Origin of the sequence: Streptomyces sp. NBC_00122 (assembly GCF_045160845.1) — a bacterium.
In the GTDB taxonomy this organism is placed as follows: domain Bacteria; phylum Actinomycetota; class Actinomycetes; order Streptomycetales; family Streptomycetaceae; genus Streptomyces.
Window position 1 is genome coordinate 4,932,521 of the sequence record NZ_CP108191.1, and the last position, 115,343, is coordinate 5,047,863.

The 115,343-nt window shown below is 71.7% G+C and carries 71 protein-coding genes (2 of these 71 running past the window's edge); 45 read left to right on the plus strand and 26 right to left on the minus strand.

The window, feature by feature from the left end; genetic code table 11:
• Positions 1–1,451, minus strand: the 5' portion of a protein-coding gene (locus OG737_RS23330; protein ID WP_405678165.1) for a DUF4157 domain-containing protein. The gene continues 607 nt to the left of window position 1, outside the view; 1,451 of the gene's 2,058 nt are visible here — the first part of the coding sequence; the start codon lies at positions 1,449–1,451; its stop codon lies off the left edge, out of view.
• A gap of 172 nt (positions 1,452–1,623) precedes the next feature.
• Positions 1,624–2,415, minus strand: a complete 792-nt coding sequence (locus OG737_RS23335) for a VOC family protein (protein WP_328928070.1) — start codon at positions 2,413–2,415, stop codon at positions 1,624–1,626.
• A gap of 175 nt (positions 2,416–2,590) precedes the next feature.
• Between OG737_RS23335 and OG737_RS23340 the strand changes: the two genes are divergently transcribed.
• Complete coding sequence (locus OG737_RS23340; protein ID WP_328928071.1) at positions 2,591–3,436, plus strand: sulfurtransferase; 846 nt, start codon at positions 2,591–2,593, stop codon at positions 3,434–3,436.
• 46 nt (positions 3,437–3,482) lie between these two features.
• Here OG737_RS23340 and sepH read toward each other — a convergent pair whose 3' ends face one another.
• Complete coding sequence (gene sepH, locus OG737_RS23345; protein WP_328928072.1) at positions 3,483–4,532, minus strand: septation protein SepH; 1,050 nt, start codon at positions 4,530–4,532, stop codon at positions 3,483–3,485.
• 495 nt (positions 4,533–5,027) lie between these two features.
• On the opposite strand from sepH, the gene OG737_RS23350 reads away from it, so the two are divergent.
• The gene (locus tag OG737_RS23350; RefSeq protein ID WP_328928073.1) at positions 5,028–5,777 is read left to right on the plus strand and encodes a hypothetical protein; all 750 of its coding nucleotides are present in this window, start codon (positions 5,028–5,030) and stop codon (positions 5,775–5,777) included.
• A 2-nt stretch (positions 5,778–5,779) separates the two neighbouring features.
• Here OG737_RS23350 and OG737_RS23355 read toward each other — a convergent pair whose 3' ends face one another.
• Both OG737_RS23355 and OG737_RS23360 read right to left on the minus strand, forming a co-directional pair.
• Positions 5,780–7,105 carry a D-arabinono-1,4-lactone oxidase gene (locus tag OG737_RS23355; protein ID WP_328928074.1) on the minus strand — a complete coding sequence of 442 codons (1,326 nt, stop codon included), beginning with the start codon at positions 7,103–7,105 and terminating at the stop codon, positions 5,780–5,782.
• Complete coding sequence (locus OG737_RS23360) at positions 7,059–8,312, minus strand: MFS transporter (protein ID WP_328928075.1); 1,254 nt, start codon at positions 8,310–8,312, stop codon at positions 7,059–7,061. The genes OG737_RS23355 and OG737_RS23360 overlap by 47 nt, the downstream gene beginning before the upstream one ends.
• Before the next feature lie 171 nt (positions 8,313–8,483).
• On the opposite strand from OG737_RS23360, the gene OG737_RS23365 reads away from it, so the two are divergent.
• Both OG737_RS23365 and OG737_RS23370 read left to right on the plus strand, forming a co-directional pair.
• The gene (locus OG737_RS23365) at positions 8,484–9,644 is read left to right on the plus strand and encodes a ferrochelatase (RefSeq protein ID WP_328928076.1); all 1,161 of its coding nucleotides are present in this window, start codon (positions 8,484–8,486) and stop codon (positions 9,642–9,644) included.
• A 51-nt stretch (positions 9,645–9,695) separates the two neighbouring features.
• Complete coding sequence (locus tag OG737_RS23370; protein WP_405678160.1) at positions 9,696–10,499, plus strand: inositol monophosphatase family protein; 804 nt, start codon at positions 9,696–9,698, stop codon at positions 10,497–10,499.
• A gap of 75 nt (positions 10,500–10,574) precedes the next feature.
• Here OG737_RS23370 and OG737_RS23375 read toward each other — a convergent pair whose 3' ends face one another.
• On the minus strand, positions 10,575–10,748 hold the full coding sequence (locus OG737_RS23375) for a hypothetical protein (RefSeq protein WP_328928077.1): 174 nt from the start codon (positions 10,746–10,748) through the stop codon (positions 10,575–10,577).
• Positions 10,749–10,995: 247 nt separating this feature from the next.
• Here OG737_RS23375 and OG737_RS23380 point away from each other — a divergent pair, with 247 nt between their 5' ends.
• The 4 genes from OG737_RS23380 to OG737_RS23395 all read left to right on the plus strand — a co-directional run bounded on the left by OG737_RS23380 (position 10,996) and on the right by OG737_RS23395 (position 14,536).
• The gene (locus tag OG737_RS23380; protein WP_030008767.1) at positions 10,996–11,649 is read left to right on the plus strand and encodes a response regulator transcription factor; all 654 of its coding nucleotides are present in this window, start codon (positions 10,996–10,998) and stop codon (positions 11,647–11,649) included.
• 5 nt (positions 11,650–11,654) lie between these two features.
• Positions 11,655–12,899, plus strand: coding sequence for a HAMP domain-containing sensor histidine kinase (locus OG737_RS23385; protein WP_328928078.1), 1,245 nt, complete (start codon positions 11,655–11,657; stop codon positions 12,897–12,899).
• 383 nt (positions 12,900–13,282) lie between these two features.
• Positions 13,283–13,579: a DUF4193 domain-containing protein gene (locus OG737_RS23390; protein ID WP_030036261.1), complete on the plus strand. Its 297-nt coding sequence runs from the start codon at positions 13,283–13,285 to the stop codon at positions 13,577–13,579.
• 12 nt (positions 13,580–13,591) lie between these two features.
• The gene (locus OG737_RS23395; RefSeq protein ID WP_328928079.1) at positions 13,592–14,536 is read left to right on the plus strand and encodes a hypothetical protein; all 945 of its coding nucleotides are present in this window, start codon (positions 13,592–13,594) and stop codon (positions 14,534–14,536) included.
• Between the two features lie 3 nt (positions 14,537–14,539).
• Here OG737_RS23395 and OG737_RS23400 read toward each other — a convergent pair whose 3' ends face one another.
• Positions 14,540–15,004 carry a DUF3093 domain-containing protein gene (locus tag OG737_RS23400; RefSeq protein WP_328928080.1) on the minus strand — a complete coding sequence of 155 codons (465 nt, stop codon included), beginning with the start codon at positions 15,002–15,004 and terminating at the stop codon, positions 14,540–14,542.
• A 58-nt stretch (positions 15,005–15,062) separates the two neighbouring features.
• Between OG737_RS23400 and OG737_RS23405 the strand changes: the two genes are divergently transcribed.
• From OG737_RS23405 to OG737_RS23435, 7 genes are all read left to right on the plus strand, one after another.
• A complete protein-coding gene (locus OG737_RS23405; RefSeq protein ID WP_328928081.1) occupies positions 15,063–15,647 on the plus strand; it encodes a PaaI family thioesterase in 585 nt (194 codons plus the stop codon).
• Positions 15,647–16,183 carry a dUTP diphosphatase gene (gene dut / locus OG737_RS23410; RefSeq protein WP_328928082.1) on the plus strand — a complete coding sequence of 179 codons (537 nt, stop codon included), beginning with the start codon at positions 15,647–15,649 and terminating at the stop codon, positions 16,181–16,183. The genes OG737_RS23405 and dut overlap by 1 nt, the downstream gene beginning before the upstream one ends.
• A 1-nt stretch (position 16,184) precedes the next feature.
• Positions 16,185–16,973, plus strand: a complete 789-nt coding sequence (locus tag OG737_RS23415) for a DUF3710 domain-containing protein (protein ID WP_328928083.1) — start codon at positions 16,185–16,187, stop codon at positions 16,971–16,973.
• Between the two features lie 183 nt (positions 16,974–17,156).
• Complete coding sequence (locus OG737_RS23420) at positions 17,157–19,766, plus strand: sensor histidine kinase KdpD (RefSeq protein WP_328928084.1); 2,610 nt, start codon at positions 17,157–17,159, stop codon at positions 19,764–19,766.
• Complete coding sequence (locus tag OG737_RS23425) at positions 19,763–20,449, plus strand: response regulator (protein WP_328928085.1); 687 nt, start codon at positions 19,763–19,765, stop codon at positions 20,447–20,449. The genes OG737_RS23420 and OG737_RS23425 overlap by 4 nt, the downstream gene beginning before the upstream one ends.
• A gap of 24 nt (positions 20,450–20,473) precedes the next feature.
• Positions 20,474–20,893 carry an OB-fold nucleic acid binding domain-containing protein gene (locus OG737_RS23430; RefSeq protein WP_328928086.1) on the plus strand — a complete coding sequence of 140 codons (420 nt, stop codon included), beginning with the start codon at positions 20,474–20,476 and terminating at the stop codon, positions 20,891–20,893.
• Positions 20,894–20,896: 3 nt separating this feature from the next.
• Positions 20,897–21,622, plus strand: a complete 726-nt coding sequence (locus OG737_RS23435; RefSeq protein WP_328928087.1) for a DUF3159 domain-containing protein — start codon at positions 20,897–20,899, stop codon at positions 21,620–21,622.
• A 125-nt stretch (positions 21,623–21,747) separates the two neighbouring features.
• Here the strand turns inward: OG737_RS23435 and OG737_RS23440 are convergent, their stop codons facing one another.
• A complete protein-coding gene (locus tag OG737_RS23440) occupies positions 21,748–22,410 on the minus strand; it encodes a TrkA family potassium uptake protein (protein WP_328928088.1) in 663 nt (220 codons plus the stop codon).
• A complete protein-coding gene (locus OG737_RS23445) occupies positions 22,407–23,075 on the minus strand; it encodes a TrkA family potassium uptake protein (RefSeq protein WP_328928089.1) in 669 nt (222 codons plus the stop codon). Before OG737_RS23445 ends, OG737_RS23440 begins: the two co-directional genes overlap by 4 nt.
• Before the next feature lie 197 nt (positions 23,076–23,272).
• Between OG737_RS23445 and OG737_RS23450 the strand changes: the two genes are divergently transcribed.
• The 7 genes from OG737_RS23450 to OG737_RS23480 all read left to right on the plus strand — a co-directional run bounded on the left by OG737_RS23450 (position 23,273) and on the right by OG737_RS23480 (position 37,747).
• The gene (locus OG737_RS23450) at positions 23,273–25,321 is read left to right on the plus strand and encodes an APC family permease (RefSeq protein ID WP_328928090.1); all 2,049 of its coding nucleotides are present in this window, start codon (positions 23,273–23,275) and stop codon (positions 25,319–25,321) included.
• A gap of 157 nt (positions 25,322–25,478) precedes the next feature.
• Positions 25,479–26,816, plus strand: a complete 1,338-nt coding sequence (locus OG737_RS23455) for a class I SAM-dependent RNA methyltransferase (protein ID WP_405921936.1) — start codon at positions 25,479–25,481, stop codon at positions 26,814–26,816.
• Positions 26,817–27,015: 199 nt separating this feature from the next.
• Entirely contained in the window at positions 27,016–28,578 is a 1,563-nt protein-coding gene (locus OG737_RS23460) for a TIGR02677 family protein (RefSeq protein ID WP_405922441.1), read from the plus strand.
• Positions 28,578–29,825 (plus strand): TIGR02678 family protein, encoded by a 1,248-nt coding sequence (locus tag OG737_RS23465; RefSeq protein ID WP_405922442.1) that lies wholly within the window; start codon positions 28,578–28,580, stop codon positions 29,823–29,825. Before OG737_RS23460 ends, OG737_RS23465 begins: the two co-directional genes overlap by 1 nt.
• Positions 29,822–33,982, plus strand: coding sequence for a TIGR02680 family protein (locus OG737_RS23470; RefSeq protein WP_405921937.1), 4,161 nt, complete (start codon positions 29,822–29,824; stop codon positions 33,980–33,982). The genes OG737_RS23465 and OG737_RS23470 overlap by 4 nt, the downstream gene beginning before the upstream one ends.
• Positions 33,979–35,214 carry a TIGR02679 family protein gene (locus OG737_RS23475; RefSeq protein WP_405921938.1) on the plus strand — a complete coding sequence of 412 codons (1,236 nt, stop codon included), beginning with the start codon at positions 33,979–33,981 and terminating at the stop codon, positions 35,212–35,214. The genes OG737_RS23470 and OG737_RS23475 overlap by 4 nt, the downstream gene beginning before the upstream one ends.
• Positions 35,215–35,929: 715 nt before the next feature.
• Positions 35,930–37,747: a galactose oxidase-like domain-containing protein gene (locus OG737_RS23480; protein WP_328928107.1), complete on the plus strand. Its 1,818-nt coding sequence runs from the start codon at positions 35,930–35,932 to the stop codon at positions 37,745–37,747.
• A gap of 74 nt (positions 37,748–37,821) precedes the next feature.
• Here OG737_RS23480 and OG737_RS23485 read toward each other — a convergent pair whose 3' ends face one another.
• Complete coding sequence (locus OG737_RS23485) at positions 37,822–38,352, minus strand: GNAT family N-acetyltransferase (RefSeq protein ID WP_328928108.1); 531 nt, start codon at positions 38,350–38,352, stop codon at positions 37,822–37,824.
• Positions 38,353–38,556: 204 nt separating this feature from the next.
• Between OG737_RS23485 and OG737_RS23490 the strand changes: the two genes are divergently transcribed.
• Positions 38,557–39,000, plus strand: coding sequence for a rhodanese-like domain-containing protein (locus OG737_RS23490; RefSeq protein WP_328928109.1), 444 nt, complete (start codon positions 38,557–38,559; stop codon positions 38,998–39,000).
• A gap of 2 nt (positions 39,001–39,002) precedes the next feature.
• On the opposite strand, the gene OG737_RS23495 is transcribed toward OG737_RS23490, so the two are convergent.
• Together OG737_RS23495 and OG737_RS23500 are read right to left on the minus strand one after the other, a co-directional pair.
• Positions 39,003–39,944: a GNAT family N-acetyltransferase gene (locus OG737_RS23495; RefSeq protein WP_328928110.1), complete on the minus strand. Its 942-nt coding sequence runs from the start codon at positions 39,942–39,944 to the stop codon at positions 39,003–39,005.
• Entirely contained in the window at positions 39,941–41,110 is a 1,170-nt protein-coding gene (locus OG737_RS23500; protein ID WP_328928111.1) for a lysine 2,3-aminomutase, read from the minus strand. Before OG737_RS23500 ends, OG737_RS23495 begins: the two co-directional genes overlap by 4 nt.
• Before the next feature lie 886 nt (positions 41,111–41,996).
• Between OG737_RS23500 and OG737_RS23505 the strand changes: the two genes are divergently transcribed.
• From OG737_RS23505 to OG737_RS23530, 6 genes are all read left to right on the plus strand, one after another.
• Positions 41,997–43,295, plus strand: a complete 1,299-nt coding sequence (locus OG737_RS23505) for a DinB family protein (protein ID WP_405678106.1) — start codon at positions 41,997–41,999, stop codon at positions 43,293–43,295.
• A gap of 78 nt (positions 43,296–43,373) precedes the next feature.
• Positions 43,374–44,582, plus strand: a complete 1,209-nt coding sequence (locus OG737_RS23510) for an MFS transporter (protein WP_328928113.1) — start codon at positions 43,374–43,376, stop codon at positions 44,580–44,582.
• Complete coding sequence (locus OG737_RS23515) at positions 44,579–45,793, plus strand: ATP-grasp domain-containing protein (RefSeq protein ID WP_405678103.1); 1,215 nt, start codon at positions 44,579–44,581, stop codon at positions 45,791–45,793. The genes OG737_RS23510 and OG737_RS23515 overlap by 4 nt, the downstream gene beginning before the upstream one ends.
• Before the next feature lie 2 nt (positions 45,794–45,795).
• Positions 45,796–47,070, plus strand: coding sequence for a SidA/IucD/PvdA family monooxygenase (locus OG737_RS23520; RefSeq protein WP_405678101.1), 1,275 nt, complete (start codon positions 45,796–45,798; stop codon positions 47,068–47,070).
• 3 nt (positions 47,071–47,073) lie between these two features.
• Complete coding sequence (locus OG737_RS23525; RefSeq protein WP_328928116.1) at positions 47,074–48,243, plus strand: aminotransferase class V-fold PLP-dependent enzyme; 1,170 nt, start codon at positions 47,074–47,076, stop codon at positions 48,241–48,243.
• A gap of 78 nt (positions 48,244–48,321) precedes the next feature.
• Positions 48,322–49,125 carry a hypothetical protein gene (locus OG737_RS23530; RefSeq protein ID WP_328928117.1) on the plus strand — a complete coding sequence of 268 codons (804 nt, stop codon included), beginning with the start codon at positions 48,322–48,324 and terminating at the stop codon, positions 49,123–49,125.
• Positions 49,126–49,158: 33 nt separating this feature from the next.
• Here the strand turns inward: OG737_RS23530 and OG737_RS23535 are convergent, their stop codons facing one another.
• On the minus strand, positions 49,159–49,332 hold the full coding sequence (locus OG737_RS23535; protein ID WP_328928118.1) for a hypothetical protein: 174 nt from the start codon (positions 49,330–49,332) through the stop codon (positions 49,159–49,161).
• A 181-nt stretch (positions 49,333–49,513) separates the two neighbouring features.
• Here OG737_RS23535 and OG737_RS23540 point away from each other — a divergent pair, with 181 nt between their 5' ends.
• Both OG737_RS23540 and OG737_RS23545 read left to right on the plus strand, forming a co-directional pair.
• Positions 49,514–50,680, plus strand: a complete 1,167-nt coding sequence (locus tag OG737_RS23540; RefSeq protein WP_405678098.1) for a histidine kinase — start codon at positions 49,514–49,516, stop codon at positions 50,678–50,680.
• A complete protein-coding gene (locus OG737_RS23545; RefSeq protein ID WP_405678096.1) occupies positions 50,668–51,321 on the plus strand; it encodes a response regulator in 654 nt (217 codons plus the stop codon). Before OG737_RS23540 ends, OG737_RS23545 begins: the two co-directional genes overlap by 13 nt.
• A 95-nt stretch (positions 51,322–51,416) precedes the next feature.
• On the opposite strand, the gene OG737_RS23550 is transcribed toward OG737_RS23545, so the two are convergent.
• The 6 genes from OG737_RS23550 to OG737_RS23575 all read right to left on the minus strand — a co-directional run bounded on the left by OG737_RS23550 (position 51,417) and on the right by OG737_RS23575 (position 57,513).
• A complete protein-coding gene (locus OG737_RS23550) occupies positions 51,417–52,028 on the minus strand; it encodes a response regulator transcription factor (protein ID WP_328928121.1) in 612 nt (203 codons plus the stop codon).
• 19 nt (positions 52,029–52,047) lie between these two features.
• The gene (locus OG737_RS23555) at positions 52,048–53,292 is read right to left on the minus strand and encodes a histidine kinase (protein WP_328928122.1); all 1,245 of its coding nucleotides are present in this window, start codon (positions 53,290–53,292) and stop codon (positions 52,048–52,050) included.
• Positions 53,293–53,362: 70 nt separating this feature from the next.
• The gene (locus tag OG737_RS23560; RefSeq protein ID WP_405678093.1) at positions 53,363–55,672 is read right to left on the minus strand and encodes a TOMM precursor leader peptide-binding protein; all 2,310 of its coding nucleotides are present in this window, start codon (positions 55,670–55,672) and stop codon (positions 53,363–53,365) included.
• A gap of 27 nt (positions 55,673–55,699) precedes the next feature.
• On the minus strand, positions 55,700–55,894 hold the full coding sequence (locus tag OG737_RS23565) for a hypothetical protein (protein ID WP_328928124.1): 195 nt from the start codon (positions 55,892–55,894) through the stop codon (positions 55,700–55,702).
• A 127-nt stretch (positions 55,895–56,021) separates the two neighbouring features.
• A complete protein-coding gene (locus tag OG737_RS23570; RefSeq protein ID WP_405678091.1) occupies positions 56,022–56,693 on the minus strand; it encodes a hypothetical protein in 672 nt (223 codons plus the stop codon).
• Positions 56,694–56,706: 13 nt separating this feature from the next.
• Positions 56,707–57,513, minus strand: a complete 807-nt coding sequence (locus OG737_RS23575; protein ID WP_405678089.1) for an alpha/beta fold hydrolase — start codon at positions 57,511–57,513, stop codon at positions 56,707–56,709.
• 153 nt (positions 57,514–57,666) lie between these two features.
• On the opposite strand from OG737_RS23575, the gene OG737_RS23580 reads away from it, so the two are divergent.
• Positions 57,667–57,894 (plus strand): MbtH family protein, encoded by a 228-nt coding sequence (locus OG737_RS23580; RefSeq protein WP_328928127.1) that lies wholly within the window; start codon positions 57,667–57,669, stop codon positions 57,892–57,894.
• Positions 57,895–58,040: 146 nt separating this feature from the next.
• Here the strand turns inward: OG737_RS23580 and OG737_RS23585 are convergent, their stop codons facing one another.
• Together OG737_RS23585 and OG737_RS23590 are read right to left on the minus strand one after the other, a co-directional pair.
• The gene (locus OG737_RS23585) at positions 58,041–60,599 is read right to left on the minus strand and encodes an FtsX-like permease family protein (RefSeq protein ID WP_328928128.1); all 2,559 of its coding nucleotides are present in this window, start codon (positions 60,597–60,599) and stop codon (positions 58,041–58,043) included.
• 11 nt (positions 60,600–60,610) lie between these two features.
• On the minus strand, positions 60,611–61,390 hold the full coding sequence (locus OG737_RS23590; RefSeq protein ID WP_328928129.1) for an ABC transporter ATP-binding protein: 780 nt from the start codon (positions 61,388–61,390) through the stop codon (positions 60,611–60,613).
• A gap of 233 nt (positions 61,391–61,623) precedes the next feature.
• Here OG737_RS23590 and OG737_RS23595 point away from each other — a divergent pair, with 233 nt between their 5' ends.
• From OG737_RS23595 to OG737_RS23610, 4 genes are all read left to right on the plus strand, one after another.
• The gene (locus tag OG737_RS23595; RefSeq protein WP_328928130.1) at positions 61,624–63,021 is read left to right on the plus strand and encodes a serine hydrolase domain-containing protein; all 1,398 of its coding nucleotides are present in this window, start codon (positions 61,624–61,626) and stop codon (positions 63,019–63,021) included.
• Between the two features lie 88 nt (positions 63,022–63,109).
• Positions 63,110–81,328: a non-ribosomal peptide synthase/polyketide synthase gene (locus tag OG737_RS23600; protein ID WP_405921939.1), complete on the plus strand. Its 18,219-nt coding sequence runs from the start codon at positions 63,110–63,112 to the stop codon at positions 81,326–81,328.
• Positions 81,329–81,568: 240 nt separating this feature from the next.
• Complete coding sequence (locus tag OG737_RS23605; protein ID WP_328928132.1) at positions 81,569–98,305, plus strand: non-ribosomal peptide synthase/polyketide synthase; 16,737 nt, start codon at positions 81,569–81,571, stop codon at positions 98,303–98,305.
• A 295-nt stretch (positions 98,306–98,600) separates the two neighbouring features.
• Positions 98,601–99,068 carry an ATP-binding cassette domain-containing protein gene (locus OG737_RS23610; protein ID WP_328928133.1) on the plus strand — a complete coding sequence of 156 codons (468 nt, stop codon included), beginning with the start codon at positions 98,601–98,603 and terminating at the stop codon, positions 99,066–99,068.
• A gap of 4 nt (positions 99,069–99,072) precedes the next feature.
• On the opposite strand, the gene OG737_RS23615 is transcribed toward OG737_RS23610, so the two are convergent.
• The gene (locus OG737_RS23615) at positions 99,073–99,975 is read right to left on the minus strand and encodes a DUF5937 family protein (RefSeq protein WP_328928134.1); all 903 of its coding nucleotides are present in this window, start codon (positions 99,973–99,975) and stop codon (positions 99,073–99,075) included.
• Between the two features lie 52 nt (positions 99,976–100,027).
• Positions 100,028–100,768, minus strand: coding sequence for a guanitoxin biosynthesis heme-dependent pre-guanitoxin N-hydroxylase GntA (gene gntA, locus OG737_RS23620; protein WP_405921940.1), 741 nt, complete (start codon positions 100,766–100,768; stop codon positions 100,028–100,030).
• A gap of 292 nt (positions 100,769–101,060) precedes the next feature.
• Here gntA and OG737_RS23625 point away from each other — a divergent pair, with 292 nt between their 5' ends.
• The 7 genes from OG737_RS23625 (at position 101,061) to OG737_RS23655 (ending at position 108,250) form a co-directional block, all read left to right on the plus strand.
• Positions 101,061–102,548 (plus strand): chorismate-binding protein, encoded by a 1,488-nt coding sequence (locus OG737_RS23625; protein ID WP_328928136.1) that lies wholly within the window; start codon positions 101,061–101,063, stop codon positions 102,546–102,548.
• Positions 102,545–103,132, plus strand: coding sequence for an anthranilate synthase component II (locus OG737_RS23630; protein WP_405921941.1), 588 nt, complete (start codon positions 102,545–102,547; stop codon positions 103,130–103,132). Before OG737_RS23625 ends, OG737_RS23630 begins: the two co-directional genes overlap by 4 nt.
• 1 nt (position 103,133) lies before the next feature.
• A complete protein-coding gene (gene trpD / locus OG737_RS23635) occupies positions 103,134–104,159 on the plus strand; it encodes an anthranilate phosphoribosyltransferase (protein WP_405922443.1) in 1,026 nt (341 codons plus the stop codon).
• Entirely contained in the window at positions 104,156–104,959 is an 804-nt protein-coding gene (gene trpC, locus OG737_RS23640) for an indole-3-glycerol phosphate synthase TrpC (RefSeq protein WP_328928139.1), read from the plus strand. The genes trpD and trpC overlap by 4 nt, the downstream gene beginning before the upstream one ends.
• Positions 104,956–106,383 (plus strand): class II 3-deoxy-7-phosphoheptulonate synthase, encoded by a 1,428-nt coding sequence (locus tag OG737_RS23645; protein ID WP_405921942.1) that lies wholly within the window; start codon positions 104,956–104,958, stop codon positions 106,381–106,383. Before trpC ends, OG737_RS23645 begins: the two co-directional genes overlap by 4 nt.
• A 92-nt stretch (positions 106,384–106,475) precedes the next feature.
• A complete protein-coding gene (locus OG737_RS23650; RefSeq protein ID WP_328928141.1) occupies positions 106,476–107,444 on the plus strand; it encodes an ATP-binding cassette domain-containing protein in 969 nt (322 codons plus the stop codon).
• Positions 107,441–108,250, plus strand: coding sequence for an ABC transporter permease (locus OG737_RS23655; RefSeq protein WP_328928142.1), 810 nt, complete (start codon positions 107,441–107,443; stop codon positions 108,248–108,250). Before OG737_RS23650 ends, OG737_RS23655 begins: the two co-directional genes overlap by 4 nt.
• 93 nt (positions 108,251–108,343) lie before the next feature.
• On the opposite strand, the gene OG737_RS23660 is transcribed toward OG737_RS23655, so the two are convergent.
• On the minus strand, positions 108,344–108,799 hold the full coding sequence (locus OG737_RS23660) for an Lrp/AsnC family transcriptional regulator (RefSeq protein ID WP_328928143.1): 456 nt from the start codon (positions 108,797–108,799) through the stop codon (positions 108,344–108,346).
• Positions 108,800–108,947: 148 nt separating this feature from the next.
• Here OG737_RS23660 and OG737_RS23665 point away from each other — a divergent pair, with 148 nt between their 5' ends.
• Both OG737_RS23665 and OG737_RS23670 read left to right on the plus strand, forming a co-directional pair.
• The gene (locus OG737_RS23665; protein ID WP_405921943.1) at positions 108,948–109,949 is read left to right on the plus strand and encodes an asparaginase; all 1,002 of its coding nucleotides are present in this window, start codon (positions 108,948–108,950) and stop codon (positions 109,947–109,949) included.
• Between the two features lie 85 nt (positions 109,950–110,034).
• Positions 110,035–113,322 carry an NACHT domain-containing protein gene (locus OG737_RS23670; protein ID WP_405921944.1) on the plus strand — a complete coding sequence of 1,096 codons (3,288 nt, stop codon included), beginning with the start codon at positions 110,035–110,037 and terminating at the stop codon, positions 113,320–113,322.
• A 35-nt stretch (positions 113,323–113,357) separates the two neighbouring features.
• Here the strand turns inward: OG737_RS23670 and meaB are convergent, their stop codons facing one another.
• Both meaB and scpA read right to left on the minus strand, forming a co-directional pair.
• Positions 113,358–114,338 (minus strand): methylmalonyl Co-A mutase-associated GTPase MeaB, encoded by a 981-nt coding sequence (gene meaB, locus OG737_RS23675; protein WP_328928145.1) that lies wholly within the window; start codon positions 114,336–114,338, stop codon positions 113,358–113,360.
• A gap of 10 nt (positions 114,339–114,348) precedes the next feature.
• Positions 114,349–115,343, minus strand: the end of a protein-coding gene (gene scpA, locus OG737_RS23680) for a methylmalonyl-CoA mutase (RefSeq protein ID WP_328928146.1). 1,192 nt of this gene lie beyond the right edge of the window; 995 of the gene's 2,187 nt are visible here — the last part of the coding sequence; its start codon lies off the right edge, out of view — the gene reads right to left on this strand; the stop codon is at positions 114,349–114,351.

The following is a 115,343-nucleotide window of genomic DNA, read 5'->3' on the forward strand; positions in this document are numbered from 1 at the left end:
AGCGGGATCTGGATCCTGGCCGGTTCGTCATCGCCGCTGAAGCGCGTCGATCGGAACGGGCTGCCTGGCACCTCCAGGAAGAAGAAGACGAAGCCCTCGTTGGCCAGGACGTGCTTGTCGTACGCCTCCGAGTTGTTCGGCGCGTCCGGATCCGCCCGGAGCAGCTCGGTCTTGGACTTCATCCGCCCCTGGGCGAGCATCGTCTCGGCCCGCGACCTGCCCGTGTAGTGGCACAGCACGCTCCGCTGGAGCGCTGACGTCAGCTTGGTCCTGACGTCGGGAACCCAGTTCCGGTCCCCCTGGCCCCGGCCGATCTCCTTGGCCATCCCGGCCCGGTTGAGCTCCGACAGCTCGCGGAAGTAACTGGGTCCGTGCATGTGGAACGCGGCCGCGCTGTCGGCCCACTGCGCCTGCTGCCACAGCATGCCGTTCGTGGTCATCGCGCTGAACGGTGCCCCCGCCTCGACGGGGAACTCGGCGTCGCGGACGAGCTGGTCGTTCACCAGCACCAGTTCGGCCTTGACGATGTCGAGCGCGGCAGCCAGCCAGGGCTTGACGGCCGGGGGTGCGTCGTCCTCGGCCGGGGCGATCTCCTGGGTGAGGCGCGACAGCTCGATCATGCAGTGCATCGGGTCGCGGACGGGATCGCTGTCGTACGCGGCGATGCCCGCCCGCACCTGCGCCACCAACGGGTCCGCCGGAGCCGGGTTGCGCGACATGAGCCGGCCCAGCAGCCCTCCGGGACGCGGCGGGTCGACCGGCAGCGAGGGGCCGAGCTCCTCGGGCCCCTTGCGCTGGACGACGGCCCGCTCGCCGGACACCGGCGCGTGCGTGCCGTGCTCCTCGCGGGCGGCACGCTGTACGGGCGCGGGAGCCGCCATGACCCGGCTCGCGTTGGCCTCGGCCTCCCGCTCGAAGCGGTCGCCGGGGTCGCTGACCCGCAGCCCGTGGCCCGTGTCCGTCCCCGCGACCGGCCCCTGCCGCTGCTGGATGACATGGGTGAGCTCGTGGGCGAGGGTGTGCTTGTCCTTCCCGCCGTCCGTGACGACCACATGGCTGCCCGAGGTGTACGCCCGGGCCCCGATCTCGGCCGCGGACCGCTGCGCGAGGGGATCGGAGTGGACCCGTACGTCGGAGAAGTCGGCGCCGAGCCGGTTCTCCATCTCCTCGCGCAGGGGTGCGTCGAGCGGCCGCCCGGGCGACCGGAGCACCTGGTGCGCGGTCGCCCGCTGGACCGGTGCGTCCCCGCGCCCGGGGCCGGCGCCGTGGCCCGCCGCGAGCATGCGCGTCACCGCCGCGTTGCCGACGGACCGCTGGAGCGCCGGCAGTGCCGACAGCGCCGCCGCCGGAGCGGCGGGAGCCCGGTCCTCACCCGGACGCCTCTGCCGGGACGGGGCGGAGCTGTCCTTGGAGGCATCGGCTGCTGCCTTGTCGCGGGCGGGGATACGCATGGGCGTTCCTCTCGGGGATGCGGCGGGACGTACACCTGCCTACCCGCGAAATCGCCCTGGTGACATGCCCGTTCGGACACACCCGGGGGAAGACACGACTGGTCTGCAGGCTGCCTGCGGACACTCCCCGGAGGTCCTCCCGGTCAACCACGCCCGACCGTCCGCACCCCGGTCAGTCGCGGGGCCGGGAGTGGATGAGGGTGAAGGCCGCGCCCTCCGGGTCCGCGACCGTGGCCACCCGGCCGCCGATGCCGTCGCGGGGCGGTTCCAGGATCCGCCCGCCCAGATCGCTGACCCGGGCGGCGGCCGCGTCGGTGTCCTCGACCTCGAAGTACGTCATCCAGTGCGGGCCCCGGTCGTGCGGCAGCGAGCGGCCGACGCCGTGCACGGCGGCCACCGGGCGGCCCTCCAGGTGCAGGGTCAGGTAGTCGAAGTCGTCGGAGGCGGTGGCGTGCGTCTGGGCCTCGTGGCCGAAGACGTGCTCGTAGAACTTGCCGACCGCCGAGGTGTCCTGGGTGACCAGCTCGTTCCAGACCGGGGTGCCCGGGGCGCCGTGCAGCCGGGTGCCCATGGGGGACTGCGCCTGCCACAGCCCGAAGATCGCGCCCAGCGGGTCGGAGCAGATCGCCACCCGCCCCGCGACGCCGGCGTCCAGCGGGCCCACCGCGACCGTCCCGCCGCACGCACGGATCGTCTCCGCCGTGGCGTCGGCGTCGTCCGTGGCGAGGTACGTGGTCCAGGCGACCGGAAGATGCCGGTCCGGCGGCATCTCGCCGATGCCGGCCACCTCGCGGCCGTCCAGCAGGGCCCGTACGTACGGGCCGAGCTGCTCCGGGCCCGGTACGTACTCCCAGCCGAACAGGTCGGCGTAGAAGTCCTCGGTGGTCCCCAGGCCGTGCACCATGAGGCTCACCCAGCACGGGGTGCCGGGCGTGCGCCGGGTTGCTTCCGCTGCCTCGGTCATGTCAGCCGTCTCCTCCGTCGTGCCGCTTACCGGTGCTGATGCTTCCACTCCGGGGGGCCCGACGCGCCCCGACCGGCCGCGTCGCGGGCGCCCGGGAGAGAGATGACCGGATCGGTTCGCACCTCCGGTGTCGGGCTTGTTACGGGGGCGCCGGGCGGGGAGGAAGATGGGCCCCATGACTTCGAAATCTGCGATCCTCTCCGCCGCCGAACTGGCGAGCGAGCTGGCCGCTTCCCGGCCGCCGGTGCTGCTGGACGTCCGCTGGCAGCTGGGCGGCCCCGACCAGCGCCCCGCCTACGAGGCCGGGCACCTGCCCGGCGCGGTGTACGTCGACCTCGACAGTGAACTGGCAGGTCCGCCGGGGTCGGGCGGGCGGCACCCACTTCCGGACCCGGAGGCCTTCGGAGCGGTGATGCGCAGGGCCGGCGTCTCGGCGGACGTACCGGTGGTCGTGTACGACGGCGGTCAGGGCTGGGCGGCCGCCCGCGCATGGTGGCTGTTGCGCTGGACGGGTCACACGGACGTACGGGTACTGGACGGAGGCCTGGCGCAGTGGACGTCAGCGGGGGGTGACGTGACGGCCGACCGGGTGACTCCCACGGAGGGTGATTTCAAGCCAAGTCCGGGAGCGGTCGGGCTGCTGGACGCGGACGGGGCGGCCGCGCGGGCGCGTGCGGGGGTCCTCCTGGACGCGCGTGCGGGGGAGCGGTACCGCGGGGAGGTCGAGCCGATCGACCCGGTCGGCGGCCACATCCCGGGCGCCCTGTCGGCCCCGACCACGGAGAACGTGGATCCGGACGGCCGGCTCCTGTCGGCGGCCGCCCTGCGGGCGCGCTTCGCCGCCCTCGGCGCCGCGGACGGCACCCCGGTGGGGGTGTACTGCGGGTCGGGGGTCTCCGGCGCGCACGAGGTGCTCGCGCTGGAGGTGGCGGGAATCGCCTCCGACCTCTACGCGGGCAGCTGGTCGGAGTGGTCCGCGGACCCGGCCCGCCCGGTGGCCACGGGTCCGCACCCCGAGTAGCCCCGAAGGCGCCGCCGCCGGGGATGCCCGGGCGGCGGCGCTGGCGCTACTCCTGCTTCTTGCGGCGGGTGCCGAAGACGATCTCGTCCCAGCTGGGCACCGCCGCCCGGCGCCCGGGGCGGACCCCGTCGGCCTCGGCCTGCCGGTCGGTGGTGCCCGTCAGCCGGTCGCGGTGGCCGGCCACCGTGCGGGGCATCAGGACGTCGGCGTACGCGGAACCCGCGCCCGCTGAGGCGGCCGGGGCCGGAGGTTCCTCCGCCTCGGCCTCCTCGGCCGGGGGTTCGGTCCGGTCCGGGACCACCATGTCGCCGCGGAAGCTCGGGACCGCCTCCAGCAGGCTGGTCAGGGTGTCCCGTTCCTCTTCCGGATCCGGCTGGGGGGCCGTCGGCCGCTCCAGCTGGCGGTCGAGGGCGCGGTCCAGCGGCCGGTCGCGCGGCAGCCGCGCGATCCTCGGCACGAAGGGGAAGCTCGGCTCCGGCGTGGCCGGCAGGTCGTCCGACTCGCCGATCAGCGAGCGGGCCTCATCGTCCACGGCCACGACCAGCCGGCGCGGCGGGTCGTACGTCCAGATGGCGGAGTGCGGCTCACCGGCGACCCGGTAGACGAGCAGGACCTCCCAGGTGCCGTCGTCGCGGCGCCAGGAGTCCCACTGGACGGACTCCTTCTCGGCCCCGCGCAGGGTCAGCCGCTCCTGCACGGCCTCGCCGAGCTGGGGTCCGGTGTTCTCGCCGGGGCGGCGTACGGGGGTCTTGCGGGCGCGCTCGGCCATGAACGCGCGCTCGGCGAGCACCGGGCCCTCGAAGCGGCGTACGCGGTCGACGGGGATGCCGGCGAGCTGAGCGACCTCCTCCGCGGAGGCACCGGCCCGTATGCGGGCCTGGATGTCGCGGGGGCGGAGGTGGCTCTCCACCTCGATCTCGATCTGGTTCAGGCGCGCGCGGTCGTTGCGCACGGCAGCCCGCAGTCGCTCGTCGATCGGAAGCGTGTACTCCGTGCTGTCCCCAGCCTTGAGCACCAGTCGTGTGCCGTCATTTGAGACGGCCACGACACGCAGTTCGGGCATGGGGACCTCCCGGGTGGTGCCTGCCGACGTCACGTGCGTCGCTGCTTCCGCTAGTCGAGTGTGGCCTGCCCGGGTGCAGCCTGCCACAACCTTGCCGAGTTAAACCGGCGTGTCGGGCATGTGCCCTTGATCGCCGTTATGGCACGGTTACCTGTTGGGCACGCACAGTGACCGAGTGGTTACTGTGCGCAGCAGGAATCCATGCGATACCGCGGCATCACCGGTCTTGAGTGCCGTTTTCCATCAATTCGGCCCCCTCTCCCGAATCCGGACATCCGTAAGGAAGGACGAACCCAGGGCTCGTCACAGTACTCCATTCGGGCCACCTGGGTGGACCGCCGCGCCGCCGAACTTCTCCCGGACGGTGGGAGTTGGCCTGCCCTCTGACGGGTCCCACCTGCACCCGTGTTCGTTTCCGGGTGTCTTGCTTCACAGAATCCCCAGAAATGGAACTATTTGTTTCGCTCGGGTGTCAGTAACTGCTGAAGGCTTCCGGTGCGGGAGAGGCGGGACACACAGGGGATGGCGATGGGTCAGAAGACGGCGCACGACGGCGAACCGGAGAAGAGGAAGCTCGACCTGAGCGCGGCCCAGGTGGCCGGCAGCTCCCTCGCCACCGTCGCGGCCGCCCTCCTCGCCTCGAAGATGGGCGTCTACGGGACCATCCTGGGCGCCGGTGTGGTCAGCGTCGTCGCCACCGCCGGCGGACCCGTCATCCAGCACTTCTTCCGGCGCACCGGCGACCAGCTGCGCGAGACCGCCCGCCCCGAGGCCCACCGGGTGCCGCTCCCCGGTGACGCCGCGCCCAGCGGGGAGTTCGGCGAGGCCACCGTGCACGGCACACGGGTACGGGGCTGGAAGCGCACGGCCGTCGCGGCCGGTGCCGTCTTCGCCCTCTCCCTGGGAGTCCTCGGGAGCTACGAGGCGATGGCCGGCACCGCGGTCAGCGCGGGCGGCGGCACCATCCTCTCCGGAGGCACGCGCAAGGCGCCCGACCACGAGCCCTCGCGGCCCCGGGAGGAGAAGGGCGCCGACGGGAAGGACGGGAAGACACCAAGGTCCGGGACCTCCCCGGACCCCTCGGCCCCGCTCAGCGGCGGCGGCCGGAGCCCGAGCCCCGGTGCGGGCACCCCGGACCCGGCCGACTCCTCGCCCGGCCCGTCCCCCTCCCCGTCGCAGCACGGCCCGACGCCGACGCCCACACCGACGCCCACCCCGAGCCGGACTCCGGGTACGGACACCCCGACATCCGCCGGGCCAGACGGGGGCGCCCCCTGAACTCACTCGCCCAGCACGCGCCGCAAGTAGTCGTTGCCGAACACCCGGTCCGGGTCCAGCCGGTCGCGGAGCGCGGTGAACTCGGCGAACCGCGGGTAGAGCCGCGCGAAGTACTCCGCGTCCCGCGTGTGCACCTTGCCCCAGTGCGGCCGGCCGCCGTGCGCGGTGAAGATGCGCTCGGCCGCCGTGAAGTAGGCCTGGTACGGGGTGCCCCGGTACATGTGCACCGCGATGTACGCCGTCTCGCGGCCCGAGGCCGTCGACAGGGTGATGTCGTCCGCGGGAGCCGTCCGCACCTCGACCGGGAAGCTGATCCGCATCCCGGAGCCGTCGACCATGGCCCGCAGCTCCCGCAGCGCCTCGACCACCCGCTCGCGCGGCAGTGCGTACTCCATCTCCACGAACCGCACCCGGCGCGGACTGGTGAACACCTTGTACGGGATGTCCGTGTAGGTGCGCGCCGACAGGGCGCGGCTGGCCACGCGGGCGATGGAGGGGATGGTGGCCGGGACCGCGCGGCCCAGCGAGTTCACCGCCTGGAAGATGCCGTTGGACAGCAGCTCGTCCTCGATCCACGCGCTCACCGGTCCGGGCGGGGCGGCGGGGCCCTGGCTGCGGTTGTTCCGCTTGGTGTTGCAGTTGCCGGTGTGCGGGAACCAGTAGAACTCGAAGTGCTCGTTCTCCGCGAAGTGCTCGTCGAACTCGGCCGTCACCCGGTCGAACCCCATGGGCTCCTCACGGGCGGTCAGGAAGAAGAGCGGCTCCACCGCGAAGGTGATCGAAGTGACGATGCCCAGCGCGCCGATGCCCACCCGGGCCGCCGCGAACACCTCGGGGTTCTCCTTCTCGGAGCACGTGAGCAGCCGGCCGTCGGCGGTGACCAGTTCCAGGCCGCGGATCTGGGCGGCGATGGAGGCCGAGTCGCGGCCGGTGCCGTGGGTGCCCGTGCTGGTGGCGCCGGAGACCGTCTGCTCCATGATGTCGCCCATGTTCGTGAGCGACAGGCCTTCCCGGGCCAGGGCCGCGTTCAGGTCCTTCAGGACCGTGCCCGCCGCCACCGTGACGGTGCCCGCCTCGCGGTCGATCGAGGTGATCCCGGCCAGCGCCTGAGGGCGTACGAGCACCCCGTCGGTCGCGGCGGCCGCGGTGAAGGAGTGGCCGGTGCCGACCGCCTTCACCCGCAGTCCCTGTTCGGCGGCCCGGCGGACCGTCTCCTGGAGCTCCCCGACCGAGGCCGGGGTCACCACGCGCGCGGGCCGGGCGGACACGTTGCCCGCCCAGTTACGCCACGCGGTCTGGCTGTTCTTCCCTGCTGTCGCCGTCCCCATCGCTAGCTGGCTCCTCCCCTTGCGCCGGCCTCGTCAGCCGGCGATAACCCGCGAACGCCACCGCTGCCGCGGCCGCCCCCGACGCGATGGAGACGACGTACCCGCGCTGCGCGCCGGCCGCGTCGATGACCAGTCCGGTCACGGAGGAGCCGATCGCGACGCCGACCGCGAGGCCGGTGCTGATCCAGGTCATGCCCTCGGTCAGCTTCGCGCGTGGTACGTGCGCCTCGATCAGGGCCATCGTGGTGATCATCGTGGGAGCGATGGCGAGGCCCGAGACGAAGAGCGCCACGGCCAGAAACGGAAGGTTCCCGGCCAGTAGGAGGGGGATCATACTCACGGCCATCGCACAGATGCCCAGTACCCACCTGCGTTCGGTCCGGCCCTTGAGATGGAGCAGGCCGAAGACGATTCCGGCGATACAGGACCCGAGGGCCCAGACGGCCAGGATGTAGCTGGCGTAGGACTTGTGGCCCTGTTCCTCGGCGAAGGCCAGGGTGGACACGTCGATGGAGCCGAAGATCGCGCCGGTCGCCACGAAGGTGGCCGTCAGCACCTGGAGGCCGGGGGAACGCAGGGCCGAGGTGCGGTCCGCGTGCTCGTCGCGCGGGTGCGGCGAGGGCTCGGTGGCGCGCTGCGCGGTGAGCAGCCAGACGCCGGCGAACAGGCAGACGGCGGCGATCAGCGGTCCGGCCTCGGGGAACCAGACGGTGGACAGCATGATGGCGATGATCGGGCCGAAGATGAAGCAGACCTCGTCGATCACGGACTCGAAGGAGTACGCGGTGTGGAGCTCGCGCGGGGACTCGCGGTAGATCACGGTCCAGCGGGCGCGGACCATCGAGCCCACGCTCGGTACGCAGCCCGCGATCGCGGCGCACACGAAGAGCGTCCAGTCGGGCCACCCGTTCGCGGCGGCCACCAGCAGCACGGCCACCGAGGCCACCGAGACCGCCGTGGCGGGGCGCAGGACCCGCCGCTGGCCGTACTGGTCCACCAGGCGGGAGACCTGCGGGCCGATGACCGCGGCGGCGAGGGCGAGGGTGCCGGTGAGCGCGCTGGCCATCGCGTAGCGGCCGGTGATCTCGGAGATCATCGTGAGGATGCCGACCCCGACCATGGAGATCGGGAGCCGGCCTATGAGGCCGGCCGCGCTGAACGCCTTGGTTCCGGGGGCCGCGAAGATCGCGCGGTAGGGACTGGGCAAGGGGTCTCCGTAAGGGACGTCATCGGCTCGTACAGGTTACGACTGCCGGCCGGGCACCCGCACGGGAAAGGTTCCGAACCAAGGAACTTAGGGTCACCTTACCTGTGACGCGGGCCAGGTCCCGGCCAGGGCGGTTCCCGCGCGCGGAGGCCGGGTGGCAGGATTCGATCCATGTCAGACCAGCTCCGCCCGCCCGTCGGCGGGCCCGCCACCCCGTACGACGCCCTCCTGCTGCTCTCCTTCGGAGGTCCCGAGGGACCCGACGACGTCGTGCCGTTCCTGGAGAACGTCACGCGCGGGCGCGGCATCCCGCGCGAGCGGCTCAAGGAGGTCGGGCAGCACTACTTCGGTTTCGGCGGGGTCAGCCCGATCAACGCGCAGAACCGCGAACTGCTGGACGCGCTGCGCAAGGACTTCGCCGAGCACGGGCTGGACCTGCCGGTCTACTGGGGCAACCGGAACTGGGCCCCGTACCTGACCGACGTGCTGCGCGAGATGGCCGCCGACGGGCGCCGCCGCATCGCGGTGCTCGCGACCAGCGCGTACGCCTCGTACTCGGGCTGCCGGCAGTACCGCGAGAACCTCGCCGACGCGCTGGCCGCGCTCGAGGAGGAAGGCGTGGCCCAGCTGCCGCAGGTGGACAAGCTGCGGCACTACTTCAACCACCCCGGCTTCGTGCAGCCGATGATCGACGGGGTGCTCGCCTCGCTGGCCGGGCTGGCGCCGGAGGTACGCGCCGGGGCGCACCTGGTCTTCACCACGCACTCCATCCCGACCGCGGCCGCCGACACCTCGGGACCGGCAGGGGAGCACACCGGGCACGGCGAGGGCGGCGCCTACGTCAAGCAGCACCTGGACGTCGCACGGGTCGTCGCGGACGCCGTGCGCGCCGAGACGGGCACGGAACTGCCCTGGGAGCTCGTCTACCAGTCGCGCAGCGGCGCCCCGCACATCCCGTGGCTGGAGCCGGACATCTGCGACCACCTGGAGGCCCTCCACGCGGCGGGTGCGCCCGCGGCGGTGATGGTGCCGATCGGCTTCGTCTCGGACCACATGGAGGTCCTGTACGACCTCGACACGGAGGCGACGGCGAAGGCGGCGGAGCTGGGGCTGCCCGTCGCCCGGTCGGCCACGGTCGGGGCCGACCCGCGGTTCGCCGCGGCCGTACGCGAACTCGTGCTGGAACGGGCCGCGGCCGAACGGGGCGAGCCCGTCGAGCGGTGCGCGCTGGGACTGCTGGGCGCGAGCCATGACCTGTGCGCCGTGGGCTGCTGCCCGGCGCGGGCACCCCGGCCGGCGGCCGCGGGCGCCGACAGCCCGTACCCCCGCTGAGGCGACAGCCCGTACCCCCGCTGAGGCCGTACCCCCGCTGAGGAGTGGACCGTGATTTCCGAAGAGCTGAAGGCCGAACTGCTGGACGTGGGCCTGGAGGCCGCCCGGCAGGCCGGGGCGCTGCTGCGCGACGGCCGGCCGGCCGATCTGGCGGTGGCCGCGACGAAGAGCAGTCCGATCGACGTGGTGACCGAGATGGACATCGCGGCGGAGAAGCTGATCACCAGCATCCTCGCCGAGCGGCGGCCCGCGGACGGGCTGCTGGGCGAGGAGGGCGCGGACACCCCCGGGACGAGCGGGGTGCGCTGGGTCGTCGACCCGCTGGACGGGACCGTGAACTACCTCTACGGGCTCCCGAGCTGGGGCGTGTCCATCGCGGCCGAGTACCGGGGCGAGACCGTGGTGGGCGTCGTGGCGGCGCCGATGCGCGGGGAGACGTACCACGCGGTGCTCGGCGGCGGGGCGTGGCTCGGTACGGCGCGGCTCGCCTGCCGGGCGGCGGCGCCGCTGGACCAGGCGCTGCTCGGGACCGGCTTCGCGTACGTCCAGGCCAGGCGGGCCCACCAGGCCGGTGTCGTGGCGCGGATCATCCCGGTGGTACGGGACATCCGGCGGGGCGGGTCGGCGGCGCTGGACCTGTGTGACGTGGCCGCCGGACGGCTGGACGGGTACTACGAGCGTGGGCTGAACCCGTGGGACCTGGCGGCGGGTGAACTGATCGCCCGGGAGGCCGGGGCCGTGACCGGGGGCCGCACTGGCGAGCGGGCCTCGGGGGAGCTGGCCCTGGCGGCCACCCCGGCGGTCTTCGCCTCCCTCCAGCCGCTGCTGGACGAGGTCGGGGCCTGGCACGACTGACCCCGCGCCGTCGCCGTCGTGGAATGAGGGAACCCCGGCCGCCGGGAGACGGCGGCCGGGGTTCGAGGTCTGGGGTCAGGCGGCGCTGACGGACACGGGGACCCCGTGTTCGGCGGCGAGGCGCTGGAGGTCTTCCAGCTCCGCCTGTTCCACTTCCGCGAGGAAGTCGTCGCCCGACTCGCGGGCCATCCTGAGGTCCGACTGCGTGGCCCTGATGCGCTGCAGGAGACCCGCGGTGAATGCGTCCATGGTGGGTTCGCCCCCTCTTCGTGGGTCGGCGGCGGCACGTGGCAGTCCGCCGTCAGGGAGTGGATGGGGTGTGGTGACGTCCTCCCCGGCACCCTGGGCCCAGAAACCTCTTGAGGCGAGGGAATCCTCACTTCCGTCCCGTCCGCCTCCCTGTGAGCGTCGCCTTACAGCCGGTTTACGGCCGAAACGGGCAGGATGGACGACGCAACACACGTGTGCCCTGATGGGCCCTGAGGAAGGAAACGACGTGCGCGTACTCGTCGTCGAGGACGAGCAGCTGCTCGCCGATGCGGTGGCCACCGGGCTGCGCCGGGAGGCCATGGCAGTGGACGTCGTGTACGACGGCGCCGCCGCCCTGGAGCGCGTCGGAGTCAACGACTACGACGTGGTCGTGCTCGACCGGGACCTCCCGCTCGTGCACGGCGACGACGTCTGCCGGAAGATCGTCGAGCTCGGCATGCCCACCCGCGTGCTGATGCTGACCGCCTCCGGCGACGTCAGCGACCGCGTGGAAGGGCTGGAACTCGGGGCGGACGACTACCTGCCCAAGCCCTTCGCCTTCACCGAGCTGACGGCCCGGGTGCGGGCGCTCGGGCGGCGCACCACCGTCGCGCTGCCGCCCGTGCTGGAGCGGGCCGGCATCAAGCTGGACCCGAACCGGCGTGAGGTGTTCCGCGAGGGCAAGGAGGTGCAGCTGGCGCCGAAGGAGTTCGCGGTGCTGGAGGTGCTCATGCGCAGCGAGGGGACCGTGGTTTCCGCCGAGCAGCTGCTGGAGAAGGCATGGGACGAGAACACCGACCCCTTCACCAACGTGGTGCGGGTGACGGTCATGACCTTGCGGCGCAAGCTGGGGGAGCCGCCGGTCATCGTGACCGTGCCTGGCTCCGGGTACCGGATCTGACGCGGGTGGCAACGAGTCCGGCGCCACCTTCGGCGCCTCCGAAACCGACCTGGGACCCCGGCCAGCCCGAGGGTCCCTTCCCTTGGCTGCGGCCGACGATCCGGATACGCCTCACGCTGCTCTACGGCGGGATGTTCCTGATCGCCGGCATCCTGCTGCTGTCGATCATCTACCTGCTGGCGGCGCAGGCCCTGCGTGAGGGCAACGCGCTCATGTACGAGATCGTCGGCGGCCAGAACGTCAAGGTCACCAGCCCCACCTGCCCCGTGGTGAGCATCAACCAGTCGTACGACCAGTTCAACTCGGCCATGAAGGCGTGCGCGCTGGAGCAGCGCCGCCACGCGCTGGACGACCTGCTGAGCCGCTCGCTGATGGCCCTGCTCGGCCTGAGCATCATCGCCTTCGCCTTCGGCTACGCGATGGCCGGCCGGGTGCTCTCGCCGCTGGGCAAGATCACCCGGACCGCCCGCCGCGTGGTCGGCTCCGACCTGACCCGGCGGATCGAGCTGGACGGGCCGGACGACGAGCTCAAGGAGCTCGCCGACACGTTCGACGAGATGCTGGACCGGCTGGAGCGGGCCTTCACGGCCCAGCAGAGGTTCGTCGCGAACGCCTCGCACGAGCTGCGGACCCCGCTCGCGATCAACCGGACCCTGCTGGAGGTCCATCTCTCCGATCCGGGGGCTCCCGTCGAGCTCCAGCAGCTCGGGAAGACCCTGCTCGCCACCAACGAGCGCAGCGAGCAGCTGGTCGAGGGCTTGCTGCTGCTGGCCCGCAGCGAGAACCAGATCGTCGAGCGCAAGCCCGTGGACCTGGCGGAGGTGGCCTCGCGCGCCCTCGACCAGGTGCGCGGGGAGGCCGACGCGAAGGGCGTGGAGATCCGCGGCGAGCGCGCCCTGGCCGTCGTCCAGGGCAATGGCGTGCTGCTGGAGCGGATCGCGCTGAACCTGGTGCAGAACGCCGTCCGGTACAACGTGCCGGAGGGCGGCTGGGTGGAGGTCACCACCGAGGCCCAGCACGGCGAGGCGGTCCTCGTGGTGTCGAACACGGGTCCCGTGGTTCCCGCGTACGAGGTGGACAATCTGTTCGAGCCGTTCAGGCGGCTGCGTACGGAGCGAACGGGCAGCGACAAGGGTGTCGGGCTCGGCCTCTCCATCGCGCGCTCAGTGGCCCGCGCACACGGCGGAAGGATCCAGGCGACCCCCAGGGAAGGCGGTGGCCTCGTGATGCGTGTCACTCTTCCCATGTGAGTTCTTCCTCCCTGTGTTCGCTTTTGGCTGAATGCCTGCCATGTGAAAGAAATCGAGTCTGTGTGATCGATCACATGGCCCGGTGTCGGCCCATGTGCGTTCTGTGACCCCTTGGCGGCCGGAACGCCCGGGAAGTCCGGGTTTCCGGCCCCCCGGATGGCGGGAAATACACGGGGTGGCGTTTGTGCAAGACGGCCCCCGGACCGTGTACGGTCCCGGTCGTCATCCCAGCCAATCGCTCTCAAGGCGCGCGGCTGGGTGTCGATTGAGTAACAGACCTTGATGTGAGGCAAAATCTCCGCCTCAGGTCGGGCACAAGTCCGGCCTCTCGCGCGTTACGTGCGCTGAGACACCGCTAACACCCAGAGGGGGAGAGCGAACAAATGGCAACGGACTACGACACCCCACGCAAGACAGACGACGACGTCGACAACGACAGCATCGAAGAGCTGAAGGCTCGGCGTAACGAGAAGTCGTCCTCGTCCGTCGACATGGACGAGTTCGACTCGGCCGAGAGCCTGGAGCTTCCCGGTGCGGACCTCTCCAATGAGGAGCTGGCCGTCCGGGTCCTGCCCAAGCAGGCCGACGAGTTCACCTGCATGAGCTGCTTCCTGGTGCACCACCGCAGCCAGCTGGCACGCGAGAAGAACGGTCAGCCGATCTGTCGCGACTGCGACTGAGAGGCGTCGGCCGTGGCTGGCTCGACACCATTTCGGAAGCGCCGCTTCCGGAAATCTGGTGATCCGGCGGAGACGCAGGTGGGAACCACGGACCCGGAGGCGGGTCCTGGAGCCCCCGGCGGCTCCGCCACAGGGACCGCCGTCGTGCCCTCCGACACCGCCCCGGCGGTGCCGTCGGCCACTCAGGCCGACGAGGAGGCCGAGCAGCGGTCCCGGGCTCGTCGGCTGGAAGCCTTCAAGACCGGTGTGCGCCACGGTGTACGCAAGGGCGGCGAAGGTGTCAGGGCCGCCGCCCTGCACATCGCCGACATGATCATCGAGAACGCACCGCGCGTTCCGGTTCGGGACCTCGCGACCCTGCGCGCGCAGTTCCCGGGCCTCGACCCCGATCAGCTCGCGGACAAGCTGATCTTCGGTGCCGCCAACGCCACCTCCACCGTCGGCGCAGGCATCGGGGCGGCGGCCATGCTGCCCGTACCGCCCGCCATGCCGGCCGAGCTGGCCGCGGAGATCACCGCCGTGGCGGCGATCGAACTGAAGCTCGTCGCCGAGCTCCACGAGGTCTACGGCCAGCGCCCGCCCGGCACCCTCCGGGAGCGCAGCTTCGCCTACCTGACCGCGTGGACCGAGGAGCGCGGCATCGACCTGACCAAGCCGACGACGCTGAACGTGGCGCTCGGCGGTCAGATGAAGCGCGAACTGCGCCAGCAGATCATGAAGCGGATGTTCCGCAGCCTCCCCAACCTCATGCCCTTCATGGTGGGCGCGGCCGTCGGCGCGGTGATGAACCGCCGCGACACCCGGAAAGTCGCCGAGAAGGTCCGTAGCGACCTGCGGGCCCGTGCCGTGGCATGGAATGCCCTTCCGTACCTCCCGCCCCTGGAGCAGCCCGTCCAGCCCCTTCCCGAGGCCACCAGGGCCGCACTCGAGGGCCTGGACCCCCGCGGTGAGGGCTGAGGGTCAGACCGTCTGCCCGCGCGCGGCCCGGAGGGCGGCGACCAGGGCCTGCGGCTCGCGGGTGGAGACGTAGACGTACGGGGTCGGGTCGGCCGGGTCGGTGACCTCGACGCGGACCGCGGTCGGCACGTAGCTGCGCATCAGCATGAAGGCGCGGGTGTCGGCCTTGTACGTGCGCCAGGCGCGCGACTCCTCGGCGTCCAGGACCTCCGGTTCCCCCAGGGCCGTCACCGGGATCCGCGCGTCCCCGACCGCCAGCGCGCCGTTCACCACGCGCACGCGCGCGGAGCCGTACGAACTCACCAGCAGCCCGGCCAGCGCGGTGCCCCCGACCAGTCCGGCCAGCAGAGGCAGCGTGCCCAGCGGCAGCAGCATCAGCGCGCACGCGAGCCCGGCCAGTACGGCGATGGCCCACCAGGAGCGGGGGGCGGTCAGGCGTTCGTCGTGGTGCGCGGGGGAGAGCTGCATGTGGTCAAGCCTGCCACGGGGCGACCGGTGGGTAGCCGCGCGGGTAAGGTCTGCGGCTGTGAGTGGACGAAACACAGCGTTGACGCCTCCGGCCGACGCGACCGCGCCGGTCAGGCACCCCGATGCCCCGGCGCCCGGAGAGCTCCTCGGTGCGCACTACGAGCACTGCTTCGGCTGTGGCGAGGGCCAGCCGCACGGACTCCACCTGGAGGCCCGTGCCGGTGAGGGCGTGCGCGTCACCGCCGAGTTCACCGTCAAGCCGGCGCACCAGGGAGCCCCCGGCCTCGCGCACGGCGGCGTGCTGGCCACCGCGCTCGACGAGACGCTCGGCTCGCTGAACTGGCTGCTGCGCGTCATCGCCGTGACCGGGCGGCTGGAGACCGACTTCGTGCAGCCCGTGCCGGTGGACACCGTGCTCTACCTGGAGGCCGAGGTCACCGCCGTGGCCGGGCGGAAGATCTACTGCACCGCGGTCGGCCGGACCGGCGGCCCGCTGGGCCCGGTCGCCGTGCGCGCCGACGCCCTCTTCATAGAGGTGAAGGTCGACCACTTCATCGACAACGGACGGCCCGAGGAGATCCGGGCGGCGATGGCCGACCCGGACCAGGTCAGGCGCGCACGCGCTTTCGAGGTGAACCCCTGATGTCCCTGAACGAGAACGCCCCGGTCGACGTGCTGATCCGCCGCGTCGACCCCGAGGTGCCCCTCCCCGCCTACGGTCACCCCGGCGACGCCGGCTGCGATCTCGTGACCACCCAGGCCGCCGAGCTGGCACCCGGCGAGCGGGCCGTGCTGCCCACCGGGGTGTCCATCGCCCTGCCCGACGGGTACGCGGCCTTCGTGCACCCGCGGTCCGGGCTGGCCGCCCGCTGCGGGCTCGCGCTCGTGAATGCCCCGGGGACGGTGGATGCCGGGTACCGTGGGGAGATCAAGGTGATCGTGGTCAATCTCGACCCTCGCGAGAGCGTCAGGTTCGAGCGTTTCGACCGCATTGCCCAGCTGGTTGTCCAGCGGGTCGAGAAGGTGCGCTTCCACGAGGTGGCGGAACTTCCCGGCTCGGCCCGGGCCGAGGGGGGTTTCGGCTCCACCGGCGGTCATGCGGCCGTGGCCGGATCCGGCGCTGGTCAGCAGGGTGGGAATGGCTACGCTTCGGTCGTAACCGACCGGGAAGGACAGTGACGTGTTCGGACGTCGCAAGAAGAACGACTCCGCCAAGGACGGCGGCGCGGCCGAGCAGGTCGATGGCCGCGAGTCCGGCCTGGATGCCGGCGAGCAGGACGGCGCCGGGGAACCCGACGCCGAGCCGCGCCGGGTGAACCTGCCTCCGGCCCCGCGGCCCGACGGCCCCTGGGACATCTCCGAGGTGCTCGGCGACCCGGCCGACGGCCGGGTCGACCTGGGCGGCATCCTCGTACCCGGTGTCGAGGGCATGGAGCTGCGGGTCGAGGTCGCCGGTGACGCGATCGTCGCCGCGACCGTCGTCCTGGGCGACAGTGCCGTACAGCTGCAGGCCTTCGCCGCGCCCCGCAAGGAAGGCATCTGGGGCGAGGTCCGCGAGGAGATCGCCGCGGGCATCACCCAGCAGGGCGGCATCATCGACGAGGCCGAGGGCCCGCTGGGCTGGGAGCTGCGTGCGCAGGTGCCCGTACCGCTCCCGGACGGGCAGACCGGCGCTCAGCTGGTCCGCTTCGTCGGCGTCGACGGTCCGCGCTGGTTCCTGCGCGGTGTCATCTCCGGCCAGGGCGCGGTGCGCCCCGAGTCGGCGGGTGTCCTCGAGCAGATCCTCCGCGACACCGTCGTGGTCCGCGGCGACGGCCCGATGGCCCCCCGCGACCCGATCGTCCTGAAGCTGCCGAACGACGCCCAGATGGTGCCGGACGGCGTGCAGACGGAGGACCAGGAAGGCTCCCGTTTCGGCGGCGGCATGGGCCAGCTGGAGCGCGGCCCGGAGATCACCGAGGTCCGCTGACCGAGGTGTCACCCCCGCGCGCGGGGGCAGACGTGCGTTTTCGGCCGGTGGGCCCTACTCCTTCGGGGTGGGGCCCACCGGCTTTCGCGCCCACGGCAGGACCCGCGTCAGGGTTCCGTCAGGGATGGGCGTCCGGCCCCTCATCGGTGCGTGGAGCGGGCCGGCGTCCCCGAGAATGGGCGCATGGGACGCGGCAAGCTACGGATCTATCTCGGCGCGGCACCCGGTGTGGGCAAGACCTACGCGATGCTCTCCGAGGGCCACCGCCGGGTGGAGCGGGGCACCGACTGCGTCGTCGGATTCGTCGAGCACCACGGGCGGCAGCGCACCGAGGTCATGCTGCACGGCCTGGAACAGGTGCGGCGCAGGGAGCTCACGTACCGCGGAGCGGCCTTCACCGAGATGGACATGGACGCGCTCCTCGCCCGCAGACCCGCCGTCGCGCTCGTGGACGAGCTCGCGCACACCAACGTGCCGGGCTCGCGCAACGCCAAGCGCTGGCAGGACGTCGAGGAGCTGCTGCGGGCCGGCATCGACGTCGTGTCGACCGTCAACATCCAGCACCTGGAGTCGCTCGGGGACGTCGTCGAGTCGATCACCGGGGTGCGGCAGCGGGAGACCGTGCCGGACGAGGTGGTCCGGCGGGCCGACCAGATCGAGCTCGTCGACATGTCTCCGCAGGCGCTGCGGCGGCGGATGGCGCACGGAAACGTCTACCGGCCCGACAAGGTCGACGCGGCCCTGTCCAACTACTTCCGCCCCGGCAACCTGACCGCGCTGCGCGAGCTCGCCCTGCTGTGGGTGGCCGACCGGGCCGACGAGTACCTCCAGCAGTACCGGGGCGAGCACGGCATCCACTCCACGTGGCAGGCGCGGGAGCGGATCGTCGTCGGGCTCACCGGAGGCCCGGAGGGGCGCACGCTCATCCGGCGCGCCGCCCGGATGGCGGCCAAGGGCTCGGGCAGCGAGATCCTGGCCGTCTACATCGCCCGCAGCGACGGCTTGACCGCCGCCTCGCCGAAGGAGCTCGCGGTTCAGCGGACCCTGGTCGAGGACCTGGGCGGAACGTTTCACCATGTGATCGGCGACAACGTCCCCGAGGCGCTGCTCGCCTTCGCCCGGGGGGTCAACGCCACCCAGATCGTGCTCGGCTCCAGCCGCCGCAAGGCCTGGCAGTACCTCTTCGGCCCCGGGGTCGGCGCCACCGTGGCCCGCGACTCGGGGCCCGACCTCGACGTCCACATCGTCACGCACGAGCACGCGGCCAAGGGGCGCGGGCTGCCCGTGGTCCGCTCGGCGGCCCGGCTGGGGCGGCCCCGGACCGTGGCCGGCTGGGTGGTGGGCGTGGCCTTCCCGGTGCTGCTGTGCCTGCTGCTCACGCACGTCGACGCGGACCTCGGGCTCGCGAACGACATGCTGATCTTCCTGGCGCTGACGGTGGCGTCCGCGCTGCTGGGCGGGCTCTGGCCGGCCCTCGCCTCGGCCGCCCTGGGCTCGCTGCTGCTGAACTACTACTTCGCACCGCCGCTGCACCTGTGGACCATCGCCGACCCGAAGAACATCGTCGCCGTCGCCGTCTTCTTCGGGGTGGCCGTCTCGGTGGCCTCCGTGGTCGGCGTGGCCGCCCGGCGCACCCACCAGGCCGCGCGGCTGCGCGCCGAGTCCGAGATCCTGTCCTTCCTCGCCGGGAGCGTGCTGCGCGGCGAGACCACCCTGAACGCGCTGCTGGAGCGGGTGCGCGAGACCTTCGCCATGGAGTCCGTGGCCCTGCTGGAGCGGTCCGGCGACACCGAGCCGTGGAAGCAGGCCGGCAGCGTCGGCCCGAACCCCGCCGCCCGGCCCGAGGACGGCGATGTGGACATGCCCATCGGGGACCACATGGCGCTGGCCCTGACCGGGCGGGTGCTGCCCGCCGAGGACCGCCGGGTGCTCGGCGCCTTTGCCGCCCAGGCCGCCGTGGTACTGGACCGGCAGCGGCTGGTCGGGGAGGCGGAGGAGGCCCGTCGGCTGGCCGAGGGCAACCGGATCCGGACCGCGCTGCTGGCCGCCGTCAGCCACGACCTGCGTACCCCGCTGGCCTCCATCAAGGCCTCGGTGACGTCCTTGCGCTCCGACGACGTGGAATGGTCCGACGAGGACCGGGCCGAGCTCCTCGAAGGCATCGAGGACGGCGCCGACCGGCTCGACCACCTGGTGGGCAACCTGCTCGACATGTCCCGGCTGCAGACCGGCACCGTCACCCCGCTGATCCGGGAGATCGACCTCGACGAGGTGGTCCCGATGGCGCTGGGCGGCGTACCGGAGGACAGCGTCGTGCTGGACGTGCCGGAGACGCTGCCGATGGTGGCGGTGGACCCGGGACTCCTGGAGCGGGCCGTGGCCAACGTGGTGGAGAACGCCGTGAAGTACAGCCCGGCGGGGGAGCGGGTGCTGGTGGCGGCCAGCTTCCTCGGCGACCGGGTCGAGGTGCGGGTCGTCGACCGCGGGCCCGGCGTGCCCGAGGAGGCCAAGGACCGGATCTTCGCGCCCTTCCAGCGGTACGGGGACGCGCCGCGCGGCTCCGGGGTGGGCCTCGGACTCGCGGTCGCCCGGGGCTTCGCCGAGGCCATGGACGGCACCCTGACGGCCGAGGACACCCCCGGCGGCGGGCTGACCATGGTGCTCACCCTGTGCGCGGCCGCCCGGGAAGGCCGGAACACCGGTGCCGGCACCGCATCCGGTGCGGAGATAGTGGAACGTGATCACGAACGTGATCGGAACCGACAGGTACGACAGAAGGCAGGACCTCAATGACCCGGGTGCTCGTGGTGGAAGACGAGCCGCAGATCGTCCGAGCCCTCGTGATCAATCTGAAGGCACGCACGTACGAGGTCGACGCGGCGGCCGACGGGGCGAGCGCCCTGGAACTCGCGGCGGCCCGCCACCCCGACGTGGTCCTCCTCGACCTCGGCCTGCCCGACATGGACGGCATCGAGGTGATCAAGGGCCTGCGCGGCTGGACCCGGGTGCCGATCCTGGTCCTCTCCGCCCGCCACACCTCCGACGAGAAGGTCGAGGCGCTGGACGCGGGCGCCGACGACTACGTCACCAAGCCCTTCGGCATGGACGAGCTGCTGGCCCGGCTGCGCGCCGCCGTCCGGCGGGCCGAGCCGGCCGCCGGCTCCGGCGAGGACGAGGTGGTGGTGGAGACCGACGGCTTCACCGTGGACCTGGCCGCCAAGAAGGCCGTGCGCGAGGGGCGCGACGTACGGCTCACGCCCACCGAGTGGCACCTGCTGGAGGTCCTGGTGCGCAACGGCGGCAAGCTGGTCAGCCAGAAACAGCTCCTCCAGGAGGTCTGGGGGCCCTCGTACGGCACGGAGACGAACTACCTGCGGGTCTACATGGCGCAGCTGCGGCGCAAACTGGAGGCGGACCCCTCGCACCCGCGGCACTTCATCACCGAACCGGGCATGGGATACCGCTTCGAGAGGTAGTGCGGGCGCCGGTACGCTTCCTGTATGAGTGCTGAACCGCGTCCCGAGATGCCCGTGAAGCCTGCCAGGCCGGCGGGCCGGTTCCGCCGGATGATAGAGCGGCTGTCCTCCTCGCAGGAGGAGCTGCATTCGGCGGAGCTGCAGGAGGACGCAGAAGCCGCGGGGTGCACGCGGATCTGCGACTGCCACGACCGCCAGATAGTCAAGGTGACCGGAACGCTGCGCACGGTCACCCTGCGCCCGCGCGCGGGCGTCCCCGCCCTGGAGGCGGAGCTCTTCGACGGCTCGGCCGCACTGGACGTGGTCTGGCTCGGGCGTCGCTCGATCGTGGGAATCGAGCCCGGCCGGCGCATGATCGCCTCAGGGCGGATCTCCATGACCCACGGCCGTCGGGTGCTCTTCAACCCGAAGTACGAACTCCGACCGCTCGGACAGGAGCACTGACCGGTGACGTCATTCGACAAACCGACCACCCCAGACCCCGCCGCCGGTTCCGCCGAGGACCAGAAGGCGGTGACGCAGGCGGCGCTCTTCGACGCCTTCGGCGGCATCCGGGGCACCGTGGAGACGATGCTCCCCGGGCTCCTCTTCGTCATGATCTACACGATCAACAAGGACGTGAAGCTGTCCGCCATCGCGGCGGGCGCGGTCGCGGTCCTTCTGGTGATCGTGCGGCTGCTGCGCAAGGACACGGTCAAGCACGCCTTCAGCGGCGTCTTCGGCGTGGGCGTGGGCGTGGCCTTCGCCCTGTTCACGGGCAGCGCGAAGGGCTTCTACCTGCCGGGCATGATCTACGGTGTCGGCCTGGGCGTGGCCTTCACGGTCTCGGCGCTGGTGGGCTTCCCGCTGCTGGGGGTGATCCTGGGCCCGGTCTTCAAGGAGAACCTGTCCTGGCGCACCCGCAACCCCGGACGCAAGAAGGCCTACGTCAAGGCCAGCCTGGCCTGGGGCCTGATCTTCCTCGCCAAGTACGCGATCCTCTTCCCGCTGTACTGGTGGGGCGACGCGACGCAGCTGGGCTGGGTGCTGATCGCGCTGAAGCTGCCGCCGATGGTGCTCGCGGTGTACTTCACGTGGGTGTTCCTGGCGAAGGCCCCGCCGCCGATCGATGTGATCGCGGAGTGGGAGGCCAAGGAGGCCGCCGAAGCCGCCGCCGGGAAGCCGGGGGCCTGAGACCTGCTGCCGCCGCCTCTGCCGCTGCCGCTGAGGGGCGGTATCCGACGGTGACGCGAAGGGGGCGGGGTGACCATCCGGTCACCCCGCCCCCTTCGCGTCACTTCAGGTGTCTCTTCGCTTCCTCAGCGACGGGCCTGGAGGAGGTCCTCCAGCTGTTCCTCGCGGGCCTGGGCGGCCACGAAGAGGAGCTCGTCGCCGGGCTCCAGGGTCTCCTCCGCGTGCGGGGTCAGGACCCGGTTGCCGCGGATGATGGTGACCAGCGAGGTGTCCTCGGGCCAGGTGATCTCGCTGATCTGGGTGCCCGCGACCGAGGAGTCGGCCGGCAGGGTCAGCTCGACGAGGTTGGCGTCGCCGTGGCTGAAGCGCAGCAACCGGACCAGGTCGCCGACGCTGACGGCCTCCTCGACCAGGGCCGACATCAGGCGCGGCGTGGAGACCGCGACGTCGACGCCCCAGGACTCGTTGAAGAGCCACTCGTTCTTCGGGTTGTTGACGCGGGCCACCACGCGCGGGACCCCGTACTCGGTCTTGGCGAGCAGCGAAACGACGAGGTTGACCTTGTCGTCACCGGTCGCCGCGATGACCACGTTGCAGCGCTGCAGCGCCGCCTCGTCCAGCGAGGTGATCTCGCAGGCGTCGGCCAGCAGCCACTCGGCCTGCGGTACCCGTTCCACCGAGATGGCGGTCGGGGCCTTGTCGACCAGGAGCACCTCGTGGCCGTTCTCGAGCAGCTCACCCGCGATGGAGCGGCCCACCGCGCCCGCTCCGGCGATCGCGACCCTCATGCGTGTGCCTCCTCAGGCCCCTCGGCGAAGGCCGCCTCGACCTTGTCGATCTCGTCCGTGCGCATCATCACGTGGACGAGGTCGCCCTCCTGAAGGACCGTCGCCGACGTGGGCAGCATGGCTTCGCCCAGTCGGGTGAGGAAGGCGACACGAACGCCGGTCTCGTCCTGCAGCCGGCTGACCTTGTGGCCTATCCAGGCGGCCGAGGTGTGCACCTCGGCGAGCTGCACACCGCCACTCGGGTCGCGCCACAGCGGCTCGGCACCCGAGGGCAGCAGGCGGCGCAGCATCTGGTCGGCGGTCCAGCGCACCGTGGCGACCGTCGGGATGCCGAGGCGCTGGTAGACCTCGGCGCGCTTGGGGTCGTAGATGCGGGCCGCGACGTTCTCGACGCCGAACATCTCACGGGCGACACGCGCGGCAATGATGTTGGAATTGTCACCACTGCTGACGGCCGCGAAGGCTCCCGCCTCCTCGATTCCCGCCTCGCGCAGGGTGTCCTGGTCGAAGCCGACCCCGGTGACGCGGCGGCCGCCGAATCCGGCGCCCAGCCGGCGGAATGCGGTGGGGTCCTGGTCGACGACAGCGACCGTATGCCCCTGCTGCTCCAGGGTCTGCGCGAGGGCGGAGCCCACTCTTCCGCAGCCCATGATGACGATGTGCACGGCCGTCCTTCCGGCTGTCAGCGCTCGCTGGTTTCCAGCCTTATTGCATGCTCTGGCTTCACAGGGTCTCAGACCATGGCCCAAGCTACACACGGGTGGTCACCAGTGTGACCTCTTGGTGTGCAGTCGGTGGTGAATTGCGGCGGGAAGGGGTGGGGGGTTCGTCAGCCGGATTTCGAACGCTTACGATCCTCTGCGTGTCCAAACTGACCGACCTGCCCAAACGGATCCTGATCGGCCGGGCGCTACGCAGCGACCGCCTCGGGGAAACTCTCCTTCCCAAGCGGATCGCCCTCCCTGTCTTCGCGTCCGACCCGCTCTCCTCCGTGGCATACGCCCCGGGCGAGGTTCTGCTGGTCCTGTCGATCGCGGGCGTGTCGGCGTACCGATTCAGCCCGTGGATCGCCGTCGCGGTCGTGGTGCTGATGTTCACCGTGGTCGCCTCGTACCGCCAGAACGTCCACGCCTACCCCAGCGGCGGCGGCGACTACGAGGTCGCCAACACCAACCTGGGACCCAAGGCCGGTCTCACGGTCGCGAGCGCGCTGCTCGTCGACTACGTGCTGACCGTCGCCGTGTCGATCGCCTCGGGCGTCGAGAACCTGGGCTCGGCCGTTCCCTTCGTGGTCGAGCACAAGGTGCTCTGCGCCGTCGGAATGATCGTGCTGCTCACGCTGATGAATCTGCGCGGCATGAAGGAATCCGGCAAGCTCTTCGCGATTCCGACCTATGTCTTCGTCGCGGGCGTATTCATCATGATCGCGTGGGGTGCCTGGCAAGGCCTCGTCCTCGGCGACACGATGAAGGCGCCGACCGCCGATTTCGAGATCAAGGCGGAACACGAGGGGCTGGCCGGGTTCGCGCTGGTCTTCCTGCTCCTGCGTGCCTTCTCCTCCGGTTGTGCCGCCCTGACCGGCGTCGAGGCGATCAGCAACGGCGTACCCGCCTTCCGCAAGCCCAAGAGCAAGAACGCGGCGACGACGCTGGCCCTGATGGGCGCCCTGGCCGTGACCATGTTCTGCGGCATCATCGGCCTGGCCATGGCCACCGACGTCAGGATGGCCGAGAACCCGGCCACCGACCTGCTGGTGAACGGCACCCCGGTCGGCCCCTCGTACGTCCAGAACCCGGTGATCTCCCAGGTGGCCGAGGCCGTCTTCGGCGACGGCTCGTTCCTCTTCATCCTGCTGGCCGCCGCCACCGCGCTCGTGCTGTTCCTCGCCGCGAACACGGCGTACAACGGCTTCCCGCTGCTCGGCTCGATCCTCGCCCAGGACCGCTACCTGCCGCGCCAGCTGCACACCCGCGGCGACCGGCTCGCCTTCTCCAACGGCATCGTCCTCCTCGCGGGCGCCGCCGCGCTGCTCACCTGGCTCTACGGGGCCGACTCGACGAAGCTCATCCAGCTCTACATCGTCGGCGTCTTCGTGTCCTTCACGCTCAGCCAGACCGGCATGGTCCGGCACTGGAACCGTCACCTGAAGGCCGAGAAGGACCCCGCCAAGCGCCGCCACATGATCCGCTCCCGCGCGATCAACGCCTTCGGCGCCTTCTTCACCGGCCTGGTCCTGGTCGTCGTCCTCGCCACGAAGTTCACCCACGGAGCCTGGGTCGCCCTGCTCGGCATGGTGATCTTCTACGGCACGATGACGGCGATCCGTAAGCACTACGACCGGGTCGCCACCGAGATCGCCGCCGCCGAGGAGCGCCCCGACGAGTACGTGCGCCCCTCGCGGGTGCACTCCGTCGTCCTGGTCTCCAAGCTCCACAAGCCCACCCTGCGGGCCCTCGCCTACGCCAAGCTGCTGCACGCCAACCGGCTGGAGGCGCTCAGCGTCAACGTCGACGAGGCCGAGACCAAGGCCCTCAAGGAGGAGTGGGAGCGGCGCGGGATCAACGTCCCGCTGAAGATCCTCGACTCGCCGTACCGGGAGATCACCCGCCCCGTGGTCGAGTACGTGAAGGGGCTGCGCACCGAGAACCCGCGCGACGCGGTCAGCGTGTACATCCCCGAGTACGTCGTCGGCCGCTGGTACGAGCACCTGCTGCACAACCAGAGCGCGCTGCGGCTCAAGGGCAGGCTCCTGTTCACCCCCGGCGTCATGGTCACCTCGGTGCCCTACCAGCTGCGGTCCTCGGAGCTCGCGAAGAAGCGGGCGAAGAAGCGGGCGGAGTGGAACGCCCCCGGCGCGGTGCGCCGCGGCCCGGTGGACGCCCCGCGCCCGAAGACCCCGGCGGGGAAGTAGCGGCGGCGGAGCACCGGCGGCGAAGCACCGGCGGCGAAGCACCGGCGGCGAAGTCGGCCGCCGGACAGGGTTGGCGAACGGCCGGACGAGATCCACGTAAACTGGTGGGTCGGTCGTCCGGCCGTTCCCCGTTTCAGTTTTTTGGAGTCTCCCCACCATGACGAGCGCCGAGCAGAACGAGAAGCAGTCACTGGTCGGGGAGGAGTACGAGGTCGAGGTCGGTCCCGTCGCGCACGGCGGTCACTGCATCGCCCGGACCGCCGAGGGCCGCGTCCTGTTCGTCCGCCACACCCTGCCGGGCGAGAAGGTCGTCGCGAAGGTCACCGAGGGCGACGTGGACTCCCGCTTCCTGCGCGCCGACGCGATCACCGTGCTGGAGGCCTCCAAGGACCGCGTCGAGGCGCCCTGCCCCTACGCCGGCCCCGGCAAGTGCGGCGGCTGCGACTGGCAGCACGCCAAGCCCGGTGCCCAGCGCCGGCTCAAGGGCGAGGTCGTCGCCGAGCAGCTGAAGCGGCTCGCGGGGCTCACCCCCGAGGAGGCCGGCTGGGACGGCACCGTCATGCCGGCCGAGGGCGACAAGCTGCCGGCCGGGCAGGTCCCGCAGTGGCGCACCCGTGTGCAGTTCGCCATCGACGAGGACGGCAACGCCGGTCTGCGCAAGCACCGCTCGCACGACATCGAGCTGATCGACCACTGCATGATCGCGGCGCCGGGCGTCAGCGAGCTGGGCATCGAGAAGCAGGACTGGCCCCAGATGGCCACCGTCGAGGCCATCGCGGCCTCCGGCTCGAACGACCGCCAGGTCGTCCTCACCCCGCGTCCCGGCGGCCGCCTTCCCCTCGTCGAGCTGGACAAGCCGGTCTCGGTCCTGCGGGTCGAGGAGAAGGACGGCGGGGTCCACCGCGTCCACGGCCGCCCGTTCGTACGGGAGCGCGCGGACGGCCGTACGTACCGCGTGGGCATGGGCGGCTTCTGGCAGGTCCACCCGCAGGCCGCCGACACCCTGATCAAGGCCGTCATGCAGGGCCTGATGCCGCGCAAGGGCGAGATGGCCCTCGACCTCTACTGCGGCGTGGGCATCTTCGCGGGCGCACTGGCGGAACGCCTGGGCGACACGGGCGCGGTGCTCGGCATCGAGTCCACGAAGCGCGCGGTCGAGGACGCCCGGCACAACCTGGAGGACTTCCCCCGGGTCCGCATCGAGCAGGGCAAGGTCGAGACGGTCCTCCCGAAGACCGGCATCACGGAGTGCGACCTGGTCGTCCTGGACCCGCCCCGCGCGGGCGCCGGCAAGCAGACGGTCCGCCACATCGCGGGCCTCTCGGCCCGCCGCGTCGCCTACGTGGCGTGCGACCCGGCGGCCCTGGCCCGCGACCTGGGCTACTTCAAGGAGAACGGCTACAAGGTCCGCACGCTGCGCGTCTTCGACCTGTTCCCGATGACGCACCACGTGGAGTGCGTGGCGATCCTGGAGCCGGTGGCGAAGGCTGCCTGACCTGGGGTTCTCGTCAGAGGAGGCTCCGCGTCGGCGCGGGCCGCGGAGCACGTGTCGGAACTCCAGCGCACGGGCATCTTCCAGCGCTTCTGGTGACGTCGTTGCGGGCTGGAGCCGAACAGGACCGATGCGAATCGGCCAAGTACCTAAGTCCCTGCCGATCATGGACGTCGCTCCAGGAGGATGGCGGGCAATGGACATGACTTCTCCGCAGGCGGAGGGCCCGCCCGACGGGTACGGGCCCTTCGCGCATCTCACCGCTCCGAACGTGTTGCTCTACCGGGCGGTGATGCGGGCCTTCCTCGTCGCCAAGGAGCGGTTCGCCGTGCATCTGCGGCCCGAGGACGTGCACGCGGGGCTGGCCTCCGAGAGCCGGCCGACGGAGCTCGACGCCGTAGTCAAGGCCCTCGACAGCCTGGTGAGCTGGGGGAACCTGCGGGCCGACCCGGACACCGGACGGGTCACCGCCGTCGAGGACTTCTACCGCAAGCGGTTCATCTACCAGCTCACGCGGGAGGGCGAGGCGGCGGAGGAGGCTCTGTCCGCGTACGACGAGGCGCTCGGGCGGCGGGGCGCGCTGCAGGCCGTCGCGCTGCACGACATCGTGACGCAGCTGCGCGCCCTGCTCGTGCTGGCGGCCGAGGAGGAGCCCGATCCGGCCAAGACGCATCTGGCGCTGGACGGGCTCGCGAGTCGTTTCGGTGCGCTCGCCGACAATGCGCGGGCCTTCATGGGCTCGCTCCAGCGGACCATCGACCTCCACGACGTGGGGGAGGAGGTCTTCCTCGCCTACAAGGACCAGCTCATCCAGTACCTGGAGCGGTTCATCCAGGACCTGATCACCCTCGGCGGGCGCATCGCCCGGCTGATCCTGGAGTTGGAGGAGGGCGGGAGCATCGAGCGGCTGTTGCGTGCCGCGGCCGCCCGTGAGGCGGCGGACGCCACCCCGCAGGAGGCGGCATACGCGGGGCAGGCCGCGTACGAGCGGTGGGCCGGCCGGTGGGCAGGTCTGGCGGCCTGGTTCCTCAGCCGGGACGGCCGGGAGTCGCAGGCCCGGCTGCTGCGCGGCCGGGCACTGGGCGCGATCCCGCAGCTGCTGGCCGTCGTACGGTCGCTGAACGAGCGCCGGGCCGGGCGTTCGGACCGCTCCGCCGACTTCCGTACCCTTGCGCGCTGGTTCGCCGAAGCGCCCGACGACGACGCCCGGCACCGGCTGTGGCGCACCGCCTTCGGGCTGTACCCGGCCCGGCACCTGACCGTGGACGCCGAGACGCTGGCCGCCCGCCAGGCCCGTCCCGAGCCCGCGGGAACCGGGTGGGCCGATGCCGCGCCGCTGCGGATCAGCCCGCAGCTGCGCCGCACGGGAAGCTACGAGCGGCGCGGCAAACCCCGCAGGGTCGAGGACCGGCAGGAAGCGCGCCGACTGCTCGCCGAGACGGCCGCCAAGCAGGCCGCCGAGACAGCGTCCGCCCGGGCCCGGCTCGTCACCCACGGCATCACCAGGCTGTCCGGACTCGGCGAGCTCGACCCCCTCAGCTTCCGGCTCTTCCTCCAGCTCCTCGGCGACGCGCTGGCCACCTGGCGGCCCGGTATGACGCACACCGCGGCCACCAGCGGCGACGGCTCCATGGAGATCCGGCTCACCGCGCCGACCGACGGGTCCACGGCCGAGGTCCGCACACCGGACGGGAACTTCCGCGGCCCGGACCACGCCATCGAGATCGTCGACCTCACCGAAGCACAAGGAAGGGGCGGAGCGTGATGACGACCCCGCTCGCCGAAGTACTCGACGGGCAGCACGCCGCCGAGCGGCGCAAGGCCGCCCGTGCCCTGCTGAAGCAGCCCCTGCTGCTCGCGCACGGTGCGTACGCCGACGAGTTCCGCCTCGTCCGGCGGCACGCCTCCGAGCTGCGCGAGTGGTTCGACCGCAACACCGGCTGGTCCCTCCAGGTGGACGCCGAGACCGCCCGGCTGGGCAAGATCCCCGGTGTGCCGGACGACGCCACGCACCCCGCGCGCGAGGTCACCCGTACCGCTGTCCCCTTCAGCCGCCGTCGGTACGTCCTGCTCTGCCTCGCCCTCGCCGCCCTCGAACGCGGCGAGGCGCAGATCGCGCTGGGCCGCCTCGCAGACCAGATCATGCTGGACGCGAAGGACCCCCAGCTGGCCGCGGCGGGCATCCAGTTCACCCTGGACCGCCGTGACGAGCGGCTCGACCTGGCCGCCGTCGTGCGGCTCCTGCTCCACCTCGGAGTCCTGCGGCGCGTCGCCGGAGACGAGGACGCGTACGTCAGTGGAGCCGGCGACGTCCTGTACGACGTCGAACGGCGGGTCCTCGCAGGTCTGCTCGCCACCCGCCGGGGACCCTCCACCGTCCGGGCCGAAACGCTGGATGCCCGGCTCGCCGAGCTCGCCGCGGAAACAGCCCTCGACAGCGACGAACTGCGCTTCCGCGCCATGCGCCGCTCGCTGACCCGGCGGCTGCTCGACGACCCCGTCCTCTACTACGACGAGCTGACCGACACCGAACTCGGCTACCTCACGCGCCAGCGCGGCTTCCTCACCGCCCGCATCAACGAACTGACCGGGCTGGTCGCCGAAGTGCGGGCCGAAGGCATCGCCATGGTCGACCCCGAGGACGACCTCACCGACGTCCGCATGCCGGAATCAGGGACCCGCGGCCACGTCACCCTCCTGCTCGCCGAGTACCTCACGGCGGCCGGAGGCCTGATCGTACCCATGGCCGACCTTGAGCGCCGCGTCGTCGAACTGGCCGCCGAGCACAGCGGATTCTGGTCCAAATCGGCCCGTGAGCCAGGGGCCGAGGGTGACTTGGCCGAGCAGGCCGTTGCCCGGCTGGCCGCTCTCGGCCTGGTCGTCCGCACCGGTGACGGGGTCGTGCCGCGCCCGGCGCTCGCCCGCTACGCCGTCGGCGAGACCGTCGTACTCGAACCCCGTACAGCCGGCACCGCGCAGGTGCCCGTGCAGCGAAAGGCGCACCGGCCTTGACTCCCCGTCCCGTACCCCCCGCCCCTGCGCGCCCCCGCTGGCAGCCCCTGCGGATCGGTCTCGTCGACCTCTTCCACTACGACGTGGAAGAGTTCCACTTCCGAGACGGCCGGCTGCTGCTCCGGGGGAACAACGGCACCGGCAAGTCCAAGGTGCTGGCCCTGACCCTGCCCTTCCTCCTCGACGGGGACCTCAGCGCCCGTCGAGTGGAACCGGACGGGGACGCCGGCAAGCGGATGGAGTGGAACCTCCTGCTCGGCGGTGAGCACCCGCACTCCGAACGCCTCGGCTACACCTGGGTCGAGTTCGGTCGCCGCGATGCGGTGAGCGGCGAGGAGCAGTTCCGTACGCTCCTGTGCGGGCTCAAGGCCGTCAGCGGGCGCGGCATCGCCCGGCACTGGTGGGCGGTGACCGGGCAGCGGATCGACCACGGCCCGGCTGACGTACGCGCGGACGGGTCACTGAGCCTGCTCGACGCCACCGGCACCGTCCTGTCGCGGGACCGGCTCATCGAGGCGGTCGCCGGGCAGGGGATGGTCTACGACCAGGCCAAGGCCTACCGCCGGGCCGTCGACGAGGCGCTGTTCGGCCTAGGGGAGCAGCGCTACGCAGCCCTCGTGGACCTGCTCGTCCAGCTGCGTCAGCCCCAGCTGTCCAAGCGTCCCAACGAGGCCGCCCTCTCCCGCGCCCTCACCGAGGCCCTCCCGCCGATGGACCAGGCCGTCATCGCGGATGTGGCCGAGGCCTTCCGCTCCCTGGACGAGGAGAAGGAGGAGCTACGGGCAGCCGGGGCCGCCGAACGGGCGGCCTCCGTGTTCCTCGACCACTACCGGCGCTACGCCCGCACGGCCTCCCGCCGTCGCGCCCGCCTCCCGCGCAGCGAACACTCGAAGTACGAGCAGCTGCTGCGCGACCTCGCCGAAGCGCAGGCCGGGAAGACCGCGGCGGAGGAAGACCGGGCGGCCGCGGAGGAGCGCGTCGCCGCACTCACCGAGACCCGGGCGAGGCTGGAGGCGGCCGACGCAGCCCTGCGCGAGGGCCCGGAGATGCGCAGTGCCCACGAACTGGAGCGGGCCGCACAGGCGTTGGACCGGGCGGAGAACGACTGCGCCCGCGCGCGCGACGACCGGGAGAAGGCCTCAATTCAGCACACCAAGGCGCTCGGCCGCCTCGGTGCCGCGGAGAACCGGCTCAGGGTCGCCCGGGAGCTGTCCGGGGACACGCTGCTCCGAGCCCGGGAGACGGCTGCGGCAGCCCGGCTGAACCTTCCCGAAGACGAGGGACAGGCGGTTGCCGACCTACGGGCCGCGGTGGCCGAAGCGACCGACCGCAGGCACCGCACCCTCACGCACGTCGAGGCGCTCGCCGACCAGGCCGAGGCGGCGGCGGCCGGGCGCCGGGCCGCCGTACTCCGGCTCGACGAGACGGAGACCGAGCTGGCGCACGCCGCCGAGGCCCTGGACACGGCCGAGGACACGGCGCAGGCCGCCGGACGGGCTCTGGTCGATGCCGTACGCGAGCACGCGGGCCGGTGCGGGGAGCTGGCGTACGCCGACCCGGCCGGACTTCTGGACGAGCTCCAGGAGTGGACCCGGCACCAGGACGGCCCCTACCCGGCGCGCCGCCGTGCCTCGGAAGCACACAGCGCCACCGCATCGGTACTCGCCGACCAAGCGGCGCAATCAGCGCAACACCGGGCCAGCCTGGCCACCCGGACCCGCGATGCCGAACAGGAACTCGCCGGGCTGGAGTCCGGCGGTCGGCGCGGGCCGCAGGCCCCGTACACCCGGACTCCCGGCCTGCGGGACCAGGCGCCCGGTGCCCCCCTGTGGCGGCTGATCGACTTCCGGGAAGAGGTCACGGACCACGACCGCGCCGGGCTGGAAGCGGCGTTGGAGGCGTCCGGCCTGCTGGACGCGTGGGTGCGCCCCGACGGAGCGGGCCTCGCCGCAGACGGTTGTGACGTGCTCCTCGCCCCGAACACCGGACCGGTCGAGGGGCCATCGCTCGCCGACGTACTGCGCCCGGCCGTGGACCACGGCGACGCGCAGGCCGCACAGGTCGGAGTGGAGGCGGTGGGCCGGCTGCTGGAGGCGATCGGCCTCGGCGGGGCTTCCGGGGATACGGCACCGGCTGGCGATGTACTGGGCGCCGGCCCGGCGGGCACCGGGGCCACGGACGGCACCTGGGTCGCGCTGGACGGACGCCACCGCGTCGGCGTCCTCACCGGCCGGTGGGCCAAACCCGCCGCCGAGTACATCGGAGAGGGCGCCCGGGAAGCCGCGAGGCGGACCCTGATCGCTGCCCTGCGGGCTGAACTCTCCCTCCTCCGGCAGGAGTCGGCGGACGCCGACGCGCAGGCGCGGGCTCTGGCGACCCGTCGTCGTACGCTCGACACCGAGTTGGCGGCCGTGCCCGACGACGCGCCCCTGATCCGGGCGCACGCCGACGCCGCGGCTGCCGCCGACACTGAGCGCCGGATCCGGACCCGGCGCGACGAGCGGGCCGCCGAGGTGACGGCCGCAACCGAGCGGACCGAGTCGGCCACCGCCGAACTCCGTGAGACCGCAGCTGATCTGGGGCTGCCCCCGGACCGGCCGGCGCTGGCCGCCGTCCGGCAGGCCCTCGCCGAACTCGAGGTCGTCCTGGCCGGACTCTGGCCCGCACTCCGCGAGCGGAGCGAGGCGTCCCGGCAGACGGACGACGAACGCGAAGAGGCGGTCCGGGCAGGGGAGCGGACCGCCGAACTCGCCGTTCGCGCGGAGGATGCCGCCCGTGAGGCTGCGGCCGCGGACGAGCGGCTGGCCACGCTGCGTTCGACCGTCGGCGCCGCCGTCGCAGAGCTGGAGCGGCTGCTCGCGGAGACCGCAGGAGCCCTGCGCGGCTGCGCGGCCGACCAGCAGCGCGCCCAGGACCAGCACACGGAGGCGGACCGACGGGCCAGCCGGGCCGAGGGCCGCATCGAACAGCTGGAGAAGGCCGTGACCGAAGCCGCCGCGGCGCGCTCCGAGGCCATCGCCGCGCTCCAGCGCTTCTCTGCCACAGGGCTGATCGCCGTCGCACTTCCCGATCTCGCCGTACCGGCCGCGGACGACGGCCCGTGGGCGCCCACCCCGGCCATCGCCCTGGCCCGTGCCCTCGAATCGGAGCTGTCGACGACGGACGACTCGGACGGCGCCTGGGAACGTGTGCAGCGGCGTCTGAGCGAGGAGTTCAAAACCCTCCAGGACGCACTGTCGCGGCACGGCAACACCGCCTCGGCCCGCATGGTCGAGGACGGGATGATCGTCGACATCGTCTACCAGGGCCGTGAGCGAGCCGTACCCGAACTCGCCGAGGCACTGGCGGTCGAGGTCGGCGAACTCACCCGCATCCTCTCCGCACATGAGCGTGAGATCCTCGAAACCCACCTCATCACCGAGGTGGCCGGCACCCTCCAAGAGCTGATCGCAGCCGCCGAGCGGCAGGTGCTGGCCATGAACGCCGAGCTGGAGGAACGGCCCACTTCCACCGGTATGAGGCTGCGCCTGGTGTGGCGGCCCTCCCGCAAGGCCCCGGTCGGCCTTGCCCAGGCCCGTGGCCGCCTGCTCCAGACCGCTGATGCCTGGACGGCCGAGGACCGGGCCGCGGTCGGTGAGTTCCTGCAGGCTCAGATCGCCCGCCAGCAGACCGAGGACGCGGCGGGCAGCTGGCTGGAGCACCTCACCGCCGCCCTCGACTACCGCTCCTGGCACGAGTTCGCCGTTGAGCGCCAGCAGCACGGCCGCTGGGTACCCGCCACGGGACCCGCCTCCGGAGGCGAACGCGTCCTGGCCGTGTCCGTTCCCTTGTTCGCCGCCGCCTCCTCGCACTACGCGAGCGCGAGCAGCCCGTACGCACCACGCCTGGTGACCTTGGACGAGGCGTTCGCGGGTGTGGACGACGACTCGCGTGCCAAGTGCCTCGGGCTCCTGCACGCCTTCGACCTGGATGTGGTCATGACCAGCGAGCGGGAGTGGGCCTGTTATCCGCAGGTGCCGGGCATCGCCATCGCCCAGCTCGCCCGCGTCGACGAGGTGGCCGCCGTCCTGGTCACCCGCTGGGAGTGGGACGGCACGGCCCGCACGCGCCGCGAGGACCCGGTGCGTCCGGCCGACCCGGAGCCCCTGTGGGCGTGAGCGGTCCGCCGGTGGACGAAGCGCGCCTGCGCCGGCTCCTCGGCGGCGCCGACCTGGCCTGGCTGGTGGGGCGGGCACGCCGACGGCTGGAGCGCGGACAGCCACTCACCGGAGCCGTCTCGCTGGCATCGCCGACCCCGGCCGAGCGGGCAGCGGCCGAGAGACTGCTGGGCCGGGCACCGGGTGCCGGCAGGGCGCTGACGGTCCGGCTCGACGCCGTGGACGCCGTGCTGGTCAGATCGGGCATCAGCCCGGGAGGCCTGGAGGCTGCCGTGACGGTGCTCACTGGGCGGGTCGTCCTTCTCGGCGAGGTCCGCCGGAGCGAGGAACAGGCCTGGAGGGAGGCGTATGCGCCTCTCACCCTGCTGGCCGAAGACCTTCCGGTGTACGCCGCTTGGGCCGTTCGTGTTCGTGACGACGGCCTCGTGCGTCGTCTCGCCCGTACTCCCACCGCTGCCCGTCTGCTGTTGGAGCAGACCGTCCGCGTACTGCGGGAGCTGCCTGTCGAACCAGCGCGGTCGCTGTCGGTGTTCGCCGCGGACATTCTGGGGAGTGCCCACGCACTCGACGACGGCACGCCGGTGGCCACCCTGGCCCTCTCCGGTGCCCGCGCTCTAACCGGCCATCCCGAGGGAGCGGGAGCGGCCTGGCGGCGGGCCGCATGGGCCTCCGCCGGCCTGCTCCGGGACGACGTCTCCTCGACGGTGCTCACTCTCAACCTCCGCGGGACCGCGGCCCTGGACTGGATGGCCGACGTGGGTGAGCCGTGCGTCCTCACCCTCCGTCAGATCGCCCACCGTCCGCCGCGGACGGCACCGCCCGTGGTCCACATCTGTGAGAATCCTGCGGTCCTTTCGGCCGCGGCGGACAACCACGGACCGGATGCCCGACCGCTGGTCTGTGTCCAGGGCCAGCCGTCGGCCGCCGCCTTGACCCTTCTCGCCCGTCTGTACGAGCTCGGTACTGCTTTCCGCTACCACGGCGACTTCGACTGGGGCGGTCTACGCATCGCCACGACGTTGTTGGGGCACGTGCCCTGGCGGCCCTGGCGCTACACGGCCGACGACTACCGTGAGGCGGTCGAAGCTGCTGGACCTGATCTGCGCCTGCTGGACGGGAAACCGGCGCTGTCGCCATGGGACCCGGACCTGGCGCTCGCTCTTACCGAGCACGCCCTGCGTGTCGAGGAGGAGGCAGTTCTGGGTGTGCTGCTGACGGACCTCGCGGGGTGAAACGGTCGCGACACGTTCGGGTTCGCGACTCGAACCGGCCCTTGTCGAGGCCGGCCGCGGGTGCACGTGCGAACCCTCGGGTGGTCGACCGAGGATGGTGTCGCCGGTTGTTTACGCCCGTTTGACGCTCCCGGGACCCGAAAGTCGCTTCCCATCTCGAGGACGTCGTTCCACAGCTGGCTCAGCTGCTTGTCCGTCCAGGAGTACGTCCGCTGGTACAGGGTCCGGAGCGGTCGGGGGTTTTGAGGAGCCGCGTCCGAACGGCAGCGATCACGGCTTGAGGGTCGGCCTGCGCAGCGTGTTCGCGAGATCAGCAGGAAACGATCAGGTTGGTCCAGGGGCAGGAACAGGGCCGTGGGCAGGGGCGTGCCCGCCGCCGTGTGCGCCGGGGAACGGCCTCGGTCGGCGACAGCTGCCGTACGCGGGGCACCGGGGGCCGACGACGGCTGACGCTTCGGCAGGGGCGGTCCTGCCGTTCGGCGCGGGCGGCGTGTTCGTCTACGAAGAGTGACGGCCGTGCGGGGGACCGTGCCGGGGCCGGGGGGTCGGCGTGTCGGCAGGTTGGTGCTGGTCAGTGCCACCGATGGCTGCGCCCCGAGCGCCCGGTTCCGGCAAGCGCGCTGCGTGTATATCGTCATACATCTGTCGCTGTGGGTAACCATCACCCGAGGCAGGCTCCCCGCCTGTCCGCACGTGCTCACAGGTGAGGAGTCACATGTCACGCAGGCACCGCTCCAAGAGATTCGCGGCGTCGCTCTCCGCGCTCGCGGCCACCGCCCTCTTCGTCGCCGCCGTCCCGGCCTCCGCCCATGACGGGGCCAGTCATCCCGACGAGGCCGCCGAGGCGGCGGCACTGGGGGCCGAGCATGCTCAGGAGCATGCCAAGATCCGTGCGGCGGCCCAGGCTCTGGGCGGGTACTCCCAGCTGGCGCGGATCGAGAGCCTGAGCGATCTGACCAGGTCCCAGGAGCTGGCGAACTCGAAGTTCCACCCCAAGGAGTACGGGCAGTTCGCGGAGTACTTCCAGTCGCCCGATTTCGCCGCCCACATCGCCATGCTGCCCACCGGCAAGGTGCTGATGTTCTCCTTCGAGCGCGTGGAGACCGATCCCACGGAGGAGCCGGCACCGACCAACACGCTCGGGCCGGAGAACGCCGGCCGTGCCTTCCTGTGGGATCCGGCGAAGGGGACCGGCCCCGCCGCGTTCAAAAAGGTCACCCCGCCCGAGCTGGTCGTGCCGGACGGCACGGACGTGAAGCGCCCGGCCCCCTTCTTCTGCGCCGGGCACGCCTTCCTGCCCAACGGCATGCTCGGGGTGTTCGGCGGCAACCTCGGCTACGGCGGAGGCGCCGGAGCGAAGCTGTCCCTCGTCTTCGACCCGTGGACCGAGAAGTGGTCGGTCAACAAGGACATGGCGGTCGGCCGCTGGTACCCGACCGTCGCCACCGCCCCCGACGGGCGGCTGCTCATCATGTCCGGCCACACCGACAAGGGATGGGGTACCTCCACCTCGGTCGTCGAGCGGTTCCCGGCCAAGAGCCACCCGGTCCCGTTCGAGAAGACCGTGGTCCCGCGGGACGTTCCCACCGACACCCTTCGCGTCGACGCCCCGTTCGGTGAGGACAGCGACTACCCGCACCTGTTCACCCTGCGCGACGGCAAGGTGTACGGCCTGGGCCGCCACGCCACCCGGCAGTGGGCCTTCGACCCGGTCGCGGAGACGCGCGCGGACCTTCCGGCCCGCCCGGACGGCGTCCACCGCGGCTACGGCTCCGCGGTACCGCTGCCCGCCGGATTCCGCGGTCCGGACTCCGTACTGATCCTCGGCGGTGACCGCGACGACCCCAACACCTACCAGCTCGCGAACGGGGCGTGGGAGAAGAAGCAGCCGCGCGCCTTCGGCCGGACCCAGGACGACACCCTCCTCCTCCCGGACGCGAGCCTGCTGACGGTCAACGGCGCCTACGGCATCCGGGACTACGGAAACGGCGACTACAACCCCAAGTCCGATCTCAAGTACCGCCAGATCGAGACCCGCGACGCCCTCGGGGAGTGGCGGCTCGGTCCCGTGCAGCGGCTGCCGCGCGGCTACCACTCCAACGCCGTCGTGCTGCCCGACGGCCGGATCATGGTCACGGGTGACGAACTCCAGCAGCTCGCCAACGACCCGAAGATCGACGACGACATGAACGGCAGCATCGAGATCTTCGAGCCGGCCTACCTCCACCAGGGTGCCCGGCCCAAGCTCGACCAGGTGCCGGGCGGCCCCATCCGCTACGACTCCCGCTTCAAGGTGACGACTTCGACCCCGGGTCAGGTCAAGAAGGCCGTCCTGCTGGCGCCGACCACGGCGACCCACGCGGTCAACACCAGCCAGCGTCATCTGGAGCTGCGGATCGTCCAGCGTGAGGGCAACACGATCGGGCTCCAGGCCCCGCCCTCCGCCAATGACGCCCCTCCCGGCCACTACATGCTCTTCCTGCTGGACGAGAACGGGGTACCGAGCACCGCTAAGTTCGTGTCCCTGCGCTGAACGAACGGGAGCGACGGCCCGATTCCCGGAATCCCGGTCGGGCCGTCGCTCGCGCCGCACACCTCGACGTCGTCTCACGCGTCGAGGTCGGGGCCCTGCTCGATCGGTGTGAACGACGGGCCCGAAGGCACCAGCGATTCCGCCGCCCAGGTGTACTCGACTTCGGGCAGGGCAAAGCCCTGCTCGAACCGGCAGACGCGTTCATCCGTACGAACGGCACCGTGACGCACGTAGAAGGCGATGGCACGGGTGTTGGCACGCAGCACCTCAAGGTAGACGTCCCGCCCGGGATGCTCCGCGACGGCCCATGCGAGAGCGTGCCGCAGCAGCCGGCCGCCGATTCCGGAACCCGTACGGTCCGGCCGGGCATGCAGGTTGTCCAGGAGGAGCCGGCCGTCGGAGCAAGGGGTGATGTACACGAACCCGGCGATCTCGCGCTCTTCCACGGCCACGAACAGCCCCGCGGCCGGGTCCGGCTCGGTCAACCGCCCTTGCCAGAGCGCCAGTTTGTCCCCGAGCAAAGAGCGGCTCAGGAAGCTGTGCGGCATGATTCCCGCATAAGCCGTGCGCCAGCTGTCGGCGTGAAGAGCCGCGATCTGCTCCATGTCGCCCCGTGAACCTGCTCTGATCCGCATGGCGTCAAGCCTCGCGTATGAGCCCGGCGCTTGTCACATCGCGGCCCGTCTCCGGGTGTTCACTAACTCCTTCTCGGTTCAGCCGCATCCATTTTCTGCAGCTGCTTGCGAAAATACTGATCATGCTCATAGCCTGTGACGGACCGAACTGAAATGATTCGTCAAGGAGTAACAGTGTCCGAGAGTCACGAGCTCTTCGAGTTCCTCAAAGCCGAGAGCAAGATAGCCGGGGTGCCCACCACGGCAGAGCTGTCGGCTACGTATTTCCTGGCGAAGCTCGCCGCCGAATGCGACCCGTCGGACGTCGAACACGACATCTCCCACAAGATTCCGGGAGTGGCTGTCATCGATACGCGCAGCGCGGAGTCCTACCGGGAAGCCCACATACCCGGTGCTCTCAACCTGCCGCACCGCGACCTGTCGTCGGAGCACGTCGTGGGCTTGGACCGCGACGTCACCTACGTCACCTACGGCTTCGGGCCCGACTGCAACGCGGGCACCAAGGGTGCTGCGAAGCTCGCCGTCCTGGGTTTCCGGGTCAAGGAAATGATCGGCGGATTCGAATACTGGAAGCGTGACGGATTCCCGGTCGAATCCGGGAATCCGAACGCATCGTAACGTCAGTGTCGCGTTCCCCGGGGAGCCCCTGGGGAACGCGTTTCCATTGTGGCGAGGAACGGCGCGGAGAATTTATTGGCGTCGATGTCGGACTCGGTTATCAGAATTCCGTCGAGCGCCCTGTCCGCGCCTTCCGAAGGATGTGCATAGCCGAGGATCAGGCAGGGGTCGTTCAAGGCTGTGAGGCTCAGTACGAGATCCGCTTCGTCGCAGCCGGTCGGGTCGGCGAAATCCTGTGAGGGGACCGCTGTGAAACCCATGTTGACCTTGAACGAGAAGAGCCCCGCCTGGGTCAGGTGGCCGTACAGATTCGGCTCGTCCCCGAGTGTTGCCCACGTGTACCCCTTGCGCCGCGCGGTCTGCATGGCTGCGAAGTAGAGGGTGCGGGCCAAGCTCGACTTCCGCCAGGACTCGCTCACAGCCGAGAAGCGGATGCGGATCGCATCCTCTTCCGGGCACTCCAGCACCAGGCAGCCGCCCACCATCTCGTCACCGTCGAAGGCGAAGTGCGCGAAGTACTTCTGGGGTCCGTGCAGCACGGCTTCCCGGTGCCGCCGGGCGTACGGGACGCCGAACTGCATGCCGGCCACCCGCTCTTCATAGAGCGTGAGGAACCGGTCCAGTGCCTCCGCGTCGACCTGGTCTTGCACGACCTCCCGCAGCGACCCGGCGGCCCTGCGCTGAGCTCGCCGTATGTCCTGGCGCGACTTGTTGTCCAGGCGTGCGAGGAACTGGTCCTCGTCGGGTTCGAGCCGGGCGAGCCAGGTCAGCATCTCCGGCTTGCGTATGAACCCGCGGGCGGTGAGGTCGTCCCAGACGTCGGCCGGCGGCTTGAGCATCCTGACCACGTCGATGTGCTGGTCCGACGACAGCCAGGGCTCCGCGGTCAGATCCGTGGCTTCGATCAGGGCAACGGAGAGTCCATGCTCATCGATCATCTTCATGCTGTGTCCTCGGATGTCTGCGCCTCGCTTCCGGACGTGACGGAAGCATCGTTCTTCCTCCACCAGTCCTGGCCGCTCTGGGGGAGGGTCGGGATCGGATCATAGAACGGGTAGGCCTGTTGGGCGGCCGAGGGGTCACTGAGCTCAAGAGGAGTCCGGTAGTTCTTCGTCCAGTACGAGATCCCGCGTTCGCGGTCGTACGAGTCCACTTGGTCGATCCAGCGCTTCCCGACGAACGGGACGTCGCAGACGATGCGCGGGGTGGCGAAACCGGGCAGGTAGCCCATCATTCCGCGCTGCAGCGCCTGCGCCTCCCACACGGCCACCCGCCAGTGCTCGCTGTTCGGGATCATGTCGCAGAGGTAGAAGTAGTAGGGCATGATGCCCGCTCCGTCGAGCAGGGCGAAGCTCAGGTCGAGGAGGGCTTCGACGGAGTCGTTGACTCCGCGCATGAGGACGCCCTGGTTGCGCACGTCGCGGACGCCCGCCTCGAACAGTGCGGTGGTGGCGCGGGCCACGGCCGGAGTGACGGACTGCGCCGAGTTGGCGTGCGTGTGCACCGAGATCTGGACGCCGCGCTGGCGGGCCTTCGCGCACACCGACGCCAGTCCGTCGAGGAGGTCCTTCTGCAGCCAGTGCTGTGGGAGTCCGACAAGTCCCTTGGTCGCGAGCCTGATGTCGCGGATGCTCGGGATGTCCAGTAGCGCGTAGAGGAAGGCCTCCAGCCGGGGCCACGGCACGTTGGCCACGTCCCCGCCGGACACCACGACGTCGCGGATGCTCTGGCTGGCCCTCAGGAATTCCAGCATCCGCTCGAGCCGGTCGTTCGGCTTGAGCTCCAGGCGGAGCTTGGTGATCTGGGGGGTCGAGTTGCCGACCAGGTCCATGCGGGTGCAGTGCCCGCAGTACTGGGGGCAGGTGGAGACCAACTCGGCCAGGACCTTGGTCGGGTAACGGTGGGTCAGTCCTTCGACGGCCCACATCTCGGCCTCGTGCAGTGAGTCGCGGCTCGCGAACGGGTGCGAGGGCCACTCGGTGTGCCGGTCGCTGTAGACCGGCAGCATGTAGCGGCGCACCGGATCCGCGTACAGCCGGTCGGTGTAGCCCGGGTCGCCCGGGGCCAGGTCCGCCACCATGGTGTTCACCATCTGAGGTGTGATCAGCATGGACATGGTAGCCCGGTCGCTCTGGTCCCGTGTCAGGTCGGCCACGAATGACCGGTCGAGTCGGTGGCCGAAAACAGCCTCAAGCTGGCGGATGTTCTTTATGCAGTTGGACCGCTGCCATTGAGCCGAAGCCCATTCGTCGGCAGTTACGCCGGCCCACCCCGGAAACCTCGACCAGTCCGGTTCGGTCAGTGGCCGAAATGTGTACTCGTACGGCTGGGGTGCTCGCACCGCATTCTGTGAATCTATTGAAGAATGCGGAAGATGGTCCGAATTGATCTGAATCTTCATGCTATGCAGACCCAACGCTCAAGGCAGCCCAGGAGTCAGTCCTGCGACGCTCAGTGACAGTCTCAACAGGGAGCGACTTCGCTAGCGTGAACATATGGCAAATGAACCGCAGCGGACGCCCCTGGCGCGATCGACCCTATCTCTACCTGACGGTAATGACGTCGATCAAGACTTGACCTGGCTCTTTGGATGCGTTAATGCTCCAGACATAAAACAAGTGGAGTGAACCCTACCGCCTGCTATTCGGTGAGATGTCCGACTTTTCATGATCGTCGATCGTGTCCACGTGGTGGACATTTTTCATGAGCAACCATGAAGATATCGCTTGACAGTTCATGATCCCGGACCTGTAGGTTCGTGATCGCGGTGGGGGGAGAGGGCCGCTCTGTCCTTCCCCGCCGGTATCGGAGAAAGCCGCAGGGAAGGACATACCTTGGCAATCAAGTGGGCCGACCAGCATGATTTTCAGGCTCTTCTGAAGCGCTCTGAGATCGAAGACAAGCCCGTACTGCTGGACCTTCATTCGCCGGAGTGTTCAGGCTGTACCGGCCATGACCGGAGTATCTATTCCGACCCCGAGATCGCTCGGGACGTCATGGAATACACGCTCCCGGTACGTGTGGTCACGACCAACCCGGACCGCGCCAGCACCGAGATCATCAACAACCACATCTTCATCTGGTCGCCGACCGTGCAGCTGGTCGCACCCGACCAGACCCGCTACCACGAGTGGAACGGCGCCCCGCGGCGTACCCGACTCTCCGTCGGCTACCAGTCCGTCTTCCACGACACCGCAGGTCACCTGACCCCCGAGTCGTTCCGGGCGCAGCTGCTGGTCGGACGCGGCAAGGCGTCCCTCCGCAAGAAGAAGTACGGGGAGGCGATCCGCCTCTTCGACGAAGCGATCGCGCGTCACCCCCACGACCGGGTCACCGTCGAGGAGGCCGAGCGCTGGCGCAAGGTCGCCCGCGAGAGCGGCACGATCGAGACCTCGTGGGACATGCGGCAGCAGGTCACGACGTCGCCGCTCGCCGCCGCGGTGGAGCGTTTCGCGCAGACCGTGGCCGCCCTGCCGGACAGCGTCCTCATGAAGGACTGGATCGGCAAGCCGGGTCCGGGAGACTGGCAGTGGTATTCCGACTGCCTCCGTGAGGTCGTGCTCCAGGGCTACCAGGAGCTGTGCGACTTCGCCATCGTCGCCGAGCGCGAACGCGCCAAGCACGGACCGGAGTTCAACGACACGCACCGCCTGCTGGGCCAGCACCGCTTCGCGTACCGCGAGTTCCAGTCCCTCTTCGTCGGAGTGCCCGACTCACTTCTGGACAAGACTCCGCTGCGCTCCGAGCGGTCGATCCGCGAGAACCTCGCGCACGTGATCATGGCCGAGTGGTGGGCGTACCGGCCGCAGATCCTGCACGCGCTGGACCGCGGCCGCGCGGGCCTGTCGCCGGAGGTCGTGCCGGCCACCGACACCGTTGCCGAGCACGGCGAGCCGCTGGGAAGCCACGAGAGCCTGCACGAGCTCCTCGCCCTGTACGAGCGCCTTCACCTGCGGAACACCCAGGACTACTCGGATATCACCGAGAACGAACTGGGCATCAGGTCCGCCTGGTGGGAACTCGGTCCGGTCGAGCTGCGGTTCCGCCTCAAGCGGTACATCTGGCACCCGCGGGACCACGCCGTCTCGATCGACAAGATCCTCGACGCCTCCGGCCACCGCCACACGGCCAACCACCGTTTCGCGTCACGCCTGTTCAGCGGTCTGGGCACGGCCGAAGCGGCGCTCATCGGTGCCGACGGCTTCATGTCGGACCGTGTGGACGCTCTCACGGCCACGATCAACGAGCGTGCTGACGAGGCCACGCGCCTGCTGGGCCAGGTCACTGCAGTCTGATCACCAGTCAAACCGGGCCCGGTCCCGCATCCACAGAGTGCGGGACCGGATCCGGCTCCAGACTCGAGGAATCATTTCATGAGAGCCTTCTGGCTGCTTACGGGAGCCTCCGCGGTCTCCACGGTGGGCAACACATTTCTCTACATAGCAATACCGTGGGCTCTCCTGGAGTCGACCGACTCGAGCCTGCTCGCGGTCCTCAGCGTTGCCGCACAGACCGCGCCGTATCTCGCGGCGCCGTTCCTCGGCACGTTCATCGACCGCTACGACCGTCGATTCCTGTTCGCCGGCGGCGAGCTGGTCCAGGGTGCGTCGGTCGCGATCATCCCGCTCCTCCTCGCCTATCACCAGGTCGCGGCGGTGTTCGTATCGCTCTTCGTCCTCGGCCTGGCCAACGTGATCTCGGACGTCGCCGGTGACTACGGCCTCATCCCCGCCCTCGTCCCACGGGACCGGCTGGACAAGGCGTCGAGCCAGTTCACCTCGATTCTCCTGGTCGCCCGCTTCGTGGGTCCGGCCCTGGCCGGTTTCACCATCGCGGCCGTGGGAACCACGTGGGCGCTCGAGATCGACGCCGTGACCTTCCTCCTCACGGCCTTCGTCGTGGTCTTCATGCCCAAGGCCGAGCCCCAAGCGGCCGCCGCGTCCCTCTCCACGATGCTCAAGGAGGGGATCGCGTACTTCCGCGCCAGGCCGGACCTGCGCAGACTGACCATGGCGGTCGCGCTGTACAACTTGGGCGCGGGCGCGCTGGAACCCACCCTGCTCACCGTCGGCGGGGACCACTGGAACTGGTCCCCCACCGCGCTCGGTGTCGCGGTCTCGTGCGGAGCGGTGGCCGCCGCGCTCGGTGCCTGGCTCAGTCCGCGTGCCCTGGTCGGTGACAACCGCCGACGGCAGGTCACCCTGTGGCTGGGCGTCGCGGCGGTCGGTTCGCTGGGTCTGCTCGTGAGCGCCCCGCTCGCCGTGGTCGTCGGCTTCTGCATCCTGTGCCTGGGTGAGGGAGGCGTCAACGCGGCGACCATGGCCTACCGGCAGCAGGAGATTCCTGACGAACTGTCCGGCCGGGTCAACGCCGTGATCCGTACGTTCATCACCGGCGCAGTGCCGGTCTCGGCCTTGCTGCTGGGTCTCACCGCGAACCTCTCCGGGTCGCTGCAGGTGTTCTTCCCGGTGACCATCACCGCCCTCCTGGCCGTCTGTGTCTGGGCGTTCGCACGAGGCGGGGCGGGGCAGAAGCCCGCACCCGACCTGGTTTCCGCAACCGACACGAGGGCTGAGGCATGAAGAGCGTCTTGCTGATCAACACCAGTTCGGAGCCCGCCGCCCGCTTGATGCAGGAACGCGCCGGCATCCAGCTGTCGGTGATCACCACACCGAGCTATCGGCGCTTCTACGCGGATGACGCGGACGTCGTGGTCGTCGAAAGCGTCGAGGACCTCACCCAGGTCCGCCACGCGGCCCTGGAGATCCGCAGGCGCAATCCGTTCGCGTACGTGGTTTCGCCCTCGGAGCTGAGCCTCCAGGCGGGCGGATACATCCGTTCGTACTTCGGCCTGCCCGGCGCGGGCTACGAGGTCGCCAACGCCTTCTCCAACAAGCACGTCATGAAGCAGCGGCTCGCCGCGGCGGGGCTGCCAGTGGCCCGCTTCCAGCAGTTGAGCCAGTTCACCGATGCCTCTGAGGCGGCGCGGACGCTCGGCTGGCCGGTCGTCGTCAAGCCCGCCATCGGTGGCGGTTCCGAGGACGTCTTCGTCCTTCGGGACGAAGCGCAGGTCCGGGACCTGGCCACTGCGGAGCTCACTGCCCAACTCCGTGAGTCTCCGTACCCCATGGTGGCCGAGGAGTTCGTCGACATCGAGGCGGAATTCCACTGCGACGCCGTTGTCGTGGGTGGTGAAGTCCACTTCGCCGCCGTCTCCCGGTACTTCAGCCCCGTCCTCAAGAGTGTCGGCGAGCTCGTCGGCTCGTACACCCTGCCCGCCGGCCACCCGGATGCCGTCGCCGTTGCCGAGCAGCACGCGGCCGCGGTCAAGGCCCTCGGCCTCAGCGACGGAGTGACGCACCTGGAGGTCCTCAAGTGCTCCCGGGGATACCTGATCGGTGAGGTGGCCTGCCGCCCGGGCGGTGGTGGCATCGCCGAACAGCTCCTGCACCAGTACGGCGTCGACATCTGGATGGAGTTCCTCGCCACCTCCCTCGACGACCCGGTCACGGGCGTCCAGCTGGAGCCCGAGGACCACCTCATCCAGTACATGCTGCCGCGGCCGCCCGGCACCATCACTCACATCAGCACCGCCGAGGACCTGCTCCAGGTGCCCGGTGTCGTCTACGCGGACGTCCGGGCCACGACAGGGGACAGCGAGACGGGCGTGGTCCACTCGGCGACCTTCGCGGGCCTCGTACTGGTGCGGGCCGACTCCGAGGAACAGGTCCAGCAGCGCATCGCCGCGGTCGGCACGCACTACAAGATCGACGTACACACCGAGGAAGGCTGAACGTGGCAGGCAGCGAAGTAGCAGTACTCGGCATCGGTGCGGGCCCCGCCAACCTCGCGTTGGCGGTCGCTCTGGAGGAGCTGGCCCCCGAACTGGCCGGCGAGACCCTCCTCGTGGAGCAGAGCGAGAGCACGGTGTGGCAGCGGGGCCTGCTGATCCCCTGGGCGCAGAGCCAGGTCTCCTTCCTCAAGGACCTCGCCACGCTGCGCAACCCCCGCTCGCGCTTCACCTTCGTCAACTACCTGCACGAGACGGGCCGGCTCGACGATTTCATGAGCCTGGGGACCTTCACCCCGTACCGCAGTGAAATCTCGGACTACCTGCAGTGGGTGGTCGCCTCCCTGGAACGGGTACGGGTCCAGTACAACCGCCGAGCGGTGCGCATCGACCCCGTACGCGACGCATCGGGCGCGCTCTCCCGCTGGGACGTCCTCTTCTCCGACGGTTCACAGGTCAGTGCCCGCCATCTCGTGGTGGCGGGCGGCCGGGACCCGCGGATACCGGAGGTCTTCCAGGGGCTCCCGGCCGAACGGGTCGTCCACAGCAGCGAATACTCCGTACGGATCGCGGAGCTGCCCAGGGACGTCCCGCAGCGGGTCGTCGTCATCGGCGGCGCCCAGAGCGCCGTCGAAATGGTGCAGGCGGTCCGGCAGGACGTGCCGAACTGCTCCCCGGTCCTCGTGGTCCGCGGCATCGGGCTGACTCCTTACGTGTCCTCCAAGTTCACCAGCCGCTTCTACTCCGCGGCCGCCTCCGAGGAGTTCTTCGAGCTGGGCCCGGAGGGACGTGAACTCGTCCTCGCCGAGATGGCGCGCAGCAACTACTCGGGCGTCACGCCCGAACTGCTCGACAGCCTCTACCACCAGATGTACCGCGACCGGCTGGACGGGAAGGAAGGACTGCGCGTCCTCACCGCCACCGACGTCGTCACGGCCGTCGAGGAAGAGGACTGCGTCGTACTGACCCTGCGCGACCGCCGTACGGGACTGGAATCGGAGCTGCGCTGCGACCGCGTCCTCCTGGGCACCGGCTACGAGCCGTCCATGCCCGCCGGCGTCCGGCGCCTCGGGGACGAGCTGGGCCTGACGGAGCTCGAGATCACGCGCAACTACCGGGTCAGGACGGCCAAGGGGGACGGCGGCCCCACCGACAGCGCTCGCCTGTACCTGCAGGGCGTCAACGAATCCACCCACGGGATCGCGGACTCTCTGCTCAGCACCATGGCGACCCGCGCGGCGGACATCGTCACGGACCTGCTCTCCGCTGCGGGCGAATAGACGATGGACGTCGCGCAGCTGCGCGTGCAGACACCGGGCTGTGCGGAATCCGCCTACTTCGACAACGCGGGTTCCGCGCTCCCCGCGGAACGGGTCACCCGGACCGTCATCGACCATCTGCTCCTGGAGCAACGGGTCGGCGGCTACGTCGCCGCCGACATCGCCGCGGGCCGGCTGGACGCGGTGTACACCTCGGTGGCCCGCCTGATCAACGCGAAGCCGCACGAGATCGCCCTGGTGGAGAACGCCACTCGCGCATGGGACATGGCGTTCTACGCCATCCCGTTCAAGCCGGGTGACCGCATCCTCACGTCACGCAGCGAGTATCCGAGCAACGCCCTCGCCTTCCTCCAGGCACGCGAGCGCTTCGGGGTCGAGGTCGAGGCCGTCCCCGATGACGGGAACGGGCAGGTCTGTCTCGACGCCCTGGCCGAAAGGCTCGGGCAGGGCGGGGTCCGGCTCGTGGCCGTCAACCATGCGCCGACCTACGACGGCCTGGTGAACCCGGCGGCCGAAATCGGGGAGCTGGCCGCCCGTGCGGGCGCCCTCTACCTGCTGGACGCCTGCCAGTCGGTCGGCCAACTGCCGGTGGACGTCAGGCGCATCGGCTGCCACCTGCTCTCGGCGACCGGGCGCAAGTATCTGCGGGGACCCCGCGGCACCGGCTTCCTGTACGTGTCCGAGGAAGTGGTGGACCAGCTGGACCCGCCGCTGCTCGATCTGCGGGCGGCCACCTGGACCGGTCCTGAGTCCTTCGAGTTGAAGGCGGATGCGAAGCGCTTCGAGACCTGGGAGCGCAACGTGGCTGGGCTCCTCGGACTGGGAGCGGCCGTGGACGACCTCCTCGACCTCGGCATCGAGGCGGTCCGGGAGCGGATCGCGCTGCTGTCGGACAGCCTGCGGTTCGGTCTCTCCCGCCTGCCGGGGGTGGCGGTCTGCGACCGCGGCGCGGTCCGGAGCGGCATCGTGACGTTCGTCAAGGACGGCTGGAGCCCGGAGGACCTCGTCGCCAGGCTGCGGGAGGAAGGCGTGACCACCGACTTCTCCTTGCCGTCCCGCGCCCGGTTCGACATCCGCGCCGACAAGCCAGCGGTCGTCGTCCGAGCGTCGGTCCACTACTACAACACCCTTGCCGAGCAGGAACAACTCATCAATGCGGTGGCCGGTTCCTGAACCGGCGGACCGCCATGGAGCCCCCACCAGTCCAACTCTGGGCGTGAACACGTGATCGAAACCCATACATACGAATTCATGGCCGTCGATGCGCCGCTCGACGAGCTGCAGATGGCTGACGTGCAGATGCTGTCCAACTGGTCGTGCGACAGTCCGAAGACTCTCGTGGCCAGCTCGGTGGTCAGGCCGTTCCACACGGACCCGCGGGCACTGATGGAACGGTACTTCGACGTTCATCTCGCAGTCTCCCCGTGGGGGACCCGCGAGGTCATCTTCAGGCTGCCGCAGGAGTGCCTCTCCGTCCCGCTGGCCAGGCGCTACGGAGTGGAGGCCTGGTCCGTCGACGAGCACACGCTGGTCGTACTCCGCACCGACTTCGCCGGCGGCGCGGCGTACACGCCGGTCGAAGACTCGCTCAGCCGGCTGGCGAGTGTACGGGCCGAGCTCGCGACCGGAGGCCGCCGCGCCCTGTACCTCGCGTGGCTGGCCTCACTGGGCAACCCGGACCAATACGGTGCGTCGGAGGTGCAGGAGCTGGAAGCCGAGGAGGAGCCGCCGGTTCCGGCCGGGCTGACCACCTTGGGACCCGGGCTCTGCGCGCTCGCGGAGATCCTCTGTGTGGACCCCCGGCTGCTGCAGGTCGCCGGCAGCGCGAGCCCCGATGCCCAGTCTCATTCCCAGGCGCATCAACAGAAGCTGAGCCAGTGGATCCACCGGCTCCCGGACGTGGACAAGAACCGCTTGCTCCTCCAGGTACTCCAAGGAGGCACGGAGCTCCCGATGCAGGCCCGGCGGTCACATCCTCCGTCCCGGGCGTCCCACCGGTCCGTGGCGGACCTGGTGCGCGCGGCATTGGCGGTCAGCCGCGCGGATGCCGCATGAACCACGGGTGGGCGGCCTGACCTGCCGCTTCGGTCAGGCGTTCGTCCGGCGCTTGGTGCGCAGGAGGAAGAGGGTCAGGGCAGAAGCGAGGGCCACCGTGCCCGTGCTGACGCTGATGGCGATCTGCTTGCCGCCGTCGAAGGCGAAGCTGGTGGAGACGTTCACGGCGACGGCCGCCACGAGGAGGATCCAGAGCAGGGCCTTCATGGCCGTTCCTTTCGTCGAGGGGGGCGGGGCCGGTGCGGCCCCTTGTGGACACCACGATGCCCGTTCGCGGAGCGGCGGAGCGAGGGGGCGGTCTACCGGACCCTTGGTGTAGCCCGCTACACCAAGGGCCGGGTGGTGCGCACGCCTTCGCCGGCCTGGGCGTTCGCCTAATCTGAGGCCCATGAAAGAGAGGCTGTGGGTCGAATGGCGGGCGACGAGGCAACTGCTGCGATCGGCCGGCCTCGCCCTGGCCTCGCTCCTGTTCCTGCCCGTCGCGGGATTCACCGCGGTCGCCACCCTGCTGGTGATCGGCGCCGGCGTCCTGCCCGAAACGGTCCTGCTGCTCCGCAGGATCGCCGGGATCAAGCGCGGCGAGGTGGAGAACTGGACCGGTGAGCCGGTCCCGGAGGCGTACGTACCGATCGTCGGCGGGCTCTCCGTACGCGTACGGACGGCGGTCGCCGATCCGGGGACGTACCGGGACCTGCGGTGGCTGGCCGCGCACTTCCTCTACGGCTGGCTGCTGGCCTACGCCGCCCTGCTCGTCTGGATCTTCGGCCTGATGGTCGACGGCATCTGGTGCGGGGTGCTGGGCCACCGGGCCGTGGTGCTGCCCGCCATCGGGCGGCTGGCCGCCCTCGACGCGGCCTGGTCCCGCTCCCTGCTGGAACCCTCCTCGGACGCCCGGCGCAGTGCGGAACTCGCCGAGCGCGTCGAGGAGCTGACGGCCACCCGGGCCGGGGCGGTCGCCGCGCACGGCGCCGAACTGCGGCGCATCGAGCGTGACCTGCACGACGGGACCCAGGCCCGCCTGGTGGCGCTGTCGATGCGGGTGGGGCTGGCCAGGAGGGCGTACGACAACAACCCGGACGCCGCCCGCAAGCTCCTCGACGACGCGCAGGACCAGGTCCAGGAAGCGCTGACCGAACTGCGCCACGTCGTGCGCGGCATCCACCCGCCGATCCTCACCGACCGCGGCCTCACCGGCGCCGTACGGGCGCTGGCCGCGGGCAGCGCGCTGGAGGTCGAGGTGGCCGAGGAGGGCCTGGAGGGCGGCTCGCGTCCGCCGGCCGCGGTCGAGGCGGCGGCGTACTTCGCGGTCGCGGAGGCGCTGACCAACGCCGCCAAGCACAGCGGATCCCGGCGGGCCCGGGTGGAACTGTCCCGGGCACCCCGCGCGTTGAAGATCCTGGTGCGCGACGAGGGACACGGGGGCGCCGACGAGACGGGCGGCAGCGGGCTGCTCGGCATGCGGCGGCGGATCGCGGCCCTCGACGGCATCGTCCAGGTGTCGAGCCCCGTCGGGGGGCCGACCGTGATCGAAGTGGAGCTTCCGTGCGTGTGGTGATCGCCGAGGACAACGCCCTGCTGCGGGAAGGACTCGTCCTGCTGCTCACCTCCGCGGGCCACGAGGTGGTCGCCGTCGCGGCCAGCGGCCCCGAGGTGCTCCCGGCCCTGCTCGAACACCGGCCGGACGTCGCCGTGCTGGACGTGCGGATGCCGCCCGGCTTCCGGGACGAGGGGCTGCGCGCGGCGCTCGCGGCGCGGGCGGAGATCCCGGGGCTCCCGGTCCTCGTGCTGTCGCAGTACGTGGAGGAGACCTACGCGGCCGAACTGCTGGGCGGCGGCGCGAGCGGCGTCGGCTATCTCCTCAAGGACCGGATCGGCCGGGTCGACGAGTTCCTCGACGCCCTGGACCGGGTCTCCGCGGGCGGTACCGCGCTGGACCCGGAGGTGGTGGCGGAACTCCTCGCGAAGCGCCAGGACGATCCGATCGACTCCCTGACCCCGCGCGAGCGCGAGGTCCTGCAGCTGATGGCGGAGGGGCGGGACAACGCCACGATCGCCGCGCACCTGGTGGTCACCGAGCGGGCGGTGAGCAAGCACATCGGGAACGTGTTCCTGAAGCTCGGGCTCCCGCCGAGCGACAGCGGCCACCGCCGGGTCCTGGCGGTCCTCGCCTACCTGAACAAGAGATTCCGTACGTGAAATATTCATGCCGGAAACATGAGTCTGGCGCTACCGCCCGCTGAAGTCCCGCCCCCATACTCGTTCTTGATGATTGCGCGGTACAGCCACAGCGGTTACAGCAGCCAGTCGGCGTCTCGCGCGATCTTGATGGCGTCCACCCGGTTCCGGGCCTGCAGCTTGGTCACCGTGGTGGTCAGGTAATTGCGAACGGTGCCGAGGGAGAGCTGGAGGTGTCTGGCTATCTCGACCGGCTCCAGTCCGTCCGCCGCCAGCCGCAGCACTTCGGTCTCGCGGCTGGTCAGCGGGCTCTCCGTACTGTTCCACGCGGAGAGGGCGAGCTGGGAGTCGATCACCCGCTTTCCGGCGGCCACGTTCCTGACGGCGGCGGCGAGTTCGCGGGGAGGGGCGTCCTTGAGCAGGAAGCCGGAGACCTGCGCGGCCAGGGCGCGGCGCAGGGCGCCGGGACGCCCGAGGCTGGTGAGGATGAGCGCACGGCACTCCGGAAGCCGCTTGCGCAGCCGTTCGGCGGCGGTCAGCCCGTCGATGCCGGGCAGGTCGATGTCGATGATGGCGACGTCCGGCTCGTGCAGGACGGCGGCGTCGAGGATCTGGTCGCCGCGCTCCACCTCGCAGACGACCTCCAGGTCGTCCTCCAGGTTGAGCAGGGCCACCAGGGCGCCGCGCACCATGTTCATGTCTTCGGCCAGCAGGATGCGGATCGTCATGCGGAAGGGTCCTCCCGGTTCAGGCGGCGGGGTCCCGGACACCGAGTTCGGTGTCGTCGGGATCGGCGAGTCTGCGCAGCGGCCGTGCCGGGGCCTGGGCGACGAGCTCGAACGTGTCGCCGGAGCCGCGGGTGACGGTGAGTACGCCGGAGGCCGACAGCAGCCGTTCCCGCAGGTTGCCCAGGCCGCTGCCGCTGTGGGGCGACACATCACGGTAGGAGGGGTCCACACCGTCGTTGGAAACGGACAGCCGCACCCAGTCGTCGTCCCGGGTCGCCGTCATGGTGCAGGTGGTGGCGCGGGAATGCCGCAGCAGGTTGGTGACCGCCTCGCGCAGGACGGCGGCCAGTACGGAGTCGACCTGCCGGTCGACGCTCCCGTCCAACCGGATCTCCACCCGCACCTCGACGTCCGCGGCCTCCAGCAGGGACTGGGCCGAGCGCATCTCCTGTTCCAGGGACATGCTGCGCAGACCGCTGGAGACCACGCGGACGTCGGCGAGCGACTGCCGGGATATGGCGAGGACTTCGCTGACCTCCTCCAGGGCGCGTCCCGGATGGGACGGGATGAGCCGGTGGATCAGCTCGCCCTTGAGGGTGATCGCCGACAGGCTGTAGCCCAGCAGGTCGTGGAGGTCCCGCGCGAAGCGCAGCCGCTCCCTGGTGACGGCCAGGCCCGCGAGCTGGCTGCGGGTGTCGTGCAGGGCCTGTACGAGCGAGGCCAGCCGCGACAGTCCGTAGACCACCAGGCCGGTCAGCAGCGTCGACTGGCACAGATAGACGGTCTCCTGGATGGAGAGGTTGTCCAGGGTCGGCGGGATCAGCATGCTCAGGCCCACCAGGCCGTACGCCGGCCAGGCCCATCGGCCCGGCAGCAGGAGCAGCAGCGACCCGGCCAGGAATCCGGCCATCGCGCCCCACTGCGAATGGAAGACGGCGATCGGCAGGTACGTCAGCAGTGCCTGCGCGCCGAGCGTCGCACTGCGCTGCCACACCGGGGCCCGGCGTGCGGCGACTCCCGAATGCCGCAGCTGCAGGACGAAGATGAGGCCCAGGCAGACGAGCGAGGTCAGCAATGACGGCGTGGGCAGCTTCGTGCCCAGCAGGTTGAGGACCGTGATGCCCAGGTAGCTGATCAGCGCGACCGTGAGGATGATGCGGGCCAGCCGGGGTGCGGGCAGGTCCGGCACGTCGTGCGGCTGGCTGTTGCCACCGCCCGCCTCGGCCGCTGAATGCAAGGGATCGTTCTCGTCATGGCGTGGCATGGTCGTCTGGGTCTGCAGCCTTGTCTGTCTCGTCCTTCGAACCCCGGTGCGTTCGTAAAGATCATACGGGTTAGACGAACAGAGGGACGGGGTTCAGGTGTTCGTACGGAGTCGGGGCGAGGCAGTGCCCCGAAGCCACAGGAACGTCGAAGAGGCGGCCCGGCGCGAACCGCGGCCAGAAGTGCCGCAGCCCCGGCACCAGCACCTTGACCACCGGCAGTTTCAGGTCGGGCCGGGTCTGGTCCAGCACCAGCAGCTCCATGCCGCGCGACCGGACGGTCTCGGTGATCAGGGCCACGTCGTCGAGCAGGTCGGCGGTCGGGGTGTACGCCCAGTCCCGGGGCACGCGCGGCCGTTCGGCGTCCGGCCGTAGGTGGGGCTGGTTGGCGGCGGTGGCGCGCAGCCACCAGTCGAGCGGTTCGGGATCGGTCACCCGGTAGCCGGTGCCCTGCGGGGTGGCCCCGGCCACCAGGGGCAGCAACTGGCCCATTTCGGTCAGCGCGCGGCGCAGCGCCAGGCGCGGGTCGAAGTGCGCGCCGAAGCCGAAGACGATGTCCTCGGCCGGCTTGTCCGTGCGCCGCGACAGGGCCGCGACGACCGGGATCCCGAAGTCCGAGGTGAGGTCCAGCGCCCACACTTCGCGCCCCACCGAAAGGTAGCCATCGCGAAGCCGGCCGATGTACGGCTCGGCGAAGGCGTCGAGGTCGACGGCGGGCCGACGGGTGCGGTTGTACCACCACAGGGCCACCGCGTCCCGCTCGACCAGCTCCAGGAAGCCTTGCACCAGGGCGTCTTCAGGGCTGCTGCCGGCCGCGTTGCCGTTGGAGTCCGCGAACAGGCCGTCCGGGGACGGCTCTTCGCTGAAGTACAGCAGGGCGGTGGGCACGAGCCGCTGGACGCCTTCGGTGAGCGACCAGACCGGTGTCCAGTCGGTGGGCCGGTCCTCGTCGAAGCGCGGCGGTACGTACTGCAGCCGGTCCCCGCGCGCGTTGATCCGCTCGCGGTCGGCGAACTGCCGGTCGGCGTACAGCTGGACGGCGTTGGGGTGCAGCGCGGCGGGCCCCAGTGCGCGGTAACTGCCGCGGACCACCGGCTCGTCGCCCTGCCGGGTCGCGCTGTACCGTTCCACCGCTTCGCCGAGGGCGCTGGTCCTGGCCTCTTCCTCGCTGAGGCCCTTGCCGCCGCTGAGCGAGCGCAGACCGGCGCGCAGCCCCGCCAGGGTGGGGCTGCGCATGGCGAGGTTCTCGCCCGCGACGAACGCCTCGACGAAGCCGGGACTGCCCGGGGCCCGCCGGATCTCGCGGACGATCCCGGTGACGGGGTCGACCAGCGGGGCGTACCGCCGCAGCATCTCGGCGGGGGTGAGCGCCCGGTGCCCGCCCAGGTCCAGTACGGCCTTGGGGCGCGAGCGCGGTACGAAGGGCTCGGCGACCCGCCGGGCCACCAGGCCGGGATCCCCGCACGCCGCGCACTGCGGCAGCCGCGCCACCGGATGCGCGGCGCTCTGCCACCCGAGGGTGTCCAGTACGTGTACGGCGTGCTGTGCGTCATTGCGTACGCCGGCCAGCCACTTGGCGGCCTCCAGTACGGCCAGCTGCACGGTCAGTGAACGGCCCGCGTGAAGGGTGGCCTGCGGCCGCGGCGGCGGACCGGCCAGGCCGAGCGCCCGCCGCAGCGGCTCCTCCGAGTGCCGGTGACCGCGCAGCCGGGTCGCCAGGCAGTGCCAGCACGGGCCCTCGTGCGGCTGGAAGACCGGCCCGATCCAGGAGGCGGTGGAGCCGAGACCGGCGAGCAGCCAGGGCCGCTTGGACTCGCGGTGCTCGGCGTCGATCTCCCGCAGCAGCGGGGAGAGGTAGTCCTCGCACAGGACGAGGGTGAGGTCGCCGTCCGCACCCGGGGCGGCGAGGACGAGGCCCGAGGCCCGGCAGGCGGCGCGGACCTCGGCCTCGTCCACGCCGGCCGGGGTGACCACCCGCAGGGTGCGCTGCGCCAGTGCGTCCGGGACCTGGCCGCCGTCGAGGCCGGCCAGGTCCCAGTAGGCCTCGGCCGCCGGGTCGGGGCGCGGACCGCCGGACGCCCCGGACGCCCCGGGCGCACGCAGCCGGAGCAGGCCCGAGGCGTCGAGGGCGCGCAGGGAGGCGTCGACCTCCGCCGGGGTCAGCGACGGGGCCGCGTCCCGTACGACGGCGGCCGGAGTGCGGCTGCCGTCCAGGAGCGGGACCAGTACGTCGGCGGGCGGGCCGTGCAGGGCCGTGACGCCGCGGTGCGAGACGAGGTAGGCGGCTTCCCCGGGGACGAGCGTGGCGCGCAGGTGGCTCTTGAAACCGATCCGCGCCTCGTCCTCGCCGGCGGACGGCGATCTGTGGTCTGAGTCCCCCATGGACATGCGTTCCCCCCGTCCCGTTTCCTACTCGAACCGTATGGGAGCCGCCGCGACGGCGGTGCCCGCGGGAACGGCGACGACGCACACGGACAGCAGCGCGGCGCCGCCGTCGCCGGACGCGTCGAGGTCCTCGATCACGAGGGCGCGGGCGGCGGAACGCATCGTGTCCGCGGCGGACTGCTCACCGAATCGGCTGTGCGAGGCAACGGTGTTCGTCATGGTGCTTCATTCCCCCAAGGATTGAACTCGATTGTTTCTCTGGTAATTCTGCACGGCGCATGCACCCTACAGGCAGTGCCGCAATCACCGTGAAGACGTGAACTTCTCATGAACCGGGCAGCGTGATTCACGATGCTGGTGCGAGTGGAACAGGTGTCATGGCCACTTCGAAACGCGCTTCCGCCAGTATCCGGGCGACCGTCGCCCCGATCTCCTCACTGTGCCGGGCGTCCTCGCCGGGGCAGCCGAGGACCACGAGCAGGGCCTCGCGGCTGTCCGGGGCGAGCTGGTGGCCGGCCGCGTCGCAGTCGCGTTTTCCCAGCCAGGCGAGGGGGTCGAGGGTCTCGCCCGCTCGCGCGAGACCGTATATCAGGTCGCCGACGGGAATCGGCCGGGACTTGCTGGAGAAGGCCGGGACGATCCGCCCGCCGCCGACGGCCCGGGTGACGACCAGGTCCCGGCCGTCACCGGACGGTGGGGCCTGGTGGAGGCCTATTCCCGCACCGTGCAGCAGTGTCGCGACGGTCACGGCGTCCACGACCGCGCCATGCGACTTCCAGCCGCGCGTGGCCACGAGTTCACGCAGACGTTCGCCCGCCGGGATCACCGACGGGTATCCCAATTCGGCCAGAAGTTTTCGGTATCCGTCCGGAATCGGTTGGTGCGCGGCGTACCGGGAGTGCGCCTCCTCAGCCGTCAGCCCCTCGGCCGACAACAGCGGCCGGCCGGCGGTGAGCCGCCAGACGCGAGGGTGGCGCAGGCCGAGAGAGCGGGCCTCACCGGTCGTTCGGACAATCACGGATCCTCCGCAGTCAGTTCTGCCCGAAGAAACTCAGGAGTTCGGCATTCACGCGGTCCGGGCGTTCCATGTAGCCGTAGTGCCCGGCATTCTCGATCTCCACGTAACGGGAGTCCGGAATGACATCGGCTATTTCCCGGCTCAAATGCGGCGGAAGGACGAGGTCGTCGGCGAAACCGATGACCAGACAACGCGCCCGGATGTCCCGGTAGGCGGTGAGCCGGTCCGCCGCCATTTCGACTCCGAGCTGCGCCCGGTATCCCGGTGCCGCGCTCGCCGGGGACACCTCGAACAGGTCCAGCCAGTCCTGTATCTCCTTGTCCTCGTTCAGCGTTGCCGGGGAAAGGAACTCCATCGCCCGGACGGTCGCGGCGTAGCGCGGCGGCAGGCTGATCCCGCTGTCGTGCAGTTCCCGCTCCGCGAGGTCGCGGAACCGCCGCATCGCGTCCTTGCGGCCGCGGGTCGCGAGCAGCGCCGCCTCGGTCACCAGGTCCGGGCGGGCCAGGCACAGCTCCTGGGTGATGTGCGCGCCGAGCGAGGTGCCGACGAAGCGGCACGGACCCAGACCCAGGTGGTCGACCAGGGCGGCGGTGTCCGCGACCAGGTCGTCGATGGTGAATCCGTCCGCGCAGGCGTCGGTCGGCGGGATCCCCCGGTTGTTGAAGGTGACGACCTGGTACCCCGCCGCGACGAGTGCCGGCACCTGGTGCAGGTGCCAGGCACGGCCGCTCGCCCCGGTCCCCATGACCATCACCACGGGTTCCCCGCGGCCGGTGACGTCATAGCCGAGGCTGATTCCGTTGATTGTGCTGACCGGCACGGCCCTGCCCTCCTCTGCACCGTGGAACCGGCTGGTTCCGGGTCGGAAATTAGTCGGCCGGATACCGACGGACCAGCAGTTTCGGCCCTGCCTTAAATCGTTGCACCGGGCCGTGGGGACGGGCCACGATCGGCACGACCGAAGGGGAGACTCATGGACAATCCGTTCGACGACGACAACGGCACTTTCTACGTTCTGGTGAACGACGAGAACCAGCATTCGCTGTGGCCCGTGTTCGCCGAGGTCCCGGACGGCTGGACCGTCGTGTTCGGCCAGGAAAGCCGCCAGGCCTGCCTGGACTACGTGGAGAAGAACTGGACCGACATGCGGCCCGCCAGCCTCATCAAGGCGATGGAGCAGACGGTCCCGGCAGCTGCCTGACCGTCAAGGAACCCCCAACCCCCCACAGCGTCAGGGCGGGTGCACCGGAAAGATCCGGGGCACCCGCCCTGATGTGTTGTCCGGCCGCGCCGGGACCGGCCGCTGCCGGTTGCGGCGGCCGCCGGGAGGCGGCCGCCGGGAGGCGGCTACTCGCCCGTGTACACCGCGTCGATCGGCCTGGTGCGCAGCGCCGAGCGCGTGGACAGGGCGATGGACAGCCAGCCCAGCACCGCGATGAACCCCGCGATGCCGAGCCAGACGGCCGGCTCCAGGTGCGGAACGGCCTGGCCGGTCATCGCCAGACTGCTGCCCACGGTGGGCGGGATGGCGATGAAGACGCCGACGGCGATCGCCGTGACCACCACGACCCAGGACTCCATGAACATCATCCGGCGGGTCTGGCGCCGGCTGGTGCCGATCAGGCGCAGCATGGCGAACTCGCGGCTGCGCGCCATGGTCGCCATCACCAGGGTGTTCACCACGGCGATCAGCACGTAGAGCAGGAGCAGCGAGTTGGCGATCAGGTTGGTCCAGGACTGCTGGGCGAACTGCCCCTGCTGCACCGCCGCGAACCGGTCCGCCGCCTGCACCTTGAGCGTGGGGGTGCGCTGGGCGAGCTCGGCCAGCGCCGTCCCCACCCGGTCGCGGACCTCGGGGCCCGATGCCGTCACCAGCAGGGCCGAGTCGAGGCCTTGGGTGGTGTGCGCCACCAGCATGTCGTGGGGGAGCGTGACATCGCCGAAGCCGAGGCCGTTGCCGTAGACGGCCACGACCTTGAGCTTCTGCCCGGTCCCGTCGCCGAGGCTGACGTCGGCCGTGTCGCCCACGCCGAGTCCCGCCGTGCCCGCGGCCATCCAGCTGAGCGCCACGGTGTCCCCGGTCAGTTCGTCCAGGCTGCCCTCGCGCACGTCCAGGTCGAGCGTACGGCCGAGCCCGCGCGGGTCGACGCCCTGGGCGCTGAAGGGCCGGGAGGCCTCCTTGTCGATCTCCACGTACGTGAGCATCACCTGCGAGCGGGCCACCGGGGTGGCGGCCGCGACGCCGGGCACGGCGCGGACGGTCCCGGTCAGGTCCTGGGACAGCCCGGTGGCGTCGCTGGTCAGGACGTAGTCCGCGACGACTCCCGTCGCCGCCTGCTGCTTGGCCGTGGCCTCGACGGTCGAGAGGGTCGACAGCTGCATCAGGGCCAGGGCGGCGCCGAGTGCGAGCGGGACGACGGCGCTGCTGAGCCGGCGCGAGTTCGCGCTGCTGTTGGCGGCGGCCAGGTAGCCGCTGACCCGGAAGCGGCGCAGCAGCGGAGCCATCACCCGCGTGGTGATCTTCACCAGCTGCGGGCCGATCAGCGCGCAGCCGAACATGAGGATCAGCAGCGAACCCGCGGCGCCCGCGATGGCCAGCTGCCCGGGGATGACCATCGGCAGGACGACCGCCGCCGCGAGACCGAGCACGATCAGCACCCGGCCGGCGATCAGCCGCGGCCGGCCCAGCCGAGGGGGCTCCGCCTGCGATTCGCGCAGCGCCTCCACCGGCTGGATCCGTGCGGTGCGGAAGGCCGCCACGTAGCCCGCCAGCCGCGCACCCAGTACGCACAGCACCACGGCCGCGCCCGCCGGCGCCGGGTTGTAGGACAGCTCGAAGTCACCCGGCAGCACCCCGACCGCGGCGAACGCGTCACGCAGCGCCCCGGCGATCAGGAAGCCGGGCGCGGCGCCCAGCAGCGCGCCGGCGGCGGCGACCATCAGGATCTCGCTGCCGATCAGGGAGTGGATCTGGCGGGGCGAGGCGGCGATCGCGCGCAGCATGGCCAGTTCGCGGCGGCGCTGGTGGACGGTCAGGCCGAGGGTGGAGGAGACCACGAAGATGACGACGGCGAGCGCGGTACCGCCGAAGGAGGCGGAGAGCGCCACCAGGAAGCCGCGCGACTGCCCCACGTCCAGGAACTCCAGGTCGCCGACCTGCTTGCCCGTGTACACGGCGACCGCCTCGGGCCGGCCGGCGAGCGCCTTCCCGATCCGGGCGGCCAGCGCGTCCGCGTCCGTGCCCGGCTCGGCGAGCACGCCGATCGCCGTGAGCCGGTCCGGGCGCTGCGACAGCTGCGCGGCCCGGTCGTCGGTGAAGAAGGCCGCCGACTGCCGGTCCAGGCCGCCGGGGGGCGGCGCGACGAGGCCGGACACCCGGTACGAGGCGGGCGTGGTGCCCACCGACAGCCGCACGGTGTCGCCGGCCTTGACCCCGGCCCGCCGGGCCACGGCGGAGTCCAGGACGACCTCCTCGGCGGAACGCGGCTCGTGCCCCTCGGCCAGCGGGAACGGCCCGAGGGCCGCCGAGGCCCAGCCGTGCCCGAACAGCGGGTCGTCGAGGGCCACCGTGCCGCCCTGCGGACCGGTGACGCTCATCTCCACGGTGCGGTCGCCGACCACCGAGCGGACCCCGGGGACCTTGGCCACCTCGCCGGCCAGGCCGGCGGGCAGCGTGACGCGCTCGGCGAAGTGCGGGTCGAAGTTCTCCTTGACGGCCTTGGTCTGGTTGCCGCCGACCATCACGGCGGCGCCCGCGTAGCGTTCCGGCGAAACCCCGGACAGCAGCCCGGACATGAGCAGCACGCCACAGGCGGTCACGACCGCCGATCCGCAGAAGACGGCGATGAACGCCGCGATGAAACCGCCCTTGCGGTTCTTGATGGTGCTCCACGCGATGTCGAACATGTACGGCCGCCCTACCAGTTGCCGAGATGCGTCATGCGGTCGGCGACCTGGTCGGGGGTCGGCCGCAGCAACTGCCCCGCCAGCCGGCCGTCCGCGAGGAAGACCACCGAGTCGGCGAACGACGCCGCCACCGGGTCGTGGGTCACCATCACCACGGTCTGCCCCGTCTCGTCGACGATCTGCCGGAACAGGCGCAGGACCTCCTGGCTGCTCCGGGTGTCCAGGGCCCCCGTCGGCTCGTCGGCGAGCACCGCGTCGGGCCGGGTCACCAGCGCGCGGGCGATGGCCACCCGCTGCTGCTGGCCGCCGGAGAGCTGGTTGGGCCGCCGGTCGGCGTACTGGAGCATGCCGACGCGCTCCAGGATCTCGCGCAGCCAGGACTCGTCGACCGCCGTGTTCGACAGTCGCGGTACCAGCGTCACGTTCTGCTTCACCGTCAGCGCCGACATCAGGTTGTACGCCTGGAACACGTAGCCGATCCGCTCGCGGCGCACGGCCGTCAGCGCGGACTCCTTGAGGCCGCCCAACTCGGTGTCACCGAGGTAGACATGACCGGACGACGGACGGTCGAGTCCGGCCAGGCAGTGCAGGAACGTGCTCTTGCCCGAGCCGGAAGGGCCCATGACGGCGGTGAAGGACCCGCGGGGCACATCGAACGAGACGTCGTCCAGAGCGGTGACGGCGCCCGTCCCCTCGCCGTAGGTCTTGCTCACCGAGTCCAGCCGCATGGCGGCAGCCGTTCCCTGGATCTGTTCCTTGGCGGTCGTCGACCGGCGCCAAACCGATGTCATATTTCTCGCCCTCCCGTTCGTCAGCCGCATCAGACTATGGGAAGAGATGATGGGCGACGAACCCCCAGAATCCCGTATTGAAGGTGGAGCCAGCTACACCATGGCCGGTTCCGTTCGGTCCACTGCGCGGGCCCCCCTTTCCACCTGGCCGTTTAACCCCAGACTTTAGCTCTTTGGTCATGGACTAGGGGCATCACTACGCTGGCCGTTATTCATTGACCTGGGTGGACTTGATGACGGAATCCGCTGACCTTTCCATGGGGCTGCCCGCGCACGGCGAAGTGGCCGGCCTGCTGGAAACACTCGCCCGTGAATACCTCGTACCCGGTGTGCAATTCGCCGTCTACGACCGCGGTGAGATCACGACCTTCACGTACGGAGAAGAGACCCACGGGTCGGGTCGGCCGGTGACGGCCGACACCGTCTTCCCGTGGGGATCGGTGACGAAGTCCGCGACCGCGCTGCTGCTGGCACAGCTCGTCAGCGACGGCGACGTGGAGCTGGACGCGCCGGTGGGGCCGCTGCTCCCGGAACTCGCGCGGACACCCGACGGCCCTCTCTACACGGCCACGCTGCGCGGGCTGCTCAGCCACACCGCCGGCCTGCCGGACATGCCGCCCGTCGAGGACGACCTGTCCCTGCGCGACTGCGTGGCCGCGTCGGCCGGAGCGGCCGCGCTGTGCGAGCCCGGGCGGCTGTTCTCGTACTCCAATCTCGGCTACGTCCTGGCCGGCCGGATCCTCGAATCCGTCACAGGAGTGACCTGGTGGGAGGCGGTACGGGACTTCGCGCTGAGCCCGCTCGGCGTGGCGGCCGGCTTCCTCGGCGCCACCGCCCCGGGGCCCGTCGCGGGCCAGCACGCGGTGCACCTGCCGACCGGGTCGGTGCACGTGGTCGACGAACCGGGACTGCCCAAGGCGCTCGTACCGGCCGGGGCGCTGACCTCCAGCGCCGCCGGCCTGCTGCGCTACGCCGAGGTGCACCTCGCGGCGGACGGCACCGCGGTACTGGAACCGGACATGCTCGCGGAACTGCGCACCCCGGTGCCCGGCTCGGCGGCCTTCGGACTGGCCGACGCCTGGGGCCTGGGACTCGCCGTCCACACCGACGGCGAAGGGCGGCGCTGGCTGGGCCACGACGGCAACACCGGAGGGGCGAGCTGCGCGCTGCGCTTCGACCCCGAGCGGCGGATCGCCGTCGCCCTGATGGCGAACGCCACTTCCGGCCGGCAGATGGGACATGCCTTCTTCGACGCGCTGGCGGCAAAGGGCTGGGACATCGGGCGCTACCGCCGGCCCGAAATCGGGAGCCCGCTTTCCGGCGACGCACTGACCGCGGTCGCCGACGAAGTGTGCGGGGATTACCGGGCGGGCGCGGACCTTCATACCGTGCGCCGCTCCGGAAACGGGGAGCTGCTCCTGGAACGGAGCGGGCTCGTGCCGGTCCGGTTGGAAATCTACCAGGGACTGGAATTCTGTTTGAAAAGCGGTACCGCCGACGGCGGGCACGGCAGTGACGAATCAAAGGACCTGTACCGATTCGTGCGGGATTCCCGCACCGGGCAGGTCGGCGGCATGTACATGAGCGGTGGACGGCTCCAGGTGCGCGAGGGAATCGGCCTGATCGGCTGATTTCTCGCTTCCGGTTTCCGGTTTCCGGCACGTATGTCGTTTCGCGTGCGCGGGTTGTCTTTCGTTCGTCTGGATGGTTGTTGTTTCGATGCGTGGGGGAGTGGTTCGGGTGCTGGGGTCGTGGGCTTCGCAGGGTGGCGGCTTCGGGAATGCGGTGCTTCCCGAGGTGTTCGGCGAGTGGGTGGCGCGGACGCCTGACGCGCTCGCCGTGGTGTGTGCCGGCGAGCGGGTGTCCTACGCGGAGCTGGACGTACGGGCGAACCGGCTCGCCCACGAGCTGCTCGCGCAGGGGATCGTGCCCGGATCGCGGGTGGGTGTCTGCCTGCCGCGTGGTGTGGAGCCGGTCGTGGCGCTCCTCGCCGTCCTGAAGGCCGGCGCCGCCGCAGTGCCGCTGGACCCCGAATACCCGGTGGAACGGCTGCAGTTCATGGTGGACGACTCGGATGCGTCCGTGGTGCTGGCCGCGGCCGGCACGGGCCCGGTGGCGGCCGCCGCCGCGGGCGACCGGGTGGTGCTCTGGGAGGACCTGGACCTGGACACCCGGCCGGGGTCGGCGCCGGTGGTGGGGGTGTTTCCGCAGAGTGCGGCGTATGTGTTCTACACGTCGGGTTCGACGGGGCGTCCGAAGGGTGTGGTGCTGCCGCATGAGGGTTTTGTGCGGGTGGTGCGTGATCCGAATTTCGGGCTGGGTCCGGATGATGTGGTTTCGCAGTTGAGTACGTTGTCTTTTGATGCGGGTGCGTTGGAGATGTGGAATGCGCTGCTGAATGGTGCGGCGTTGGCTGTTTCCGTTGAGCGGATGCTGTCGGTGGATGAGCTGGGTGCGTTTGTGCGGGCGCACGGGGTGAGTGTGCTGTGGCTGACGGCGGGGTTGTTCCACGAGGTGGTGGATGCGGATGTGTCGGTGTTCTCGGGTGTGCGGCTGGTGATGTCGGGTGGTGACGCGCTGTCGCCGCGGCATTGCCGGAAGGTCCTGGACGAGGTTCCGGGTGTGCGGCTGGTGAACGCGTACGGGCCCACCGAGGTGTCGATCACGGCGTCTTCGCATGTGGTGGAGGGTCCGGTGCTGCTGGGTGGTCCGGCGCCGGACACCGAGTTGCGGGTGCTGGACGGTGGGTTGCGGCCGGTGGGTGTGGGTGTCGAGGGTGAGTTGTATGTGTCGGGTATTGGTCTGGCGCATGGGTACGGGGGTCGGGCGGGTCTGACGGCGGGCCGGTTCGTGGCGGTGCCGGGTGGTTCGGGCGAGCGGATGTACCGCACGGGTGATGTGGTGCGGTGGGTGTCGCAGGGTGTGCTGGAGTTCGTGGGCCGGGCGGACGACCAGGTCAAGGTGCGCGGGTTCCGGGTGGAGCTGGGTGAGGTCGAGGAGGCGCTCGCGGCGCATCCTTCGGTGTCGCGGGCCGTTGCGGTGGTGCGGGCGGATGCGCGGGGTACGAAGCAGCTGGTCGCGTACGCGGTCGGTGAGGGTGTGAGTGCTGAGGCGTTGCGTGAGTTCCTGGCGTCCTCGTTGCCGGAGTTCATGGTTCCGGCGGTGTGTGTGGTGCTGGATGTGCTGCCGCTGACGGCGAACGGGAAGGTGGACCGCAAGGCGCTGCCGGAGCCTGATCTGTCGCATCTGGCGGAGGTTTATGTCGCTCCGCGTGATGAGCGTGAGGCGGTGGTTGCCGGGGTCTTCGCGGAGGTGCTGGGGCTCGACCGGGTCGGTGTCCACGATCACTTCTTCCGGCTCGGTGGTGACTCCATCCGCGCCGTCCAGGCCGCCTCACGACTGCGCCGCGCGGGCCTGGAGGCGCCGGTCCGGGACCTGTTCGACCGTCCCACCCCGGCCATGCTCGCCGCCGGCATCACCACCGTGGCCGCCCCGCCGCTGACCCCCGCCGTGCGCGGCACCGCCCTGCCGGTGTCCTTCCCGCTGTCGTTCGCGCAGGCTCGCGTATGGCTTGCCGCCGAGATCGACCCCGAGGGCACCGAGTACAACACCGGCGGCGCCGTCCGCCTGCGCGGTGACCTCGACGTCGCCGCGCTCGAAGCCGCCCTCGGCGAGCTCGTCGCCCGCCACGAGTCGCTCCGTACCACCTTCGCCACCGTCGACGGCCAGGGCGTGCAGATCATCCACCCCGCCGCCCCCGTCCGGCTGACCGCCGCAGACTGCCCGCCCGCGGACATCGACCGCGTCGTCCGCGCCCACCACGCAGTCCCCTTCGACCTGAGCACCGGACCGCTGCTGCGTCCGCTGCTCCTCCGGGTGGCCGCCGCCGACCACCTCCTGGTGCTGTCGATGCACCACATCGTCACCGACGGCTGGTCCATGGGCGTCCTGCTGCGCGAACTCGGCGAGCTCTATGCCGGCCGCCCGCCGGCCGAACTCCCGCTCCAGTACGCCGACTACGCCGTCTGGCAGCGCAGGACGCTCACCCGCCCGGTCCTCGACGAGGGTCTGGCCTACTGGCGCGAGCAGCTCGCCGACGCGCCCGTACTGGACCTGCCCACCGACCGCCCCCGCCCCGCCGTCCGCACATCGGCCGGTGCCACGCGCCGCTTCGGCATACCGGCCGACCGGCTGGCCCGCTTCAACCGCATGTGCGAGGAGCAGGGCGTCACCCTGTTCATGGGCCTGGTCGCGGCGGTCCAGCTGGTGCTGTCCCGCTACAGCGGCCAGCGCGACATCGTCGTCGGTACCGCCGACTCCGGGCGCGGGCACTGGGAACTGGAGGACCAGGTCGGGTTCTTCGTCAACACCCTCGCCCTGCGCACCCGCGTGGACGAGGACGCCACCGGCGCCGCCCTGCTGGCGTCCGTACGGGAGACGGTCCTCGACGCCTTCGCGCACGCGGCCGTCCCCTTCGACCGCGTCGTCGACGCCGTCGTCACCGAGCGGGACCCCTCCCGCACCCCCCTCGTCCAGGCCATGGTGCTGCTCCAGAGCATGCCCGGTGGACTCGGCGACTCCGGTGGCCTGCGGTGGAGCGAACACCCCCTGGACATCGAGTCCGCGCAGTTCGACCTGCTGGTCGCCTTCGAGGACAACGGCGGCGCGTTCGGCGGCCTGATCAACTACAACACCGACCTCTTCGACGGGACCACCGTCGACCGCATCGCCGCCCACGTGGTCACGGCACTCACCGAGCTCGGCGAGCCCGCCGCCGCGCAGCTGCCCCTCGCGGCGGTCGTGCCGACGCTGACCGCCGACGAGCGCACGCGCATCCTGGACGAGTGGAACGCCGGTGACGAGCGGGCACCCGCGCTCACGATGGCGGGTCTGTTCGAGGCGCGAGCGGCCCGCGACCCGCAGCGGACCGCGGTCGTCGACGGCGAACTCACCCTCACCTACGCCGAGCTGGGCGCCCGCGCCGACCGGCTCGCCCACGCCCTGCGCGCCCAAGGGGTGCACACCGACGTGGCGGTCGGCGTCTGCCTGCCGCGCGGAGTGCGCTGGCTGACCGCGTTGCTCGCCGTCGCCAAGGCGGGCGGCGTCTACGTGCCGCTGGACCCGCAGTACCCGGCCGACCGGCTCGCCTTCATGACCGCCGACGCGGGGATGGTGCTGGTGCTCAGCGACACGGAGACGCTGGACCTCGTACCGGACGTCGCGGTACCGGTCCTGCGCGTGGACGCGGACCTTGACGGGGACGGGGACGGTGCGCTCGCCACCCAGCCGGTGGAGGTCGCGGAGCTGCCCGCCGCGGCTTCGCTCGACGCCGGCGCCTACATGATCTACACCTCCGGCTCCACCGGCCGCCCCAAGGGCGTACTGGTCCCGCACCGCAACGTGGCCGGCATGGCCGCCGCGCACCAGCGGGCGCTGGGCCTGACCATCGGATCCCGGCTGCTCCAGGCCGTCTCGCCCAACTTCGACGTCGCGATGGCCGATGTGCTGGCCGCCTGGCACGCGGGCGCCACCCTGGTCCTGCCCGAGCCCGGCCCGCTGGCGGGCGAGGCGCTCGGTCAGGTGCTGCGCGATCAGCGGATCACCCATCTGGAGATCCCGCCCGCGGCTCTGCAGAGCGTGCCGGACATGGACCTGCCCGAGCTGCGCGGCCTGCTGGTCGGCGGCGAGGCCATGTCGGCGGAGTTCATCTCCCGCTGGGCGCCGGGCCGGGTGCTGCGCAATGTCTACGGCCCGACCGAGACCACGGTCACGGTCACCGCGGGCGACCCGGTGGACGAGTACGGCGCCGACGGCGTCCCCATTGGCCGACCGGTCGCGGGCGCCCGACTGTACGTGCTGGACGCGCGGCTGCGGCCGGTGCCGGCCGGGGTCGCGGGTGAGCTCTACATCGCCGGGCCCGGGGTGGCACGCGGCTACGTACGACGCTTCGGACTGACGGCGGAACGATTCGTCGCATCGCCGTTCAGCGGCTCCGGGGAGCGGATGTACCGGACCGGTGACGTGGTGCGGTGGCTGGCCGACGGACAGCTGGAGTTCGTGGGCCGCACCGACCATCAGGTCAAGGTGCGTGGTTTCCGGATCGAGATCGGTGAGATCGAGTCGGCGCTGGCCGCGCATCCGGACGTGCAGCAGGCCGTGGTGACGGTGCGCGAGACGCGGAACGGGGCCAAGCGGCTGGTCGGGTACGTCGTCGGGGACGGTCTGGACCAGGTGGGTCTGCGTGAGTTCGTTGCCAAGTCGCTGCCGGATTACATGGTTCCGACGGCGTTCGTGGTGGTGGGTACGTTCCCGTTGACGGCGAACGGGAAGGTGGACCGGCGGGCGTTGCCGGAGCCTGATCTGGGTGCGGCTGTTTCGAAGGGGTATGTCGCTCCGCGTTCCGAGGTGGAGCGGGTGGTGGCTGAGGTGTGGGCGCAGGTGCTGGGCGTCGAGCGGGTGGGTGTGCGGGACAACTTCTTCGAGCTGGGTGGCGATTCGATCCTGAGTATTCAGGTGGTGTCGCGGTTGCGGCGGGCGGGGCTGGTGGTTTCTCCGCAGGATGTGCTGGTGCGGCAGACCGTGGCGGGTGTGGCTGCTGTGGTGGGTGAGGCGTCTGCCGTGGGTGCGGTGGAGGTTGTGTCCGGTCCGGTGGTGCTGTCTCCGGTGCAGGAGTGGTTCCTGGAGACGCATCCGGTGGCGCCGGATCACTTCGGCATGTCGATGAACATCCGACTTGCCGAGGGTGTCGATGTGGGTGTGCTGTCGGAGGCCGTGTCGGTGGTGCTGTCGCATCACGAGGGGCTGTGGGTCCGTTTCGCGGACACGGCGGAGGGCTGGCGGCAGTCGGCGGGTGAGCCGGGTGTGGTGGTCGTCGAGCGGGATGTGGAGGGGGTGGTTCAGGAGTCGTTCCGGCTTGAGGGCGGGCCGCTGGTGCGGGCCGTTCTGAGCGGGGACCGGCTGTTGGTCGCGGTGCATCACATGGTGGTGGACGGTGTCTCGTGGCGGATCCTCCTGGAGGACATCGCGCTGGCGTACCGGGATCTGGTGGCCCGCCGTGAGGTGGAGCTGGATGCGGTGTCGTTGTCGTTCCCGGCGTGGACCGCGAAGCTCGCCGCGCACGACTTCTCCGCCCAACAGGGCTACTGGGCTTCGGTCGTCGACGGCGCCGAGCCGTTGGTGGAGGTTGCCGGTGGGGTGAATACCGTCGGGTCGGCGGAGATCGTGTCGGTGGCTCTGCCGGTGGCGGAGACCGAGGCCCTCCTCCAGAAGGTTCCGGCTGTCTTCCGTACGCAGGTCAACGATGTGCTGCTGGCGGTGCTGGGCCGGGTGCTGGGTGAGTGGTCCGGGCGTGAGCGGGTCCTGGTGGACGTGGAGGGCCATGGCCGGGAGGAGTCGGTGATCGGGGCGGACGTTTCGCGTACGGTCGGCTGGTTCACGTCGATCTATCCGGTCGCGCTCGGTGCGAGCGGTGACTGGAGTGAGCAGATCCGGTCGACGAAGGAGATGCTCCGTGCCATTCCCGACCGGGGCATCGGTTTCGGCGCCCTGCGCCACCTGCACGGTGCGGATCTCGCCGATCCGGCCCAGGTCAGCTTCAACTACCTCGGCCGCTACGACGCCGACGGCCACCCCGACGTCTTCGCCGGCATGCTCCCGGTCGAGAACGACCACGCCGCAGGCGAGGAACGCCCGTACCTCCTCGACGTGGTCTCCCGTGTCCAGGACGGGTCCCTCCACGTGGACCTGTACTACTCCACCGCCGTTCACGGCCGCGTCCACATGCAGGCGCTGGCCGAGCGCTACCGGGACGCCCTGGCGGAGGCGGTCGCGTACTGCCTGAGCGAGGGCGTGGGCGGCCGGACGCCATCGGACTTCCCGCTCGTCGCCTGGGACCAGGCCACCGTCGACCGGGTGATCGGCGACGGGCAGGGCATTGCCGATGTCCACCCGCTCTCGCCGATGCAGCAGGGCATGCTCTTCCACTCCCTGGAGGACGCCGAAGGCGCCGCGTACGTCGAGCAGATGTCCTTCGTCCTGGACGGCGTGCACGACACCGACCGCCTTGCCGCCGCCTGGCGCGAGACCGTCAACGCGTCCGACGCCCTGCGCGTGTCCGTCGTCTGGGAGGCGGTCGACGAACCCGTCGCGCTCGTGCACCACCGCGTCGACGTTCCCGTGCACACCGCCGGCTGGACCGCCCTGGACGCGACGCAGCGCGCGGCGGCCCTGGACGAGCGCCGGACCGCCGACCGGGCCGACATCAGCCTCGACGAGGCCCCCCTCCTGCGGATATCCCTCGCCGACCTCGGCAACGGAAGCGCACAGGTCGTGATGACCTTCCACCACGTCCTGCTCGACGGCTGGAGCACCCCGCTGCTGCTCCAGGACGTCTTCACCCGGTACGCGGGCGGGGACCCGGAGGTTCGGCGCCCCTACCGGGACTACCTGGAATGGCTCGGCTCCCGCGACACCGCGGCCGGCCTCGACCACTGGCGCTCCGTGCTCGCCGGCTTCGACACCCCCGTACCCCTGCCCGCCGACCGCCTGCCCGCTCCCGACCACCGCTCCTGGGCCGGCCGCCACCTGGAGGTGGACCTGCCTGGCACCCTCGCCACCGATGTCGGTACGTTCGCGCGCCGTCACCGGCTCACCGTGAACGCGGTGATCCAGGGCGCCTGGGCGCTGCTCCTGTCCGCCTACTCCGGCCAGCGGGACATCGTCTTCGGCGCCACGACCTCGGGCCGCCCGGCTGACCTCGCCGACGCCGAGGGCATGCTCGGCCTGTTCATCAACACGGTTCCGGTCCGTACGGTCCTCGACCCGGCCACGCCCGTCGTCGAGTGGCTCCAGCGGCTCCAGGCCGAGCAGTGGGAGTCCCGCGCCCACGAGTACCTGTCCCTCAGCCAGATCAACACCGTCACCGAAGTACCCGCCGGGACCAGCCTGTTCGACAGCCTCCTCGTCTTCGAGAACTACCCCGTCGACGAGGACATGGGCGCCGGGAGCGGTCTGCGCGTACGCGACAGCTACGGCGAAGGCGGCAGCAGCTACCCGCTCTCCCTGACCGCCTACACCGGCGGCCGCCTGGTCGGCGGAGCCGACCCCGGCGTGACGCTGCGCATGTCGTACGACCCCGCCCTGTTCGAGGACACCACGGCCCAAGACATCGCGGGCAGACTCGGCGGGCTGCTGCGCGCCCTGCTCGACGAGGAGGTGACCGGGCGGATCCCGCTGCTCACGGAAGCGGAGTCGGCGACCATCACGGGCGACTGGAACGACACGAGTCGGCACTGCCCGCCGCGCCTGCTGCCCGAGCTCTTCGCCGAACAGGCCGCCCGTACCCCCGAGGCCCTTGCCGTCGTCACCGAGGACACCTCCCTCACCTACCGGGAACTCGACGAGCGGGCCAACCGGTTCGCGCACCTGCTGCAGCAGCACGGCGTACGGCCGGACACCGTCGTGGCGGTCAGCCTGCCCCGCGGGATCGACCTCGTCGTGAGCCTGCTCGCCGTCGTGAAGGCCGGCGGCGCGTACGTCGCCGTCGACCCGGCCTATCCGGCGGACCGGATCGCCTACATGCTCGGAGACTCCGGGGCCCGGCTGCTGATCTCGGACCGGGCGAACGCGTCCGCGTCCGGGGAAATCGAGGTGGTGGCGCCGGGCACGGCGGACATCGCCCGGCAGCCCGCGACCTCCCCGGGCATCGACACGCTGGTCCAGCACGCGGCGTACATGATCTACACCTCCGGCTCGACCGGCCGCCCCAAGGGTGTGCTCGTCTCCCACGCGGCCATTTCCAACCGCCTGCTGTGGATGCAGTCGGAATACCCCCTGACCGGCGCGGACCGCGTCCTCCAGAAGACCTCGTCGAGCTTCGACGTGGCAGTGTGGGAGTTCTTCGGCCCGCTGATCGCGGGCGCCGGCCTGGTGCTGCCCCGCCCGGACGGTCACCGTGACCCGCAGTACCTGGCGCGCATGATCCGCGACTTCGACGTGACCACCGTCCACTTCGTCCCGTCCATGCTGCGCGCCCTCGTCGCCGAGCCCGCCACCCGGGCCTGCACGGGTCTGCGTACCGTCTTCAGCGGCGGCGAGATGCTGCAAGGCGCACTGCGCGACCAGATCCGCGAGGTACTGCCGCAGGCGACGCTCTACAACCTGTACGGGCCCGCGGAGGCGGCCGTCGACGTGACCTCGCACCCGGCCGAACCGGACACCGCGACCGTGCCCATCGGCCGGCCCGTGTGGAACACCGGCCTGTACGTCCTGGACCCGTGGCTGCGCCCGGTCCCGCAGGGCGTCGCCGGTGAGCTGTACGTCACCGGTGTCCAGCTGGCCCGCGGCTACGCGGGGCGGTCCGGGCTCACGGCCGGCCGGTTCGTGGCCTCGCCGTTCAGCGGCACCGGGGAGCGGATGTACCGGACCGGTGACGTGGTGCGGTGGCTGCCGGGCGGTGTGATCGATTTCGCCGGCCGAGCTGACGACCAGGTCAAGGTGCGCGGCTTCCGGATCGAGCTCGGCGAGGTCGAGGCCGCACTCGCGAACCACCCCGAGGTCGAGCAGGCGGTGGTCGTCGTACGCGAGGACCAGCCCGGCGTGAAGCGGCTGGTCGGGTACGTGGTGGCCGCGAACGTGGCCTCGGCCGGACTGCGGGAGTTCGTCGGGGAATCCCTCCCCGAGTACATGGTCCCGGCGATCTGCGTGGTCCTCGACAGCCTGCCGGTCACGGCGAACGGCAAGGTGGACCGGCGGGCCCTGCCCGAGCCCGACCTGAGCGTCCTGCTCCGGGAGTACACGGCTCCGCGTTCCGAGGTGGAGCGGGTGGTGGCTGAGGTGTGGGCGCAGGTGCTGGGCGTCGAGCGGGTGGGTGTGCGGGACAACTTCTTCGAGCTGGGTGGCGATTCGATCCTGAGTATTCAGGTGGTGTCGCGGTTGCGGCGGGCGGGGCTGGTGGTTTCTCCGCAGGATGTGCTGGTGCGGCAGACCGTGGCGGGTGTGGCTGCTGTGGTGGGTGAGGCGTCTGCCGTGGGTGCGGTGGAGGTTGTGTCCGGTCCGGTGGTGCTGTCTCCGGTGCAGGAGTGGTTCCTGGAGACGCATCCGGTGGCGCCGGATCACTTCGGCATGTCGATGAACATCCGACTTGCCGAGGGTGTCGATGTGGGTGTGCTGTCGGAGGCCGTGTCGGTGGTGCTGTCGCATCACGAGGGGCTGTGGGTCCGTTTCGCGGACACGGCGGAGGGCTGGCGGCAGTCGGCGGGTGAGCCGGGTGTGGTGGTCGTCGAGCGGGATGTGGAGGGGGTGGTTCAGGAGTCGTTCCGGCTTGAGGGCGGGCCGCTGGTGCGGGCCGTTCTGAGCGGGGACCGGCTGTTGGTCGCGGTGCATCACATGGTGGTGGACGGTGTCTCGTGGCGGATCCTCCTGGAGGACGTCGCGCTGGCCTATCGGGATCTGGTGGCCGGCCGTGAGGTGGAGCTGGATGCGGTGTCGTTGTCGTTCCCGGCGTGGACCGCGAAGCTCGCCGCGCATGACTTCTCGGGTCAGCTGGACTACTGGGCTTCGGTCGTCGACGGCGCCGAGCCGTTGGTGGAGGTTGCCGGTGGGGTGAATACCGTCGGGTCGGCGGAGATCGTGTCGGTGGCTCTGCCGGTGGCGGAGACCGAGGCCCTCCTCCAGAAGGTTCCGGCTGTCTTCCGTACGCAGGTCAACGATGTGCTGCTGGCGGTGCTGGGCCGGGTGCTGGGTGAGTGGTCCGGGCGTGAGCGGGTCCTGGTGGACGTGGAGGGCCATGGCCGGGAGGAGTCGGTGATCGGGGCGGACGTTTCGCGTACGGTCGGCTGGTTCACGTCGATCTATCCGGTCGCGCTCGGTGCGAGCGGTGACTGGAGTGAGCAGATCCGGTCGACGAAGGAGATGCTCCGTGCCATTCCCGACCGGGGCATCGGTTTCGGCGCCCTGCGCCACCTGCACGGCGCCGACCTGACCGATCCGGCCCAGGTCAGCTTCAACTACCTCGGCCGTTTCGATGCGGGCGGCCACCCCGACGTCTTCGCCGGCCTGCTGCCCGCCGACGACGACCGCAGCCTCCGCGAAGAGCGGCCGCACGTCCTCGACGTCGTCAGCCGGGTCGTGGACGGCGCGCTGGAGATCCAGCTGCAGTTCTCGACGGCTCTGCACACCCCCGAGGCCATCCGGGTGCTGGCCGAGCGCTACCGGGACGCCCTGGCGGAGGCGGTCGCGTACTGCCTGAGCGAGGGCGTGGGCGGCCGGACGCCATCGGACTTCCCGCTCGTCGCCTGGGACCAGGCCACCGTCGACCGGGTGATCGGCGACGGGCAGGGCATTGCCGATGTCCACCCGCTCTCGCCGATGCAGCAGGGCATGCTCTTCCACTCCCTGGAGGCAACGGACGACGCTGCCTACGTCGAGCAGATGTCCTTCGTCCTCGAAGGCGCCGCCGACATCGACCGGCTCGCCGCCGCCTGGCGCGAGACCGTCAACGCGTCCGACGCCCTGCGCGTGTCCGTCGTCTGGGAGGCGGTCGACGAACCCGTCGCGCTCGTGCACCACCGCGTCGACGTTCCCGTGCACACCGCCGACTGGACCGCCCTGGACGCGACGCAGCGCGCGGCGGCCCTGGACGAGCGCCGGACCGCCGACCGGGCCGACATCAGCCTCGACGAGGCCCCCCTGCTGCGGGTTTCCCTCGCCGCCCTCGGCGGCTCCCGGATCCAGGTCGTGTGGACCTTCCACCACCTGCTCCTGGACGGCTGGAGCACTCCGCGCCTGCTGGAGGACGTCTTCACCCGGTACGCGGGCGGGGACCCGGAGGTTCGGCGCCCCTACCGGGACTACCTGGAATGGCTCGGCTCCCGCGACACCGCGGCCGGCCTTGACCACTGGCGCTCCGTGCTCGCCGGCTTCGACACCCCCGTACCCTTGCCCGTCGACCGGTCGGTCACGGCGCAGAAGTGGGACGCGCGCGGCCACGACGTCGTCATCGACCCCGAAGTGGGCGCCCGTGTGGGCGACTTCGCGCGCCGTCACCGGCTCACCGTGAACGCGGTGATCCAGGGCGCCTGGGCGCTGCTCCTGTCCGCCTACTCCGGCCAGCGGGACATCGTCTTCGGTGCCACGACCTCGGGCCGCCCGGCTGACCTCGCCGACGCCGAGGGCATGCTCGGCCTGTTCATCAACACCGTGCCGGTCCGTACGGTCCTCGACCCGGCCACGCCCGTCGTCGAGTGGCTCCAGCGGCTCCAGGCCGAGCAGTGGGAGTCCCGCGCCCACGAGTACCTGTCCCTCAGCCAGATCAACACCGTCACCGAAGTACCCGCCGGGACCAGCCTGTTCGACACCCTCCTCGTCTTCGAGAACTACCCCGTCGACGACAGCCTCGCCGCGCGGCACGGGCTCACCGTCACCGACACCCAGGGCGGCCTGGCCACCAACTACCCGCTGACCCTGAGCGCGTACACCGGCCGGCACCTGGTCGCCATGGGCGGCACCGCCGCCGAGGTCGCCCTGCGCATCACCTACCGGCCCGAGCTGTTCGACGAGGTGACCGTCCAGGTCCTGGGCACCCACCTGGCTGCCACCCTGGCCGCCCTCACCGAGTCCCCCGACCGCCCGCTGTCCGCTCTGCCCCGGCTGACGCCGGTCGAGCGGACCCGGCTCGCGGCCTGGTCCGGGGCTCTGCCCACGGCCCCGGACCTCACCTTCCAGGACCTCTTCGATGCTCGGGTCGCCGCCCGGCCCGACGCCCCCGCCGTCGTACACGGCGGGCAGGTGCTCACGTACGCGGCCCTGGCCGAGCGCGCGGACCGGCTGGCGGCCGTGCTGATCGCGCGCGGCGCAGGCCCCGAGACCCCGATCGGGGTCTCGATGTCACGCTCCGCAGACCTGGTCGTGGCCGTCCTGGCCGTGCTCCGGGCCGGCAGCGCGTACGTACCGCTGGACCCGCACTACCCCGCCGACCGGCTGCGCTACATGGCCGCCGACTCCGGCATCGGGCTGGTGCTGACCGAGCGCGCCCTCGCCGAGCAGCTCCCGTTCGCCGGGGAGGCCGAACTCCTCGCGGTGGACGGCCCGCTGGAGCCGGCCGCGGCTCCCGCCGTGCTGCCCCGGGCGCCGCTCGCCGCCTCCGCCTACGTGATCTACACCTCCGGCTCCACCGGCCGGCCGAAGGGCGTCGTGGTCTCCCACGAGGCCATGTCCTCCCTCGTCCAGTGGGCGGTGTCCCTCGGCGAGGAAGTCTTCGCCACGACCTGCTTCTCCACCTCGCTCAACTTCGACGTCTCGGTCTTCGAGCTCTTCGGCACCCTCGCCGCGGGCGGCGCCGTCCACGTGATGCGCGACGTCCTGGAGCTCGCCGAGCGGCCGCGGGGCTGGTCGGGCAGCCTGATCTCCGCGGTCCCGTCCGCGCTCGGCGCCGTACTGGCCGAGGACGGCGCCGGCATCTCCGCCGGGCACGTGGTGCTCGCCGGCGAGGCGTTCCCCGCCGCGCTGTACGAGCGGATCCGCGAGGTCGCGCCGGGCGCGGTCATCGGGAACATCTACGGACCCACCGAAGCCACGGTGTACGCGACCGGGTGGTTCTCCGACGCCGAACGGGCCCCCGACACCGGCTCGGTGCCCATCGGCCGCCCGGTCGCGGGCAAGGTCCTGAGGGTCCTCGACCCCTGGCTGCGCCCCGTCCCGGCCGGCGTGTGGGGCGAGCTGTACATCGGCGGCCAGGGCGTGGCCCGAGGCTACCTGGGCCGCTCCGCGCTGACCGCCGAACGGTTCGTCGCCGACCCGGCCGGCCCCGGCGCGCGGCTCTACCGCACCGGCGACGTGGTGCGCTGGCGGTCCGACGGCGTGCTGGAGTACGCCGGCCGCAGCGACGACCAGGTCAAGATCCGCGGCTTCCGCATCGAACTCTCCGAGATCGAGGCGGCGTTGACGGACCTGCCCGAGGTCGACCGGGCCGCGGTCGTGGCCCGCGAGGACACGCCCGGCGTCAAGCGGCTGGCCGCCTACGCCGTCCCCGCCGCCCGCTCCGGCGTCGGCGCCCCGGACCCGGCCGCGCTGCGGGCGGCGCTGGCCGCCGTACTGCCCGAGTACATGGTCCCCGCGACCCTGACCGTGCTGGACGCGCTGCCGCTGAACGCCAACGGGAAGCTGGACCGCCGGGCGCTGCCCGCACCGGACCTGTCGGCCCTCGGCGAGGGGTACGTGGCCCCGCGCACGCCGGGTGAGCAGCTGGTCGCCGAGGTGTTCGGCGCGGTGCTCGGCCTGGACCGGGTCGGCGCCCTGGACGACTTCTTCCAGCTCGGCGGCGACTCCATCATGAGCATCCAGGTGGTGTCGCGGCTGCGCCGGGCCGGGGCGGACGTCTCCGTCAGGGAGCTGTTCGACCACCCGTCGGCCGCTTCCCTCGCCCCCCGCCTGCCCGCCGCGGGCGCACGGCGGGACGTCATCCCGCGGGCCCCCCGCGACGGCGCCCAGCCCCTGTCCTCCGCACAGGCGCGCATGTGGTTCGCCGCCGAACACGACACCGCCAGCGACGAGTACAACTCGGGCCGCGCCGTACGGCTCGGCGGCCGCCTCGACGCCGAAGCGCTGCGCGCGGCGCTCCAGACGCTGGTCGCGCGGCACGAGTCCCTGCGCACCACCTTCGATACGGTCGACGGCCAAGGCGTCCAGGTGATCCACCCGCCCGCCCCCGTCCGGCTGCCCGTGCTCGACTGCCCCGCCGAGGGCGACGGCGGCCTCGACGCGCTCGTGCACGCCCTGCTCGCGGAGCCCTTCGACCTGCGCACCGGGCCGCTCCTGCGGCCCACCCTGATCCGGGTCACCGACGAGGAACACGTACTCGTCCTGTCGATGCACCACATCGTCATGGACGGCTGGTCCCTCGGAGTGATCCAGCGTGAGCTCGGCGAGCTCTACGCGGGCCGTACCCCGGCCGAACCGCCGGTGCAGTACGCCGACTACACCCTCTGGCAGCGCGCGCGGCTGACCCCGCAGCGGCTGGAAGAGGGACTGGGCTACTGGCGGGCACAACTCGCCGACGCCCCGGTGCTGGAGCTGCCCACCGACCGGCCGCGCCCCGCCGAGCGCACCACCCGCGGCGCGAGCTTCCAGACGGTGATCCCGTCCGCACTGCTCCACCGCTTCACGGAGGTCTGCCAGACCCAGGGCGCCACCCTGTTCATGGGCCTGACAGCCGCAGGCCAGGTCCTGCTGTCCCGCTACAGCGGGCAGCAGGACGTGGTCGTCGGCACCGTGACCTCGGGCCGCGACCACGGCCGGCTCGACGACGCCGTCGGCTTCTTCATCAACACCCTCGCCCTGCGCAGCCGGATCGACGAACGCGCCACCACCGCCGAGCTGCTGGCCTCCGTACGCGGCACGGTCCTGGACGCCTTCGCGCACGCCGAGGTGCCCTTCGACCGGGTGGTCGACGCCGTCGTCACCGAACGCGACCCCAGCCGCAGCCCCCTCGTCCAGGCGGCGATCAGTTACGAGAAGCTGTCCGGCGCCCCCGCCCGGCCGGGCGCGGGAGAGCTGAGCTGGCAGGACTACGCGCTGAAGGCCGGCACCTCCCAGTTCGACCTCACCCTCGACTTCGGCGAGGTCGACGGAGCCCTGCTCAGCAACATCGTCTACAACACCGACCTGTTCGACGAGAGCACCGTGCGCCGTCTCTCCGCGCACCTGCTCGACCTCATCACCGCCATGGCCGACGGCCCCGACCGCCCCCTGCGCACCACGCCCCGGCTGACCGGCGCCGAGCACGCCGAGATCATCGGCCGCTGGTCCGACGGCGCCGAAGGCCCCGCGGGTGCGGTGCTGAGCGAGGTCTTCGCCGACCAGGTGGCCCGCACACCGGACGCCGTCGCGGTGGTGTGCGAGGGCGAGCGGCTCACGTACGGGGAACTCGACGCGCGGGCCGACGGCCTCGCCCACGTCCTGCGGGCGCACGGGGTCGGCCCCGAGGTCCGGGTCGGGGTCTTCCTGCCGCGCGGCACCGCCCCGATCGTGACGCTGCTCGCCGTGTTCAAGGCGGGCGGGGTCTTCGTACCGCTCGACCCCGAATACCCGGCGGACCGGCTCGCGTTCATGATGGGCGACTCGGGGCTGCGGCTGCTGCTGGCCACTGCAGGCACCCGTGAGGCCGTCGCGGACGCCGAGGTTCCCGTACTCCTCCTGGAGGAGCTGGAGCGCACGGCCGTCACGGCCCCCGCGGGACCGCCCGCGACGGCCCTGACTCCGCAGAACGCCGCGTACGTGTTCTACACCTCCGGCTCCACCGGCCGGCCCAAGGGCATCGTGGTCCCGCACGCCGGCGTCCTGCGCGTGGCCCAAGACCCCCGGCTGGCCTTCACCGCCGACGACGTGGTCAGCCAGACCGCGACCCTGTCCTTCGACGCGAGCGCACTGGAGATCTGGAGCGCCTTCGCCAACGGCGCCGCCCTCGCCGTCTCCACGGCACGGGTGCTGTCCGTCGAGGAACTCGGCGCGCTGGTACGGACGCACGGCGTGAGCGTCCTGTGGGTGACGACCGGCCTCTTCCACGAGGTCGTCGACGCCGACGTGGAGATGCTGCGCGACCTGCGCATGGTGATGACCGGCGGCGACGTGCTCTCGCCGCGGCACTTCCAGACGGTCGTCGACCGGGCCCCCGGCGTGCAGCTGGTGGCCGCCTACGGACCCACCGAGACCACCATCTTCGCCACGGTCCACCTGGTCGACTGGGAGACCCAGAAGCCGTCGGTGCCCATCGGCACCCCGCTCGGCCAGACCCGGGCGTACGTCCTGGACGCCTGGCTGCGGCCGGTCCCCGTCGGCGTCGCGGGCGAGCTGTACCTCGCGGGCGAGTGCGTGACCCGCGGCTACGCCGGGCATCCCGCGCTCACCGCCGGCCGCTACGTGGCCAGCCCGTATTCCGCGGGCCGGATGTACCGCACCGGTGACGTGGTCCGCTGGCTGCCCGACGGGCAGCTGGACTTCGTGGGACGGGCCGACAACCAGGTCAAGATCCGCGGCTTCCGGATCGAGCTCGGCGAGGTCGAGATCGCGCTGGCCTCCCACCCGGACGTCGCCCAGGCGGTGGTGGCCGTCCGCGAGATCCGGCCCGGCACCAAGCGGCTCGTCGCCTACGCGGCCGGCACCGGCCTGGACCAGGCGGGCCTGCGGTCCTTCGCGGCCGAGTCGCTGCCGGACTACATGATGCCGACGGCCTTCGTCGTCATGGACGCGCTGCCGCTCAACGCCAACGGCAAGGTGGACCGCAAGGCGCTGCCCGCACCCGACCCGGAGGCGGCGGCGAGCACGGAGTACACCGCCCCGCGCACGGAGCGGGAGCGGATCCTCGCCGACGTGTGGGCGGCCGTACTGGGCCTGCCGCGGGTCGGCGTCCACGACAACTTCTTCGAGCTCGGCGGCGACTCCATCCTCACCATCCAGGTGGTGTCGCGGGCCCGCGAAGCGGGACTGGCCATCTCCCCGAAGCAGCTGTTCAAGGCGCCGACCGTGGCCGGCCTCGCCGAGCTGGTCACCGAGGCCGGACAGCCGGACGAGCCCGCCGCGGCCGCAGCGCCGCCGGTCAGCGGCGAGGTGCCGCTGAGTCCCATCCAGCGCTGGTTCTTCGACAGCTTCACCGCGCCCGAGCACCTGACCATGGCGACCTTCGTCGAGCTCGGCTTCACCGGCGTGGACCGCCGCGCCCTGGAGGCGGCCCTCGCCGGACTGCTCCACCACCACGACGCCCTGCGGATGCGGTACATCCGGAAGGATGGGGGCACGGGCACGGGCACGGGGGCGGATGCGGGCACGGGTGCGGCCGGCGCGGCCGGCTGGCGCCAGTACAACCCGGCCTCCGCCCACGGCTCCGTACTGACCTGGCACGACCTGTCGGACGCGGCCGATCCGGAGGCGGAGACCGTACGGGCCGTCGCCGCCGCGCAGGGCAGCCTGAGCCCGGAAGACGGCCCGCTAGTGAAGGCCGTCCTCTTCGAATACGGCGGGGACCGGCGCCCCCGGCTCTTCGTCACCGTCCACCACCTGGTCGTCGACGGCGTGTCCTGGCGCATCCTGCTGTCGGACCTGGCCACCGCGTACGAGCAGGCGCGCGCCGGACGTCCCGTCGACCTCGGGGCGAAGACCACTTCGTTCCGGGACTGGACGCGGGCGCTGGTCGCGCACACCGAGGCGGGCACGGTGGACGACGAGGTCCCGTACTGGAACGAGCTCGCCGAGGGCGGGACCGGCCGGCTGCCGGTCGACCTGGACGGCGGGAACCTGGACCGGCACCGTGCCGTCGCCCGCGCCACGCTCGACGCCGAGACCACCAGGCGGCTCCTGCAGGAGGTTCCCGGCCGCTACCGCACGCAGATCAACGACGTGCTGCTGTCGGCCCTCGGCCGGACGCTCACCGGGTGGTCCGGAGCCGACAGCGTGCTGGTCACCCTGGAGGGCCACGGCCGCGAGGAGATCCTCGACGGGGTGGACCTCTCGCGCACGGTCGGCTGGTTCACGACGCAGTTCCCGGTCCGCCTGCCCGCCCCGGCCGGGCCGGCCTGGCGCCCGCAGATCAACCAGGTCAAGCGCCTGCTGAGGGCCGTACCGCAGCGCGGCATCGGGTACGGGCTGCTGCGCCACCTCCGCGGCACCCTCGCCGAGGGGCCCGCGCCCGAGGTCAGCTTCAACTACCTCGGCCAGTACGACACCGCCGACGCCGGAGACGGCTTCTACGGGGCACCCGTCCCGTACGAGGCGCCGACGGCACCGGCCACGGAGGAACGCCACCACCTGCTGGACGTCGTGGCGATCGTCTCCGAGGGCCGGCTGGAGGTCCAGGTGATGTACGCGACGGACACCTACCGCCCCGAGACGGTGACCGCGCTCGCGGAGCACTTCGTCGCCGGGCTGGAGGAGATCGTCGGCGCCGGATGACCCCTGTTGGTTCCGGAGCCGGTTCCGGCTGATTCCGGCCGGCCGCGCGGGAGGGGAAGGGCATTGCCCATCCCCTCCCGCGCGCGTTTCCGCGGGCATTTCAGCCTCCGCTGAAGAATGAATTTGGCTGTGCCTTTAGTTCGTTGTGCCGGGCGCCTTGTTGATGGTGTGCTCGATTGCTGATCGATTGGGTTTTCTATGCGTGGGGGAGTGGTCCGGGTGTCCGGTTTCGGTGGAGTGGTGATTACCGAGATCTTCGCGGAATGGGTGGCGCGGACGCCTGAGGCGCCCGCCGTGGTGTGTGCTGGCGAGCGGGTGTCCTACACGGAGCTGGACGTACGGGCGAACCGGCTCGCCCACGAGCTGCTCGCGCAGGGGATCGTGCCCGGATCGCGGGTGGGTGTCTGCCTGCCGCGCGGTGTGGAGCCGGTCGTGGCGCTCCTCGCCGTCCTGAAGGCCGGCGCCGCCGCCGTCCCGCTGGACCCCGAATACCCCGTCGACCGGCTGGAGTTCATGGTCACGGACGCCGGACTGTCGGCCGTGCTGGTCGACGCCTCCACGACGGACGTGATGCGCCGGGCGGGCGCGCCCGCACTCCTCGCGGTCACCGATGTCTCCGGCCGGCCGGGGTCGGCGCCGGTGGTGGGGGTGTTTCCGCAGAGTGCGGCGTATGTGTTCTACACGTCGGGTTCGACGGGGCGTCCGAAGGGTGTGGTGCTGCCGCATGAGGGTTTTGTGCGGGTGGTGCGTGATCCGAATTTCGGGCTGGGTCCGGATGATGTGGTTTCGCAGTTGAGTACGTTGTCTTTTGATGCGGGTGCGTTGGAGATGTGGAATGCGCTGCTGAATGGTGCGGCGTTGGCTGTTTCCGTTGAGCGGATGCTGTCGGTGGATGAGCTGGGTGCGTTTGTGCGGGCGCACGGGGTGAGTGTGCTGTGGCTGACGGCGGGGTTGTTCCACGAGGTGGTGGATGCGGATGTGTCGGTGTTCTCGGGTGTGCGTCTGGTGATGTCGGGTGGTGACGCGCTGTCGCCGCGGCATTGCCGGAAGGTCCTGGACGAGGTGCCCGATGTACGGCTCGTGAATGTGTACGGTCCGACGGAATCGTCGATCACGGCGTCCTCGCATGTGGTCGAAGGCCCCGTCCTGCTGGGTGGCCCGACTCCGGATACGCGGCTTCGCGTGCTGGACGGTGGGCTGCGGCCGGTGGGTGTGGGTGTCGAGGGTGAGTTGTATGTGTCGGGTATTGGTCTGGCGCATGGGTACGGGGGTCGGGCGGGTCTGACGGCGGGCCGGTTCGTGGCGGTGCCGGGTGGTTCGGGCGAGCGGATGTACCGCACGGGTGATGTGGTGCGGTGGGTGTCGCAGGGTGTGCTGGAGTTCGTGGGCCGGGCGGACGACCAGGTCAAGGTGCGCGGGTTCCGGGTGGAGCTGGGTGAGGTCGAGGAGGCTTTGGCGGCGCATCCTTCGGTGTCGCAGGCCGTTGCGGTGGTGCGGGCGGATGCGCGGGGTACGAAGCAGCTGGTCGCGTACGCGGTCGGTGAGGGTGTGAGTGCTGAGGCGTTGCGTGAGTTCGCTGCCAAGTCTCTGCCGGAGTTCATGGTTCCGGCGGTGTGTGTGGTGCTGGATGTGCTGCCGCTGACGGCGAACGGGAAGGTGGACCGCAAGGCGCTGCCGGAGCCGGATCTGTCGCATCTGGCGGAGGTTTACGTCGCTCCGCGTGATGAGCGTGAGGCGGTGGTTGCCGGGGTCTTCGCGGAGGTGCTGGGGCTCGACCGGGTTGGTGTCCACGATCACTTCTTCCGGCTCGGTGGTGACTCCATCCGCGCCGTCCAGGCCGCCTCACGACTGCGCCGCACCGGAGTGGACATCAGCGTCCGCGATCTGTTCGACCGCCCCACCACCGCCGCGCTCGCCGCCGCCGCGCAGGCCGACACCGGGCGCGCCGCGGGCGGACCGTCGCCGGCCGCCCGCGGCGGCGCCCTGCCGCTGTCGTTCGCGCAGGCCCGGATGTGGTTCGCCGCCGAGATCGACCCCGAGGGCACCGAGTACAACACCGGCGGCGCCGTCCGCCTGCGCGGTGACCTCGACGTCGCCGCGCTCGAAGCCGCCCTCGGCGAGCTGGTCGCCCGCCACGAGTCGCTCCGTACCACCTTCGCCACCGTCGACGGCCAGGGCGTGCAGATCATCCACCCCGCCGCCCCCGTCGCCCTGCCCGTCCGTGAGGCCACCGCCGCCGAGGCCGCCGCCGTGATGGACGCCGAACTGCGGACCCCGTTCGACCTCGGCACCGGACCGCTGCTGCGTCCCACCCTGCTGCGCACCGCCCCCGACGAGCACCTCCTGATCCTCTCGATGCACCACATCGTCACCGACGGCTGGTCGGTGAACGTCCTGGCCCGGGAACTCGCCGCCCTCTACGCCGGTGAATCCCTGCCCGAACTGCCCGTCCAGTACGCCGACTACGCCGTCTGGCAGCGCGCCACGCTGACCCCCCGGGCCCTGGACGAGGGCGGCCTGGCCTACTGGCGCGAGCAGCTCGCCGACGCGCCCGTACTGGATCTGCCCACCGACCGCCCCCGCCCCGCCGTCCGCACCCGCGCCGGCAGCACCTACGCCCTCGACCTGCCCGCCGCCCTGCTCGACCGGCTGGCCGAGGCCTGCCGGACGCGCGGCGCCACCCTCTTCATGGGCCTGACCGCCGCCGTCCAGCTGATGCTGGCGCGCACCAGCGGCCAGCGGGACGTGGTCCTCGGTACGGCCACCATCGGCCGCGACCGGCCCGAACTGGAGGACCTGCTCGGGTTCTTCGTCAACACCCTCGCCCTGCGCACCCGGATCGACGAGGCCGCGACCGGCACGCAGCTGCTGGCGTCCGTACGCGAGACCGTCCTCGACGCCTTCGCGCACGCGGCCGTCCCCTTCGACCGCGTCGTCGACGCCGTCGTCACCGAGCGGGACCCCTCCCGCACCCCCCTCGTCCAGGCCATGATGGTGCTCCAGAAGCGCCCCTGGCAGGCGGACGGAGTCCGCGGGCTGGGCTTCGAGGCGGCCGACCTTCCGCGCCAGGACGCGCAGTTCGAGCTGACCCTGGAGTTCTGGGAGCAGGCCGACGGCATGCGGCTGTCCCTCAACTACAACACCGACCTGTTCGACGCCGACACCATCCACCGCATGGCCGACCACCTGGCCGCCGTCCTCGGCGCCCTCGCGGACCAGCCGGAGCAGCCGCTCTCCCGCATCCCCCGGCTCTCCGCGCCCGAGCGCGCCGTGATCCTCGGCGACTGGGCCGAGGGCGCCGACGGACCGGCCGGCGCCGTCCTCACGGACGTCTTCGCCGAGCAGGTGGCCCGCGCCCCGCACGCCGTCGCGCTGGTCTGCGGTGAGGAGCAGTTCACGTACGGCGAACTGGACGTGCGCACGAGCCGCCTGGCCCACGCGCTGCGCGAGCACGGGGTGGGTCCGGAGACCCGGGTCGGGGTCTGCCTGCCGCGCGGCGCCGAGCCGATCGTGGCGCTGCTCGCCGTACTGAAGGCGGGCGGGATCTTCGTACCGCTCGACACCGGCTATCCGGCCGAGCGCCTCGCGTACATGGCGCGGGACGCCGGGGTCGAACTGCTGCTGGCCGACGACTCGACCCGCGATACGATCCCCGGCGCCGAGGCGCCGGTGCTGCTCTTCGACGAACTGGAGGAGCGCGCCGCCGTCTGCTCCATCCACGTGCAGGGACCGCCGCAGGTCGCACTCACCCCGCAGAACGGCGCCTACGTCTTCTACACCTCCGGCTCCACCGGCCGGCCCAAGGGCATCGTGCTGCCGCACGCCGGAGTGCTGCGCGTGGCCCGCGACCCTCGGCTCGCCACCACGGCGGCGGACGTCGTCGGCCAGTTCGCGACGCTGTCCTTCGACGCGAGCGCCCTGGAGATCTGGAGCGCCTTCGCCAACGGCGCCGCGCTCGTGGTGTCCGCCGCCCGCGTGCTGTCGGTCGAGGAACTCGGCGCGCTGCTGCGCCACCACGGGGTGACGGTCGCCTGGCTGACCGCCGGCCTGTTCCACGAGGTGGTCGACACGGACGTGACCATGCTGGCCGGGCTCCGGCTGCTGATGGCGGGCGGCGACGCGCTGGCCCCGCAGCACTGCCGGACCGTGCTCGAACGACTGCCGCACGTACGGCTGGTGAACGGGTACGGGCCCACCGAGACCACCGTCTTCGCGGCGGTCCACCCCGTCGACGCCGCCTCCGTGGGCGCGTCCGTGCCGATCGGCTCGCCCATCGGGCGCACCGGCGCCTACGTGCTCGACTCCTGGCTGCGGCCGGTGCCGGCCGGCGTCGCGGGGGAGCTCTACATCGCGGGTGAGGGACTGACCCGCGGCTACGTGGGGCATCCCGGGCTGAGCGCGGGCCGCTTCGTCGCCTCGCCCTTCGGAGCCGGGGAGCGGATGTACCGGACCGGTGACGTGGTGCGGTGGCTGGCCGACGGACAGCTGGAGTTCGTGGGGCGGGCCGACCATCAGGTCAAGGTGCGTGGTTTCCGGATCGAGATCGGTGAGATCGAGTCGGCGCTGGCCGCGCATCCGGACGTGCAGCAGGCCGTGGTGACGGTGCGCGAAGCCCGGCCGGGAGTGAAGCGGCTGGTCGGGTACGTCGTCGGGGACGGTCTGGACCAGGTGGGTCTGCGTGAGTTCGTTGCCAAGTCGCTGCCGGATTACATGGTTCCGACGGCGTTCGTGGTGGTGGGTACGTTCCCGTTGACGGCGAACGGGAAGGTGGACCGGCGGGCGTTGCCGGAGCCTGATCTGGGTGCGGCTGTTTCGAAGGGGTATGTCGCTCCGCGTTCCGAGGTGGAGCGGGTGGTGGCTGAGGTGTGGGCGCAGGTGCTGGGCGTCGAGCGGGTGGGTGTGCGGGACAACTTCTTCGAGCTGGGTGGCGATTCGATCCTGAGTATTCAGGTGGTGTCGCGGTTGCGGCGGGCGGGGCTGGTGGTTTCTCCGCAGGATGTGCTGGTGCGGCAGACCGTGGCGGGTGTGGCTGCTGTGGTGGGTGAGGCGTCTGCTGTGGGTGCGGTGGAGGTTGTGTCCGGTCCGGTGGTGCTGTCTCCGGTGCAGGAGTGGTTCCTGGAGACGCATCCGGTGGCGCCGGATCACTTCGGTATGTCGATGCATGTGAAGGTCGCCGAGGGTGTCGATGTGGGTGTGCTGTCGGAGGCCGTGTCGGTGGTGCTGTCGCATCACGAGGGGCTGTGGGTCCGTTTCGCGGACACGGCGGAGGGCTGGCGGCAGTCGGCGGGTGAGCCGGGTGTGGTGGTCGTCGAGCGGGATGTGGAGGGGGTGGTTCAGGAGTCGTTCCGGCTTGAGGGCGGGCCGCTGGTGCGGGCCGTTCTGAGCGGGGACCGGCTGTTGGTCGCGGTGCATCACATGGTGGTGGACGGTGTCTCGTGGCGGATCCTTCTGGAGGACGTCGCGCTGGCCTATCGGGAGCTGGTGGCCGGGCGTGAGGTGGAGCTGGATGCGGTGTCGTTGTCGTTCCCGGCGTGGACCGCGAAGCTCGCCGCGCACGACTTCTCGGGTCAGCTGGACTACTGGGCTTCGGTCGTCGACGGCGCCGGGCCGCTGTTCGACGTGCCGGCCGGCGCCAACACCGTGGCCGCATCCGCCATCGAAACCGTCACCCTGTCCCCGGAAGAGACCGAGGCCCTCCTCCACAAGGTCCCCGCCGTCTTCCGGACCCAGGTCAACGACATCCTCCTGGCCGCCCTGGGCCGCGCCCTGGGCTCCTGGACCGGCCGTGGCCGCGTCGTCGTGGACGTGGAGGGCCATGGCCGTGAGGAGTCGGTGATCGGGGCGGACGTTTCGCGTACGGTCGGCTGGTTCACGTCGATCTATCCGGTCGCGCTCGGTGCGAGCGGTGACTGGAGTGAGCAGATCCGGTCGACGAAGGAGATACTCCGTGCCATTCCCGACCGGGGCATCGGTTTCGGCGCCCTGCGCCACCTGCACGGTGCGGATCTCGCCGATCCGGCCCAGGTCAGCTTCAACTACCTCGGCCGTTTCGATGCGGGCGGCCACCCCGACGTCTTCGCCGGCATGCTCCCGGCCGAGAACGACCACGCCCCCGCCGAAGAGCGCCCCCACGTCTGGGACGTCGTCGGCCGGGTCGAGGACGGCCGCCTGCGCATCGACCTCTACCACCCGGCCTCCGAGCACGACCACGGCCACGGCCCGGCCCGAGCCCGGGAGTTCGCCGCGCACTACCGCGACACCCTGCGCGAGGCGGTCGCGTACTGCCTGAGCGAGGGCGTGGGCGGCCGGACGCCGTCGGACTTCCCGCTCGTCGCCTGGGACCAGGCCACCGTCGACCGGGTGATCGGCGACGGGCGCGGCATCGCCGACGTGCACCCGCTCTCCCCGATGCAGCAGGGCCTGCTCTTCCACTCCCTGGAAGACCCCTCCGGGACGGCCTACGTCGAGCAGATGTCCTTCGTCCTCGAAGGCGTCCTCGACATCGACCGGCTCGCCGCCGCCTGGCAGGAGGCCGTCAACGCCTCCGACGCCCTGCGCGTCTCCGTCGTCTGGGAACAGGCCGACGAACCGGCCGCGCTGGTCCACGAGCGCGTCGAGATCCCCGTCCACACCGAGGACTGGACGGCGCTCGGAGCCGCCGCACGCGCCGAACGCCTCCAGGACCGCCGGACCACCGACTTCCACGGCATCAGCCTCGACGAGGCGCCCCTGACGCGCCTGTCCCTCGCCGATCTCGGCGGCGGCCGCGTCCAGCTCGTGTGGACCTTCCACCACCTCCTCCTCGACGGCTGGAGCACCCCCCAGCTGCTCGACGACGTCTTCACCCGCTACGCGGGCGGCCGCCCCCAGGACCGTGCCCCCTACCGGGACTACCTGGCCTGGCTCGCCTCCCGCGACACCGCCGCCGACCGCGCGCACTGGCGCTCCGTCCTGCGCGGGTACGACACCGCGCTCACCCTCCCGGCCGCACCCGACGCCGTACCCGGCACCGGACCGGCGCACGGCATCCGCCACCTCGACGTCGATCTGCCGGGCACGCTCGCCACGGACGTCGGTACGTTCGCGCGCCGCCACCGGCTCACCGTGAACGCGGTGATCCAGGGTGCCTGGGCGCTGCTCCTGTCCGCCTGCACCGGCCGGCGCGACATCGTCTTCGGCGCCACCACCTCCGGCCGCCCCGCCGAACTGCCCGACGCGGACGGCACGCTGGGCCTGTTCATCAACACCGTGCCGGTCCGTACGGTCCTCGACCCGGCCACGCCGGTGGCCGACTGGCTCCAGCAGCTCCAGGCAGAGCAGTGGCAGTCCCGGGCGCACGAGTACCTCTCCCTGCCCGAGCTGACCTCGCTCGCCGACCTGCCGCCCGGTACCCGGCTCTTCGAAAGCGTCCTCGTCTTCGAGAACTACCCCGTCGACGACGACCTCGCCGCCCGCCACGGCCTCGCCGTCACCGAGGCGGAGGCCGCCGTCCAGGGCGGCGACTACCCGCTCTCCCTGACCGCCTTCACCGGCCGTCAACTCGTCGGTGGCGACGCCCCGGGCGTCTCCCTGCGCCTGTCCTACGACCCACGGGTCTTCGGCGACACCACCGCGCGGGGGCTGGCCGGGCGTCTCGCCGCGCTGGTCCGCGCCCTGCTGGAGGAGGAGCTGCTGGCCCGCGTCCCGCTGCTCACCGAGGCCGAGCGCGACCGGTTCGCCGCGGCGGCGGCCACCGCCGCCGGGCCGCGGGAGACCGTGACCCTGCCGGGCCTGTTCGAGGCCCAGGCCGCCCGGCGCCCCGAGTCGCTCGCCGTCGTCTGCGACGGCACCGAACTGTCGTACGGGGAGCTGGACGCCCGCGCCAACGGCCTGGCCCACTGGCTCGCCGACGTGGGCGCGGGCCCCGAGACGGTGGTCGGCGTCAGCCTGCCGCGCGGAGTGGACTGGCTGGTCTGTCTCCTGGCCGTCGCCAAGACGGGCGCCGTGTACCTGCCCCTCGACCCGGCCCACCCCGCCGAGCGGCTCGCCTTCATGGCCGCCGACGCGGGCGCAGGCCTGATCCTGGGCAACGCCGACACCGCGCCCGCCTTGAACGCCGCGGACCTCCTGGCGCTCGGCGCGCCCGTCAGCCCAGTGCCCCCGGCCCGCCCCGACCACCCGGACGCGGCCGCCTACGTCATCTACACCTCGGGCTCCACCGGCACCCCCAAGGGTGTCGCCGTGTCCCACCGCGGCCTGCGCGACCTCGGTACGTCCCACGTCCGCGCCCTGGACCTCGACGGCGACTCGCGCATCCTGCAGAGCGTCTCCCCCGGCTTCGACGTCGCCATGGGCGACCTCGTCAACGCCTGGACGGCGGGTGCCGCCCTCGTCCTCGCCGGACCCGAACACACCGTCGGCGAGCCCCTCGCCCGGCTCCTCGACGAGCAGCGGATCACCCACGCCATGCTGCCGCTGGCCGCGATCTCCACCCTGCCCGACGTACCGCTGCCGCACCTGCGCGCCCTCGTCTCCGGCGGCGAGGCGATGCCGGCCGAGATCCCGGCCCGCTGGGCGCCCGGCCGGATCCTGGTCAACGCCTACGGGCCCACCGAGACCACGGTCGCCGCCACCCTCAGCGACCCCCTCGACCCGGCCACCGTCACCCCGCCCATCGGCCGCGCCGTCGACGGCGCCCGCACGTTCGTCCTGGACACCTGGCTGCGGCCGGTGCCCGACGGCACCGCCGGCGAGCTGTACCTCGCCGGGCCCGGAGTGGCGCGCGGCTACACGGGCCGGCCCGGCCTGACCGCCGCCGCCTTCGTGGCGAACCCGTTCACCGGCGGGCGCATGTACCGCACCGGCGACCTGGTCCGCCGGGGAGCCGACGGGCAGCTGGCCTTCCTCGGCCGCACCGACCACCAGGTCAAGGTGCGCGGCCACCGCATCGAGCCCGGTGAGGTCGAAGCCGCGCTGACCCGCCACCCGGGCGTGTCCCAGGCCGTGGCCATGGTCCGCGAGGACCGGCCCGGTAGCCGGCGGCTCGTCGGCTACGTCGTCGCCGACGGCGTCCACCCCGCCGAGCTGCGGGAGTTCGCGGGCCGCTCGCTGCCCGAGTACATGGTTCCCGCCGTCTGCGTGGTCCTCGACGCCTTCCCGCTCAACGCCAACGGCAAGGTCGACCGGGCAGCCCTGCCCGCCCCCGACCTGTCCGCCCTCGTACGGGAGTACGTGGCGCCCGCCACCGAGGCCGAGCGTGCCGTGGCCGCCGTCTTCGCCGAGCTGCTCGGCGCCGGCCGGATCGGCGCCGACGACGACTTCTTCGACCTCGGCGGCGATTCGCTGCTCAGCATCCAGGCCGTTTCCCGGCTGCGCCGGGCCGGCTACGCGGCCAGCGTCCGCACCCTCTTCGACCACCCCACCGTCTCCGCCCTGGCCACCCGGATCGAGACCGCCACCGATCTCCCCGACACCCGCGGCCCGGTCGTGCCGGTCGCCCGTGACGGCGCACTGCCCGTGTCCTCCGCCCAGGCCCGCCTGTGGTTCGCGGCCGAACTCGACCCGGAGAGCACCGAGTACAACTCGGGCGGCGCCCTGCGGCTGACCGGTCCGCTGGACCTGGCCGCGCTGCGCCGGGCGCTCGACGCCCTCGTCGCCCGCCACGAGTCGCTGCGCACCACCTTCGCGGAAGCCGACGGCGAAGCCGTCCAGGTCATCCACCCGCCCGCCCCCGTCGACCTGCCGGTGGCCGCCTGCACGGCCGCCGAGCTGCCCGGCCGCATCCGCGCCGCCCTGGGCCGGGTCTTCGACCTGCGCACGGGACCGCTGCTGCGGGCCACCCTGCTGCGGGTCGAGGAGGAGGAGCACGTCCTCGTCCTCGCGATGCACCACATGATCACCGACGGCTGGTCGATGGGCGTGGCCGTCCGCGAGCTCGACCAGCTCTACCAGGGCGTCGAACTGCCCGAACCGGCCGTCCAGTACGCCGACTTCGTCGCCTGGCAGCGTGCGAACCTGACCCCGGACGCCCTCGCGGCGGGAGTCGCGCACTGGCGCGAGCGGCTGGCCGGCGTACCCGTGCTGGAACTGCCGACGGACCGGCCGCGCCCCGCCGAGCGGACCTGGGCCGGGGCGCTCGCGGACATCGACGTCCCGGCCGAGGCCGTGGACCGCTTCGCCGAGGTGTGCAAGGCACGCGGCGTGACCCTGTTCATGGGGCTGGTCGCGGCGGTGCAGCTGGTGCTGTCCCGCTACAGCGGCCAGCAGGACGTCGTCGTCGGCACCGTCACCTCCGGCCGCTCCCGCGCCGAACTGGAGGGCCTGATCGGCTTCTTCGTCAACACCGTCGCCCTGCGCACCCGCATCGACGAGCGGCGCAGCGTCGCCGCGCTGCTGGACGACGTCCGCGAGATCGTCCTGGACGCCTTCGCCCACGACGAGATCCCCTTCGACCGGGTCGTGGACGCCGTCGTGACCGAGCGCGACCCCAGCCGCAGCCCCCTCGTCCAGGCACTGGTCAGCATGGAGACCGCCCCGCGGCCCGCCACCGGCGCCGGCCTGACCTGGCGGGACCAGCCCTTCGAGGTGGACACCGCACAGTTCGAACTGGCCGTCGACTTCGCCGACCGCGACGGCTCCCTGGCCATGGTGATCAACTACAACACGGGCCTCTTCGACGCCGCCACCGTCCACCGGCTCGGCGCCCACCTGGTCCGCGTACTCGGCGAGATGGCCGACGCGGACAAGCCCCTGTCCGCCGTCCGGATGCTGGGCGCCGAGGAGGAGCACACCCTCACGCACGGCTGGAACGACACCGCCGCCCCGGTCCCGGAACCGCTGCTGCCCGAGCTGTTCGCCGCCCAGGCCGCCCGCACCCCCGACGCGGTCGCCCTCGTCGACGGAGAGGAGCGGCTCACCTTCGCCGCACTCGACCGAGCCGCCGGACGCCTCGCCCACCGTCTGCGCGCCCAGGGCGCCGGACCCGACACGGTCGTCGGCGTCTGCGCCGAACGCGGGGCGGACGTGGTCGTCGCCCTGCTCGGCATCCTGAAGGCCGGGGCCGCCTGCCTGCCCATCGACCCCGCCTACCCGGCCGAGCGGGTACGGCACATGCTGGCCGACTCCGGTACGGCGACCGTGCTCGTCCAGGAACACCTCGCGCAGCGGTTCGCCGACTACGCCGGCACCCTGCTGACCCTGGACCGCGGTGCGGACGAGGACCTCGCCCCGCAGGCGCCCGGTCCCGTACCGCCGCTGACCGCCGACCACCTCGCCTACGTCATCTACACCTCCGGCTCCACCGGCCTGCCCAAGGGCACGCTCATCCGGCACGGCGCCTTCCGCAACCTCTTCGCGCACCACCGCCGGCGCATGTTCGAACCCGCCTCCCGGGGCCGCCAGCTGCGGATGGCGCAGACCGCGTCGATCTCCTTCGACGCCTCCTGCGTCGCCCTGCTCTGGCTGGTCGGCGGCCACCAGCTGCACACCGTCGACCACGACACCCACATCGACCTGCGGGCCTTCCGCGACTACCTGCGCGAGCGGCGCGTCGACGTCATCGACGAGGCGCCCACGTACCTGCGCGAGCTGATCGCCGACGGCCTGCTGGAGGACCCGGTCCACGTGCCCAGCGTGATCGTCTTCGGCGGCGAGGCCGTCGACGGACAGATCTGGGACACCCTGCGCGCCCACCCCGAGATCGCCGCGTACAACTTCTACGGGCCCACCGAATGCACCTGCGACTCGCTGACCTGGACGGCGCAGGGCAGTGAGCGGCCGCTGATCGGCCGCCCGGTCGGCAACGCGCGCGCCTTCGTCCTCGACACGGCCCTGCGCCCGGTCCCCGCCGGAGTCGTCGGCGAGCTGTACATCGAGGGCGCGGGCCTCGCCCGCGGCTACGTCGGCAAGCCCGGCCTGACCGCCGGCCGCTTCGTGGCCTGCCCGTTCACCGGGACACGCATGTACCGCACCGGCGACCTGGTCCGCTGGACCCGCGAAGGGACGGTGGAGTTCCTCGGCCGGCGCGACGACCAGGTCAAGGTCCGCGGCTTCCGCATCGAACTCGGTGAGATCGAGACCGTCCTGGCCCGCCACCCCGAGGTCACCCAGGCCGTCGTGGTCGCCCGCGAGGACCGCCCCGGCGTCAAGCGGCTCGTCGCGTACGTCGTCGGCGGCGCCGGACTCGACACGGCGCGGCTGCGCGCCTACGCCGCCGACGCCCTGCCCGACTACATGGTCCCGACGGCCTGGATGCTCCTCGACGCCTTCCCGCTCAACCAGAGCGGCAAGGTGGACCGGCGCGCCCTGCCCGCGCCCGACCCGGCCGCGCTCACCGACGCCTACACCGCCCCCCGTACGGAGGCCGAGACGGCCATCGCCGCCGTCTGGGCCGAGGTACTGGGCGCCGAACGCGTCGGGGTGCACGACAACTTCTTCGAACTCGGCGGCGACTCCATCCTCAGCACCCGCGCCGTCTCCCGGATGCGCGCCGCAGGCTACGACACCAGCGTGCGCGAGCTGTTCAACGCGCCCACCGTCGCCGGGCTCGCCGCACTCGCCGGGGCCGCGGCCGCGCCCGCCGACCCGGTCGTGCCCACCGCCCGCGACGGCGCCCTGCCGCTGTCGTACGCGCAGGCCCGCATGTGGTTCGCGGCCGACCTCGACCCGGACAGCACCGAATACAACTCCGGCACCGCCCTGCGGCTGACCGGCCCGCTGGACCCGGCCGCGCTGCGCCGGGCGCTCGATGCCCTCGTCGCCCGGCACGAGTCGCTGCGCACCACCTTCGCCGCGGCCGCCGGCCACGGCGTCCAGGTGGTCCACCCGCCCGCCCCCGTCCCGCTGCCGGTGGCCGAGTGCGCCCCCGACGGCGTCGACGCCCTCGTCCGCTCCCTGTTCGGCGAGGTCTTCGACCTGCGCCGCGGACCGCTGCTGCGGCCCACCCTCGTCCGGATCACCGACGAGGACCACATCCTGGTCCTGTCCATGCACCACATCGTCACCGACGGCTGGTCCCTGAACGTGATCACCCGGGAGCTGGCCGAACTGTACGCGGGCCGCACCCCGGCGGCCCCGCCGGTGCAGTACGCCGACTTCGCGCGCTGGCAGCGCGAACGGCTGACACCGCCGGCCTTGGAGGCGGGCCTCGGCTACTGGCGTGAGCAGCTCGCCGACGCGCCGGTGCTGGAGCTGCCCACCGACCGGCCCCGCCCGGCCGAGCGCACCACGCGCGGCGCGAGCGAGCAGGTGGCCGTGCCGGTGGAGCTCCTGGCCCGCTTCACCGACCTCTGCCACGCGCAGGGCGCCACCCTGTTCATGGGCCTGACCGCGGCGACCCAGCTGCTGCTGGCCCGCTACAGCGGCCGGCCCGACGTGGTCCTCGGCACCGTCACCTCCGGCCGCGACCGGGCCGAACTGGAAGACGTCGTCGGCTTCTTCGTCAACACCCTCCCCCTGCGCACCCGGATCGACGAGCACGCGACCGGCGCCGAGCTGCTGGCCTCCGTACGCCGCACGGTCCTGGACGCCTTCGCGCACGCCGAGACGCCCTTCGACCGGGTCGTCGACGCCGTCGTCACCGAACGCGACCCCAGCCGCAGCCCCCTCGTCCAGGCGGTGATCAGCTACGAGAGCCCGGCGGCGGCCGACGGCGACAGCGGCGGGTCGGTCAGCTGGACCGAGCACCCGCTGCGGTCCTGGACCTCCCCCTTCGACCTCACCTTCGACTTCGGCGAGGCCGACGGGGCCCTGCACGCCCACCTCGTCTACAACACCGACCTGTTCGACGCGGCGACCATCCGCCGGATGGCGGGCCACCTGCTCACCGTCCTGACCGCCCTCGCCGACGACCCGGCACGCGCCCTGTCCGACCTGGACCTGCTGTCCGCCGCCGAACGGCGCACCCTGACCGAGGAGCGCAACGCCACCGACTCGGGCATCGAACCGGCCGCCCTGCACGCGCTGTTCGAGCGGCAGGCGGCGCTGCGGCCCGAGGCGACGGCCGTCGTCACCGACACCGCGCGGTGGACCTACGCCCAGATCGACGGCCGCGCCGCGTCCCTGGCCCGGCGGCTGCGGTCCGCGGGCGTGACCGCCGAGACCGTCGTCGGGGTCTGCCTGCCGCGCGGCGCCGACTGGATCACCGCCGTCCTCGGCGTGCTGAAGGCGGGTGCGGTCTACCTGCCGCTGGACCCCGACTACCCGGCCGACCGCAGGGCGTTCATGCTCACCGACTCCGGCGCCGCCCTGGTGGTCACGGACGCGGACAACGCCGCCCTGCTCGACACCTCGGCGGTGCCCGCGCTCCTGGTCGACGCCCCCGCCACCGGTGACGACGCCGCGCCGGACCCGGCCGGCCCGCCCCTGCCGGACGCGGGCGCCTACCTTATCTACACCTCCGGCTCCACCGGAGTGCCCAAGGGAGTCCTGGTCACCCACCGAGGCGTGGCCGCCTTCGCCGCCACCCAGGCGGACCGCTTCGCGATCACCGCCGATTCCCGGGTGCTCCAGGCCGCGTCCGCCAACTTCGACGCCTCGGTCATGGAGATCCTGATGGCCTGGTCCGCGGGCGCCGCCCTCGTGCTGCCCGCCCCCGGCCGGGTCCTCGGCGAGGACCTCGTCGAGGTCCTCGGCCGCCAGCGGGTCACGCACGCCATGATCCCGCCGGCCGCGCTGGCCGGGGCCGGCCCGGCCCCCCTGCCGGACCTGCGGACCCTGGTGGTGGGCGGCGAGGCCTGCCCGCCCGAGCTGGTCGCCGCCTGGGCGCCCGGCCGCGCCATGTTCAACGCCTACGGGCCCACCGAGATCACCATCTCCGCCACCATTAGCGACCGCCTCGTGCCCGGCAGCGCCGTGCCCATCGGCCGCCCCAACCAGGACGCGCGCGTCTACGTCCTCGACGCCCGGCTGCGCCCCGTACCGGCCGGCGTCCCCGGCGAGCTGTACGTCGCCGGCGCGGGCGTCGCCCGGGGCTACCTGGGCCGGCCCGCGCTCACCGCGAGCCGCTTCCTGGCCTCGCCGTTCGCACCGGGGGAGCGGCTGTACCGCACCGGAGACCTGGTGCGCTGGCTGCCCGACGGGCAGCTGGAGTTCACCGGCCGCGCCGACGACCAGGTCAAACTGCGCGGGTTCCGCATCGAGCCCGGCGAGATCGAGAGCGTGCTCGCGGCCCACCCGGGCGTGCGCCGGGCCCTGGTCCAGATCCGCGAGGACCAGCCGGGCGTGAAGCGGCTCGTCGCCTACGTCGTCGGGGACGACCCCGCCTCCCTCCCCGACCCCGACACGCTGCGCGAGCACGCCGCCCGTTCCCTGCCGCCGTACATGGTCCCGGCGGCCTGGGTGACGCTCGACGCGCTCCCGCTTAACCCCAACGGCAAGGTGGACCGGCGGGCGCTGCCCGCGCCCGGACTCCCGGCGCGCGCGGCCTCGTACACCGCCCCGCGCACGGAGCGCGAGATCACCCTGGCGGAGGTGTGGAAGGCCGTGCTCGGCCTCGAAGAGGTCGGCGTCCACGACAACTTCTTCGAGCTCGGCGGCGACTCCATCCTGAGCATCCAGGTCGTCGCACGGACCCGGGCCGCCGGGCTGGCGATCTCCACCAGGCAGCTCTTCGCCGCGCCGACCGTGGCGGGCCTGGCCGAACTGGCGGGCTCGCCCGGCGCGGCGGGCGGGCCCGCCGTCACCGGACCCGTCACCGGATCCGTACCGCTGACGCCCGTCCAGCGCTGGTTCCTGGACGGCGAACGCGGCTCCCACGACCGCTTCACGATGTCCGCGTACGCCGAACTCGCCGAGCGGCCCGACCGCGCGACCCTGCGGGCGGCCGTCGCCGCGCTGTACGACCACCACGACGGCCTGCGCTCGCGGTACACCCGCGGCGGCGACGGCAGCTGGGAGCAGACCGTCGTCGAGCGGGAGGAAGGCAACTGGTTCACCTGGTACGACCTCTTCCAGGAGGACCCCGCCGAGCGGGAGGCCGAGATGGCCCGGCACCTCGCCGCCGCCCACGAAGGCCTGGACATCGCCGCCGGACCGCTGCTCAAGGCCCTGGTCTTCGACCAGGGGGCGGGCCTGCCGGTACGCCTGGCCCTCGTCGCCCACCACCTGGTCACCGACGTGGTCTCCTGGGGCGTCCTGCTCGCCGACCTGGCCCGCTGCTACGGGCTGATCGCCGCGGGGGAGCGGCCGGAACCGGGCGAGCGGACCACCTCCTTCCAGGAGTGGTCCGGGAAGCTCACCGGACTCGCCGCCGCCGGCCGCTTCGACGAGGAGATCCCCTACTGGCGGGAGGCCGAGCGCGTACCGCGCCTGCCGGGTTCCGGCTCCCCGGCCAACACCGCGGACTTCGAGGACACCGTCTCGCTGCGGCTGGACGCCGGGACCACCCGGGCGCTGCTGCAGACCGTCCCCGGCGCCCACCGGGCGCGGGTCAACGAGGTGCTGCTCGCCGCGCTCGGCCGGGCCCTGGCCGGGTGGAGCGGCCAGGACCGGGTGGCGGTCGCCCTGGAGGGCCACGGCCGTGAGGAGGAGGTCGTCGAGGGCGCCGACCTGTCGCGCACGGTCGGCTGGTTCACGACGCTGTTCCCCTTCGCCTGGGACGTGCCGGGCGGCGAGGACTGGCGGCCGTACGTCGCCGCGGTCAAGCGCGGGCTACGGGCGGTCCCGCACAAGGGCCTGGGCTACGGAGTCCTGCGCCACCTGCGCGCGGACGCACCGCTGGGCCGCCCGCTGCCCGACGTGAGCTTCAACTACGTCGGCAGGTCCGACGGCTTCGACCCCGGCTTCTACGGGAGCCTGCTGGAGGACACCTCCGCCGCGCAGGGCGGAGCCGGGGTGCGCGCCCACCTCCTGGACGTGGTGTGCGGGGTCCAGGGCGATCGGCTGACGGTCGGGGTCTCGTACGCGACGGCCGTCCACGAACGCGCCGACATCGAGCGGTTCACGGCCCGGCTCGGCGACCTGCTCCGCGACCTCGCCGGCAGCGTCACGCCGAGGTCATGAAAAAACCCCGGCCCGCAGGCGCTCGCGGGGGATTGAGCGCGCTGCGGGCCGGGGAGCCCTTTTTGTTCTCGAAGAGAAGACTAGGCAGGGAATCGACGGGGGGCATTACCCTCTGCCCCCCGTTCATTGGTGGAGCCTGCTCCACTGTCGGAAGTGCACCTCACGTGCTTACCCGGTCCGCGCCCGGTCGGTAGCTTCTTCATATCGCTCGATGCACTGGAGGCCCACGCAAATGAACACCAAGGAAGCAGCCGGGGGTTGTGACTCCCTGGAAATTTCGCCGTATGCCTTGGAAATGGACGCCGTCTCGAAGAACTACGGTGAGGTGCGGGCCCTGAGCGAGGTGACGGTCGGCCTCGTGCGCGGCGGGGTGACCGCCGTCATCGGCCCCCCGGGGGCGGGCAAGAGCACCCTGCTGGCGTGCGTGACCGGCCGCCGGGCACCGACTTCGGGGTGGGTGGGCCGGCACGACCGGATCGTCACCCCCGCCCCGTCCTGCTGGGAGCGACTGCCGGCCGCCGACCCGGCCCGGCCCGAGCTGCTCGTCGCCGACGACCTGGCGGACGCCGGGAGCCTGTATACGGTGATGGGCCTCGAGGACGAGGCCCGTACGGTGCTCGTCACGACATCGGCGGCGGCCGTGGCGGCCGCCGCCGATGTCGTGCTGTTCCTGGTGGAGGGTCGGCTCGCCGACGTCATGTGCGACGTCACGGCGGCACAGATCGACGCGCGCCTGGCGCAGCTGACCGCGTCGTGCCCCTGAACGGTCAGGGCTTCACGCGCGCCAGGTCCCGGTGGTGGTAGCCGTCCAGCAGGGCGGCGCCGAGCGGGGTGAGCGAGTGGCGCGCGGTGTTGAGCCGCCGCTGGGTGGTGATCAGCCCGGCACTGCGCAGCACGGAGGTGTGCTGGCTGGCGGATGCCGCCGAGATGCCCATGCGGCGGCCGAGTTCGGTGGTGGTGCAGCTGTCGGTCAGGGTCTTCATGATGGCCGCCCGGGTCCGTCCGACGAGGGGGCCGAGGGCGTCGGCGCAGCTCTGCTCGGCCGACGGCGCGGCCAGCACGGTCTCGGCCGAACCGGCGGCGACGGGGTACGCGAGCACCGGCGGACGGCCCCGGCCTGCCGCGGGTATCAGCACCGGCCGGTCGTACAGGAACATGGACGGCGCCAGCAGCAGACCGGCGCCGCCCGGGACCACGTCCTGGGAGCGGTGGCTGGGGATCTCCAGGACGCCGCCGTTCCACCGCACCGTGGGGTGCAGCGTCGACAGCAACTGCTCGATGCCGCCCGCCAGGACCGTGCGGCCGCGGGCGGCGCAGTCGGCCTCCAGGGTGGCCGAGACCCGGTCCCAGTACGGCGCGAGGGCCGCCTTGTGGAACTCCTCCAGCATCCCGGCCAGGTTCTGCCGCTCGGTCCCGGGCTCCTGGTTCGCGGAGTCCTCGGCCATGTGCAGCAGGTCGGGGATCGGCCGCAGGGTGCGGGCCAGCGTCATCAGGGACCAGGAGCGCCGGCCCAGCCGGCTCGTGGTCCGCTGACGCCAGGAGGCGTAGCCGTCGCCGCCCCCCTGACGGGCCAGCAGGTCCAGGGCGAACAGCGTTTCGACGAGCGGCCGCTCGGCGACCTTGACGACCGTGCGCGCCAGGTCCTGGCCGGAAAAATGCACGCGTTGCATGACGGAATGCACACTCCGTGATCGAAGAAGGGGGGCCGGGCCGGCCGGCGGCTCAGGAGCCGGAGGCCGTGCCGTCCTGGGGATGGAAGGGGCAGCGCCACTGTTCGCCGGTGGCGGCTCCGGAGTACTGGCGGGCATCCGAAGCCTCACCGAACTCGGCGAGGTTGGGGTTGATCGACCGCTGCAGGCGTTCCTCGCGCTGCCGGATACGGCGCTGGAGGCCGTAGTAGACGCCGGACTGCTTCAGCCGCCGGAACTGGTGGTTGGAGTTGAAGGCGAGGGCGGGGCGCGGGTACCGCCGGGAGATCCGGGACGCGTTCGCGTGCATGCCCACCACGAAGAACGGGTGGCCGGCCAGGCTGAACGCGAAGTCCGGCGATGCCGGGTCCGGGGAGACGCCCGGCGCCCAGGAGAACCCCTGCTCCACGTCCACGGCGTGCAGATCGGTGAGCTGCTGCCACATCAGCGCGTCGAATTCCGGCTCGGTGAGAGCCGACGTCTCCTCGAATACCGCGACGAGTGTCGCGAAGTTCTCGGTCGGCGACAATTCCATTTTCGTGAATTCGAAAATTGCGGTGTGCAGGTCGGACGTCGCGTCCGCACTGCCCATGCTGCCGAGTTGAACGGGCGTCAGGGTTCCTCTGCGTACGGCCGCTTTGGCCGCCAGGCACGAGAAATCCTCGCCCATGATCCAGTCCGCCAGATGCCTGTGAACCGGATTTTCCATAGTTCCCCCTTGCCGCGATGTGCATCGTGTACAAATGCATGCACCTCCTCCCCCATGCAGCGCCATCCACTTTAGACATCGGCTTGTTTCTTGGCAACGTGAGTAGTTCGCATGCCGGGGTATGAATTCTTCTTCGTGTTGAATGTGAATTATTCACGGTTACTGGCCGGAAACATGTCGGGCGGGATGCTGTTTCCGCAGGTCAGAGTGGGTGTGGTGAGGCCTTGAGGGGTGCTTGGGGGTCACTTCAGCGGAAATTGAAAGTCATGGTGCGGGCGGGTGACCGGGGTTACGGTCCGGCCGGACACCCTCCCCGACGCAGCACCGAAATCGACCGGAAAACACTTGGAGGACACCTGTGCCGGCTCCCACCGAAGCCGCCACCGGGACGGCCCTCGCGGACGACCCCGCGACCGTGCCCGACCGGGCCGCCACCGCCGCCCTGGCCCGCACCCACGACGTGGTCCCCGTCCGGCAGGAGTTCCTGACCGACACCCTCACGCCGGTCGCCGCCTTCGCGCTGCTCTGCGGGTCCGACGAGCCCGGCTTCCTGCTGGAGAGCGTGCCCGTCTCCGGCGGCGTCGCCCGCTACTCGTACGTCGGCCACCGCCCCGTACCGCTCGCGCTGCCCGACGGCGACCCGCTGGCCGCCCTCCAGGGCCGGCTCGCGGCGTCCGAGGCGCCCGTGCCCGGACTCCCGCCCTTCCACGGCGGGGTCGTCGGCTACCTCGGGTACGAATCCGTACGCCACTTCGAGGAACTGCCGCTCGCCGCGGGCCCGGGACCCGGGCTGCCGGAATCCGCCTTCCTGATCGCCGACGACCTGGTCGTCTTCGACCACGCCACCCAGCGCGTCCTGCTCATCACCCTGCACCGCCCGGCCGCCGAGAGGTACGAGGAGGCGGTCGCCCGGATCGACGCCATGGCCCGGCGGCTGCGCACGGCCGTCCCCGCCGGCCGGATCTCCGGCCGCCCGCTGCTGCCCTCCGTCCCGGTCGCCGACCCCACGGCGGGCTGGACCGCCAACCTCACCGAGGGCGAGTTCCGCGACCGGGTGCGGCGGGCCCAGGCCCACATCGCGGCCGGGGACGCCTTCCAGATCGTGCTCTCGCAGCGCCTGAGCAAGCCGCTGGAGGCCGAACCCCTCGACCTCTACCGGCACCTGCGGTCCACCAACCCCTCGCCGTACATGTACCACCTGAGCCTGGGCGGGGGCCGGCACGTCATCGGGGCCTCGCCCGAACTGCTCGTCAAGAGCGAGGGCCGCCGGGTACGCACCCGCCCGCTGGCCGGCACCCGGCCCCGCCACCCCGACCCGGTGATCGACCTCGCGCTGGAGCGCGAACTCCTCGCCGACGAGAAGGAACGCGCCGAGCACGTCATGCTCGTCGACCTCGGCCGCAACGACCTCGGCCGGGTCACCGAGATCGGCAGCGTCACCGTCGACGAGGTCATGCGCGTCGAGCGGTTCTCCCACGTGATGCACCTGTCGTCCACCGTCTCCGGCCGGCTGGCGCCCGGCCGCACCCCGCTGGACGCCCTGCGCGCCGCGTTCCCCGCCGGAACCCTCTCCGGCGCGCCCAAGATCAGGGCGATGGAGATCATCGCCGAGCTGGAGCCGCAGCGCCGCGGCGTCTACGGCGGCGCGCTCGGCTTCGCCGGCCACGACGGCCAGGCCGACTTCGCCATCGCGCTGCGCACCATGGTCGTCGCCGACGGCCAGGTCCACGTACAGGCCGGAGCGGGCATCGTCGCCGACTCCGACCCCGGCGCCGAGTACCAGGAGACCCTGCACAAGGCGGGCGCCATGATCACCGCCGTACGACGGGCGGAGGCCCACGCGTGAGCACCCCGCCCCCCGTACCCCGCGTCGCGGTCCTCGACAACTACGACTCCTTCACCTACAACCTGGTGCACTACATCGGCGAGATGGGCGGAGCACCCGAGGTCTTCCGCAACGACGCCACCACCGTCGCCGAACTCGCCGCCTACGACCTGCTCCTGCTGTCGCCCGGCCCGGGCAGTCCGGCGGGCGCCGGGATCTGCGTCGAGGCCGTGCGCGCGCTCAGCGGCCGGCTGCCGATCCTCGGCGTCTGCCTCGGCCACCAGGCCATCGCCGAGGCCTTCGGGGCGAGCGTGGTCCGCGGCGCCCCGGTCCACGGGAAGACCTCCCCGGTCCACCACGACGGCACCGGCGTCCTGGCCGGACTGCCCGACCCGTTCACCGCCACCCGCTACCACTCGCTGGTCGTCGACCCGGACAGCCTGCCGGCCGAACTCGCCGGCAACGCCCACACCGCCGACGGCACCCTCATGGGCCTGCGCCACCGCGACCACCCCACCTTCGGCGTGCAGTTCCACCCCGAGTCGGTGCTCACCCCCGACGGCAAACAGCTGATCGCCAACTTCCTGGAGTGCAGCCTTGATTGACCTGTTGAAGACCGTCGCCCGGCGGTCCCTCACCGAGGCGGAGGCCGCCTCCGCGATGCGCACGATCATGCGCGGCGAGGCCACGACCGCCCAGATCGCGGGTTTCGCCCTCGCCGTCACCGTGCGCGGCGCCTCCGTCGACGACCTCGCCGGAATGGCCCGCGCCGCCCAGGAGTTCGCGACGCCCGTACCGCTCGGCGGGGACGTGCTGGACACCTGCGGCACCGGGGGCGACGGCCTGAACACCTTCAACGTGTCCACCGCCTCCGCGATCGTCGCCGCCGCCTGCGGAGTCCGCGTCGCCAAGCACGGCAACCGCAGCGCCTCCTCGGCCTGCGGCAGCGCCGACGTGCTGGAGGAGCTCGGGGTCCGCATCGACCTGGGCCCCCGCGAGGCCGCCGACTGCCTGGCCGCGACCGGCATCACCTTCCTGTACGCCCCCCGGTTCCACCCGGCGTTCCGGCACACCGCCGCGCCGCGCCGCGAGCTGGGCGCCCGAACCGTCTTCAACCTGCTCGGCCCGCTCTGCCACCCCTCCGGGGCGCGGCTGCGCACCCTCGGGGTGCCCAGCGCCGACCTGGTCGAGCCGATGGCCGAGGTGCTGGCCCGGCTCGGCGCCCGGCGCGCGATGGTCTTCCACAGCGAGGACGGCATGGACGAACTCAGCACCGGAGCCGCCGCCCGCGTCGTCGAGCTGCTGCCCGACGGCACCCGTACGGCGTACCGCTTCGACCCGGCAGGGCTCGGCCTGCGCCCGTACACCCCCGCCGACCTGGCCGGCGGCGACCGTACCGTCAACGCGGCCGTCATCCGCCGGGTCCTGGCCGGGGAGCGCGGACCCGCCCGCGAGGCCGTCCTGCTCAACGCGGCCGCCGCGCTGCGCGTCGCGGACGCGGCCGGTACCTGGCACGAGGCCCTCGCCGCGGCCCGCGCGGCCCTCGACACCGGAGCCGCCGCAACCTTGCTGAACCGGTGGGTCGCGGTCTCCCGGCAGCTCGCCGGAGCCGAGCTGGAGGTGTCCGCGTGAGCGCCGCACAGCAGGCCGGGGTCCTGACCGGGGTCCTGGGCACCCTGGTGGACCAGGCCCGGCAGCAGACCGAACGCCGCCGCGCCGCCTGCCCCGTGGCGGAACTGGCCGTACGGGCCGCCGCCGCGCCCGCACCCCGCGACTTCGCGGCCGCCCTGCGGGCCCCGGGCCTCGGCGTCATCGCGGAACTCAAACCCCGCAGCCCCTCCAAGGGGCCCCTCACCGACGACTACCGGCCCGTCGAACTGGCCCGCGCCTACGCCGCGGGCGGGGCCGCCGCACTGTCCGTCCTCACTCACGAGGCCGGCTTCGGCGGCAGCCCGGAGGACCTGGCCGCGGTCCGCGCCGAGGTGGACGTCCCCCTCCTGCGCAAGGACTTCGTCGTCGACGAGTACCAGGTCCTGGAGGCCCGGGCACTGGGCGCGGACGCCCTGCTGCTCATCGCCGCCGCCCTGAGCGCGCCGCGCCTGGCCGAACTCGTCGCCGCCACCCGGCAGCTCGGCATGCAGCCGCTCGTCGAGGTGCGCGACGAGACCGAGGTGGACGCCGCGCTCGCCGCGGACGCCACCGTCATCGGGGTCAACCACCGCGACCTGCGGGACTTCGCCATCGACCGCACGCTCTGTGCCCGGCTGCGCGACCGGGTCGGCCCCGGTCGGGTCATGGTCGGCGAGAGCGGAGTGCGTGGCGCCGAGGACGCCCGCGCACTGGAACGGGCCGGGGTGGACGCCGTCCTCGTCGGTGAACTCCTCATGCGAGCCGCGCACCCCGGTGCCGTGATCAAGGAGCTGATCGGATGACCGCCACCGCCACCGCCACCGCCACCGTGAGCAGCCCGTCGGCCGTCTCCGCGGACGCGCCTGCCGACACCGGCTCCTGGAGCCCCGGCTCCTGGCGCACGCGGACCGCCGCCCAGCAGCCCGACTGGCCCGACCCCGAAGCCCTGCATCGGGTGGAGAGCACCCTCGCCTTCCAGCCCCCGCTGGTCCTGCCCGACGAGATCATGGGCCTGCGCGGCGCGCTCGCGGGCGTCGCGGCGGGCGAGGGCTTCCTGCTCCAGGCCGGGGACTGCGCCGAGCGGTTCGCCTCCTGCACCGAGGACGGGATCCGGAGCAAGCTGCGCGTGATCCTCCAGGTGGCCGTCGTGCTCACGTACGGATCCGGCCTGCCGGTGGTGAAGGTCGGCCGCGTCGCCGGCCAGTTCGGCAAGCCGCGCAGCCGTCCCACCGAGACCATCGGCGGCGAGGAGCTGCCCGTCTACCGGGGCGACATCGTCAACGCGCCCGAGTTCACCGCCGAGGCCCGCCGTCCCGACGCGGACCGGCTGCTGCGCGCGTACCAGCACTCCTCGGCGGCCCTCAACGTGCTGCGCGCGCTCACCCTCGGCGGATACGCCGACCTCGGCCAGGCGCACGCGTGGAACCAGGAGTTCGTCCGGCGCAGCGCCGCCGGGCGGCGCTACGAATCGGCCGCCGACGACATCAGCCGGGCCCTGCGGTTCATGACCGCCTGCGGGGTGGACGCCCGCGCCCTCTCCGCCCTGCAGCGGATCCAGCTCTACACCTCCCACGAGGCGTTGCTGCCGCCCTACGAGGAGGCCCTGACCCGGTACGACGAGCGCCGCCGCACCTGGTTCGGCACCAGCGCCCACATGCTCTGGATCGGCGACCGCACCCGCGACCCCGACGGCGCCCACGTGGAACTGCTGTCCGGGCTCGGCAACCCGGTCGGCGTCAAGGTCGGCCCCGGCACCACTCCGCAGGGCCTGCGCGCACTGTGCGAACGGCTGGACCCGGACCGGGAACCCGGCCGACTGGTCCTGATCACCCGCCTCGGCGCGGGCAGGTCCGCGGACCTGCTGCCACCGCTGCTGCACGCCGTACGCTCCGCCGGACACGTCCCGGTATGGGCATGTGACCCGATGCACGGCAACACCTTCGTCTCCGACAGCGGCTACAAGACCCGCCGGCTGTCCGATGTCACCGCCGAAGTGGCCGAATTCTTCGCGGTACACCGTGAAGAGGGCACCCATCCCGGGGGAATTCACCTCGAACTCACCGGTGACGACGTCACCGAATGCCTCGGCGGTGATCTGGAGGAGATTCTCGACGGGCAGCTCGGCACGCGTTACGAGACGGCCTGCGACCCGCGGCTCAATGCCGTGCAGTCCCTCGAACTCGCCTTCCGCGTGGGCGACTTGCTGCGCTCGCAGCATTCCGTCTGAGCGGGGCGATTAGGCGAGGCCTTAATGACCTTGTGACGCCGATCAGGCGGGTGGAAACATCTCGCACGCCAGCCTACGAAAGGGAAACTCCCATGCCGCTCGCGATCGAGGCCGAGGGACTGGTCAAACGGTACCGGGAGACGACGGCCCTGCGGGACGTCGACCTCGCGGTGCCGGCCGGCACCGTCCACGGTGTCCTCGGCCCCAACGGGGCCGGGAAGACGACCGCCGTACGCATCCTCGCGACCCTGCTCACCCCGGACGCCGGCCGGGCCACGGTCGGCGGGTACGACCTGATCCGCGACCCGGTCGGGGTGCGCGGCGTGATCGGCCTGACGGGCCAGTACGCGGCGCTCGACGAGGAGCTCAGCGCCGTCGAGAACCTCACGCTCATCGGCCGGCTGCTGCGGCTGCCCGCCGCCGACGCCCGGTCCCGGGCCCGTGAGCTCCTCGCCGACTTCGGCCTCACCGAGGCGGAGGGCCGCCCGGTGAAGACGTACTCGGGCGGCATGCGCCGCCGCGCCGACCTCGCGGCCAGCCTGGTCGGCCGGCCTTCGGTGCTCTACCTGGACGAGCCGACCACCGGGCTCGACCCGCACAGCCGCAACGAGGTCTGGGACACCGTCCGGGGCCTCGTCGCGGGCGGGGTCACCGTCCTGCTCACCACGCAGTACCTCGAAGAGGCCGACCAGCTCGCCGACCGCATCACCGTCTTCAACCACGGCACGGTCGTCGCCGAGGGCCGCCCGGACGAACTCAAGCGGATGGCGGGCGGCCAGACCCTGGAGGTCAGGGCCACCCGGCGCGACCAGGTGGACACCGTCGCCGAGATCATGCTCGGCCTCACCGGTCAGCTGCCCGCCCGCGACGAGGACACCGGCCGTCTCACCGTGCCCGTCCAGGACCCGGTGATCCTGTCCGCCCTGGTCCACAAGCTCGAAGCGGCCGACGTGGCCTTCGACGAGCTCGGGCTGCGCCTGCCCACCATGGACGAGACGTTCCTCGCGATCACCAGCCCGGGCGGCGTACGGGCCCCCCTCACGGAAGAGAAGCTTCGATGACGACCCCCACCCGTGCGGCGCGCCGCCGCATCGGCCCGCTGGAAGCCGTCGGCAACGCGCTGTCCCTGGCCTCCCGGAACGTCACCAAGCTCAGGAAGAACCCTGACGCCCTGGTCGACGTGACGCTCCAGCCGCTGCTGATGCTGTTCATGTTCACGTTCCTGTTCAGCGGCGCCATCGCCGGGGGCGACCGCGACGGCTACCTCCAGCAACTCGTCCCGGGTCTGCTGGTGTTCAGCCCGCTGTTCGTCACCATCGGTACCGGTGTCGCGCTGTGCACGGACATCTCCAAGGGGTTCTTCGACCGCCTGCGCAGCCTCCCCATCGCCCGCTCCGCGCCGCTGGCGGGCATCGTGATCGGGGACGTGGCCCGCTACTTCCTGTCGGTCGCCGTGGTCCTCGGCGTGGGCACGCTGATGGGCTTCCGGATCCAGACCAATCCGCTCGCCGTGCTGTTGGCGGTCGTCCTCATGATCGCCTTCGGCCTGTCCGTGTGCTGGATGGCGATCCTGGCGGGCATCCTGGTCCGTACTCCGGCGGCCGTCCCCGGTGTCCTGATCGGCGCCGTCATGCCGCTCAGCTTCGGCAGCAACGTCTTCGCCCCGGCCGAAACCATGCCGGGCTGGCTGCAGGTCTGGGTGAACATCAACCCGGTCACCCTGATGACCGACGTCAACCGCTCGCTGCTGCTGGGCGAGGGCTCGCTGACGGGGCCGCTGCTGGGCGGTCTGGCCTGGATGGCCGGCTTCGTCGTGGTCTTCTTCCCGCTGTCGATGCGCGCGTACCGCCGCCGCCTGGGCAGGTAGCCAGGCGGCGGCCGCAGGCCGTGAGGACAGGGGCGGCAGCGGCCGGGGGGTCGCTGCCGCCCCGTTGCGCATCCCCGTCCGCGCTGTCCGCGCTCAGCGTTCCACGGGCAGGCCGGTCGGCTCCTTGATGCGCTTCATGATGATCTGAGAGTTGACCTCGGTGACCCCTTCGAGCGCCGTCAGCTTCTCGATCCACAGGCGTTCGTACGCGCGCAGGTCCGCGACGGCGATCCGCAGCAGGCAGCCGGGACTGCCGAAGAGGCGGTACGCCTCGACGACGTCGGGGATGTCCTGCAGGGCGGCCTCGAAGGCCTCGACCGCCTCGCGGTCGCGGCGCACCTCCACGGAGACGAGCACCTCGAAACCGCGGCCCACCGCCTCGGGGGAGATCACGGCGCGGTAGCCCTGGATCACCCCGTCCTGTTCCAGCTGCCGCACCCGGCGCATGCAGGGGGAGGGGGTCAGGCCCACGCGTTGGGCGAGCTCCTGGTTGCTGAGGCGGCCGTCCGCCTGGAGCTCACGCAAGATATCCCGGTCGATGGCATCCATTGCGCAATTATCACCCAGCCAGTGTGACAGGAGGGGCCAAAGAAGCAATCACATTGCGCGTAGATCTCTCTATGATTGCTGTTTCGCGCGCGTGTGCGAGTTCACCTGTACGGGTGACGAGGAATACGAGGAAAGGGCGGCCACGGCCATGGGACGGATCGTCGTCATCAGCACCGGCGGGACGATAGCCAGCCGCTGGCAGGGCTCGGGTTTCGCGGCGGACGCCGACGGCAGTGAGGTCGTCGCCACCGCGCCGCTGCCCGAGGGCATCACCGTCGAGCTCGTGGACCTGTTCAGCGTGAACAGCCCGCGGCTCACCACCGCCCACCAGCTCACCCTGCTGCGTACCGTGCACGAGGTGCTCGCCGATCCCGGCGTGGACGGCATCGTCGTCACGCACGGCACCGACACCCTCGAAGAGTCCGCGTTCCTCGTCGACCTGCACCACCACGACCCGCGCTCCGTGGTGTTCACGGGCTCGCAGCGGCCCATGGGCACCGCCGACGGCGACGGGCCGGAGAACCTCTACGACGCGCTGCTCACCGCCGACACCACGCGCGGGCTGGGCGTGCTGATCGCCTTCGCCGGCCGGGTGCACGCCGCCCGCGGCACGGTGAAGAGCCAGGCCGTGGCGCTGGACGCGTTCGCCGACCCCTCGAAGGAACTCCTCGGCAAGGTCGGCTTCGGCAAGGTCGCGATCCTGCGCACACCGCAGCGCCCCGCCCCGCTCCCGCTGCCCGCGATGCCCGAACTCCCGCCGCGCGTCGACGTGGTGGTGCACCACGCCGACGGCGACGCGGTGCTGCTGAACGCCGCCGTCGCGGCGGGCGCGCGGGGCATCGTCCTCGTCGGGACGGGCGCGGGCAACGCCACCCCCGAGATCGTGGACGCCGTCAGGGCCGCCATCGGGCGCGGCGTACTGGTCGCGCTCACCACGCGCGTGATGGCCGGGCCGGTCACCGAGATCTACACCCACGGCGGCGCCGTGGACCTGGTCGCGGCCGGAGCCGTACCGACGGGCACCCTGCGCGCGGGCCAGGCCCGCATCGCGGTGCTCTCCGCACTGCTCGCCTCCACCGACGGCGCGGAGCAGAACCGCATCCTGCGCGACACCCTCTCCTCCGAGGGCCCGGTCCTGATCGGTGCCTGAGGGCTGTCCCGCAGCGTTCCTCAGCGCGGTATGACCGGGGCGCCATAGGATCCGGTGCATCGGTCATCGCGCCACGGGGGGACGCATGGAACCCGGGACCATCGGCATCCGACTCGCCTCGGCGGCCATCGCCCCGCTCGTCAGGAAGCTCTTCGTCACCGAAGGCCCTGGCGCCGGTCTCGTCGACAAACCGGTCCGGATCTCGGGTCACGTGTCCTTCAGGGGCGAGAAGCGCTCGCTCACGCAATCCGATCTCCACGACCTGGCGGCCAAGTTGGTCAAACAGGCCCTCCGTACGGGCGAGCGCCCCATCCCCGCCGACGAACAGCAGGCGGTGGCCGACGCCCTGGCCACCACCCTGCACGCGCTGGGCGACATCACACTGACCGATCTGGACGCGGTCCGGCTCGGCTCCGAAGCCCTCGCGCGGGAGCTGCGCCGGGTCAGCGGCCGGCCCGAAGCCCAACTGAGCACCGACGCCACGTACTTCTACGAGCGGCTGCTCGAAGCCGCCTGCCTCCACATCCTCCACTTCTTCACGCAGCGCTCGACGTTCGTCGCCCACGCCCTCGTACAGCAGACGCGCGGGATCGCCGAGCTGACGGCCAAGGTCGACGAACTGATCCGCCGCGCGCCCCTGCCGGGCGCCGAGGACGCCGCCTTCGAGCAGGTGTACCTGCCGTACGTGGCCAAGAGGCACGGCAAGCTGACGATCTACGGGATCGACCTCAGCAACTCCCCGACGCGGTGGCCGCTGGACGCGGCGTACCTGAGCCTGGAAGCGACGTCGCAGTGGCGCGTGTCCCTCGACCACGTCGTCGAGGTTCCGGAACTGGCCGGCGCGGGGCTCGATCTCACCGCCTCCACCGATCCGCAGGCGGCGCGGACGGCGCGCCGCGTGTTCCGCCAGGCGTACCGCGACGCCTCGGGTCCGCAGCCCGCGGACCAGGCCCTGGCCAGCAGCCACCGTGTCCTGCTCCGGGGCGAGGCCGGCTCCGGCAAGAGCACGCTGGTCCAGTGGCTGGCCGTCACCGCCGCCCGCCAGGACCTCCCTGCGCAGATGGAGTACCTGTACGACCGCATCCCGTTCGTCCTGCCGCTGCGGACCCTGACGCGCCACGGCGAGCGGCTCCCGCTGCCCCAGGACTTCCTGGCCGCGGCGGGCTGTCCGCTCGGAGGTGCCCAGCCGGACGGCTGGGTGCACCGGGTCCTCGCCACCGGGCGGGGCCTGGTCCTCGTCGACGGCATCGACGAGATCCCCGACCGTGAGCGCGAGCGGACCCGCGGCTGGCTGCGGGACCTCATGGACACCTACGACGGTGACAACCGCTGGCTCGTCACCTCGCGCCCCTCCGCCGTGGGGGCGGACTGGCTCGCCGGGGACGACTTCACCGAGCTGACGCTGTCCGCGATGGGCCCCGCCGACATCGCTACGTTCATCGAGCGGTGGCACAAGGCGGCCCACGTCGGAACGGACGACGATGCCGTCCTCCAGGAGTACCAGGCCCAGCTCCTGGCGGCCGTGCGCACCAAACCCGATCTCGGCCGGCTCGCGACCAACCCCCTGATGTGCGGGCTGATCTGCGCTCTCCACCGGGACCGGCGGGGCTACCTCCCGCACGGCCGCAAGGACCTCTACGAGGCCGCCCTCTCGATGCTGCTGAGCCGCCGGGACCGCGAGCGCGACATGGCGGGCCCGGACCTCCGGGAGGAGCCTCAGCTCGACCTGCTCCAACGGCTCGCGTACTGGCTGATCAAGAACGGCCGTACGGAGATGGACCGTTCCCGCGCGGAGGACATCATCGCCCGCGCTCTGCCCTCGGTCCCGGAAGCGGCAGCTCTGGGTGAAGCGCGCGTCGTCTTCGCGCACTTCCTCCAGCGCAGCGGGCTCCTGCGGGAACCGACGCCCGGCACCGTGGACTTCGTCCACCGCACCTTCCAGGACTTCCTCGGTGCGCGGGCCGCCGTGGAGGAGGGCGACTTCGGCCTACTCGCCGGCCACGCCGCCGACGACCAGTGGGAAGACGTCATCCGGATGGCTGTCGCCCTCGCCCGGCCCGGCGAGCGCGTCACGATCATCCGTGACCTGCTCGCTCTGGGAGACCGTTCCCCCGACAAGCGCACCGAGGCCCGCGTGTACTTGCTCGCGGCCGCCTGCCTCGAACACGCCACCACGCTCGACCCGGAGGTACGCGCGGCCGTCGAGTCGCGCACCGGCACTCTCATCCCGCCGGGGAACGAGCAAGAGGCACGCGCCTTGTCCGAAGCCGGTCCGCTCATCCTGGGCCTGCTCCCCGGCCCGGAGAACCTTGATCAGGTCGACGCCTACTACGTGGTGATCGCGGCCTCCCACGTGACGTCGGACGCTGCCATCTCCTTCCTCGCGCAGTTCGCCAAGCACCCCTCCCTGCCGGTCCGTTCCCAGCTCGTGTGGGCGTGGTCACGGTTCGAAAGTGCCCGATACGCTGAGGAGGTCATCGCACAGCTGGACCCGGCCGATCTCCTCTACACGGTGCAGTCCGACGAACAGCTCAGTCATCTGGACCGCCTCGGACTCCGGCCGACCCGCCTGGACATCAGGAACGACGTGTCACCGGACCACCTGGCGACGTACATCGGCCGGTACAGCCTCACCGAGATCACGTACTCGAACGACACCGCGCCCGACCTGGGCTTCCTGGCGGGGCAGTCCGCCCTGGAATTCCTCGGCATCGGCCACTGCCCGGGCCTGACGGACCTGGACGGGATCGAGGGCCTGCCGATCCGGTATCTGGACATCACCGGCGCCCGACCCGATCTCGACCTGCGCAAGGTCTCTCAGCTCTCCCAGTTGGAATCCCTGAACGTCCGCGGTCCTTCCGGCATGAGCTGGTCCGCCGAGGCTCTGCCCACGGGCGCACCTCTTGAGTGGCTGACCGTGGACGGTGAAGTGAGTCCCGTGAACGGGCTCAAGGGGATCGGAGTGCTCTGCGGTCTCCGGCGCCTGGTGCTCAACGCCGAGTCCGGTCCCGGCTCGGAAGCCGACTGGCATGAGATCCGCGCCCTCGGCTCCCTCGAGTACCTGACCGTCTCCGCCACGTCGTTCGATGCCCTTCCGGCGGGAGCGGTGCTGCCGGACGTCAGCACTCTGATCCTCGTCGGGGGCGGCGGGGAACGAGTTCTGCAAGCGGCCGTCCACCGACTGCCCGCGGCCTTCACCGGACTGGAAGACTGCCGGCTCATCGCGGACGTCGCGACGGAGGGCGACACCGGCATTGACGTCGCACCATTGGCCGGACTGGCCCGGCTTCAGCAGGTCTACATCGCATCGGGCGGAGTCCCGATCCGCGGCGCCGACCTGCTCCCGCCGTCGGTGGATCTGCACATCGAGTGACCGGGCGGCACCCGGGGGTGCCGCCCGTCCCGCCGTCAGTTCCCGAACGCCGCCAGGATCCGGTCCGCCGCCGAGGTCGGGGTGACCGAGCCCGCGCGGACCGATTCCTCCAGGCCCGGTGCGAGCTCCCGTACCGCCGGGTCCGAACGCAGCCGTTCCAGCAGCTCCTCGCGGACCATCGACCAGGTCCACTCCACCTGCTGGGACGCCCGCTTCGCCGTCAGCCGGCCGCCCGCCTCCAGCAGGGTGCGGTGCTGTTCGAGACGGTTCCACACCTCGTCCAGGCCCGCCGACTCGCGGGCGCTGCACGTCAGGACCGGCGGGGTCCACGCCGCGTCGGCCGGGTGCATCAGGCGCAGCGCGCCCGACAGTTCACGGGCGGCCGCCTTCGCGTCCCGCTCGTGCGGGCCGTCCGCCTTGTTGACCGCCAGGACGTCCGCCAGCTCCAGGACGCCCTTCTTGATGCCCTGCAGCTGGTCGCCCGTACGGGCCAGGGAGAGCAGCAGGAAGGAGTCGACCATCCCCGCCACCGTGGTCTCCGACTGGCCCACGCCGACCGTCTCGACGAGGACCACGTCGTAGCCCGCCGCCTCCATCACGATCATCGACTCGCGGGTGGCCTTCGCGACCCCGCCCAGCGTCCCCGCCGAGGGCGACGGTCGGACGAAGGCCGCCGGGTCGACCGACAGCCGCTCCATCCGCGTCTTGTCGCCGAGGATGGAGCCGCCCGTGCGCTTCGACGACGGGTCGACCGCGAGGACCGCGACCTTGTGGCCGAGCCCCGTCAGCATCGTGCCGAACGCGTCGATGAAGGTGGACTTGCCCACCCCCGGCACCCCGCTGATGCCGATCCGCCGGGCCCGGCCCGCGTGCGGCAGTAGTTCCGTCAACAGCCCCTGCGCCAGCACCCGGTGAGCGGGCAGGGTGGACTCGACGAGCGTGATCGCGCGCGCGATGAACGCGCGCTTCCCGTCGAGCACCCCCTTCGCGTATGCCTCGATGTCGATCTTCGGCACCGGCCGCCGCCTACAGCTCGTGGCCCAGATCCGCGGCCAGCCGCGTCACCAGGTCGTGGGCGGCGTCCGGGATCACCGTTCCGGGCGGGAACACCGCCGTGGCGCCCATCTCCAGCAGCGTGGGGACATCGGCCGGCGGGATGACCCCGCCCACGACGATCATGATGTCCTCGCGGCCCTCCTCCGCCAACTGCTCGCGCAGCGCCGGTACGAGGGTCAGGTGGCCGGCCGCCAGCGACGAGACGCCCACCACGTGGACGTCCGCCTCGACGGCCTGGCGGGCCACCTCCGCCGGGGTCTGGAACAGCGGGCCGACGTCCACGTCGAAGCCCAGGTCGGCGAAGGCGGTCGCGATCACCTTCTGGCCGCGGTCGTGGCCGTCCTGGCCCATCTTGGCGACGAGGATGCGCGGACGGCGGCCCTCGGCCTCCTCGAACCGGTCGACCAGGGCGCGGGTGCGCTCCACGGACGGGGACTCGCCTGCTTCGGTGCGGTACACACCCGAGATCGTACGGATCTGGCTCGCGTGCCGCCCGTACACCTTCTCCAGTGCGTCCGAGATCTCACCCACCGTCGCCTTGGCGCGCGCCGCGTCCACCGCCAGGGCGAGCAGGTTGCCGTCACCGCGCTCGGCCGCGTTCGTCAGCGCCCGCAGGGTGTCCTGCGTGACGGCCTCGTCGCGCTCCTCGCGCAGCCGCCGCAGCTTGGCGATCTGCTGCGAGCGCACCGACGAGTTGTCGACCTTCAGTACGTCGATCGCCTCGTCGTTCTCGACGCGGTACTTGTTCACGCCGATCACCGGCTGCCGACCCGAGTCGATCCGCGCCTGCGTACGCGCCGCGGCCTCCTCGACGCGCAGCTTCGGGATGCCCGCGTCGATGGCCTGCGCCATGCCGCCGGCCGCCTCGACCTCCTCGATGTGCTGCCAGGCACGCCGGGCGAGGTCGTACGTCAGCTTCTCGACGTACGCGCTGCCGCCCCACGGGTCGATCGACCGGCACGTCC

Excerpts from the sequence above, each read along its gene's own strand:
- OG737_RS23335 (WP_328928070.1), bottom strand. The coding sequence starts at position 2,415 with ATGACCGAGGCAGCGGAAGCAACCCGGCGCACGCCCGGCACCCCGTGC.
- OG737_RS23340 (WP_328928071.1), top strand. The coding sequence starts at position 2,591 with ATGACTTCGAAATCTGCGATCCTCTCCGCCGCCGAACTGGCGAGCGAG.
- OG737_RS23350 (WP_328928073.1), top strand. The coding sequence starts at position 5,028 with ATGGGTCAGAAGACGGCGCACGACGGCGAACCGGAGAAGAGGAAGCTC.
- OG737_RS23355 (WP_328928074.1), bottom strand. The coding sequence starts at position 7,105 with ATGGGGACGGCGACAGCAGGGAAGAACAGCCAGACCGCGTGGCGTAAC.
- OG737_RS23365 (WP_328928076.1), top strand. The coding sequence starts at position 8,484 with ATGTCAGACCAGCTCCGCCCGCCCGTCGGCGGGCCCGCCACCCCGTAC.
- OG737_RS23375 (WP_328928077.1), bottom strand. The coding sequence starts at position 10,748 with ATGGACGCATTCACCGCGGGTCTCCTGCAGCGCATCAGGGCCACGCAG.
- OG737_RS23390 (WP_030036261.1), top strand. The coding sequence starts at position 13,283 with ATGGCAACGGACTACGACACCCCACGCAAGACAGACGACGACGTCGAC.
- OG737_RS23400 (WP_328928080.1), bottom strand. The coding sequence starts at position 15,004 with ATGCAGCTCTCCCCCGCGCACCACGACGAACGCCTGACCGCCCCCCGC.
- dut (WP_328928082.1), top strand. The coding sequence starts at position 15,647 with ATGTCCCTGAACGAGAACGCCCCGGTCGACGTGCTGATCCGCCGCGTC.
- OG737_RS23420 (WP_328928084.1), top strand. The coding sequence starts at position 17,157 with ATGGGACGCGGCAAGCTACGGATCTATCTCGGCGCGGCACCCGGTGTG.
- OG737_RS23425 (WP_328928085.1), top strand. The coding sequence starts at position 19,763 with ATGACCCGGGTGCTCGTGGTGGAAGACGAGCCGCAGATCGTCCGAGCC.
- OG737_RS23430 (WP_328928086.1), top strand. The coding sequence starts at position 20,474 with ATGAGTGCTGAACCGCGTCCCGAGATGCCCGTGAAGCCTGCCAGGCCG.
- OG737_RS23440 (WP_328928088.1), bottom strand. The coding sequence starts at position 22,410 with ATGAGGGTCGCGATCGCCGGAGCGGGCGCGGTGGGCCGCTCCATCGCG.
- OG737_RS23455 (WP_405921936.1), top strand. The coding sequence starts at position 25,479 with ATGACGAGCGCCGAGCAGAACGAGAAGCAGTCACTGGTCGGGGAGGAG.
- OG737_RS23460 (WP_405922441.1), top strand. The coding sequence starts at position 27,016 with ATGACTTCTCCGCAGGCGGAGGGCCCGCCCGACGGGTACGGGCCCTTC.
- OG737_RS23465 (WP_405922442.1), top strand. The coding sequence starts at position 28,578 with ATGACGACCCCGCTCGCCGAAGTACTCGACGGGCAGCACGCCGCCGAG.
- OG737_RS23480 (WP_328928107.1), top strand. The coding sequence starts at position 35,930 with ATGTCACGCAGGCACCGCTCCAAGAGATTCGCGGCGTCGCTCTCCGCG.
- OG737_RS23485 (WP_328928108.1), bottom strand. The coding sequence starts at position 38,352 with ATGGAGCAGATCGCGGCTCTTCACGCCGACAGCTGGCGCACGGCTTAT.
- OG737_RS23495 (WP_328928110.1), bottom strand. The coding sequence starts at position 39,944 with ATGAAGATGATCGATGAGCATGGACTCTCCGTTGCCCTGATCGAAGCC.
- OG737_RS23500 (WP_328928111.1), bottom strand. The coding sequence starts at position 41,110 with ATGCTGATCACACCTCAGATGGTGAACACCATGGTGGCGGACCTGGCC.
- OG737_RS23505 (WP_405678106.1), top strand. The coding sequence starts at position 41,997 with ATGGAATACACGCTCCCGGTACGTGTGGTCACGACCAACCCGGACCGC.
- OG737_RS23510 (WP_328928113.1), top strand. The coding sequence starts at position 43,374 with ATGAGAGCCTTCTGGCTGCTTACGGGAGCCTCCGCGGTCTCCACGGTG.
- OG737_RS23515 (WP_405678103.1), top strand. The coding sequence starts at position 44,579 with ATGAAGAGCGTCTTGCTGATCAACACCAGTTCGGAGCCCGCCGCCCGC.
- OG737_RS23525 (WP_328928116.1), top strand. The coding sequence starts at position 47,074 with ATGGACGTCGCGCAGCTGCGCGTGCAGACACCGGGCTGTGCGGAATCC.
- OG737_RS23530 (WP_328928117.1), top strand. The coding sequence starts at position 48,322 with ATGGCCGTCGATGCGCCGCTCGACGAGCTGCAGATGGCTGACGTGCAG.
- OG737_RS23535 (WP_328928118.1), bottom strand. The coding sequence starts at position 49,332 with ATGAAGGCCCTGCTCTGGATCCTCCTCGTGGCGGCCGTCGCCGTGAAC.
- OG737_RS23540 (WP_405678098.1), top strand. The coding sequence starts at position 49,514 with ATGAAAGAGAGGCTGTGGGTCGAATGGCGGGCGACGAGGCAACTGCTG.
- OG737_RS23550 (WP_328928121.1), bottom strand. The coding sequence starts at position 52,028 with ATGACGATCCGCATCCTGCTGGCCGAAGACATGAACATGGTGCGCGGC.
- OG737_RS23555 (WP_328928122.1), bottom strand. The coding sequence starts at position 53,292 with ATGCCACGCCATGACGAGAACGATCCCTTGCATTCAGCGGCCGAGGCG.
- OG737_RS23560 (WP_405678093.1), bottom strand. The coding sequence starts at position 55,672 with ATGGGGGACTCAGACCACAGATCGCCGTCCGCCGGCGAGGACGAGGCG.
- OG737_RS23565 (WP_328928124.1), bottom strand. The coding sequence starts at position 55,894 with ATGACGAACACCGTTGCCTCGCACAGCCGATTCGGTGAGCAGTCCGCC.
- OG737_RS23580 (WP_328928127.1), top strand. The coding sequence starts at position 57,667 with ATGGACAATCCGTTCGACGACGACAACGGCACTTTCTACGTTCTGGTG.
- OG737_RS23585 (WP_328928128.1), bottom strand. The coding sequence starts at position 60,599 with ATGTTCGACATCGCGTGGAGCACCATCAAGAACCGCAAGGGCGGTTTC.
- OG737_RS23590 (WP_328928129.1), bottom strand. The coding sequence starts at position 61,390 with ATGACATCGGTTTGGCGCCGGTCGACGACCGCCAAGGAACAGATCCAG.
- OG737_RS23595 (WP_328928130.1), top strand. The coding sequence starts at position 61,624 with ATGACGGAATCCGCTGACCTTTCCATGGGGCTGCCCGCGCACGGCGAA.
- OG737_RS23600 (WP_405921939.1), top strand. The coding sequence starts at position 63,110 with ATGCGTGGGGGAGTGGTTCGGGTGCTGGGGTCGTGGGCTTCGCAGGGT.
- OG737_RS23610 (WP_328928133.1), top strand. The coding sequence starts at position 98,601 with ATGGACGCCGTCTCGAAGAACTACGGTGAGGTGCGGGCCCTGAGCGAG.
- OG737_RS23615 (WP_328928134.1), bottom strand. The coding sequence starts at position 99,975 with ATGCAACGCGTGCATTTTTCCGGCCAGGACCTGGCGCGCACGGTCGTC.
- gntA (WP_405921940.1), bottom strand. The coding sequence starts at position 100,768 with ATGGCGCTGCATGGGGGAGGAGGTGCATGCATTTGTACACGATGCACA.
- OG737_RS23645 (WP_405921942.1), top strand. The coding sequence starts at position 104,956 with ATGACCGCCACCGCCACCGCCACCGCCACCGTGAGCAGCCCGTCGGCC.
- OG737_RS23650 (WP_328928141.1), top strand. The coding sequence starts at position 106,476 with ATGCCGCTCGCGATCGAGGCCGAGGGACTGGTCAAACGGTACCGGGAG.
- OG737_RS23655 (WP_328928142.1), top strand. The coding sequence starts at position 107,441 with ATGACGACCCCCACCCGTGCGGCGCGCCGCCGCATCGGCCCGCTGGAA.
- OG737_RS23660 (WP_328928143.1), bottom strand. The coding sequence starts at position 108,799 with ATGGATGCCATCGACCGGGATATCTTGCGTGAGCTCCAGGCGGACGGC.
- OG737_RS23665 (WP_405921943.1), top strand. The coding sequence starts at position 108,948 with ATGGGACGGATCGTCGTCATCAGCACCGGCGGGACGATAGCCAGCCGC.
- OG737_RS23670 (WP_405921944.1), top strand. The coding sequence starts at position 110,035 with ATGGAACCCGGGACCATCGGCATCCGACTCGCCTCGGCGGCCATCGCC.